The sequence below is a fragment of the Pseudomonas gozinkensis genome, assembly GCF_014863585.1.
GTDB classification, from domain to species: domain Bacteria; phylum Pseudomonadota; class Gammaproteobacteria; order Pseudomonadales; family Pseudomonadaceae; genus Aquipseudomonas; species Aquipseudomonas gozinkensis.
In genome coordinates, this window is the sequence record NZ_CP062253.1 from 1,232,446 (window position 1) to 1,344,325 (window position 111,880).

A 111,880-nucleotide genomic window follows, 5' to 3' on the forward strand; every position below is an offset into this window, starting at 1 on the left:
GGCGGCGGCGGTGGAATCGGTGACGCAGTACAGGCACGGAATCGAGCGCAGGGCCACGCGGATCGCGCCGGGATGCACGTGCAGCAAGTCCGGAATCAACTCGGCGAATTTGGCGTGGGCGAGGGCGGCGCCGACGATGCCCGGTTCGCGGTGATGCAGCGGGCTCATGGCGTTGTACAAGTGGGTGAAACTGGTGGCGCCGGCTTCGAGGGCGGCCACGCCTTCCTCGTAACTGCCGAGGGTGTGGCCGATCTGCATGCGGATGCCACGGCTGCTCAGCTCTCTGATCAAGCCGTCATGGCCGGCGATTTCCGGGGCGATGGTGATCACCCGGATTGGCGCCAGTGCCAGATAGTCTTCGACCTCGGCCATCAGCGCGGTGTGGGCGAAGTTCGGTTGGGCGCCGAGTTTGCCGGGATTGATGTACGGGCCTTCGAGGTGCACGCCGAGTACTCGGGCGGCGCCTTTCGGACGCTGCTCGCAGAACTCGCCGACCTCCTTGAGCACGCTGGCAATCTCGGCACTCGGCGCGGTCATCGTGGTGGCCAGCAGCGAGGTGGTGCCGAAACGCACGTGGGTCTTGGTGATGGTTTCGAAGGCGCTGGCGCCTTCCATGATGTCTTTGCCGCCACCGCCGTGGACGTGCAGGTCGATGAAGCCCGGCAGCAGATACGGCAAGTCATTGGTCGCCGGATCGCAAGGCACGCCTTCGATCGACACGACTTTGCCGTGTTCGTGGATCAGCCGGCCGCGAACCCAGCCGTCAGCGGTGAGGATGTTGTCTTCAGACATTTCGCTTCTCTCGTTTGGCCTGGCTGCTGATCAGCGGCGAAGCTCTGCAACAAAGTCGTAGTAGTCGTTGCGGCAATAGGTGTCGGTGACTTCGATCGGCGTGTTGTCTTCCAGGTAGCCGACCCGGGTCATCAGCAGCATCGCGGTGCCTGGGGCGATGCCGACCAGCGCGGCGAACTCGTCCGAGGCGTTGATCGCCTGGATGTGCTGCAAGGCGCGCACGATCGGTTTGCCGATGCTGTCGAGGTGTTCGTAGAGCGAATCGCCCACCACTTGTGGCTTGGGCATGATCGAGGCGGGCAGGGTGCTCATCTCGATGGCCATCACGGTGTCGTCGGCCTTGCGCAGGCGTTTCATGCGCGCAACCTTGTCGTTTGGTGACAGGCCGAGGCGGATCAGTTCTTCGTGGGTAGGCAGGGTGATTTCACGCTCCAGCCATTGCGAGCTGGGCACGAAGCCCTTGAGGCGGAGCATTTCGCTGAAACCCGACAGGCGCGACAGCGGTTGTTCAAGGCGCGGGGTGATGAAGGTGCCGGAACCTTGCAGGCGGCGGATCAAACCTTGATCGAGCAGGACTTCCAGCGCCTTGCGGGCGGTGACCCGGGAAATCCCCAGCATCTCGCTGAGATTGCGCTCCGACGGCATCGCCTGCTCGGCTTTCCACTGGCCGGCATGGATCGCCGCTTCCAGGTTGCGCGCCAGTTGCAGGTACAGCGGCGTCGGCTGGGAGTCGTCTGGGCGTAGGGCGTGGAGCTCGTTCATGTAAGGCATTTCCGGCGCTGATATAGGATTGTTGTCGCTCGGTTGTCGGGCGAAACCTAATACCACTTGAATACCATGTCAACGCGTCGGAAATGCCTGTAGTCCTTTGGGTTCGGGTGTTTGAGGGTGGGTGGTTTCAAGTGGTATTAGGGGTCGATGACGGAAAGCAAAAAATCGCAGTCTGCGGCAGTTCTTCCGGGTGAAAGTGGTATCACCGTTGAAGAGCTGTCGCAGGTTGCGATTTTTTTGAATTTATTTTTTACGGGCGACCAATGGTCGAGAAAAAGGGCCACCTTGTGGCCCTGTAGAACGTGTTCCCTTGTTAGAGAATCAAGGGCGGATTTCGATCATCGTGCCATCCGGCACCAGATTCCAGACTTCGCGCATGTCGACGTTGCGCATGGCAATGCAGCCATCGGTCCAGTCCAGGGTGTGGAACAGTTGTTCGGGGTTGTCCTCGGAATCCGGTGTGCCGTGGATCATGATCATCCCGCCAGGCTCGACACCTTCGCGGCGGGCGCGGGCGGAGTCGCTGATGTTCGGGTAGGAGATGTGCATCGACAGGTTGAATTTGTCGCTGGTCTTGCGCCAGTCGATCCAATAGAAACCTTCCGGTGTGCGTTTGTCGCCTTCAATCAGCTTCGGGCCTTTTTTCGCGCCCTTGCCCAAGGAAATACGATAGCTCTTGAGTGGCTTGCCGTCGGCGATCAACTGCAGTTGATGAGCCGATTTGAGCACCAGTACTTTTTCGATGAGCGGGGTGTTCGAAGGCGTCACGGTGGTCACGAATGACGCTTGGGAGACGGTGACGAACGACAGGCAGAACAGGGCAAGCAACCAGCGCATTGAAACGATTCCCCAGAAATGAAGCAGATACTTTATTTATAGATAGTGTGCAGGCGCTGTCGCGGGCTGCGTTAGCCGGTTATCGGCCGGCCGCCGTCGAAATCAAGTGATGGCCGGTTGAGCGAGCGGCGGGATCGATTCGGAGCGAACCGGATAGACCTCGACGCGGCGGTCAGCGAAGAAGCATTCCAGAGTACGGCCCACCGTGCGGAAAGCCAGTTCGTCCCAGGGAATGTCTTCCTCGTCGAACAGTTGCACTTCCAGGCTCTCTGGGCCGGCGGCGAAGTCCAGATCCGCCAGCTCGGCGCGGAAAAACACATGCACCTGACTGATGTGCGGCACGTCGATCAAGGTATAGATGCTCAGGTTGTGCACCCGGGCGCAGGCTTCCTCCGCGGTTTCGCGGATGGCGGCCTGCTCGATGGTCTCGCCGTTTTCCATGAAACCGGCAGGCAGCGTCCAGTAACCGAGTCGAGGCTCGATGGCGCGGCGACACAGCAGGACTTTGCTGCCCCAGGTCGGTACACAACCGGCCACGATATTGGGGTTCTGGTAGTGAATCGTCTGACAGCTGTCGCAGACGAATCGCAGCCGCGAGTCGCCTTCGGGAATGCGCTGGGTCACCGGGTTGCCGCACTGGCTGCAAAATTTCATGCTGGGGTTCCTGAATGCTGCGCCTATCTTGGCGTGCAGCGGTGTCAGTCGGCAAGTTGTCGTTTCGCGACATGACGCCCGTTCGGGGCTTGGGCGGTCGCCATGATTGGTGCATGATGCAGGGTAAGGCACCGATCGAGAACACTTATGCTGGACGAGCTACTGCACCGGGTAAGCAATCACACGCCGCGCACGCTGGAGACCGACACGCGTTTCCCCGAGGCCGCTGTCCTGGTGCCGATTACTCGCAGTGACGAACCCGAACTTGTCCTCACCCTGCGCGCCAGCGGGCTCTCGACCCACGGCGGCGAAGTCGCCTTCCCCGGTGGACGACGGGATCCGGAAGACCCGGACCTGGTGTTTACCGCCCTGCGTGAAGCTGAAGAAGAAATCGGCCTGCCGCCGGGACTGGTCGAAGTGATCGGTCCGCTCAGTCCGCTGATTTCCCTGCATGGCATCAAGGTCACGCCGTATGTCGGGGTGATTCCCGATTTTGTCGAATACCAGGCCAATGATGCCGAGATCGCTGCGGTGTTCAGCGTGCCACTGGAGTTCTTTCGCAAGGACCCCCGCGAACACACCCATCGCATCGACTATCAGGGTCGCAGTTGGTATGTGCCGAGCTATCGCTACGGCGAATACAAGATCTGGGGTCTGACGGCGATCATGATCGTCGAGTTGATCAACCTGCTCTATGACGCCAAAATCAGCCTGCATCAACCGCCAAAAAGCTTCATCAATACCTGAAGCCATCGTTCGAATGGCCAGCCATCGTGAGCCCTGAGGAATACAAGATGAAATACCGCCTGGGCGACGCCCGTGTCGAAACCCATCCGCAGAGCTGGGTCGCCCCCAACGCCGTGCTGGTGGGCAAGGTCAGACTGGAAGAGGGCGCCAACGTCTGGTTCAACGCCGTGCTGCGTGGCGACAACGAACTGATCCTGATCGGCAAGAACAGCAATGTGCAGGACGGTACGGTGATGCACACCGACATGGGCTATCCGCTGACCATCGGCACCGGCGTGACCATCGGCCACAACGCCATGCTCCATGGCTGCACGGTCGGCGACTACAGCCTGATCGGCATCAACGCCGTCATCCTCAATGGCGCGAAGATTGGCAAGAACTGCATCATTGGCGCCAATTCGCTGATTGGCGAAGGCAAGGACATTCCTGACGGTTCGCTGGTGATGGGCTCGCCGGGCAAGGTCGTGCGCGAGTTGACCGAGCAACAGAAAAAGATGCTCGAAGCCAGTGCCGCGCACTATGTGCATAACTCCCAGCGCTATGCGCGCGATCTGGTCGAGCAGGAAGAATGACAACCCCGGAAAGACCCGTCGCCTCGCCGTGCGTGAGCATTTGCGCGCTGGATGAGGACGACATTTGCACCGGTTGCCAGCGCACGGTCGAGGAGATCACCCGCTGGAGTCGCATGACCAATGACGAGCGGCGGGTGGTGCTAGGGCTGTGTCATGAGCGGGCGAAGGCCAGTGGACTGGTCTGGATGATCGGCAAAACACCGGGGCAATAACCGATTTGATTGGCGTCATCGAAGGGCTGAAGTAACCTGTGCGCCAAATTGACAGGTCACGCCCATGATTTTCCTCATCGCTTACATCAGCAGCGTCGTGCTGATCAACTTCGCCTTCTCCACCGCGCCGCACCTGGACATCATCTGGTCGGCCTGGGGCGGGCTGGTGTTCGTGCTGCGCGACATGGTGCAGATCCGTTTCGGCCACGGCGCGATTGCGGCGATGCTGGCGGCGCTGGTGCTGTCCTATGTCACTTCCGATCCGTCGATTGCGCTGGCCAGCGCCACGGCATTCGCGGTCTCGGAGTGCATCGACTGGCTGGTGTTCACCATCACCAAGCGCCCGCTGCGCGACCGCTTGTGGATCAGCTCGGCGCTGAGCATTCCCCTCGATACCTTCATCTTCTTCGGCATGATCGACCTGCTGACGCCGCCGGTGCTCATCACTGCGCTGACCTCGAAGTTCGCCGGTGTCACCGCCGTCTGGCTGATCATGGCCTGGCGTGAACGCAAACAGGCTGTCGCCGGCTGAAGCCAAACCCTCAGGTTCATGTAAAATGCCGCGCTTTCTCCCCATGGAAAGCGCGTCCGGCGTTGCTTTCCTCGATGATCCGCTTCTTTGAGGACCTGAGATGACCCGTATCGGAACTCCATTGTCGCCGACCGCGACCCGCGTATTGCTGTGTGGCTGTGGTGAGTTGGGCAAGGAAGTGGTGATCGAACTGCAACGCCTGGGCGTTGAAGTGATCGCCGTCGACCGTTACGCCAACGCGCCGGCCATGCAGGTTGCCCATCGCAGCCACGTGATCAACATGCTCGACGGCGCTGCCCTGCGTGCAGTGATCGAGGCCGAGAAACCGCACTTCATCGTGCCGGAAATCGAAGCCATCGCCACCGCCACGCTGGTGGAGCTGGAAGCCGAAGGCTTCACCGTGATCCCGACTGCCCGCGCCGCGCAACTGACCATGAACCGCGAAGGCATTCGTCGCCTGGCTGCCGAAGAACTGGATTTGCCGACTTCGCCGTACCATTTCGCCGACACCTTCGAGGACTACAGCAAAGCCGTTCAGGACCTGGGTTTCCCGTGTGTCGTGAAACCGGTGATGAGTTCCTCGGGCAAGGGCCAGAGCCTGCTGCGCAGCGCCGATGACGTGCAGAAAGCCTGGGATTACGCCCAAGAGGGCGGTCGCGCCGGTAAAGGTCGGGTGATCATCGAAGGCTTCATCGATTTCGACTACGAAATCACCCTGCTGACCGTGCGTCACGTGGGTGGTACCACATTCTGTGCGCCGGTCGGCCACCGTCAGGAGAAGGGCGACTACCAGGAGTCGTGGCAGCCGCAGGCCATGAGCCCAATCGCACTGGCTGAATCCGAGCGCGTTGCCAAAGCTGTGACCGAAGCGTTGGGCGGCCGTGGCCTGTTCGGCGTCGAGCTGTTCATCAAGGGCGATCAGGTGTGGTTCAGCGAAGTATCGCCGCGCCCACACGACACCGGTCTGGTGACCCTGATTTCCCAGGACCTGTCGCAGTTCGCCCTGCACGCCCGGGCGATCCTCGGCCTGCCGGTGCCACTGATCCGTCAGTTCGGCCCATCGGCCTCGGCGGTGATTCTGGTGGAAGGTCAGTCGACCCAGACCGCATTCGCCAACCTCGGCGCTGCGCTGAGCGAACCGGATACCGCGCTGCGTCTGTTCGGCAAGCCTGAGGTCAATGGTCAGCGCCGCATGGGTGTTGCGCTGGCCCGTGACGAGTCGATTGAAGCCGCTCGCGCCAAAGCGACCCGTGCTTCTCAGGCGGTCGTTGTAGAGCTGTAAACCGAGTCGCGTCCATCGCGAGCAAGCTCGCTCACACAGGTTCGGCGGTGTTCACAAATTATGTGTGTGGCACGGACACTGTGGGAGCGAGCTTGCTCGCGAAGCTTTTGATCCAGGATCAGGCAACCTGATTCAAATCGTTATTGCGCGTTTCCTTCAGGCACAGCACAGCGATCAAGCTGAGCACCGCGGCCGCAGACACATACCCGCCGACATAACTCAAACCACCCATCGCCACCAGTTTCTGCGCAAAGAATGGCGCCGCCGAGGCCCCGACAATACCGCCGAGGTTGTAGGCCGCCGATGCACCGGTATACCGGACGTGCGTCGGAAACAGTTCCGGCAACAGAGCGCCCATCGGGGCGAACGTCACGCCCATCAAAAACAGCTCGATGCACAGGAACAGCGCCACGCCCCAGGTCGAGCCCTGAGTCAGCAACGGCTCCATCAGAAATCCGGAAAGAATCGCCAGTATACCGCCGACGATCAGCACTGGTTTGCGCCCGTATCGGTCACTGGCCCATGCCGATAATGGAGTGGCGGCCGCCATGAACAGCACCGCGAAGCACAGCAGGCCGAGGAACGTCTCGCGGCTGTAACCCAATGTGGATACGCCATAGCTCAGGGAAAACACGGTCGAGATGTAGAACAGCGCATAGCACACCACCATGGCGGCGGCGCCCAGCAGCGTCGGTGCCCAGTATTGGCTGAACAGCTCGACCAGCGGCACTTTCACTCGCTCCTGACGCGCAATGGCATTGGCGAACACCGGGGTTTCGTGAAGCTTGAGGCGCACGTACAGCCCGACCATCACCAGCACTGCACTGAGCAGGAACGGAATCCGCCAGCCCCAGCTGCGGAACTGTTCGTCGCTCAGGCTCATGGCCAGGGTCAGGAACAGGCCGTTTGCCGCCAGAAAACCAATCGAAGGGCCGAGTTGCGGGAACATGCCGAACCACGCCCGTTTGCCTTTCGGGGCGTTTTCGGTGGCCAGCAGCGCCGCACCGCCCCATTCCCCACCCAATCCAAGGCCCTGGCCGAAGCGCAGCACGCAAAGCAGGATCGGCGCCCACGCCCCGATGCTGTCGTAGCCCGGCAGTACGCCGATCAGCGTGGTGCAGATACCCATCAGCAGCAGCGAAGCGACCAAAGTCGATTTGCGCCCGATCCGGTCACCGAAATGGCCGAACAGTGCCGAACCCAAAGGTCGGGCGAGGAAGGCGATGCCGAAGGTCAGGAATGCCGAGAGCATCTGCGCCGTGCCGGAAGTCTGCGGGAAGAACACCGGCCCGATGACCAGCGCAGCGGCGGTGGCGTAGACATAGAAATCGTAGAACTCGATGGCCGTGCCGATGAAACTCGCGGTGGCCACGCGGGTGGCGGAGTTGGTCGGTTGGGCAGGCGTGGTGTCGCTGTAAGCGGTACTGGTCGTCATGCGGTGATCCCTGACAGTCATGAGCTCCGTTGGAGCGAATTATTATGGTCGAACACCCAGGGATGTGGGATGAGGCGCGATCGCTGCTTCAGGTAGGAACAGTCGTCGGTGTGATGCGGATATTGCCGATGATCCGGCCGGAACCAGTCGGGTGCAGGGTAAGCACACAGTTCGGCGGGGCTTGGGTAAGCACCGCGATTATAGGAAGGTGGCTAACGATTGAACAAGGGGCTGTCTAGCGGGCAGTGGCCAGCGCCGGGGCCGAGGAGGTGTGCCAGATCAGGACTTTGCTCACGCGGTTCTCCTCGGTTTCGAGAATCTCCAGGCGATAGCGGCCGATCTTCAGGCAGACCGCGCTTTCCGGGATGGTTTCCAGCGCTTCGGTCACCAGGCCATTGAGGGTCCGGGGGCCGTCGCTGGGCAGGTGCCAGCCCAGGCATTTGTTCAGTTCGCGGATCGACGCCGCACCATCGATCACCATGCGGCCATCGGCTTGCGGGTGGATGTGCGGGTTGTCGAGGCTGTGCTCGCTTTCGAATTCGCCGACGATTTCTTCGAGAATGTCTTCCAGGGTGACAATCCCCAGCACTTCGCCGTACTCATCCACCACCATGCCCAGACGCCGCTGCTGCTTGTGGAAGTTCAGCAGCTGGAGTTGCAGCGGGGTGCTTTCGGGGACGAAATACGGCTCGTAACTGGCCGCCAGTAACGCTTCGCGGGTCAGGCTGCCGTTGTCCAGCAGGTGGCGGATCTGCCGGGTGTTGAGCACCGCCTCGACCTGATTGATATCACTGTGAAACACCGGCAGGCGAGTGCGACGGTTCTTGCGCAATTGCTCGATGATTTCTTCGATCGGATCGTCAAGGTTGATGCCGTCGACATCGCTGCGCGGCACCAGGATGTCGTTGACTGTGATGTTGTCCAGCGCATGGATGCCTGAAACCGGGTGCGGGCGCACAGGATGGTCCGGGTCGTCATGACGCTCCGCGGGCTCATCGTCTTCGCTCTGTTGCACCACCTGGGGCTTGCGGATGAACGGGCGCATCAGCAAACCACTGATGCGGCTCAGCAGCCAGGCAAGCGGGTAAACCACTTTCAGCGGTACTGCCAGCAGCGTATTGCCGAACGACAGCACTGCATCCGGATAACGCAGGGCGAGCGCGCGCGGGAAATAGTCGGCAAAGACCAGCAGCAGGGCGCCGGCACCGAGGCAGGCCGCCCAGGGGCCGTTTTCTTCACAGAGAAAAATTGCCAGCAGGGTGGCCAGAATGACGGCGAGGGCGCGGCACAAGGTATTGCAGAGGATCAGGCTGTCGAGCGGGAAGCTGAGCTTCGCCAGGGGCTTGTCATTGGCGCGCGATGCGGTGCGTTGCGCCAGCAAGTGCTGTTGCGCCGCTTCGACGGCGGTAAACAGCCCCGACCAGAGAATCAGCAGGACAAATACCGCGAGCATCGGCCCTATGGGCAAACCGTCCATTTATGCCGCCCGTCAGATGTGCAGGATGTATTCACGGACCAGTTTGCTGCCGAAATACGCAAGCATCAGCAGGCAGAAACCGGCAAGGGTCCAGCGGATTGCCTTGTGCCCGCGCCAGCCGAGGCGGTTGCGACCCCACAGCAGGACGCTGAACACGATCCAGGCCAGGCAGGCCAGCAGGGTTTTATGCACCAGATGCTGGGCAAACAGGTTCTCGACGAACAGCCAGCCGGAAATCAGCGACAGCGACAGCAGCGTCCAGCCAGCCCAGAGGAAACCGAACAGCAGGCTTTCCATGGTTTGCAGCGGCGGGAAGTTCTTGATCAGCCCGGACGGGTGTTTGTGCTTGAGCTGATGATCCTGAACCAGCAGCAACAGGGCCTGGAATACCGCGATGGTGAACATGCCGTAGGCAAGGATCGACAACAGGATGTGCGCGAGGATGCCCGGTTCTTCATCGATGATCTGCACCGTGCCGGTCGGCGCGAACTGCGCCAGCAGTACCGTGATCGCGCCCAGCGGGAACAGCAGCACCAGCAGGTTTTCCACCGGGATCCGCGAGCAGGCCAGCAGGGTCAGGGCAATGACAGCGGCGGCGATCAGGCTCGAGGCACTGAAGAAGTCCAGGCCCAGGCCGATCGGCGTCAACAAATGTGTAAGCAGGCTGGCGCTGTGGGCCAGCACGGCGAGGACGCCGAGCGAGACCAGCAGGCGCTTGTTGGCCTTGGCGCCAGTGGCCAGGCGGGTGCCCTGATAGAGGGTCGCAGCGGCGTAGAGAAGGGCGGCGGCGAGGGTGGTCAGCAAACTCGGTGACAAGGGGAGCATAAATCCTGTTAGGCAAGCCCGAAAGGCGCTGAGTTTGGCATAGAACCGCCATCGCACGAAAGACCGGCAAGCTGACAGCGAGGTGTCCGCGAGGCGCAGTCTTCGCTATAATCCGCGACCTGCCCACGCCGCAGGCTCGCCGAGCACATGTTGATTCCGGTCTGGGCCGCCATTATCCCGGTCTACACAGGGCCTGAAAGGATCGCGCAATGTTTGAAAACTTAACCGACCGTCTCTCGCAGACGCTGCGCCATGTCACCGGCAAGGCGAAGCTGACCGAAGACAATATCAAAGACACCCTGCGCGAAGTGCGCATGGCGTTGCTCGAAGCCGACGTCGCCCTGCCGGTGGTCAAGGACTTCGTCAATTCGGTCAAGGAGCGCGCTGTCGGCACCGAGGTGTCGCGCAGCCTGACGCCGGGCCAGGCGTTCGTGAAGATCGTCCAGGCCGAACTCGAAAGCCTGATGGGCGCGGCCAACGAAGACTTGAACCTGAGCGCCGTTCCGCCTGCTGTCATTCTGATGGCCGGTCTGCAGGGCGCGGGTAAAACCACCACCGCCGGCAAGCTGGCGCGCTTCCTCAAAGAGCGCAAGAAGAAGTCGGTCATGGTTGTGTCGGCGGACATCTACCGTCCGGCGGCGATCAAGCAGCTGGAAACCCTGGCCAATGATATCGGCGTGACGTTCTTTCCGTCTGACCTGAGCCAGAAGCCGGTCGACATCGCCAACGCGGCTATTAAAGAAGCAAAACTGAAATTCATCGACGTGGTCATCGTCGACACCGCCGGTCGTCTGCACATCGATGAAGAGATGATGGGCGAGATCAAGGCGCTGCACGCCGCGATCAACCCGGTGGAAACCCTGTTCGTGGTCGACGCCATGACCGGTCAGGACGCGGCCAACACGGCCAAGGCCTTCGGTGATGCGCTGCCGCTGACCGGCGTGATCCTGACCAAGGTCGACGGTGATGCCCGTGGCGGTGCTGCGCTGTCCGTTCGCGCGATCACCGGCAAGCCGATCAAGTTCATCGGTATGGGCGAGAAGAGCGAAGCGCTCGATCCGTTCCACCCCGAGCGTATCGCCTCGCGAATCCTCGGCATGGGTGACGTGCTCAGCCTGATCGAACAGGCCGAAGCGACCCTCGACAAGGACAAGGCCGACAAGCTTGCTAAAAAGCTGAAGAAGGGCAAGGGCTTCGACCTCGAAGACTTCCGCGATCAGCTGCAACAGATGAAGAACATGGGCGGCCTCGGCGGCCTCATGGACAAGCTGCCGAGCATCGGTGGCGTCAATCTCTCGCAAATGGGCAACGCCCAGAACGCCGCAGAGAAACAGTTCAAACAGATGGAAGCCATCATCAACTCCATGACCCCGGCCGAGCGCCGCGACCCTGAGCTGATCAGCGGTTCGCGCAAGCGCCGGATCGCCATGGGTTCCGGCACCCAGGTGCAGGACATCGGCCGCTTGATCAAGCAGCACAAGCAGATGCAGAAGATGATGAAGAAATTCTCCGCCAAGGGCGGAATGGCGAAAATGATGCGCGGCATGGGCGGAATGTTGCCCGGCGGCGGCATGCCAAAGATGTAAAAGAACTCGCCGGTCGTCGCACCGGCGCAGTCCCGCAAGGAAGCGGGATCTACAGCAAACCCGCACTCGGCGGGAGCTGACCGGCCGTTTTCATCGACGGCTCTATCGCAAATCTGCACGGCATGCCACAGGCGCCGGAAAAAGTCATTTGCAAAAGTCCGGATATTCCTTAGAATATGCGGCCTTTCGGGCACCCATGCCCGCTGTGCATTTAGATTTGCAGCACCGACTACAGGAACGATGTTCACATGCTAACAATCCGTCTTGCCCTTGGCGGCTCCAAAAAGCGCCCGTTTTACCACCTGACCGTAACCGACTCCCGCAACCCGCGTGACGGTTCCCACAAAGAACAGGTTGGTTTCTTCAACCCTGTTGCACGTGGTCAGGAAATCCGCCTGTCCGTGAACCAAGAGCGCGTTGCCTACTGGCTGAGCGTTGGTGCACAGCCTTCTGAGCGTGTTGCTCAGTTGCTGAAGGAATCGGCTAAGGCTGCGGCCTGAGCAATATGAACGCGACGCCTGCTGTTGCCGATGATTTGATCGTTATTGGCAAAATTTACTCTGTTCACGGCGTTCGCGGCGAAGTGAAGGTTTATTCCTTTACTGATCCGACTGAAAACCTGTTGCAGTACAAAACCTGGACGCTCAAGCGCGAAGGCAATGTCAAACAGGTCGAGCTGGTCAGTGGACGCGGGAGCGACAAGTTCCTGGTCGCAAAGCTCAAAGGTCTTGATGATCGTGAAGAAGCTCGACTTCTGGCCGGTTACGAGATCTGCGTGCCGCGCAATCTGTTCGCTGAATTGACCGAAGGCGAGTACTACTGGTACCAGCTGGAAGGTCTGAAGGTCATCGACACACTTGGGCAATTGCTCGGGAAAATCGATCATCTTCTGGAAACCGGCGCCAATGATGTAATGGTAGTCAAGCCTTGCGCTGGCAGCCTGGATGATCGCGAACGCCTGTTGCCCTATACGGAGCAATGCGTGTTGGCAGTCGACCTCGCAGCGGGCGAGATGAAGGTGGATTGGGACGCGGACTTCTAAGCGTGGCTAACTTGCGCGTAGAAGTGATCAGTTTGTTTCCCGAGATGTTTTCCGCCATCGGCGACTACGGCATCACCAGTCGAGCGGTCAAACAGGGGCTCTTGCAGCTGACCTGTTGGAATCCGCGGGATTACACGACGGATCGGCATCACACTGTGGACGATCGCCCGTTTGGCGGTGGTCCGGGCATGGTGATGAAGATCAAACCCCTGGAAGATGCTCTGGTTCAGGCCAAAGCAGCAGCCGGGGAGGCGGCGAAGGTGATTTACCTGTCCCCCCAAGGCCGTCAACTGACTCAGTCGGCGGTACGCGAACTGGCGAAATCGGATGCATTGATTCTGATTGCCGGTCGCTATGAAGGCATTGACGAGCGTTTTATTGATGCTCATGTCGATGAAGAGTGGTCGATTGGGGACTATGTCCTGTCTGGCGGCGAGCTGCCGGCGATGGTCCTGATAGATGCGGTTACACGACTGCTGCCTGGAGCTTTAGGGCATGCGGACTCCGCGGAGGAAGATTCCTTCACGGATGGTTTGCTGGATTGCCCGCACTACACCCGACCGGAGGTGTATGCGGATCAGCGTGTTCCCGACGTATTGCTAAGTGGCAATCACGCACACATCCGGCGTTGGCGTTTACAGCAGTCCCTTGGTAGGACCTATGAACGACGCGCCGATCTTCTGGAAAGCCGCTCGCTTTCTGGAGAAGAGAAGAAGCTGCTCGAGGAATACATCCGCGAGCGGGACGATAGTTAACAACGTATCGATGGTAGATCAGACGATTTACCTTAGGAGCACAGCATGACCAACAAAATCATCCTTGCACTCGAAGCAGAGCAGATGACCAAAGAAATCCCTACCTTTGCCCCAGGCGACACCATCGTCGTTCAGGTGAAAGTGAAGGAAGGCGATCGTTCCCGTCTGCAAGCGTTCGAAGGCGTTGTAATCGCCAAGCGTAACCGCGGCGTGAACAGTGCGTTCACCGTTCGTAAAATCTCCAACGGTGTTGGCGTAGAACGTACTTTCCAGACCTACTCCCCGCAGATCGACAGCATGGCTGTTAAACGTCGCGGTGACGTACGTAAAGCCAAGCTGTACTACCTGCGCGACCTGTCGGGTAAAGCAGCTCGCATCAAGGAAAAACTGGCTTAAGTCCAGCTTCCGATGCAGAAAAAAGCAGCCTACGGGCTGCTTTTTTGTTGCCCGCAATTTATCCACAGCATTTTTGTTTCAGGCCAGCCCCATGACCCCTCGCGAGCAAGAAATCGAACGCCGCACCGAACTCTCGGTGACCCGCGTGACCAAGGCGGTTTTCCCGCCGACCACCAACCACCACAACACCCTGTTCGGCGGCACCGCGCTGGCCTGGATGGACGAAGTGTCGTTCATCACCGCCACACGGTTTTGCCGTTTGCCGTTGGTGACCGTGTCCACTGATCGTATCGACTTCAATCATGCGATCCCGGCAGGTTCCATCGTCGAGCTGGTCGGGCGGGTGATCAAGGTTGGCAACACCAGTCTCAAGGTAGAGGTGGAAGTATTCGTTGAAAGCATGAGTTGCGATGGGCGTGAGAAAGCGATTCACGGGCAGTTCAGCTTTGTTGCCATCGATGATGACAAGCGCCCGGTGCCGGTGCTGCCGGGTTTCGCGGCCTGATCCGGCACCGCATCGCGGCATTCGCGGGCAGGCCCGCTCCCACAGATTTTGTGTTGTCCGCTGATGATGTGTTCGACACGGACACTGTGGGAGCGGGCTTGCCTGCGATTTGATCTGTCAGGCGCTGACACTCTCCGGTTGAATCAGCGCCAGCAACGTCCACCCCGGCCCCGGCTTCAGTATGGTTTCCGGCGACACGACATGCACCCAGCCACTGTCATCACGCACGAACAGCAGCGTCGCGCGATTGCCATGCAGCGCCCGGTAATCGTCCCAGCCGAAACCGTCCGTCAGCGTCGTGCTGTATAGCTCGGCTCCCTGGCCCATCTGGCTGGCCAGCTTTGTGTAGGTGAACGCCTCGCTCCCCAGTTGATTGCCGCGATGTTCGAGGCTGGCGCGGTGCTTGTCGCTGCGACGGCTTTCCTGACCGCTGGCCAGTCCGAACAGGCGTTGATGGCCAAAGTCATGACGAAAGCGCATGGCTGCCAGCGTATTGAGTTCGCCCGACGGTGACAGCGCCAGCAAATGTCCCAGTCCGACCAGGTCCAGATGCGCATCGGCGTGCTGCGAGGCCGGATTACCAAAGTAGGTCGGCAAGCCATCCATGCGCGCGGCCCGGATGTTTTCCCAACTTGAGTCCGTGAGCAGCACTCGGCTGCCCAGCTGCTGCAGCGACTTGCCGAGCAGGCGCGCCGGCCCGTTCGCCCCGACGATCAGAAAGCCACTGGGCGCCGGTTCCGCAACCTTCAAAAGACGCGCCAGTGGCCGGGCGGTCGCACTTTGCAGCACGACGGTGCCGATGATCACGGCAAAGGTCAGCGGCACCAGTAACAGCGCACCTTCATGGCCTGCTTCATCCAGCCGAATCGCGAAAATCGCCGAAACCGCCGCCGCGACGATCCCTCGTGGAGCAATCCAGCACAACAGTGCACGCTCACGCCAACTCAGACTCGAACCGGCCGTACTCAGCACCACGTTCAGCGGACGGGCAATCAACTGGATGACCAGCAACAGAATCAACACCAGCGGCCCGAGGCCGATCAGCGCCTTCAGATCCAGTCGTGCCGCCAGCAAAATGAACAGCCCGGAAATCAGCAGCACGCTGAGGTTTTCCTTGAAGTGCAGGATGTGCCGCACATCCACGCCCTTCATGTTCGCCAGCCACATGCCCATCAGTGTCACCGCCAGCAGCCCGGATTCGTGCATGACCTGGTTGGCAGCGATGAATATTCCCAGCACTGCGGCGAGCGATGCCAGATTGTGCAAATACTCTGGCAACCACTGGCGCCGGATGATCGTGCCGAGCAACCAGCCACCGGCGATGCCGAACGCACTGCCACAGACAATCACCCCGCCGAACGTCAGCAAGCTCTGTTCCAGGCCATGGCCTTCGGCCCGGGCGATGATAAAGCTGTAGACCACCACCGCGAGCAGTGCGCCGATCGGGTCGATCACAATCCCTTCCCAGCGCAGGATGTTGGCGATCGAAGCCTTCGGCCGTACCACGCGCAGCATGGGCACGATCACGGTCGGCCCGGTGACCAGGGTCAGGCTGCCGAACAGGATGGCGAGCAGCCAGTCGAAGCCCAGCAGCCAGTGGGTCGCGACTGCGATCACTATCCAGGTCGAGAGTGCGCCGATGGTGACCAGCCGATGCACGACGCTGCCGATCTCGCGCCATTCCGACAGATGCAGGGTCAGGCTGCCTTCAAACAGAATCAGCGCCACTGCCAGCGACACCAATGGCATCAGCAGCGGGCCGAACATTTCCTGCGGATCGAGCCAGCCCAGCACGGGGCCCGCCAGAATGCCGGTCAGCAGCAGAAACAGAATCGCCGGCAGCTTCAGGCGCCAGGCGAGCCATTGGCAGCCCAGCGCGGCAGCGCCGATGCCGCCGAAAACCAACAGAATTTGCTGTTCGTTCATTGAAGTTCCCTGTTCCTTGAAATAGCGGGCTATGAAAGACTAGCGGCCATTTCAACCGTTCACTCTTTATTTGCGCGCAGTGCCAAGCCTGCGTGTCTTGAGCGCCCATGCCTGCCATCGACCATCCGCTGATCGACCAGTTTCTCGACGCCCTCTGGCTGGAGAAAGGTCTCTCCGACAACACTCGCGACGCCTACCGCAGTGATCTCGCACTGTTCAACGGCTGGTTGCAGGAGAAAAACCTCGAGCTGATCAATGCCGGTCGCGAGTTGATCCTCGATCACCTGGCCTGGCGTCTGGAACAGAACTACAAACCTCGCTCCACCGCGCGATTTCTCTCCGGTGTGCGTGGCTTTTATCGCTACCTGCTGCGGGAAAAACTGATCTCGGTCGATCCGACTTTGCGCGTGGACATGCCGCAACTCGGTCGGCCATTGCCCAAATCCCTCTCGGAGGCCGACGTCGAAGCGCTGCTGAAGGCTCCGGACTTGAGCGAAGCTATTGGCCAGCGTGATCGAGCCATGCTCGAAGTCTTGTATGCCTGCGGTCTGCGTGTCACCGAGCTGATCAGCCTGACTCTGGAGCAGGTCAACCTGCGTCAGGGCGTGTTGCGGGTGATGGGCAAGGGCAGCAAGGAGCGGCTGGTGCCGATGGGCGAGGAAGCGATCGTCTGGGTTGAGCGCTACCTGCGTGACGGTCGCGGCGAGCTGCTCGGTGGGCGCCCGAGCGATGTGTTGTTCCCCAGCCAGCGCGGCGAGCAGATGACCCGCCAGACCTTCTGGCATCGGATCAAGCATCAAGCCAAGGTCGCCGGGATCGGCAAGTCGCTGTCGCCGCACACCTTGCGTCACGCATTTGCCACGCACCTGCTCAACCATGGCGCCGACTTGCGGGTGGTACAGATGCTGTTGGGCCACAGCGACCTGTCCACCACGCAGATCTACACTCACGTCGCCCGGGCGCGATTGCAGGATCTGCATGCCAAACATCACCCGCGCGGCTGAGCGCATTTTGTCTTGCGACAGGCGCATTCGGCCACGGGAGCCTTATGTGGTAGGCTTTGCCGGTTTGCACGATGGGCGGTTATGACCCGGTGTTCCGGCACGGGCGTCCTGATCGTTCCATTTGTCCGCCTTCAGGAGTTCTCATGCGTCTGACCCAGATTTTCGCCGCCGCAGCCATTGCGTTGGTCAGCACCTTTGCCGTCGCCGATGACGCGGCCGACAAAGCGATTCGCCAAAGCCTGCAAAACCTCCAGCTCGATGTGCCGGTGGACACCATCACCGCCAGCCCGCTGCCGGGCCTTTACGAAGTCAAGCTCAAGGGCAGCCGCGTGCTCTACGCCAGCGCCGACGGCCAGTACATCGTTCAGGGCTACATGTTCCAGCTCAAGGACGGCAAACCGGTCAACCTGACCGAGAAGACCGAGCGCCTGGGCATTTCCAAACTGATCAATGCGATCCCGGTGGCCGAGACCGTGGTTTACCCGGCCGTGGGCGAAACCAAGTCGCACATCACCGTGTTCACCGACACCACTTGCCCGTACTGCCACAAGCTGCACGCCGAAGTGCCCGAGCTGAACAAGCGCGGCATCGAAGTGCGTTACGTGGCGTTCCCGCGCCAGGGCCTGGGCTCGCCGGGTGACGAGCAACTGCAAGCCGTGTGGTGCTCGAAAGACAAGAAAGCGGCCATGGACAAAATGGTCGATGGCAAGGAAATCAAGGCCGCCAAGTGCGAAAACCCGGTTTCCAAGCAGTTCGCCCTCGGTCAGTCGATCGGCGTGAACGGCACGCCGGCCATCGTTTTGGCTGACGGACAAGTGATTCCGGGCTATCAGCCTGCGCCACAAGTCGCCAAACTGGCGCTGGGCGCGAAGTAATTCGCATCGTCACGCCCGGGTGTGACGAGCGTGGTCCGGCGGCAGGATTGCCGGGCCATCAATAGAGAGCCGCGAACCTGCGGTTGTTTTCACGGCCGGCCTCGCGTCGGCCGTTTTATGGGGAGTTCACAGTGAAACCGGTCAAAGTAGGCATCTGTGGGTTAGGGACCGTCGGTGGCGGAACCTTCAACGTACTTCAGCGCAACGCCGAGGAAATTGCTCGTCGTGCCGGGCGTGGAATCGAAGTGGCACAAATTGCCATGCGCACGCCAAAGCCTCAGTTCCAGACGACCGGTATTGCGATTACCAGCGATGTCTTCGAAGTGGCCACGAACCCTGAGATCGACATCGTCATAGAGCTGATGGGCGGCTATACCGTTGCCCGCGAGCTGGTACTCAAGGCCATCGAGAATGGCAAGCATGTGGTCACCGCGAACAAGGCTCTGATTGCCGTTCACGGTAATGAAATTTTCGCCAAGGCACGCGAGAAAGGCGTGATCGTGGCATTCGAAGCGGCGGTAGCCGGCGGCATTCCGGTGATCAAGGCGATCCGTGAAGGCCTGTCCGCCAACCGGATCAACTGGGTCGCCGGGATCATCAACGGCACCGGCAACTTCATCCTCACCGAAATGCGCGAGAAGGGTCGCACCTTCGAAGACGTGCTGGCCGAGGCGCAAGCGCTGGGCTACGCCGAAGCCGACCCGACCTTCGACGTCGAAGGCATCGACGCCGCGCACAAGCTGACGATCCTGGCATCGATCGCGTTCGGTATTCCGCTGCAGTTCGACAAGGCTTACACCGAAGGCATTACCAAGCTGACCACCGCCGACGTGAACTACGCCGAAGCGCTGGGCTACCGCATCAAGCACCTGGGCGTGGCACGCAGCACCGCCGCCGGTATCGAGCTGCGCGTACACCCGACGCTGATCCCGGCCGATCGCCTGATCGCCAACGTCAACGGCGTGATGAACGCGGTGATGGTCAACGGTGACGCTGCCGGTTCGACCCTGTTCTACGGCGCCGGCGCCGGCATGGAGCCGACCGCTTCGTCGGTGATCGCGGATCTGGTGGACGTGGTTCGCGCCATGACCTCCGACCCGGAAAACCGCGTGCCGCACCTGGCCTTCCAGCCGGACTCGCTGTCGGCCCATCCGATCCTGCCGATCGAAGCCTGCGAAAGCGCCTACTACCTGCGCATTCAGGCCAAGGACCATCCGGGCGTTCTCGCTCAGGTGGCGAGCATCCTCTCGGAGCGCGGCATCAACATCGAGTCGATCATGCAGAAGGAAGTCGAGGAACACGACGGCCTGGTGCCGATGATTCTGCTGACCCACCGCGTGCTGGAACAGCACATCAACGATGCTATCGCTGCTCTTGAAGCGCTGGCGGGCGTGGTGGGTCCGGTCGTGCGGATCCGCGTCGAGCACTTGAACTAAGTTGATCTCCTTCACCGGTCCCGCCAGCGGGGCCGGTGTCGTGAACACTGTCCATTGGAGTCAGTCATGCGTTACATCAGTACCCGCGGCCAGGCACCGGCCCTGAATTTCGAAGACGTCCTGCTGGCCGGTCTCGCCACCGACGGCGGTCTGTACGTCCCGGAAAACCTGCCACGTTTCACCCAGGAAGAAATCGCTTCCTGGGCCGGCCTGCCGTATCACGAGCTGGCCTTCCGGGTGATGCGCCCGTTCGTCACCGGCAGCATTCCGGACGCCGATTTCAAAAAGATTCTTGAAGAAACCTACGGTGTGTTTGCCCACAACGCCGTGGCGCCGCTGCGTCAGCTGAACGGCAACGAATGGGTGCTGGAGCTGTTCCACGGCCCGACCCTGGCGTTCAAGGACTTCGCCCTGCAACTGCTCGGTCGCTTGCTCGACTACGTGCTGGAGAAGCGCGGTGAGCGCGTTGTGATCGTCGGCGCAACTTCCGGTGACACCGGTTCGGCTGCCATCGAAGGCTGCAAGCACTGCGAAAACGTCGACATCTTCATCCTGCACCCGCACAACCGTGTGTCCGAAGTGCAGCGTCGGCAGATGACCACCATCCTCGGTGAGAACATCCACAACATCGCCATCGAAGGCAACTTCGATGACTGCCAGGAAATGGTCAAGGCCAGCTTCGCCGACCAGAGCTTCCTCAAGGGCACCCGTCTGGTTGCAGTGAACTCGATCAACTGGGCGCGGATCATGGCCCAGATCGTTTACTACTTCCACGCAGCGCTGCAACTGGGTGGCCCGGCGCGTTCGGTGTCGTTCTCGGTACCGACCGGCAACTTCGGCGACATCTTCGCCGGCTACCTGGCGCGCAACATGGGCCTGCCGATCAACCAGTTGATCGTCGCCACCAACCGCAACGACATCCTGCACCGCTTCATGAGCGGCAACCAGTACGTCAAGGAAACCCTGCACGCCACGCTGTCGCCGTCGATGGACATCATGGTCTCGTCGAACTTCGAACGCCTGCTGTTCGACCTGCACGGTCGCAATGGCGCGGCGATTGCCGGATTGATGGCCTCGTTCAAGCAAGGCGGCGGTTTCAGCGTCGAACAGGAACGCTGGACCGAGGCGCGCAAACTGTTCGACTCGCTGGCCGTGGATGATGCGCAAACCTGCGAAACCATCGCCGAAGTCTACGAACAGACCGGTGAAGTGCTGGATCCGCACACCGCCATCGGTGTAAAGGCCGCTCGCGAGTGCCGCCGCAGCCTGGACATCCCGATGGTGATTCTGGGCACGGCGCATCCGGTCAAGTTCCCGGACGCGGTGGAGAAAGCCGGTGTAGGAAAAGCTCTCGAACTACCTGCACATCTTTCTGATTTGTTTGAGAGAGAAGAGCGCTGCACAGTCCTGCCGAATGAGCTGAAAGCCGTGCAAGCCTTTGTCAGTCAGCATGGCAACCGAGGCAAGCCCCTCTAAGCCCGCAAAGCTGTCACATTTTGAAGCCCGTCTCCTGACGGGCTTTCTTGTTTTTGCATGCCACACTGCGCGCGTTTCGCCCACGAAGGACGGGCGAGTCGATGACGAAGGATGTGGCAATGCGGTTTTTTTCAGGATTGAACCCAGCCCTGTGCTGGTTGTTTTTATTGGGGGGCTTCGGAGTTTCGCAGTGGACCGAAGCAGCCCATCTGGCCAAGCATTCCGATACGGTGGAGTCTGTAAAGCCCATCGAGCTGGACGAGCATGAGCGTCAGTGGATTCGTGATAACCCCCGGGTGACCGTCGCCTCGGTGCAGTATCCGTTGTACCTGTTTCAGGATGAACATGGTCAGTGGAGCGGTTTGAACAACGATGTGCTCAAGCACATCAGTGCCATGACCGGTCTGCAGTTTGTGCATCAGGAGTCGTTCTCCACCGATCATATGCTCGAGCGGCTTCAGAGTGGTGTCGCGGACATCAGCACGACGTTGGCAATGAATGACGAGCGCAAGGCGTTTCTGGACTTCAGTCACGCGTTCGGCGGTGCCGGATGGGTGTTCGTCGGTCATTCGGGCGAGCCGGCGATACAGTCGCTTGAAGCGCTGGCCAAACGGGTACTGGTGCTGCCGGCCAGACACGCGCTGGAGGACAGCATTCGACGCGATTACCCGTCGATCCAGATCCTTTCGGTCAAGACCTATCCCGAGGCTCGTGCGCTGGTGGAGAGTGGCGAGGCCTACGCCACCATCGAAAACGAGATTGGCGCTCAGCTGTTTCCCTCCGGCCTGCTCAAGGTCGGTGGTCTCGTGGAGGGCAAGTGGGAGGCGGATCATCTGGCGGTACGCAAGGGGCTGCCCGAGCTTCTGAGCATCCTCAACAAGGCATTGGGCGCTTTTTCGGCGGCGGAGCTACGGGCCATGCGCCTGAAATGGCTGGATGGCATTTCTCCTGCGCCGGCACCTTCGATCGGCTCGCTGCTGATCAAGTGGGGGTGCTGGGCAATGGGCGGGCTCGGGGTATTCGGACTCTTGTCGCTGCTGTGGAACCGTCGACTGGCGGCCGAGATAAAACAGAGACGCGCGGCCGAAAAGAACCTGGGCGATCAATTGGCCTTTCAACATGCACTGATCGATGCAATGCCCGACCCGGTGTTCGTGCGCGATCTGCAAGGGCGGTTGATCATGTGCAACCGCAGTTATGAAGATGCGCTGTCGGTTCGGCTGGAACAGGTGCAGGGCCGTATGCTGTTCGAGATCGATGCACTTCCACAGGCCACGGCATTGATGCTGCATGACGAATTCATGGCACAACTGGGCACGCGTAAAACGCGCTTCAGCAAACGACTGCTGTTGTTCAAGGGCGGTCCCCGTCAGATCTATCAGTGGACGGTGCCGTTTTACAGTGCCGATGGAAAACTCCGTGGTCTGCTCGGAGGCTGGACGGACATCACCGAGCGGCGAAAGGAGAACGGGTGTCTATGTCCGCATTAAAGATGGGAAAAGTCCTATAAAACGCGGCTACTTTTCTGATGGGAGGCTTAGGACGAGTGCCCTAGAGTGACAGGCCACCGCGGCGTGAATCCGCGATTGTCGTTCCAGAGGTCATCCCATGCGCTCGCTCAAGATCCTGATTCTAGAACCCAACCCGTTCCAGTTGATGGCGTTGCACCAGATGCTCAACGCCATCGGCATCTACGATGTGTTGACCGCGCCGTCACTGGGATCGGCAAAGCGCTCGCTGGAGCGCCGCGGAGCCGTTGACATCGCCGTGTGCAATCCACAGTTGAAGAGCGGTGACGGGCTGGCGCTCATCCGGCAGCTGGCCGACAGGCAGGAAGCGCAGGCGCTGATCATGGTGGGGGCGGTAGCGCCCGCTCTGCAGGAGGATCTGGAAACCTTGCTGAGAGTGCACGGGATCACGTTGCTGGGCTGTCTGCACACGCCGGTCTCGGCGGTGCTTATGAGGAGTCTGCTGGACACCTACATGACAATCCCCCGGCATTCCGTCGAGGTATGAGGCTCTTGGTTATTTTTCTGTCATCTTCACCCTGCATGCTCCGATAGGCCGGTGACGCTCCGGGAGAGACCGGCGACAAGCAGAACTTTCCTCTCGGGCCGGTGGTCATTTACTGTGAACACGCCCCAGACACTGTGTTTTCGGACTATTGAGTGGAGATCGAGATGGAAAGTATCAGTCTATTGCTCGGTGAGGCTCTGAGCCCGTATCAGGTGACGCTGACCCCAAGCGGTCTGCATGGCCAATGCCTGGTGACCTTGAAGAACGGTAGCGGCGCGATCGTGGTGGAGCGCGAATTCAATCAGGCGCAATTGAGCGACAAGCGCCAACTGACGGATGTGGTCGACGGCTTGCACCGTGACATCCTGATTGCCGAAGGCCGGCTGGAACCCTGTGTGATCGCCGCGTTGCGAAACGCAGCCCTCGACAAGCACCCGACCCTCTGAAACTGATTTTTCTTTTGTGGGAACCTTCCTGCACCCGGATCAGTCAGACCCCGTAACAGCAGGATCAAGCATTGTGCTCCGGTGCTTGTCGCTTGCTGCTACGGGTCTTTGATACAGACCACGTTTAACCCCGAGTCGTCTCCCCACTTCTCGGGGTTTCTTTTGCCCGTAATTTATTGTGCGGCTTGTTGCTGGAAGAAAATCCGCGCCTGTTCCAGATAGTCCTGGCGCCTCTCGGGGTCGAGCCAGTCGGCGTAGAGCTGGTTGAGATGTTCGTGGGGCAGGGTGCGCAACAGGTGATTGATCTCCGTAATCGCCTGTCGACCTGCCGTAGTGTCGGTGCAGCCGACATGTCCCGACAGGTACTTGCCTGTGCCGCGAATCGGGAAGAACAGCAACTCGTCCTCTGCGATCTCGGCCTGCCGCGCCTGATAACGGATTTCCGGCCAGTAACCCAACACCACCTGCAAACGCCCCAGACGCTGCATCGACAACAGGCTGCTGAGTGCGTCATTGCCGTAATGCGGCGTCAAAGCGCCGTTCGGCGCCTGATGCAGCAATGCATCGATGTACTCGCCATAACTGCGTTCCGCAACCACCCCGACTTTTCGCTCGCCGTTGGCCAGAAACGCCGACAGGTCGACTTCACCCTCGACCAGAAACGGCTCCAGCACTTCGCGATCTTTCTGACGAACCACCAAACCATTGCTGACCGCGCGAAACGCAGGGATGGAGAAGGCGATCCATTGCGCCCGTTCCTTGTTCCAGATCAGCGAAGGATCGCAGGCGAAGGGATGTTCATGCAGCATCTGGAGGCCACGGGCCCGATTGACCCGCATCAAGGTGTGTTCGTATTGCGGCATGCCGGCAATCAGCATCGGCATCAATTGATCGATAACGCCCTGGCCCTTTTTCGGCCCTTCGAAAATGGTCAGCGGCGGCAGGTCGCGCAGCAGCCAGATCAACGTCGGTTTGGCCTGCGCCCACGCCGGCAGTACCAATAAAAACAACAGGCCGAACAACCGCCAGGTCCACCAATGGTGGGCGCGGTTCGAGGCCGGGGGCGTCAGGCGCTTCAGCTCAGATGGCTCCGTCTTCGCGCAACCGGGCGATCTGCTTCTCGTCGTAGCCAAGATCGTGGAGTACCTGCGCATTGTGTTCACCGAGCCGCGGTCCGACCCATTCGGACGTACCGGGTGTCTCAGAGAGTTTCGGCACGATGCCCGGCATCTTGAAGGCTTTGCCGTCCGGCAGTTTGGCGTGGAGGAACATTTCCCGGGCCAGGTACTGCGGATCGTTGAACATGTCTTCGGCACTGAAGATCCGGCTGGCCGGGACTTCGGCCTGGTTCAGCAGATCGAGCACGGTTTGCAGCGGCAGCGAATTGACCCAACGGTCGATCACGCCGTATAGCTCGTCACGGCGGGTGTCGCGCCCGTCATTGCTGGCCAGCGCCGGATCGTTGGCCAGATCCTCACGGCCGATGATCAGCATGAAACGCTTGAAGATCGCATCGCCATTGGCACCGATCTGCACGTGTTTGCCATCGGCGCTGGTGTGGATCGACGAAGGCGTGATGCCTGGCATGATGTTGCCGGTGCGCTCACGAATGAAGCCGAAAACATCGAACTCCGGCACCATGCTTTCCATCATGGCGAAGATCGCTTCGTACAGCGCCACATCGACCACCTGGCCGAGCCCGCCGTTGACCTCGCGATGACGCAGGGCCATCAACGCACCGATCACGCCCCATAAAGCCGCAATCGAATCGCCAATGGAAATCCCGGTGCGTACTGGCGGGCGGTCTTCGAAACCGGTGATGTAGCGCAGGCCGCCCATGGATTCACCCACCGCACCGAAACCCGGCTGATCCTTCATCGGCCCGGTCTGACCGAAACCGGACAGACGCACCATTACCAGTTTCGGGTTCAGCGCATGCAGGGTTTCCCAGCTCAGGCCGAGTTTTTCCAATACACCGGGACGGAAGTTCTCGATCAGGATGTCGGCTTCGCCCAGCAGTTTTTTCAGGATCGCCAGGCCATCGGGGTGTTTCAGGTTCAGCGTCAGGGACTTTTTGTTGCGCGCCTGGACGAACCACCACAGCGACGTGCCTTCGTACAACTTGCGCCATTTGCGCAGTGGATCACCGCCGTCCGGCGACTCGATCTTGATCACTTCGGCGCCGAATTCGCCGCAGATGCGCGAGGCAAACGGCCCGGCAATCAAAGTACCCAATTCAATGACTTTCAGACCGCTGAGCGGTTTGTTGGCGAACGGCATGCGAGATCCTGTAGGACAAGGCTGAGCAGATACAGCGTTTTAACATAGCCGGCTGTCAGTCGCGCAAGGTTGATCGCCATCAATTCGTGGATTGCCTACAGCATCGGTTAGACTTGCCGACTTTCCTCGTATCAAGAAGCCCGTTCATGGCCCAGCCGTCCACTACCTACAAATTCGAACTGAACCTCACCGATCTTGACCGCAGCGTCTATGAGAACGTGAAGCAGACCATCGCCCGTCACCCTTCGGAAACCGAAGAACGCATGACCGTGCGCCTGTTGGCCTACGCGCTCTGGTACAACGAGCAACTGTCGTTCGGTCGTGGTCTGTCGGACGTGGATGAACCTGCGCTGTGGGAAAGGAGCCTGGATGACCGCGTTCTGCACTGGATCGAAGTCGGCCAGCCAGATGCGGATCGACTGACCTGGTGCTCCCGTCGTACCGAACGCACCAGCCTGCTGGCCTACGGCAGCCTGCGCGTCTGGGAAGGCAAGGTGATCCCGGCAATCAAAAACCTGAAGAACGTCAACATCGCCGCCGTTCCGCAGGAAGTGTTGGAAACCCTGGCCAAGGACATGCCCCGCGTCATCAAGTGGGACGTGATGATCAGCGAAGGCACGATCTTCGTCACCGACGACCGTGGCCAGCACGAAGTCCAGCTCACCTGGCTGCAAGGCGAGCGCGGTTAAGTCCGCGCTACTCCCGAAAAATCCCACGTATCCAAGAGAAGCTCCTGTCACCCCATGCGTATCGATCCTCGCCCGTTGCCCGCCACTCTGCCGTTTCTCGGTGAACTGCCACCGTTGCTGACCCGCCTGTACGCGGCGCGGGGCGTGCAGTCCGAGGCGGAGCTGGACAAGAGCCTGGCGCGGCTGATTCCGTTCCAGCAGCTCAAAGGGATCGATGCGGCGGTGGACCTGCTGGTGACGGCACTGGAGCAGCGTCAGCGGATCCTGATCGTCGGCGACTTCGACGCCGACGGCGCGACGGCCAGCACCGTGGGCGTGCTTGGTTTGCGCCTGCTGGGCGCGGCGCACGTCGATTATCTGGTGCCGAACCGCTTCGAATACGGCTATGGCCTGACCCCGGAAATCGTCGAAGTCGCGATGACCCGCGAGCCGCAACTGTTGATCACCGTCGACAACGGTATTTCCAGCGTCGAAGGTGTAGCGGCCGCGAAACGTCACGGTTTGAAGGTTTTGATCACCGACCACCACTTGCCCGGCGATGAACTGCCGCAAGCCGATGCGCTGGTCAATCCGAACCAGCCCGGCTGCGAGTTCCCGAGCAAGGCGCTGGCCGGTGTCGGGGTGATTTTCTACGTGTTGATGGCTTTGCGTGCACGTCTGCGCAGCCTCGGCTGGTATGAGAGCAAGCCACAACCGAACATCGGTGAACTGCTGGATCTGGTGGCACTGGGCAGCGTCGCCGACGTGGTGCCGCTGGATGCCAATAACCGGATTCTGGTGCACCAGGGGCTGGAACGGATTCGCGCCGGGCGGGCGCGGCCGGGGATCAAGGCGATCCTGGAAGTGGCCAAGCGCGAAGCTTCGCGCATCACGTCTACCGACCTCGGTTTCATCGTCGGCCCGCGCCTGAACGCGGCGGGGCGTCTGGATGACATGAGCCTGGGCATCGAATGCCTGCTGACCCACGACGCTGCGCTGGCCCGGGAAATGGCCGCGCAACTGGACGGCATGAACCAGGATCGCAAATCCATCGAGCAGGGCATGCAGCGTGAGGCGCTGGCCCAGCTCAAGGACTTGCCGGTCGAGTCGATGCCGTTCGGTCTATGCCTGTTCGATCCGGAATGGCACCAGGGAGTCATCGGTATTCTGGCGTCGCGGATGAAAGAGCGTTATTTCCGCCCGACCATCGCCTTCGCCGATGCCGGTGACGGCCTGCTCAAGGGCTCGGGGCGTTCAGTGCAGGGCTTTCACATTCGTGATGCGTTGAGCGTGGTGGCGGCACAGCATCCGGATCTGATCGCCAAGTATGGCGGCCACGCGATGGCGGCTGGTCTGACCTTGCCGCAGGAGAATTTTCCGTTGTTCGCCGAGGCATTTGACGCCGAGGTGCGTAGGCAGCTTCGCGAGGAAGACCTGACCGGGCGCCTGTTGTCGGATGGCACATTGGCAGTCGAGGAGTTTCATCTGGAACTGGCCCGCGCCCTGCGACACGCCGGGCCTTGGGGCCAGCATTTTCCGGAGCCGCTGTTTCATGGCGTGTTCCAGTTGGTCGAGCAGCGGGTGGTCGGTGAGCGGCACCTGAAAGTGGTGCTGAAAACCGAATGCGGTTCGGTGAAGCTGGATGGCATCGCCTTTGGCATTGATCGCGATATCTGGCCGAACCCGACGATCAAATGGGTCGAACTGGCCTACAAACTCGATTTGAACGAGTTTCGCGGCAATGAGACCGTGCAATTGATGATTGCTCACATCGAACCGCGTTGACCCCTTCGCGAGCAAGCTCGCTCCCACAGGTACGCTGCTGTCCTTGTGGGAGCGAGCTTGCTCCGGGCGGCGTTCCGACGATGGCGGACTTACATACACAGAATCACTCTGAACCCTCCCTCATCCCCGGATGTCGACTAGGCTCTAAGCACTGCTTGATTGGCCTTGTGACGTCTTGTCGAATTTTTTGCCCGCGGGGGCGGGTGCTGCACCTTTTTCCTGTCACTCGTCGACTTTTCAAACAGAACCCTGGAGCCTGCCCACTGATTTGAGAGGTGCCCCATGAGTCTGCTGCTTGAACCCTTTACCCTTCGCCAACTGACCCTGTCCAACCGCATCGCCGTGTCGCCCATGTGCCAGTACTCCAGCGTCGATGGCCTGGCCAACGACTGGCATCTGGTGCACCTCGGCAGCCGTGCAGTGGGGGGCGCTGGCCTGGTATTTACCGAAGCCACGGCGATCACGGCCGACGGGCGGATCACCGCCGAAGACCTGGGCCTGTGGAACGACGAACAGATCGCACCGCTGCAACGCATCACCCGTTTCATCAACGCGCAGGGCGCAGTGGCGGGCATTCAACTGGCCCATGCCGGGCGCAAGGCCAGCACCCATCGGCCGTGGATCGGCAAGCACGGCAGCGTCAAACCGGACGACGGTGGCTGGACCCCGGTCGGGCCTTCGCCGATTGCCTTTGACCCGCAACACACTCAACCCAAACAACTGGATGAGAGTCAGATCGCCCAAGTCATTCAGGACTTCGTGGCAGCGGCCAAACGCGCGCTGACAGCCGGTTTCAGTGTGGTCGAGGTGCATGCTGCGCACGGTTATCTGTTGCACCAGTTTCTGTCGCCGCTGAGTAATCAGCGCCGCGATCAATACGGCGGTTCGTTCGAAAACCGCATTCGTCTGGTGCTGCAAGTGACCGAGGCGGTACGCGCGGTGTGGCCGGAAGAACTGCCGGTGTTTGTGCGCCTGTCGGCCACCGACTGGGTCGAGGACGGCTGGAATCCGGATGAAACCGTAGAGCTGGCGCGACGCCTGAAAGCCTTGGGGGCCGACCTGATCGACGTGTCATCGGGCGGCACGGCGGTCAATGCCGAAATCCCCGTGGGGCCGGGTTATCAGACGCGCTTCGCCGAGCGGGTGCGCAAGGAGTCAGGCATCGCCACCGGCACCGTGGGAATGATTACCGAGCCGGCCCAGGCCGAGCACATCCTGCGGACCTGTCAGGCCGACATCATCTTCCTCGCCCGCGAGCTGCTGCGTGATCCGTACTGGCCGCTGCATGCCGACGATGACCTGGGCGGACGCAAAGCGGTGTGGCCGGCGCAGTATCAACGTGCGACTCATCGGGATCAGCCGATTCACGAGTCTGATCTACGGGATTGATTCCGACCGGTCGCAAAGCCTATAAAACCCGCCATTGAACCGGCGGGTTTTTTCTTGCCTGCCGTTTGGAATTGCAAAGGTATGGATCGCAATGTTGATCGAACGAGCGCTGACGAAATCGGACTTGCCACTGCTGGCGCTGATCGACCGCAGTGAGTTGGTCGAGGAGTGCTATCGCGTAGAGAACGGTGAGCTGATTCTGTATCCGGCGCGTTTTGACATGCGCGGATGGCCCGAAGGGGAGGCGGAGGAGAATGCGCGGGTATTGGAAAAATGCTGGCGCAGCGGCGGGTGGCTACACGGACTATTCGATGGAGAGACGTTGGTGGCGGCGGTGGTTGTGGATAACCGGGTTATTCACAATCAGGGCCTGAACATGCGGCAGTTGAAGTTTTTGCACATCAGCCGTGCCCGGCGTGGGCAGGGATTGGGCGGACGGTTGTTCGCCTTGGCTTGCGAGCATGGCCGAGAGGTCGGCGCCGAGGCGTTGTACGTCTCGGCGACCGAGTCGCGCAATACCGTGGAGTTCTATCAGCGCCACGGTTGCCGGTTGCTGGCATAACCGGATCCCGAGTTGTTTGATCTTGAACCCCACGATATCCACTTTTACTGTCGCCTGGACTGACGCCATCGCGAGCAAGCTCGCTCCCACAGGTTTTCCGTTGTACACAAACTCTGTGATCAATCGATATCCATGTGGGAGCTGGCTTGCCAGCGATGAGGCCCGATCTGACGTCAGAGAATCATCAAGGGTACTTGCGCTTGTCCGGCGCCGGCGGGAAGTACTGGTACAACCAGGTCTCGCTCAGCGTGCGGTCGTTGGTGCGGATGAACAGGCGCAGTTCCACGGGATCGACGCTGTCGTTGGTCGGGTACCAGTCGAACAGGATCCGGTAACCCTTGATGTCATCCAGCACCAGCACGCTGAAGTCCTGCACCTTGCCGTTGGAGCAAGTGACCACCGGTTCGATCCCGGTACCCTGCGGCAGGCGATCCAGACCGCCACCGGTGAAGTCCACGGCGAAACGACGGGCCCAGACGGGCGGGTAGTGCTCGCCCGGAGCCCAGCCCTCGACGAATCCACCCATGCCCGAACGGGTCGCATGTACCCGCGCCAGCGGCGTGCCGACCGGCGGCAGGGCGCTCCAGTAGAGCTTGTAGCCGTAGTTCAGCGAGTCGCCGGCCGCTACCGGTTTCTTCGGCGTCCAGAACGCAACGATGTTGTCGAGGGTTTCACCGGTTGTAGGAATTTCCAGCAGATCGATGGAGCCTTCGCCCCACGCGGTTGTAGGTTCTACCCACAGGCTCGGACGCTTGCTGTACCAATCGACAGTGTCCTGGTAGTTGGCGAATTCGTGATCGGTCTGCACCAGACCGAAACCTTTCGGATCGGTGTCGGCGAAGGCGTTGAATTGCAGGGTCGCCGGATTGTTCAGCGGGCGGCAGATCCACTCGCCGTTGCCGCGCCACATGGCCAGACGATCCGAGTCATGGATTTGCGGGTGAATGGTGTCGCACATCCGGCGCTCGTGGGTGCCGCAGCTGAACATGCTGGTCATCGGCGCGATGCCCAGTTGTTCGATGGCGGTGCGGGCATTGATGTGGGCGTCGACTTCCATCACCACGCGCTCGGCCTGGCAATCGATGTCGAAGCGATAGGCACCGGTCGCGCTCGGCGAGTCGAGCAGGGCGTAGACCACGAAGCGGGTCGCGTTCTGATCCGGGGTTTCGAACCAGAACTTGGTGAAATCGGGGAATTCTTCGCGTTTCTTGGCGTAGGTGTCGACGGCCAGGCCACGGGCGGAGAGGCCATATTGGCCAGTGGCATCCACCGCGCGGAAGTAGCTGGCGCCGAGGAACGACACCACGTCATGCCGATCCAGTTCCGGCGCCTTGAACAGCTTGAAGCCGGCAAAACCCAGGTCGCCCTTGAGCTGCTGGGTATCGACCGAGGTGTTTTCGTAGTTGAACAGTTGAGGGCGGAAGTGCACCTCGCGGGCCGTGCGGGTCTTAGGATCTACGCTATACATGCGCACCGGCTGGCGGAACCCCATGCCGACGTGGAAGAACTGCACATCGAGCTGACCCTTGTTCTCCTTCCACAGCGAATGCTCGCCGTCGTAGCGGATCGCGTTGAAGTTCTGCGGGGTCATGGTCGCCAGGGTCGGCGGCAGCACCTGTTTGGTGTCCTGATACGCGCTGCCGGCCAGTTGCTTGGCCTGGCGCTTCAGCGTCTCGAAGTCGAAGGCCTGGGCTTCACCGTCGGCGGCACCGCCAGAGGCGGCCCAGGCGCGTGCGGCGAGCAGGCCCGAGGCGGAAAGGCCGGTGTAAGCCGCAATGGCCATGGACGCTTTGAGCAAATTCCTGCGGTGCATAGATACAACCTGTCGTGGACAATCCCGCGCCTTTCCTGGCACGTACTGGATCAGAAATTACGGTTCGGACAAGCCTTCGGCCAAACGCTACGGACTAGTAACAGATGCCCGCTAGCTTAATCCGTTCGCTGATTTTGCAAAATTCATTGATAGCACGGCGACAGCGTCTCAATGAAACAAGACGTTACGGTTACTTATCCCACAGCCTTTTCTGATTTATAGGGCATATCTGCTTTTTTCGACTAATTACTCTAAAAACAGCTTTTCAGCGCCGATTTAATTTCTATTCTATGGGCATCGCCGGTCACGACCCATCCGACCGGCAGGGCTCAAATCGCTGCTTAAAGGAGCAGGGCGATGCGGTTTTCGAAAATTTCTGACGTACTGGAAAAGGACATCGTCCATGACAAAAGGACAAGGCATCACCGAAATGTTGGGCATCTTTCCCTGCCTCACCAACGTCCGGCGAAGACGCCGGCTCAGTCCGGATGAACTGAAACTGGTGGAGCGTTACCGGGAGTTGTCGGAGAGCGACCGGATTGCGATGCGGTATTTGGTGGATGCGATGAGGAGTGTTTCGCGGTTCTAGGGAGGTGAACAGCCAGCCGTACTTGCTACGGCTGGTTTACCAATTTTCTGGTTGTTCTGCGCGCTGGTGCAGAATTCTCAAGACCTGGATCTGGCCATCCTCCAGGCGATATGGCGCAATGAATGGATAACGGGTCAGCACCAGTTCGCGTGTATCCGGCACGACTGAAGGCCGGCCTGAACCCGGAAATTGCATCAATTGGTCAAACGCTCCAAGAATGGAGTTCACGACACCAAACGCTGGATTGGCACCCAAGATGCCTTGGTAATACTCAAAAATTGTTTCGAGATCGTTTTCAGCTCGTTCAGTCAGTACTACGTTCGGCACGTTTTGCCCACTTAGCCTTCACGGCATCCAGATCGGTAAGATTTCCAGCATCGGCATCAGCAATCCCCTCGCTGATGGCTTGCAGATGCCAAGACTCCGCTTCCACATATCTAACCAACGCACGCTTGAGATGGTACTGGCGGTCTCGGTCAGTGGCCGCGGCCAATTGATCCAATTGTTGAGCGAGCAATTCTTCGACGCGGAAGGATAAAACGGGCGAGGCCATGGAAGATCTCCTGCGTGTGTATACGCTGTAAACGACGTAGACACCCTAGGCCGCAATAACATCGGCGTCAACCAGTCGGAGTGCGAGGTTGAGGAAAACTCTAGTGGACTTGAACGCGGCTGGAAGACGGGATGTGTTGCGAAATGCTTGGTTGATGCCCCGGCGACCTAGTCGCCGCCGGGGCAAACCCACTGACTTTCAGAGTCAGCCACAGGAGCGGGGCGCTGGATACGGCTGCTGTACTTGCACTAATTCAGGCATATCACGCCATTTCACCCAAGCCTGTTGTTGCCAGTGCAGCAGCGGCACGGTTACTCCGGCCCAATGCACCGAGCTCAGGCTCGGGCAGTTTTCCGCTGTTGCTGAGCTGGTTTCCCGCAGGATGGGAATGACTTCATTACTCAGCCATTGGCGCAGGTTGCGGTTTTCCGGGATGAAATGGTGAACCAGCAGCGCATACATGCCGGATTCGCTGACCATTGGTGTCTCGACAACGTCACCGTCCTTGCGCAGCCGTACGGTGCGGCGTTGGTCAGGGTCGAGTTTCAGGGTGACGCGTGGGTTCAAAGGATGGCCCATCATGCGGCCCAGATCCTGAGCGCAGAACCAGGCTTGGTGATCGAGCAGAAGAGCGTGGAGGAAGCGGTTGTGGCGGGTGAAAACCGTAGGGATGAAGTACGTCTGGGGTTCAGGTGAATTTGGCGCGTGCATAGTCAATTTCTACTCCATGTTGAAATGAGAGCCGCCACTAATCCTTCGACAGATTTGGGTGGCGAACCGCGCGGCGTTCGAAGTCGGAACATTCTCGATCAACATGGAAGCCGAGAGGCCCGCGCCACACGGTCCGCCATAACGCGAATCCGAAAGGCAAAAAAGCCTCGGTTTCTATGGAGGACGCAGTTGCGCCATGTTGATGATGTACCGGCTTCGACCCCGGGCCGCTGATTGGGCAGCGACGGGACAAAGCCTATCGGTCAGGCGCTAGCGGCGCCAAGTCTACGCTGTGGACGCGTAGCGTAGGAAATGTGGCTTCTTCTTGAAGCCTGAATCTGTAGGAAATTCCTGTTTTTGTATGGCGGTCAGCCAGACTGCACCTGAAGCGTGATTTTTCCTTTATTTATTTGAATCTCAGGCATCTCCGGGTGCTCGGCCCTTGGTCTCAGGGCTTAAAGGATTTTTGTGAATAATGGAGAATTCAATGAAGGTGTCCCTCAAACAGATCAACGGCCCATGGGATCAGGGATGGGTGCTGGACAAGCACATGGTAAGTAGTACCTTTCTCGGCAACGATGATCGCGGACACCCCTGTTTCGATAATCAGCGCACAGAGATTGGTGAGGCGACATACCAGCTCAAATACCAGAAAGACTGGAATCAGGTCGGCCCGCTCGCCCAAGCGGTAGCGACAAATGTGTTCCCTATGTTGGATCAAGTAGGGTTTGTGCTGCCCATGCCAGCTTCAAATGTCCGGCAGCGACAACCGGTTACTGAGGTCGCTCTGGAGTTGGGACGAATTGTCGGGCGGCCGGTTTTCTCGGATTTGCTTCGAAAAGCGACTACGGGAAAGTCACTCAAGGATCTGCACTCCAAAGCAGAAAAGGTTGCTGCTATTGGAAACAGTTTCAGCGTTAATGACGAAATTACGACAGATGGATGCTGGAATGTTTTGGTCGTAGATGATTTGTTTGACAGCGGAGCGTCGATGGACGCGGCTTGTGCTGTCTTGCGTGAATATCCGAAGGTGGGGAAGATCTACGTAGCGGCGCTAACCTGGAAGTGAATTCAATGACGACTGTATTTATTGCTGGCTCTATCAATATCAAGAACCTTGATCCGAAGGTTAAGGAACGTATCAATAATATCGTTGCGTCTGAATTCGAGGTGGTCGTTGGTGATGCAGGTGGCGCCGATACCTCCATTCAGGAATATCTGCTGAGTCTCGAACGATCCAGAACCACTGTGTTCTGTAGCGGTCCAGCGCCGCGGAACAACCTCGGACAGTGGCCCGCCAGAACAGTGGACTCCAAACACTCCAAAGGATCGAGGGCCTTCTTCACCGAGAAAGACGTGGTGATGGCCGAAGCCGCTGACTACGGCTTGATGATATGGGATGCGAAGAGCACCGGTACGCTCAGCAACGTCATAGAACTGCTGTCGAGAAAGAAGAAGTCCCTTGTCTTCGTCAACAAGGAGAAGGAATTCAAAGTGGTGGGAGACGTGAGTCAGCTCGAAGAGTTGATTGCATTCATGTCTGACCACGCCAAGCAAAAAGCCAACGAAAAAATCAAACTGTTCGATCGTATTTCCTCGCTGAAATACGATCAGTCCGAGCTTTTCTTTTGATGTTTTGCGTCGGCTTTCTTGAACCCCGGCACTCTATCGGTGCCGGGGCCGAACGCTTTTAGCGACCCACTTTCCACGCATCCCCAGCCGGCGCCTTCCCATGGTCATACGGCTTGCCTATCCACATATAAACCAGCCCCAGCCCAATCACGATCGCCGTGCTCAGCACCATCGCGTAGTTGATGTACCACGCCGCATCCGGCGTGCGGGGCCAGGCCATGTTGATGATTGCGCCGACGCCGTAGACCAGCGCGCCGATGTTCACCGGCCAGCCCCAGGCGCCGAGGGTGAATTTGCCGCTCGGTTTCCAGCCTTTGCTGCGGGCGTACAGGGCGGCGAGGACGATCATCTGGAACGCGAGGTAGATGCCGATGGCGGCGAAGCTGACGATGGTCGCCACGGCGTCTTGCAGGAAAAAGCCGAGGGCGATGATCAGGCCGGGCAGGACGCCGGACACGAACAGTGCGGCAACCGGCACCTGAGTCGTAGGAGAAATCTTTTTCAGCAGTCGGCTACCGATGACCATTTCATCGCGAGCGTAGGAATACAGCAGACGACTCGCCGCCGCTTGCAGGCTGATGACGCAGGAGATGAAGGAAATCATCACCACGCCCATCACCACTTTCGAACCGACCGGGCCGAAGGCGTTGTTGAGGATGGTGGTGACCGGGTCCTTGTCGGTGCCATTGATCACCGCTTGCATGTCCGGCACGGCGAGGATCAGCGCCAGGCAAGCGAACATCGCTGCGATGCCGCCGATGTAGATGGTCATGCGCATGGCCACCGGGATTCTCTTGCTCGGGTTCGGAGTTTCTTCGGCGACATCGCCGCAGGCTTCGAAGCCGTAGTAGAGGAACATCCCCGCCAAAGACGCGGTGAGGAACGCCGGCAAGTAGGAGCCGTCGACGCTGATGTCGAAGGTGTTGAACAGCACGCTGATCGGCTGGTGGCGCTCGAAAATCAGCAGGTACACGCCGACGATCACCGCGCCCACCAGTTCGCAGAGGAAGCCGAACATGGCGATCCGCGCCAGCACTTTGGTGCCGCTGAGATTCACCAGTGTGGCAAACAGCGTCAGCACCAGGGCGATGACGATGTTGGTGTTGTTGCTCGGCTCAAAACCCAGCATGGCGGCGAGGTACGGGCCGGCGCCGACCGCAACGGCGGCGATGGTCACGCACAGCGCGATGGAGTAGATCCAGCCGACCATCCATGCCCATTTCTTGCCCACCAGACGCCGCGCCCAAGGATAAACGCCACCGGAAATCGGGAACTGCGACACCACTTCGCCGAAGATCAGGCACACCAGCAGTTGCCCGCAACCGACCAGCAAGTAAGCCCAGAACATCGGTGGCCCACCAGCGGCCAGGCACAGGCCGAACAGGGTATAAACGCCTACGACCGGTGACAGATAAGTGAAGCCCAATGCGAAGTTTTCCCACAGGCTCATGCTGCGGTTGAAGTTGGAGGTGTAGCCCAGCTGGCGCAGTTGTTCGGCATCGCTGTCGGCAACGGCGGCTGAGAGATCGGGTGATGCACTCATGTGTGTTTGCTCCGTGAAATCGGCAGATTTCGGATGGCCGAAACCGTGGCGGTGCCTTGAAGGCGCCGCCCGGATCGGTAGTTATTGTTTTGAATGCCTGGTGATGCGTAATGCCGGTTTCCTTCCTGAAACCGGGGTGACGCCATCGCTGGCAAGCCAGCTCCCACAAGAGCTGCACTGAACCCTGTGGGAGCTGGCTTGCCAGCGATGCTTTTAGTGCTTGAACATCACATGCCGAACCGTGGTGTAGTCCTCCAGCCCGTACATGGACATGTCCTTGCCGTAACCGGACAGTTTCTGACCGCCATGAGGCATTTCACTGACAAGCATGAAGTGCGTATTCACCCAGGTGCAGCCGTACTGCAACCGCGCGGACAGGCGATGGGCGCGTCCTACATCAGCCGTCCACACCGAAGACGCGAGGCCGTAGTCCGAATCGTTGGCCCACTCCAGCGCTTGGGCTTCATCGGTGAACTTGGTCACCGACACCACCGGCCCGAACACTTCGCGACGGACGATTTCGTCGTCCTGCTGGGCGTCGGCCAGAACGGTGGGTTCGAAGAAGAAGCCATTGCCGTCCACAGCCTTGCCGCCAGTGATCAAACGAATGTGCGGCTGCGCCACGGCGCGTTCGACAAACCCGGCCACGCGGTCGCGATGCTGGGCGGTGATCAGCGGCCCCAGTTCGGTCGACGGATCATCCTGCAAGCCGTACTTGATGCTGCTGACCGCCGCGCCGAGCTTCTCGACGAACTTGTCGTAGATACCTTGCTGGGCGTAGATCCGGCACGCGGCGGTGCAGTCCTGGCCGGCGTTGTAGAAGCCAAAAGTGCGAATGCCTTCGACTGCGGCATCGATGTCGGCGTCGTCGAAGATGATCACCGGCGCCTTGCCGCCCAGCTCCATGTGCATGCGTTTGACGCTGTCGGCAGTGCTGGAAATGATGTTCGAGCCGGTGGCGATGGAACCGGTCAGCGACACCATGCGCACTTTCGGATGGGTCACCAGTGGACTGCCCACGCTCGGCCCACGCCCGAACACCAGATTGAGCACACCGGCCGGGAAAATGTCCGACGCCAGTTCGGCCAGACGCAACGCGGTCAGCGGGGTTTGTTCCGACGGCTTGAGCACCACGGTATTACCGGCGGCGAGGGCCGGGGCGATTTTCCAGGCGACCATCATCAGCGGGTAGTTCCACGGCGCGATGGAGGCGATCACGCCCACCGGGTCGCGACGGATCATCGACGTGTGGCCGGGCAGGTACTCGCCACCGGCAGAACCGCTCATGCAACGGCTGGCGCCGGCGAAGAAGCGGAATACGTCGGCAATCGCCGGGATCTCGTCGTTCAGCGCAGCACTGTAGGGTTTGCCGCAGTTGTCCGATTCCAGTTTGGCCAGTTCTTCGCCGTGGGCTTCGATGGCGTCGGCGAGTTTGAGCAGCAGCAGCGAACGGTCTTTCGGCGTGGTCTGCGACCATTCGGCGAAGGCACTGTCGGCGGCGCGCACGGCGGCATCGACCTGGGCTTCGGTGGCTTCATTGATTTCCACCAGCACTTCACCGCGCGCCGGGTTGAGCACCTGTTGCGCCGGGCCTTCGCCGTTGACCAGTTGGCCGTTGATCAAGAGTTTGGTTTGCATGTTGTTGCCCTCACTAGCACTTTTATTTTTCTGGCCGGATCGAGAACCCTGTGGGAGCGGGCTTGCCCGCGATGAGGCCATCCCATTCAAAAATGATGGTGGCTGACACACCGTCATCGCTGGCAAGCCAGCTCCCACAGGGAGTTGTGGTGTCTGTTATGAGTTCATTTGCCGCCGCTGCCGGCCACGCTCTCGCCACCCCGGGTCAGGTAGTAGGCGCCGAGGATCGGCAGCATGGTCACCAGCATCACGAGCATCGCCACAACATTGGTCACCGGCACGTCCCGAGGGCGGCTCAACTGATTGAGCAACCACAGCGGCAAGGTGCGTTCGTGGCCGGCGGTGAAGGTGGTGACGATGATTTCGTCGAACGACAGCGCAAACGCGAGCATGCCGCCGGCGAGCAGTGCCGAGCCGAGGTTCGGCAGGATGATGTAGCGGAAGGTCTGCCAGCCGTCGGCGCCGAGATCCATCGACGCCTCGATCAGGCTGTGGGAGGTTCGGCGCAGGCGGGCGATGACGTTGTTGTAGACGATCACCACACAGAAGGTCGCGTGACCGACGATGATGGTGAACATCCCCGGCTCGATGCCCAGCGTCTTGAAGGTCGCCAACAGCGCGATCCCGGTGATGATCCCCGGCAGTGCGATCGGCAGGATCAGCATCAGCGAAATGCCCTGTTTGCCGAAGAAGTCCCGGCGGTACAGCGCCGCCGAAGCGAGGGTGCCGAGCACCATCGCGATCAGCGTGGCAATGGCTGCGATCTGCAACGACAGCTTTATCGCCTCCAGTACGTCCGGCCGCGAAAACGCCACGCTGAACCAGTGCAGCGTGAAGCCTTTCGGTGGAAAGCTGAACGCCGCGTCTTCGGTGTTGAAGGCGTAGAGGAAGATGATCAGGATCGGGAAGTGCAGAAACACCAGCCCGCCCCAGGCTGCGATTTTCAGGCCTAAAGAGGCTTTCTCAGAGTGCATCGAAGGCCCCCAGTCGTTTGACGATGGACAGGTAAATGGCGATCAGCACGATCGGCACCAGCGTAAACGCCGCAGCCATTGGCATGTTGCCGATCGCGCCCTGTTGCGCGTAGACCATGCTGCCGACGAAGTAGCCCGGCGGGCCCACCAGTTGCGGCACGATGAAGTCGCCCAGTGTCAGCGAAAACGTGAAGATGGAACCTGCGGCAATCCCCGGCACCGACAGCGGCAGAATCACCTGCATGAAGGTCTGGCGCGGCTTGGCCCCGAGGTCGGCGGAGGCTTGCAGCAACGACGGCGGCAGTCGCTCCAGCGAGGCCTGGATCGGCAGGATCATGAACGGCAGCCAGATGTAGACGAACACCATGAACCGGCCCAGATGCGAGGTCGACAAGGTGCTGCCGCCGACCCCGGGAATCCCCAGAATGAACTGCAGAACCGGCTCCAGTCCCAGGTGCTGAACGAACCACTGTGCCACGCCGCCCTTGGCCAGCAGCAGCGTCCAGGCGTAGGCCTTGACGATGTAACTGGCCCACATCGGCATCATCACCGCGATGTAGAAAAACGCCTTGGTCTTGCCGGTGGTGTAGCGCGCCATGTAGTAGGCAATCGGGAACGCGACGATGGCGCTGGCGATCGACACCACGACCGCCATGCTCAGGGTGCGCAGGATGATGTCGAAATTCGACGGCTGAAACAGCGCGGCGAAGTTGGCCAGGGTCAGGTCCGGGGTGACCGCCATGGTGAAGTCGTCGAAGGTGTAGAAACCTTGCCACAACAGCACCAGCAACGAGCCCAGATAAATCGCGCCGAACCACAGCAGCGGCGGCACCAGCAGCATCGACAAATACAGGTTCGGTTTGCGGTAGAGCAGGTTGGAAAACTTGCGCAGCGGCGCCGATTGCGGGAGGACGAGGGCGGTCATGTCACACCCCGCTCGCAACGGTGTCGTGCAGCGCAATCATCGCTTCCCGCGCCCAGCGTGCGCTGATGCGCTGACCGGTCTGGTGTTGCGCGCTGCTGTCGATCCATTGATTGTTGGCCTGGCTGATGCTCAGGGTCTGGCCGTTTTCCAGGGTCAGTTCGTAGCGCGTGGCGCTGCCCTGATACTGGATGTCGTGGAGCAGGCCGCTGACTTCGATCTCATGACTGGCCAACGGGCCTTCGGCGAAACGCACGTGTTCCGGGCGGATCGAAAACGGCTGCGGATGACCGCTGAGCTGGCGCGCCAGATCGCCGCGAATCACGTTCGAAGTGCCGACGAATTCGGCGACGAACGTCGTGGTAGGTTTCATGTACAGATTGCGTGGGGTGTCGACCTGTTCGATGCGACCCTTGTTGAACACGGCCACGCGGTCGGACATCGACAGCGCTTCGGTCTGGTCGTGAGTGACGAAGATGAAGGTGATGCCGAGCTGGCGTTGCAGCTTCTTCAGTTCGCTCTGCATCTGTTCACGCAGCTTCAGGTCGAGAGCGCCTAACGGCTCGTCGAGCAACAGCACCCGCGGACGATTGACCAGGGCGCGGGCGAGGGCGACACGTTGGCGCTGACCGCCGGACAACTGCACCGGTTTACGGGCGCCGTAACCGCCGAGGGCGACCATGTCCAACGCCTCTTCGGCGCGTTTGTGGCGCTCGCTCTTGCTTACGCCTTTGACTTTCAAACCGTAGGCGACGTTGTCCAGCACGTTCATGTGCGGGAACAGCGCGTAATCCTGAAACACCGTGTTTACGTCGCGTTGATAGGGCGGCAGACCGGCGGCTTCGGCGCCGTGAATGCGGATCGAGCCAGCGCTCGGTTGCTCGAACCCGGCGATCAGGCGCAGGCACGTGGTCTTGCCGGAACCTGAGGGGCCGAGCATGGAAAAGAACTCGCCGTCCTGGATATCGATGGAAACCCGGTCAACGGCTTTCACTTCGCCGAACTGCCGGGAAACGTTAGTGAACTGGACTGCAAGCGTCATGATGCGGTGCTCCAAAAAGGCGAGGGCCGTCGCAGCGGCCCTGCCTGGACTTCTGAAAAACGAACAACGGTTATCTGTTGCCAGGTGAGATCGCGGTATTGGCGGTGATCTCATGTGGGAGCGAGCTTGCTCGCGAAGACGGTGGGTCAGTCACCTGCAATGTTGGATGCGATACCCACTTCGCGAGCAAGCTCGCTCCCACAGGAAAGATCGATTACCTACCGCCCATAATCGCAATGTAGTCCTGCGTCCACCGGCTATAAGGCACAAACTTCCCACCTTCAGCCTGCGGTGTTTTCCAGAAGGCGATCTTGTCGAACTGATCGAATCCGTTGGTCTTGCAGCCTTCAGCCCCGAGCAACTCACTGCCCTGGCAAGCCGCCGGAACCGCCGGCAACGAACCGAACCAGGCCGCCACGTCACCCTGGACTTTCGGCTGCAGCGACCAGTCCATCCACTTGTAGGCGCAGTTCGGATGTTTGGCCTCGGCGTGCAGCATGGTGGTGTCGGCCCAACCGGTGGCGCCTTCTTTCGGCACGGTCGAAGCGATCGGCTGTTTCTCGTTGATCAGGCCGTTGACCTGATACGGCCAGGCGCTGGACGCGACCACGCCTTCGTTCTTGAAGTCGCTCATCTGCACCGTGGTGTCGTGCCAGTAGCGATGGATCAGCTTCTGCTGGGCGCGCAACAGATCCAGTACGGCTTTGTACTGATCTTCAGTGAGCTGGTACGGATCCTTGATCCCCAGCTCAGGCTTGGTGGACTTCAGGTACAGCGCCGCATCGGCGATGTAGATCGGGCCGTCGTAGGCTTGCACACGGCCCTTGTTCGGCTTGCCGTCGGGCAGGTTCTGCGCGTCGAACACCACGTTCCAGCTGGTCGGCGCGGTCTTGAAGACGTTGGTGTTGTACATCAGCACGTTCGGGCCCCACTGGTACGGGGTGCCGTAGGTCTGGTTGTTGACCACGTACCATGGCGCGTCTTTCAGGCGCGGGTCGAGGGATTTCCAGTTCGGGATCAACGCGGTGTTGATCGGTTGCACACGCTTGCCGACGATCAACCGCAGCGAGGCATCGCCTGACGCGGTCACCAGGTCGTAACCGCCCTTGGCCATCAGGCTGACCATTTCATCGGAGGTGGCGGCGGTTTTCACATTGACCTTGCAGCCGGTTTCCTTTTCGAAACCGGTCACCCAGTCGTAGGCCTTGTCGCTTTCACCGCGTTCGATGTAGCCGGGCCAGGCGACGATATCCAGCTGGCCTTCGCCGGCGCCGACGGCTTTCAGCGGCTCGGCGGCCTGCAGGCTGGCGCTGGCCAGCAGGGCCGTGGTGATTGCACTGAGCAGTGCGGTCTTGTGCACGAACATGGTGAACCCTCTTCTTTAAATTATGGTCGGGGCAGTTGTGAACGCGGTGAAGCATGCCGTCAGCGGCTTGTTATTAGCGTAGTCAGAGATGCTGGCCGTGGCGGGCCATGATGTGCCGCACCACGCTGTAGTCCTGTAGCGAATCGCTGGATAAGTCTTTGCCGTAACCGGAGCGTTTCAGCCCGCCGTGGGGCATTTCGCTGACCAGCATGAAATGGCTGTTGATCCAGGTGCAGCCGTATTGCAGGCGTGCGGCGACCTGCATTGCTTTGTCGAGGTTCTGGGTCCAGACCGACGAGGCGAGGCCGTATTCCGAGTCGTTGGCCCAGTCCACCGCTTGCGCCAGTTCGTCGAAGCGGGTCACGGTCACCACCGGGCCGAACACTTCGCGCTGGACGATTTCATCGCTCTGTTTGCAACCGGCCAGCAACGTTGGCTGATAGAAGAACCCGGCGCCGGAATGCACTGCCGCGCCGGTCACTCGTTCGATGTGCGGCTGACCGAGGGCGCGCTCGACGAAACTGGCCACACGATCACGCTGGCGGGTGCTGATCAGCGGTCCGATTTCGTTGTCGGCATCACGTTTGCCGGCGAAGCGCAGGCTGCTGACCGCCGCGCCGAGTTCGGCCACCAACTTGTCGTGAATCCCGGCCTGGGCGTAGATCCGGCAAGCCGCCGTGCAATCCTGCCCGGCGTTGTAATAGCCATAAGTGCGAACGCCTTCGACCACGGCTTTGAGGTCGGCGTCATTGCAGACGATCACCGGGGCCTTGCCGCCGAGTTCGAGGTGCGTGCGTTTGAGGGTTTTGGCGGCGGCCTGGAGGATTTTCTGGCCGGTGACGATATCGCCGGTCAGCGACACCATGCGCACTTTTGGATGACCGACCAAGTGACTGCCAACGCCTTCGCCACCACCGCAGACGATATTGATCACCCCGCGCGGCAGAATCTCGGCCAGCGCTGGCGCCAGCGCCAGAATCGACAGCGGCGTGTGTTCGGACGGTTTGAACACCAGCGTGTTACCGGCAGCGAGGGCCGGGGCGATCTTCCATGCGGCCATCATGATCGGGTAGTTCCACGGTGCAATCGAGGCGACAACGCCAATCGGATCGCGGCGCACCATGCTGGTGTAGCCCGGCACGTATTCGCCGCTGAGCTGGCCGGTCTGGCAGCGCACGGCGCCGGCGAAGAAGCGGAACACATCGACGGTCGCGGTTAAATCGTCCTGCCGCGCCAGATGCAGCGGCTTGCCGCAGTTCAGGGCTTCGAGGCGGGCGAGGTGGTCAGCGTGTTTTTCGACGGCGTTGGCAATTTCCAGCAGGAAATTCGAGCGCTGTTGCGGAGTAGTGCGCGACCACTCGGCAAAGGCGCGGTGGGCGGCGAGGATGGCGGCTTCGACTTGTTCGGTGCTGGCTTCGGCGATCTGGGTCAGAACTTCGCCGGTGGCCGGGTTGAGGATCGGTTCGACAAAACCCTGGCCGGCGATCAATTCGCCGTCGATCAGCAACGCGGTGTGCATGTGGGTCTGCGCGCCAGCCATTTTCCGGGATCTCTTTTCTTGTGTGGTCATATTGCTCCCTGTTCCGGGAGCCGACCGTCTTATAGATGCAGCAAGACTAGTGCGCGGCTCCGGGGTCGACAAATTCTAAATACTGAAGGTGGCATTCGATTAAATAGATGGCTTGCGTCCGCCGTGAGGCTGTTCGCGGGCCACGGTCAGGAAAGGATCGACCAACGCGGGGCGAGCGGTGCCGCGACGCCAGGCCAGGCCGACGTCGAGGGTCTGGCTGAGGTCGGCAATCGGCCGCGCTTCAATGATGTCGCCTTCCAGCGACCAGGGGCGGTAGGTCATGTCGGGCTGGATCGAAACACCGAGACCCGCCGCCACCAGACTTCGCACGGCTTCTGTGGAAGCGGTTCTCAAAGTGATTTTGGGTTGCAGCCCGGCGCCACGCCAAAGGCGTTGGGCATTGCGATCCATCTCGTCGACATTCAGCTGAATCAACGGCTCCCGGGCAACGTCGGCGAGGTTGATGCTGTCGTGTTCCAGCAGCGGATGCTGGGCCGGCAGCCACAAGCGGTGCGGCGAGTGGGTCAGCACTTCGGTCTGCAAGGCGTGACGGTCTTCGAGGTTGGAGAGGATCAGCACGCCGACATCGATCTCGCCGCTGACCAGCAGATGCTCGATGTACGGCCGCTCATCCTCCATCACCCGGATTTCGACATTGGGGTAGGCACGCTGGAAGCGGGTGAGCAAATCCGCCAGGTAATAACCGGCCACCAGACTGGTCACCCCGACAATCAACTGCCCCGCGACCTGATCGGTGCTTTGTTGCAGGCTGCGTTTGGCGTTGTCCACGGTCGCCAGAATCAGGTGCGCCTGGCGCAGGAACTGGTGTCCCTGATGGGTGAGGGTCATGCCCTTGGCGTGGCGATTGAACAGGCTGACGCCGATTTCTTCCTCCAGTTGCTGAATGGCCAGGGTCAGGGTCGACTGGGATATGAACGCAGTTTGCGCGGCGGCCGAGATCGAGCCGGTCTCGGCCACGGCAATGAAATGGCGGATCTGACGCAGGGTCATCATGGAAGGTTTACCCGGTGGGCGGTTTTTATAGATTGCCTCGAGTGTATATCTATTTTCGCGAAGGGCTGCGGTGGGTCAGGCAACATCTGGAAGCACACTCGCACCCAAGTCACGGGCACTTTCGAACTAGGCTGAGGGCCTTATTGATCCGGATAACCCCTGTTTGGAGACGGAACATGAACACCCGTGGATTGCTCGATCAACTCCTCAAGTCCGGCCAGGATCTGCTGCAGAACAAGGCGGGCGGGGCGCAGAACAAACCGGCTGCCGGTGGCTTGGGCGGTTTGCTGGGCGGATCTTCCAGTAATGGCGCACTCGGCGGTTTGCTGTCAGGCGCAGGCGGCGGTGCCCTGGCGGCCGGGGCCATGGGCCTGTTGCTGGGCAGCAAAAAGGCCCGCAAGGTTGGCGGTAAAGTCGCTATCTACGGCGGCCTCGCCGCACTGGGCGTGATCGCCTACAAAGCCTACGGCAACTGGAACGCCCAAAAAGGCATCGCCCCGCAAAGCGAACCGCAAACCCTCGATCGCCTGCCACCGGCGCAAGTCGAGCAACACAGCCAGGCCATCCTCAAGGCCCTGGTCGCCGCCGCCAAAGCCGACGGCCACATCGACGACCGTGAACGCCAACTGATCGAGGGCGAATTCACCCGACTCGACAACGATCAGGAACTCAAACACTGGCTCCACGCCGAACTCAACAAACCCCTCGACCCCACCGACGTCGCCCGTGCGGCGAGCACGCCGGAGATGGCCGCCGAGATGTACGTGGCGAGCGTGATGATGGTGGATGAGGAGAACTTCATGGAGAAGAGCTATCTGGATGAACTGGCGCGGCAGTTGAAGCTGGAGCCGGGGTTGAAGGTGGAGCTGGAGAAGCAGGTCCGTGTGGCTACCCTGTAGAACCGCTGTCATCGATACAAGAACCCGCGATCCTGCACAGGATGGCGGGTTCTTTCGTTGCAGCGAGCGGCTCCGCAGATGAACAGGCGCTTGCGGTGTCGTCGGCCCCTTAACAACTGAAATGGCCGATCCATCGCCCCTTTTTGCCGATGCGCCACTGGTACGCCGACCGCCGATTGCCGGAAAGTCCCTGTCCAGAGCCCGTCGTGTTTTATGACCGGAAGGCCTGAGCGCGGCAAACCGTCTTATAAATGAAACACCGCCCTCAGCTATACTCCCCCGCATTTCGACCCGCCCCGAGGACTGACTGTGAAGAACTGGACGTTGCGCCAACGCATTTTGGCGAGCTTTGCGGTGATTATCGCCATCATGCTGCTGATGGTGGTCGTCTCGTATTCGCGGCTGCTGAAGATCGAAGCCAGTGAAAACAGCGTCCGTGACGACGCGATTCCCGGCGTCTACTACAGCTCGATGATTCGTGGCGCGTGGGTCGACAGTTATCTGCAGACCCAGGAGTTGCTCGGCCTCAAGCAGGGCGAGGGCATCAGCACTGAAGATGCGGCGGACTACAAGGCGTTCGAAACCCGCTTGCAGGAGCAGATGGCCAACTACCGCAGCACCATGGCGACGGATGAAGACCGTAACGAGTTCGCTGCTTTCGAGAAGTATCACGAGGCTTACATGCAGATCCAGAATTCGGTTCTGGACTTGCACAAGCGCAATCTGGAAGCCGATGCGGTCAAGCTGTTCAATGAGAAACTGACCCCGACCTGGTACAGCGGCCGGATGAAGCTCAACGACATCATTGGCGAGAACAAGAAAGTCGCCGATCAGGCCATGGCCAACATTGACGAAGCGGTGTCGGCGGCCAAGGTCAGCATGTTCACCTCGTTGCTGATCGCCGTGCTGGCCGCCGGCCTCTGTGGTCTGTTGCTGATGCGCGCAATCATGGCGCCGATGAACCGCATCGTGCAGATCCTCGACATCATGCGCACGGGCGATCTGAGCAGCCGCTTGAACCTCGAGCGCAAGGACGAGTTCGGCGCGGTGGAAACCGGCTTCAACGACATGATGGCCGAGCTGACTTCGCTGGTATCGCAGGCCCAGCGCTCGTCGGTGCAGGTCACCACCTCGGTGACCGAGATCGCCGCCACCTCCAAACAACAGCAGGCCACCGCCACCGAAACTGCTGCGACCACGACTGAAATCGGCGCGACGTCCCGCGAAATCGCGGCGACCTCCCGCGACCTGGTGCGCACCATGACCGAAGTCTCCACCGCCGCCGATCAGGCCTCGGTGCTGGCCGGTTCCGGGCAGCAAGGTTTGGCGCGGATGGAAGACACCATGCACTCGGTGATGGGCGCGGCGGATCTGGTGAACGCCAAACTGGCGATCCTCAACGAGAAGGCCGGCAACATCAATCAGGTGGTGGTGACCATCGTCAAGGTCGCCGACCAGACCAACCTGCTGTCCCTGAACGCCGCGATCGAAGCGGAGAAGGCCGGCGAATACGGTCGCGGTTTCGCCGTGGTCGCCACCGAAGTGCGGCGTCTGGCGGATCAGACCGCTGTTGCCACGTATGACATCGAACAGATGGTCCGCGAGATCCAGTCGGCGGTCTCCGCCGGGGTGATGGGCATGGACAAGTTCTCCGAGGAAGTGCGTCGCGGCATGGCCGAAGTGCAGCAAGTCGGCGAACAGCTGTCGCAGATCATCCATCAGGTGCAGGCGCTGGCGCCGCGAGTGTTGATGGTCAACGAGGGCATGCAGGCCCAGGCCACCGGCGCCGAACAGATCAACCATGCGCTGGTGCAACTGGGTGATGCCAGCAGCCAGACGGTCGAGTCGTTGCGTCAGGCCAGTTTCGCCATCGACGAACTGAGTCAGGTGGCCGTGGGCCTGCGCAGCGGCGTTTCGCGATTCAAAGTCTGATGAGCGAAATCACCGCCAAACGCAGCGCTGCACCGGTGGCGAAGCAGGCGTTGTTCCTGCTGTTTCGCATCGGCAGCGAACGCTACGCCTTGCGTGCAACGGAAGTGGCCGAAGTGCTGCCGCGCCTGCCGTTGAAGCCGATTGCCCGGGCGCCGCACTGGGTGGCGGGGGTGTTCGCCTATCGCGGCACGGTGGTGCCGGTGATCGACCTCAGTGCCCTGACTTTCGGCCAGCCTGCCGAGGCGCGCACCAGTACGCGACTGGTGCTGGTGCATTACCGCGCGGATGACTCGCAACCCTCGCAATGGCTGGGGCTGATCCTCGAACAGGCCACCGATACCCTGCGCTGCAACCCGGAGGATTTCCGGCCGTACGGCCTCGACAATCGTCAGGCGCCGTACCTGGGCCCGGTGCGTGAAGACGCGCAAGGGCTGGTGCAGTGGGTGCGGGTCAACGACTTGCTGGACGAGTCGGTGCGCACGCTGCTGTTCCCGTCACCGCCGCTGGACCCAAAGCGGCTTGAGGAGCAGCCATGAGCAGCGACCAGCGCTTCTTCGATTTCCTCAAGGAACGCATCGGCCTCGATGTCGCCTCGGTCGGGCCGGCGATCATCGAGCGGGCCGTGCGCCAGCGCATCACCCTGTCGCAAACGGTGAATGCCGATGAGTACTGGCAGGCCCTGCAAGGCTCGCGGGATGAACAGCAGGCGCTGATCGAAGCGGTGATCGTCCCCGAGACCTGGTTTTTCCGTTACCCGGAATCCTTCGCCACCCTGGGCAAACTGGCGCGCAAACGCCTGGGTGAACTGAACAACATGCGCGCGCTGCGCATCCTCAGCCTGCCGTGTTCCACCGGTGAAGAACCCTATTCGATTGCCATGGCGTTGCTCGATGCCGGCCTCAAGCCCCATCAGTTCAAGGTCGATGGCATGGACGTCAGCCCTCTGTCGGTGGACAAAGCGCGGCGGGCGTTGTACGGCAAGAACTCGTTCCGCGGCCAGGAGCTGGACTTCCGTGAGCGGCATTTTTTCGCCGAGAACGACGGCTATCGGGTGAATGAAATTGTCCGCGAGCAGGTGCGCCTGCATGTCGGCAACGTGCTCGATCCGTCATTGCTGGTCAACGAGCCGCCGTTCGATTTCGTGTTCTGTCGCAACCTGCTGATCTATTTCGACCAGCCGACCCAGCAGCAGGTATTTGCGGTGCTGAAGCGCCTGACCCATGTCGATGGCGTGCTGTTTATCGGCCCCGCCGAGGGCAGTCTGCTCGGGCGTTTGGGCATGCGCTCGATCGGGATTCCGCAGTCCTTCGCCTTCAGCCGTCACAGCGAACCGCAGCCCGAACCGTTGCCGTTGCCGATGCCGACCGCGACTGCCGTGCCGTTGCCTGTGCGCCAGCCGGTGCGCAGCACGCCACCGCCGCCAGTGCGTAACCGTCCGTTTGCTGGCGTGACGCCTTTGCCCGCGACGGCTAAAAGCACCAACCCCGACGCCGCGACGTTGCTGGCCAACATCGCCGCCCTGGCCAACGAAGGCAAAAGTGCCGAGGCCCGGGCCGCGTGCGAACAGTATTTGCGCAGCCATGAGCCGGTGGCCCAGGTGTTTTACTGGCTCGGCCTGCTGAGCGATGTGGCCGGCAGCGCCCTCGAAGCCCAGGGCTTTTACCGAAAAGCGCTGTACCTCGAACCGCAACACCCCGAAGCCTTGATGCACCTGGCTGCGTTGCTGCAGGCCCAGGGCGACACGGCCGGCGCCAGACGATTGCAGGAGCGCGCCGCCCGCAGCGACCGCACCGCCGACAGTGAGCGTAAACGATGATCCCGTCCGACACCTTGAACGTCACCCACGAAGACGCCCGGGCCATCGACGATTGCTGGAACCGCATCGGCATCCACGGCGACAAGTCCTGTCCGCTGCTGGACGAGCACATCCATTGCCGCAATTGCTCGGTGTATTCCGCCGCCGCCACGCGTTTGCTCGACCGCTATGCGTTACAGCAGGACGAGCGCGACCCGGTGGCGACCCAGATTGAAACCGAGCTGAAGACCCGCTCGCTGCTGATGTTCCGTCTCGGCGAAGAATGGCTCGGCCTGGCCACCCGCAGTCTGGTTGAGGTCGCGCCGTTGCAGGCGATTCACTCGCTGCCGCACCAGCGCTCCCGGGCCTTGCTCGGCGTGGCGAACGTGCGCGGTGCGCTGGTGGCGTGCCTGTCGCTGGTCGAACTGCTCGACCTCGACAGCAACGTAGCCCCGGCGACCGGCGCGCGGATCATGCCGCGCATGCTGATCATCTCGGCCCAGGGCGGGCCGGTGGTGGTGCCGGTGGACGAGGTCGACGGGATTCACGCCATCGACGAGCGAATCCTTGATGCCGCGTCACGTTCCGGCGCACAGGCCAGCGCCAAATACACCCGAGGCGTGCTCCCTTTCAAAGGTCGCAGCCTGCGTTGGCTGGATGAAGAACAGCTGTTGTCCGCCGTGTCCCGGAGCCTCACATGACCCCCGAGCAAATGCGCGACGCCTCCCTGCTGGAGCTGTTCAGCCTCGAAGCCGAAGCCCAGACCCAAGTGCTCAGCGCCGGGCTGCTGGCGCTGGAGCGCAACCCGACCCAGGCTGATCAGCTCGAATCGTGCATGCGCGCGGCGCACTCGTTGAAAGGCGCGGCGCGGATTGTCGGCATCGACAGCGGCGTCAGCGTCGCCCACGTGATGGAAGATTGCCTGGTCAGCGCCCAGGAAGGGCGGTTGTTCCTGCGCCCCGAGCATATCGACGCGTTGTTGCAGGGCACCGATCTGCTGATGCGCATCGCCACCCCGGCCAATGGCCCGCAACCGGCGGACATCGAGGCTTACGTGGCGTTGATGGGTGGTTTGCTCGACCCTACGGCACCGGCCGTGGTGCCTGCCGCTCCGAGTGCGCCACCGATGGCGGAGTTGCAGCTTCAGCCACCGCCAGTGGTTGAACCGGCCCCGGTTGAAATCCCGGTCGAGGTTGCCGAGCCAGAACCCGCGCCGCGCAAGAGCAAGCGCACCACTGAAGGTGGCGAGCGGGTGCTGCGGGTCACCGCCGAACGCCTGAACAGCCTGCTCGATCTGTCGAGCAAATCCCTGGTGGAAACCCAGCGCCTCAAGCCGCACCTGGCCACCATGCAGCGTCTCAAACGCATGCAGAACAACGGCCTGCGGGCGCTGGAAAGTCTCAACGTTCATCTCAAGGAGCACGCCCTTAGCCTTGAAGCTCAAGAGGCGCTGGAAGACGCGCGCCGTTTGCTTGCCGAATCCCAGCAACTGCTGGCAGAGAAAAACGCCGAACTCGACGAGTTTGCCTGGCAAGCGAGTCAGCGCGCACAAGTGCTCTACGACACCGCGCTGGCCTGCCGCATGCGGCCGTTCGCCGATGTGTTGTCCGGTCAGGTGCGGATGGTGCGCGACCTCGGTCGCAGCCTCGGCAAACAGGTGCGGCTGGAGATCGAGGGCGAGAAGACTCAGGTCGACCGCGATGTACTGGAAAAACTCGAAGCTCCGCTGACGCACCTGTTGCGCAATGCGGTCGATCACGGCATCGAAACCCCGGAAGAACGGCTGCTCAAAGGCAAATCCGAAGAAGGCCTGATTCGTCTGCGTGCCTCGCATCAGGCCGGTCTGCTGGTGCTGGAATTGAGCGACGACGGAAATGGCGTGGATCTGGAAAAGGTCCGTCGCAGCATCGTCGAACGTCAGTTGTCGCCGTCCGAAACCGCCGCGCAGTTGAGTGAAGAAGAACTGCTGACCTTCCTGTTTCTGCCGGGTTTCAGCCTGCGGGACAAGGTCACCGAAGTGTCCGGCCGTGGCGTCGGCCTCGATGCCGTTCAGCACATGGTTCGCCAGTTGCGCGGTGCGGTGGTGCTGGAACAGACGGCGGGTGAGGGCAGTCGCTTCCATCTGGAAGTGCCGCTGACCCTGTCGGTGGTGCGCAGCCTGGTGGTGGAAGTCGGCGACGAAGCCTACGCCTTCCCGCTGGCGCACATCGAGCGCATGTGCGATCTGGCGCCGGAGGACATCGTGCAGGTCGAAGGGCGCCAGCATTTCTGGCACGAAGGCCGACATGTCGGTCTGGTCGCGGCCAGCCAGTTATTGCAGCGTCCGGCCAGTCAGAACAGCGGCGACACCCTGAAAGTCGTGGTGATCCGCGAGCGCGATGCAATCTACGGCGTGGCGGTCGAGCGTTTCATCGGCGAGCGCACGCTGGTGGTGCTGCCGCTGGATGAGCGGCTGGGCAAGGTGCAGGACATTTCTGCCGGGGCCTTGCTCGACGATGGCTCGGTGGTGCTGATCGTCGATGTCGAAGACATGCTGCGTTCGGTGGACAAACTGCTCAACACCGGGCGTCTGGAGCGCATTGCGCGTCACGGCCATCAGGCCGCAGAAGCGGCGCGCAAGCGGATTCTGGTGGTCGACGACTCGCTGACCGTGCGCGAGTTGCAGCGCAAGCTGCTGCTCAATCGCGGCTACGACGTGGCCGTTGCGGTGGACGGCATGGACGGCTGGAACGCCCTGCGCTCCGAGGATTTCGATCTGCTGATCACCGACATCGACATGCCGCGCATGGACGGCATCGAACTGGTCTCGCTGCTGCGCCGGGACAACCGTCTGCAATCGCTGCCGGTGATGGTGGTGTCCTACAAGGATCGCGAGGAAGATCGCCGCCGTGGACTGGACGCCGGCGCCGACTATTATCTAGCCAAGGCCAGTTTTCATGACGACGCCCTGCTCGACGCGGTGGTTGAGCTCATCGGAGGAGCGCGGGCATGAAGATCGCAATCGTCAACGACATGCCTTTGGCGGTGGAGGCCCTGCGCCGTGCGCTGGCCTTCGAGCCGGCGCATCAGGTGGTGTGGGTCGCCGGCAACGGCGCCGAAGCGGTGCGCCTGTGCGCGGAAAACACCCCGGACCTGATCCTGATGGACCTGATCATGCCGGTGATGGATGGCGTCGAGGCCACCCGCCGGATCATGGCCGAGAGCCCGTGTGCGATCGTCATCGTCACCGTGGACCGCCAGCAGAACGTGCACCGGGTGTTCGAAGCCATGGGCCACGGCGCGCTGGACGTGGTCGACACCCCGGCCATCGGCGGTGGCAATCCTCAGGAAGCGGCAGCACCGCTGCTGCGCAAAATTCTCAATATCGGCTGGCTGATCGGCGAGAAAACCGCCCGCTCTCGTCCCGCGCCTGCGACACCGCGCAATTCCGCCTCGCGCCAGCGATTGGTGGCGATCGGCTCTTCGGCCGGCGGCCCGGCGGCGCTGGAAGTCTTGCTCAAAGGCCTGCCACGGCACTTTTCGGCGGCCATCGTGCTGGTGCAGCATGTCGATCAGGTGTTCGCCGCCGGCATGGCTGAATGGCTGGCCAGCGCCAGCGGCCTGGACGTGCGTCTGGCCCGCGAAGGCGAGCCGCCGCAGGCCGGCGCGGTGCTGCTGGCCGGCACCAATCACCATATTCGTTTGCTCAAGAACGGCACGCTGGCCTACACCGCCGAGCCGGTCAACGAGATTTACCGCCCCTCGATCGACGTGTTTTTCGAAAGCGTCGCCAACCACTGGAATGGTGACGCAGTAGGGGTTTTATTGACAGGGATGGGACGCGACGGGGCGCAAGGGCTTAAGCTCATGCGCCAACAGGGTTACCTGACCATCGCGCAGGATCAGCAAAGCAGTGCGGTGTACGGCATGCCCAAGGCTGCTGCAGCCATCGACGCGGCCGTAGAAATCCGTCCACTGGAAAAGATAGCGCCACGATTGCTGGAGGTTTTTCCCAAATGAACACGTTCCTCCGCAATCCTGGCCCCCGCAGCACTCAGGTGACCGCCCATGAATGACTTACAGATCGATGACATCAAAACCGACGAGAACGCCGCCATGGTGTTGTTGGTGGACGATCAGGCGATGATCGGCGAAGCCGTGCGCCGTGGGCTGTCGAATGAAGAGAACATCGACTTCCACTTCTGCTCAGACCCGCATCTTGCCGTGGCCCACGCGGTGCGGATCAAGCCGACGGTGATCCTGCAGGATCTGGTGATGCCCGGCCTCGACGGCCTGAGCCTGGTGCGCGAATACCGCAATCATCCGGCAACCAAGGACATTCCGATCATCGTCCTGTCGACCAAGGAAGACCCGCTGATCAAGAGCGCGGCGTTCTCGGCCGGGGCCAACGATTACCTGGTGAAGCTGCCGGACAACATCGAGCTGGTGGCGCGTATTCGCTATCACTCGCGCTCCTACATGACGTTGCTGCAACGGGACGCGGCCTACCGCGCGTTGCGGGTCAGCCAGCAGCAATTGCTCGACACCAACCTCGTCCTGCAACGCCTGATGAACTCCGACGGCCTGACCGGGCTGTCCAATCGCCGGCACTTCGACGAATACCTGGAGCTGGAATGGCGCCGTTCGCTACGCGATCAGAGCCAGTTGTCGTTGCTGATGATCGACGTCGATTACTTCAAGTCCTACAACGACACCTTCGGTCACGTCGAAGGCGACGAAGCCTTGCGCAAGGTCGCCACGGCAATCCGCGAGGCCAGTGCCCGACCATCCGACTTGCCGGCGCGTTATGGTGGCGAAGAGTTTGCGCTGGTGCTGCCCAACACCTCGCCGGGCGGGGCGCGACTGGTGGCGGAAAAGCTGCGCCAGACGGTCGCGGCGCTGAAGATTCCGCACATTGCTCCGGGCGAAGGGTCGAGCCTGACCATCAGCATCGGCCTGGCGACGATGGTGCCGGAGTCGGGCAGCGACTGCCGGTTGCTGATCTCGGCGGCAGATCGCGGCCTGTACCTGGCCAAGAACAACGGACGCAATCAGGTAGGGATCGAATGAACCATTGGGTTCATTCGCCTCAAGAGCCGCCAGACGGGCTGCCGTGACAGCTTGATTACGTTATACTCGCCGGCTTTCAAAAGTTCGCCAACGAGTGCTGCCCGTCATGGAAATCAACCCGATCCTGAACACCATCAAGGACCTGTCCGAGCGCTCCGAAACTATTCGGGGGTATCTTTGACTACGATCAAAAGCATGAGCGTCTGATCGAAGTCAATCGCGAGCTTGAAGATCCTGCAGTCTGGAACAAACCTGAATACGCCCAGGAACTGGGCCGCGAGCGCGCTGCGCTGGCGCAGATCGTCGACACCCTCGACGAACTGAACGGTGGCCTGGCCGATTGCCGCGAGCTGCTGGACATGGCCGTTGAAGAGAACGACGAGGGCGCGGTCAACGACGTCGTCGAAGTCCTTCAAGGTCTCGAAGAGTCCCTGTCCAAGCTCGAATTCCGCCGTATGTTCAGCCACGAGATGGACCCGAACAACGCCTACCTGGACATCCAGGCCGGCTCCGGCGGCACCGAAGCCCAGGACTGGGCCAACATCCTGCTGCGCATGTACCTGCGCTGGGCCGACAAACGCGGCTTCGACGCGACCATCATGGAGCTGTCGGCCGGTGAAGTCGCCGGGATCAAGGGTGCGACCGTGCACATCAAGGGCGAATACGCCTTTGGCTGGCTGCGGACCGAGATCGGCGTGCACCGTCTGGTGCGCAAGAGCCCGTTCGACTCCGGCAACCGTCGCCACACTTCTTTCTCCGCGGTTTTCGTCTCGCCAGAGATCGACGACAAGGTGGAAATCGAAATCAACCCGGCAGACCTGCGGATCGACACCTATCGTTCCTCCGGTGCCGGTGGTCAGCACGTAAACACCACCGACTCGGCCGTACGTATCACTCACGTACCGACCAACACCGTGGTGAGCTGCCAGAACGAACGCTCCCAGCACGCCAACAAGGACACCGCCATGAAAATGCTGCGGGCCAAGTTGTACGAGCAGGAAATGCAGAAGCGCAACGCCGCGTCCCAGGCCCTGGAAGACACCAAGTCGGATATCGGCTGGGGTCACCAGATCCGTTCGTACGTGCTCGATGCGTCGCGGATCAAGGATCTGCGCACCAACATCGAACGCAGTGACTGCGACAAGGTGCTCGACGGCGACATCGACGAATACCTGGAAGCCAGCCTGAAATCGGGGCTGTAAGAAACGCAATACAGGATCGGCTGATTCAACTCGATCCCTGTAGGAGCCAGCCTGCTGGCGATCCCCGGGCCGAAAGGCCCGGGGGCAACGAACCTGTGATGGAAAATTTAAAGACATGAGCGACCAACAACTCGATCCGCAAGCCCTGCAACAGGAAGAAAACTCCCTGATCGCCCTGCGCAAGGAAAAGCTTGCTGCCGAGCGCGCCAAGGGCAATGCCTTCCCGAACGACTTCCGCCGCGAAAACTACTGCGAAGCACTGCAGAAACAGTACGCGGACAAGACCAAGGAAGAGCTCGCAGAGGCTGCGATCCCGGTCAAGGTTGCAGGTCGCATCATGCTCAACCGTGGCTCGTTCATGGTGATCCAGGACATGACCGGTCGCATCCAGGTCTACGTCAACCGCAAGACCCTGTCCGAAGACACCCTGGCCGCGGTGAAAACCTGGGACATGGGCGACATCATCGCCGCCGAAGGCACCCTGGCCCGTTCCGGCAAGGGCGACCTGTACGTCGAGATGACCAGCGTGCGCCTGCTGACCAAATCCCTGCGCCCGCTGCCGGACAAGCATCACGGCCTGACCGACACCGAACAGCGCTACCGTCAGCGTTACGTTGACCTGATCGTCAACGAAGACGTGCGTCAGACCTTCCGCGTCCGTTCGCAAGTGATCGCGCACATCCGCAGCTTCCTGATGAAGCGCGACTTCCTCGAAGTCGAAACGCCGATGCTGCAGACCATTCCTGGCGGCGCCGCGGCCAAACCGTTCGAAACCCACCACAACGCGCTGGACATGGAAATGTTCCTGCGTATCGCCCCGGAGCTGTACCTCAAGCGTCTGGTGGTTGGCGGCTTCGAAAAAGTGTTCGAGATCAACCGCAACTTCCGTAACGAAGGCGTTTCGACTCGTCACAATCCTGAATTCACCATGTTGGAGTTCTACCAGGCTTACGCCGACTACGAAGACAACATGGACCTGACCGAAGAGCTGTTCCGCGAGCTGGCGCAGCTGGTTCTGGGCAGCACCGACGTGCCGTACGGCGACAAGGTGTTCCACTTCGGCGAGCCGTTCGTGCGCCTGTCGGTGTTCGACTCGATCCTCAAGTACAACCCTGAGCTGACCGCCGATGACCTGAACGACATCGACAAGGCTCGCGCCATCGCCAAGAAGGCCGGCGCCAAGGTGCTGGGCTTCGAAGGTCTGGGCAAGCTGCAGGTGATGATTTTCGAAGAGCTGGTCGAGCACAAGCTGGAACAGCCGCACTTCATCACCCAGTACCCGTTCGAAGTGTCGCCGCTGGCCCGTCGCAACGATGACAACCCGAACGTCACCGACCGCTTCGAGCTGTTCATCGGCGGCCGTGAAATCGCCAACGCCTACTCCGAGCTCAACGACGCGGAAGACCAGGCCGAGCGCTTCATGGCGCAGGTGGCCGACAAGGACGCCGGCGACGACGAAGCCATGCATTACGACGCCGACTTCGTTCGTGCGCTGGAGTACGGCATGCCGCCAACGGCCGGCGAAGGTATCGGCATCGACCGTCTGGTGATGCTGCTGACCAACTCGCCGTCGATCCGCGACGTGATCCTGTTCCCGCACATGCGGCCGCAAGCGTAAGTGTTTCAATAAAAAAGCCGCCTGAAATGGGCGGCTTTTTATTGCCTGTCTGGTACAAACGTATCAAATGGTTACTTTTGAAAAAAACAACAGAGGAATGCCTGTCGTGATCGGTGCAATGGCTCAAGAGGGTGCAGCGGGTATCGCCACTGCGGTCGCTGAAAGTGTTCAGTACCAGGGCCGCAAGGCCAGCCGGCAGGGCAGCGAGCAGCGTCGGCAGGACATTCTCGATGCGGCGATGCGCATTGTCGTGCGCGACGGTGTGCGGGCCGTGCGTCACCGCGCGGTGGCCGCCGAGGCCGGTGTGCCGCTGTCGGCCACCACGTATTACTTCAAGGACATCGATGATCTGCTCACCGATACCTTCGCCCAGTACGTCGAACGCAGCGCGGCCTATATGGCCAAGCTGTGGATCAACAACGAAGGCCTGCTGCGCGAGATGGTGGTCAGTGGCGACGGCAGCCCGGAGTCGCGTTCGCAACTGGCCGACGATATCGCACGGCTGATGGCTGACTACGTGCACCGGCAACTGGTCAACCGCCGCGAGCATTTGATGGCCGAGCAGGCGTTCCGCCAGGAAGCGCTGCTCAACCCGCGTCTGGCGGAACTGGTGCGTTCCCATCAGCAGATTCTGTTGCAGGGCACCTGCCAGTTGTTCCAGGTATTGGGCTCGCGCGAGCCGCAGCAGGATGCCAAGGTGTTGACGGCGATTATCGGACGGATGGAATATCAGGGCCTGCTCAACGACGCCGAGCCTTTGGCCGAAGAGGACATGCTCGGCATTCTGACGCGTTATATGCATTTGGTACTCGCGTCGGTGTAGCGCAATCCCCTGTGGGAGCGAGCTTGCTCGCGATTGCGATCTGTCATTCAAAGTCTTCATTGGCTGACACTCCGCCATCGCGAGCAAGCTCGCTCCCACAGGTTCGCTGGTGAGTTCGGGTCTAGGGAGTGTCGAATGAAAGCCTGGCGTGGCGTGCTGATCGCCTTGTCGTTCCTGCTGCTCAGCGGTTGTCTGGTGACCTTCCGCGAGCCGCTGCCCGCCAGTGAACCGGCGCCCAAGGGCCTGCTCGGCCAATGGTCGAGCACCAATGCCTGGGGCGAGCCGATGAATCTGGAGTTGACGCGCCTGGGCAATGATCGCTATCAGGCGGTTGCGTATTTCAAAGCCAAACCCCGCGAGCGTGAAGCCTATCCGTTCACGGTGTCGCGCCACGGCAACCGCTGGTATCTGTCGGCGAAGGTGCCGGCGCAATACGGCGGGCACTTCACCATCGCCGGCTTCGAGATCACCGACAAGCGCGAACTGGTGATCTACAACCTGGACCTCGAGCAGATCAACCAGGCCATCGCCCAGAAGACCCTCGACGGCCAGGGCTTCCAGACCGATGACGGCGAGGGCGTGCAGGTCGACAGCCCGCTTGAAAAGGTCTTTGCTTACCTCGACGACCCGGCCAATTCCGACGTTTTCGTCGAAGCGGCGCGCTATCAGCATCAGGCCAAAGCCAAATAATTCAGTTCGTCACGTTTTCTACAGGAGTTTCGGGTGGACGATTACCAGCAGACGATACGCATTCTGTCCGATCGCATAGTGCTGGCGCAGACGCCGATCCGCGTGCTCGACGCGGTCAAGTGGGACGAGAACATCCGCAAGGGGTTCCTCAAGGCCAAGGGCAAGGAATTGCCGGCGGTGGATCGCGACTACTACCTCAACCGGCCGCTGTCCTTTGACTCCAGCAAGGTCAAGCTGGAATTCCAGAACATCGAACGGGACATCACCCGTCAGCTCGGCCAGTTCAACCCGGTCGGCCAGATCATGCGCCGCATGTGCAAGGAATACCGGATGGTGGTGCGTATGCTCGAAGCGCGCGGCACCGAGGATTTCGGCCTGATTTCCCAGGAACTGTACGGCGCCGCGTCCGACGCGTTCCACGCCGGTGACCCGACCCTGGCCGACCTCGGCCTGATGATGTCGGACTATCTGAACAACATCGACGGCCGTGGCGACCTGAAGGACGAACCGAAGATCCTCACCGCCAAGGACGCCGTGCACTTGTTGCAAACCCGTCTGAACAAGGTGTTCGGCGAGGCCGAGGAAACCATTCGCGTGTTCGAGTCTGACGGTATCGTCGCCGACGCGGCGGCGGGCGCCGACTACATCAAGATCCGCACTGACGCGATGTTCAACGACCGAGACGTGCGCGCGCTGGAAGTCCACGAAGGTCTGGTGCACGTCGGCACCACGCTCAACGGTTTGAACCAGCCGATCTGCACCTTCCTGTCCAAGGGCCCGCCCTCGTCGACGGTGACTCAGGAAGGCCTGGCGATCCTGATGGAAATCATCACCTTTGCCTCCTACCCGAGCCGTTTGCGCAAACTGACCAACCGCACCCGCGCCATTCATATGGTCGAGGAGGGCGCGGACTTCCTGCAGGTGTTCGAGTTCTTCCGCGAGCAGGGCTTCGAAATGGCGGAAAGTTACGGCAATGCCAGTCGGGTTTTCCGTGGATCGACGCCGACCGGTCTGCCATTCACCAAAGACTTGTCCTACCTCAAGGGCTTCATCATGGTTTACAACTACATTCAGTTGGCCGTGCGCAAGGGCAAGCTCGAGCAGATCCCGCTGTTGTTCTGTGGCAAGACTACGCTTGAGGACATGCGAACCCTGCGTCAACTGGTGGACGAGGGCCTGGTGGTGCCGCCCAAGTACCTGCCGGACCAGTTCCGCGACATGAACGCGTTGTCGGCGTGGATGTGCTTCTCCAACTTCCTCAATCACTTGAGCCTGGACCGGATCGAGGCGGATTACTCCAACATCCTGTAGGTCCAACACCGTCCTCTGTGGGAGCGGGCTTGCCCGCGATAGCGGTCTGACATTCAACGTTGATGTCGATTGATCCTCCGCCATCGGGGGCAAGCCCGCTCCCACAAGGTCATTTGTTTTCCTCAGGGTTGCGTTTCAACTCTCTTCGCGAGGTTTCACCGGATGAGAATCCTCGGCATCTTCTGCCTGCTCCTGACCCTCGGCGGTTGCAGCTCGTTGCTGTTCTACCCCGAGCCAGGCCAGTTGTTTACCCCGGAAAAGGCCAAACTCGAATACCGCACCGTCACCCTGACCACCGCCGACGGCCTCAAGCTGAACGCCTGGTGGCTGCCGGCCAAACCCGGGGTCGAGGTCAAGGGCACGGTCCTGCATCTGCATGGCAACGGCGGGAATCTGCCGATGCACCTGGGCGGGAGCTGGTGGTTGCCGAAAAACGGCTATCAAGTGCTGCTGGTGGACTATCGCGGTTACGGCTTGTCCGAGGGCGAACCGAGCCTGCCGGCGATCTATCAGGACATCGATGCCGCCTTCGCCTGGCTGGACAAGGCGCCGGAGGTCAAAGGAAAACCGCTGGTGCTGCTGGGCCAGAGCTTGGGTGGTGCAATGGCCGTGCATTGGCTGGTGCAACATCCGCAAAGACAGAAACAGCTCAAGGCCCTGGTGCTCGACGGTGTGCCCGCCAGTTATCGCAGCGTCGGCCAATACGCCCTCAGCACCTCATGGCTGACCTGGCCGTTTCAGGTGCCGCTGTCGTGGCTGGTGCCGGATGGCGACAGTGCGATCAACGCGATGCCGCAGCTCAACGGCGTGCCGAAACTGATCTTTCACAGCCTCGACGATCCGCTGGTGCCCCTTTCCAACGGCATCCGTCTGTATCAAGCTGCGCCGCCACCGCGCGTGTTGCAACTGACTCGCGGCGGCCATGTGCAGACCTTCGGCGATCCGGTCTGGCGTCAGGTGATGCTGCGCTACCTCGACGATCCCGAACACTTCAACGGCCTGCGCCGCCTCGGCGAGATCCCGAATTATCCGACACCCCCGAATTCTGAAGACGAACCACCAGAGAGTCCGCAATGAGTGAAGAACGTAACGCCATCCCGCTGATCATCACCGGCATCTGCAGCATCCTCGGCACCGTCGGCGCCCTGTGGTACTACGGCTACCTGCACTTCGCCAAACCCGAGGATGCGTTGCTGCTCAACGAATTCACCATGCTCAAGACCATTCCCGGCGAAGACTACAAAGTCTCCCTGACCCCGGCGCCGCAAGTGGCGCAGTGCATCGATGGCGTGCTGGTGCTGTTCGACACCGAACAGAAAGGCCTGACCGGGGTGCTGGTCAACAGCCAGAAAAAAGCCGTGCGCTGCATGGGCCAGGAGACCCCGCAGCAACTCCAGCAGTAACTCAGTTTTCATGTGGGAGCGTGCTTGCTCGCGATGGCGGTGGGTCAGTCAAACAATTGCTGACTGAAAGGACGCTATCGCGAGCAAGCTCGCTCCCACAGAGTTCCGGTCAAAAAAAGCCCCGCCTGATCACTCAGGCGGGGCTTTCACATTTCAGCGTGACGCTTAGTTCGAGCTGACAGCCGAACGCGGCATCACCGGCTGGTTGTCGTTGGAAATGGTCACTTCCACCCGACGGTTCATTGCACGGCCCGAGACGCTGCCGTTATCCGCGACCGGGTATTCCTTGCCGTAGCCCTGCACCACGATGCGCGACGGGTCGACGCCCATCTTGATCAGTGCAACCTGCACCGAAGTCGCGCGGCGCTCGGACAGCGACTGGTTGTAGTTCGCCGCGCCGGTGCTGTCGGTGTAGCCCTCGACGATCACCTTGCGGTCAGGGTTTTCCTGGAGGAATTGCGCCAGTTTGTTGATGTTCACCAGGCCGCTGGATTTCAGGTCGGCCTTGTTGGTGGCGAACAGCACGTCACCGAAGGTCACCAAAGTACCGCGATCGGTCTGCTTGGCGTTGAGGCTGTCCTGCAGCTGCTTGATCTGCTGATCGCGAGCGTCCAGACGGGCCTGGGCACGTTGGGCAGCGGCGTTCTTCAGATTGTTTTCAGCGGTGCGCAGGGCGATGGTCTGCTTGGCCACTTCCACGCGCTGATTGGTCAGGTAGGCCAGTTGGTCGACCTTGGCAGCGTCTTGCTTGTCCAGGTAAGCCTTGTCGGCCTTGTCCAGGTAATCACTGGCATCCTTGGTTTCCAGCGCTGCGACTTTGCTGGCCTGCGGGTTGGCCTGCAGGCCGGCGTAGTTGGTGCGCGCCTGTTCCAGGTTCGGGTTCGGCGGCGTCGAGCAGGCAGCCAGGGCAACGCTTGCGGCCAGGAGAGCGGGGATCATCAGTTGTTTACGCATAATCGTTCGTCCTTTCTATCGATAAGAGTTTCAGCCTTGCGGTCGGGATGCGCGCTTACTGCACGGTGCGCTGACTTTCCTGACGCAGTTCCTGAACACCTTTCTGGGAATCCTTCACAGCTTGTTCGGCTTTCATCGCCTGAGCCTTGCGTTCAGCGACGCGGGCGTCCCACTCGGCCTGTTCGGACAATGTGCGGGCCTCGTCATACTTCTTGTCGTGCATGGCAATTTCGGCTTGTTTGAGCTTGTCCTGGGCCTGCTTCATTTCCACGGCGGCGAATTCGGTACCGCCGGCGCTGACCGCACTGTTGACCGCCGATTGGGTCACGGCGTACTGCTCGGTCGGTGGATTGCCGGCGCAACCGGCCAGCACGAAGCTGGTGCCGATGGCCAGGGCGGCCAGTTTCAGACCGCGCAGGTGGGAGAACGAGGTTTGGGTCTTCATGGTCTTCAACTCCATTGGTTAACTCCTTGGAAGCTTCGAAATCCATCCTGGTAGCGGAGCCGCAACCGTCATGTGCAAGTGCGTTTTGAAACGCTCGTTCCAGGCGTGGTTACCTGTTCCGACCGAAGGCATTTTTCAAAAGTTCAGAAAAGATGGCTCATCGCCAAAAAATATTCTGACCGAATGGACAGGGCTCTAAACCGGGAACTTTGGCGGTTTTGAGCGGTACGCGCGGGCAGAAATGGAATAGAGCTGGAGGGGGAAACAGCTCCCTGTGGGAGCTGGCTTGCCAGCGATGAGGCCATCAAATTCAATACATCTGTGATTGAGCTGACGCCATCGCGGGCAAGCCCGCTCCCACAGTTTTTGAGATGTCCAGAGATCAGTGTTTCTGCTTGCCGGCAGCAGCGGAGAGGTCTTGCAAGTGCCTTCTTGATAGCGCGAGAAAACGCGGTGTCGGACCGACGTCTTCATACAGCGGATCGCCTTCCTCATCAGTGGCCACCACCGTCGAACCTTTCACATACGGCAGGCTCGCTTCGAACTCTTCGAGGGCGGCGCCGATCAGCTCGCCGAGCAGTTCCTCGGCATGGCGTTTGGGGTACATCTCGGCAATTGCCGCCAGCCGTGCGGCAGCTTCCACATCCAGATGAATCGTGTAGCCGGTATCGGTCAGGCGACCCTTGGCGGTTTCTTCCCAATGCTGGGCGAGTTCACGGATTTTCATAAAAACCTCATGTCGCACCTGCTCATGGCAGGTCTTGGTGAGTGTCCGGCGTCAGCCGGCGGCAAGCCGTTGTGGGGCTTACCCTTGAGACTAGCTTCAACCCTCAAGGTTTAAAGTCCCTTCGTCGTCTGCTTGTAAGAAGCGCCCCAGAGCGGCACTCTCTGTTCATCCACTCACTTGCGATCCGTCACCGATTACTGCTGGAGAGATGCTGATGACCGATATTGATGCACGCTTGCGCGAAGACGTTCACCTGCTCGGTGAGCTGTTGGGCAACACCATCCGTGACCAGTACGGCGAGGCGTTTCTCGACAAGATCGAGCAGATCCGCAAGGGCGCCAAGGCCGACCGGCGCGGCTCGATGGACGCCGAACTCAGCGCCAGCCTCAATCAATTGAGCGAAGACGAACTGCTGCCGGTGGCACGGGCCTTCAACCAGTTTCTCAACCTGGCGAACATCGCCGAGCAGTACCAGCTCATCCATCGCCGCGAAGAGACCCAGGCCGCACCGTTCGAATCCCGCGTACTGCCGGAATTGCTCGCCCGCCTGCGCAACGAAGGGCACAGCGCCGAATCCCTGGCGCGGCAACTGGCGCGGCTGGAAATCGAACTGGTGCTCACCGCGCACCCGACCGAAGTGGCCCGCCGCACGCTGATCCAGAAGTACGACGCGATCGCCGCGCAACTGGCGGCTCAGGATCACCGCGACCTGACCACAGCCGAGCGCGAGCAGATCCACAACACCCTGCAACGTTTGATCGCCGAAGCCTGGCACACCGAAGAAATCCGCCGCACCCGCCCGACCCCGGTGGACGAAGCCAAGTGGGGTTTTGCGGTGATCGAGCATTCGCTGTGGCAGGCGATTCCCAACCATATGCGCAAGGCCGATCAGGCGCTGTTCGCCGCCACTGGCCTGCGTTTGCCACTGGAAGCTGCACCGATCCGCTTCGCTTCGTGGATGGGCGGCGACCGGGACGGCAACCCGAATGTCACCGCTGCGGTGACGCGTGAAGTATTGCTGCTGGCGCGCTGGATGGCGGCGGATCTGTACCTGCGTGACGTCGATCACCTGGCCGCCGAACTGTCGATGCAGCAAGCCAGCGAAGCGCTCAAGGCCCGGGCCGGCGACAGTGCCGAGCCGTATCGCGCAGTGCTCAAACAATTGCGCGAACGGCTGCGTGCCACACGCAACTGGGCCCATGCATCGCTGACCGCGACCACGCCGGCGCCGGCCGATGTGCTGCACAACAATCGTGACCTGCTCGATCCGCTGGAACTGTGTTTCAACTCGCTGCACGAGTGCGGCATGGGCGTGATCGCGGACGGTCCGTTGCTCGATTGCCTGCGTCGGGCCGTGACCTTCGGCCTGTTCCTGGTGCGCCTCGATGTGCGTCAGGACTCGTCGCGCCACAGCGCGGCCATGACCGAAATCACCGATTACCTCGGCCTCGGCAAGTACGAAGAGTGGGACGAAGAACAGCGCATCAGCTTCCTGACTCGCGAACTGCAAAACCGTCGGCCGTTGCTGCCGGCGCATTTCAAACCCTCGGCCGACACCGCCGAAGTGCTCGCCACCTGCAAGGAAATCGCCGCTGCACCGGGCGCTTCGCTGGGCTCCTATGTGATCTCCATGGCCGGCGCTGCCTCCGATGTACTGGCGGTGCAATTGCTGCTCAAGGAATCCGGCGTCCTGCGGCCGATGCGCGTGGTGCCGCTGTTCGAAACCCTCGCCGACCTCGACAACGCAGGACCCGTGATCGAACGCCTGTTGCTGCTGCCGGGTTACCGCGCGCGGCTGCAAGGCCCGCAGGAAGTGATGATCGGCTATTCCGACTCGGCCAAGGATGCTGGCACCACCGCAGCGGCCTGGGCGCAATACCGGGCGCAGGAGCGGCTGGTGGAAATCTGTCGTGAGCAGCAAGTCGAACTGCTGCTTTTCCACGGTCGCGGTGGCACCGTGGGCCGTGGCGGTGGCCCGGCGCACGCGGCGATTCTGTCGCAGCCGCCCGGTTCGGTCGCCGGACGTTTCCGCACCACCGAGCAGGGGGAAATGATTCGATTCAAATTCGGCCTGCCGGACATCGCCGAGCAAAACCTCAATCTGTATCTGGCGGCAGTGCTGGAAGCGACCCTGTTGCCACCGCCGCCACCGACCCCCGAATGGCGCCATCTGATGGATGAGCTGGCCGCCGACGGTGTCGCTGCTTACCGCGCGGTGGTGCGGGAAAATCCGCAGTTCGTCGAGTATTTCCGCCAGTCCACGCCAGAGCAGGAGTTGGGCCGTTTGCCGTTGGGCAGTCGTCCGGCCAAGCGTCGCGCCGGTGGTATTGAAAGTCTGCGGGCGATTCCGTGGATCTTCGGCTGGACCCAGACCCGCCTGATGCTGCCGGCCTGGCTCGGCTGGGAAACCGCGCTGAACAATGCGCTGGAGCGCGGCGAAGGCGAATTGCTGGGGCAGATGCGCGAGCAGTGGCCGTTCTTCCGCACGCGCATCGACATGCTGGAGATGGTGCTGGCCAAGGCCGACGCCGACATTGCGCTGTCCTACGACGAGCGTCTGGTGGAGTCGGACTTGCTGCCTTTGGGTGCGCACTTACGCGACCTATTGTCGCAGGCGTGTTCCGTAGTCCTCGGCCTGACCGGTCAGTCGCAGCTACTGGCACATAGCCCGGACACCCTGGAATTCATCCGTCTGCGCAACACCTACCTCGACCCGCTGCATCTATTGCAGGCCGAGTTGCTGGCGCGTTCACGGCAGCAGAATGTCGAGCAGGGCAGCCCGGTGGAACAGGCGTTGCTGGTGTCTGTGGCGGGGATTGCCGCCGGTTTGCGAAATACCGGCTAAGGTTTTCTGCGTGGGGCGGGGCACCCGGGGTTCGTGTCGGGTGCCGTTTATTGGTCTTGGGAAAAATGCGGTCAGGCGACAGTTAATGATGGGGTTGCGACTTGGGGAACCGCGTCGCAAGGTCGCGCCGGGCGCCGGTTTCTCCGACTTTTGGCGTCTTGTGTGGGCGCAGCCTGCTGTGTATCTTGATCAGCCTTTGGCCGTTTGGGCGGCCACGACCCGTTTTATGAGATTGGCCCCACGAGGCGAATCCGTTGTTTTTTATATAAAAAATTGAGGAGCACATCGATGCGCGTCATTCTGCTGGGAGCTCCCGGGGCCGGTAAAGGTACTCAGGCTAAGTTCATCACCGAGAAATTCGGCATTCCGCAAATCTCCACCGGCGACATGCTGCGTGCTGCGGTCAAGGCCGGCACCGAGCTGGGCATCAAGGCCAAGAGCATCATGGATGCCGGTGGCCTGGTGTCGGATGACCTGATCATCGCGCTGGTCAAGGACCGTATCGCTCAAGCCGATTGCGCCAAGGGTTTCCTGTTCGATGGCTTCCCGCGCACCATTCCTCAGGCTGAAGCGCTGGTGACTGCCGGTGTCGAACTGGACGCCGTGGTCGAAATCGCCGTTGAGGATGAAGAAATCGTTCAGCGTATCGCCGGTCGTCGCGTTCACGAGGCCAGCGGCCGTGTTTACCACATCGTTTACAACCCGCCGAAACTTGCCGGTAAAGACGACATCACCGGCGAAGAGCTGGTACAGCGCAAGGACGACACCGAAGAAACCGTGCGTCATCGCCTGTCGGTCTACCACTCGCAGACCAAGCCGCTGGTGGAGTTCTACCAGAACCTGTCCGCCAAAAACGGTGGCAAGCCGAAGTACAGCCATATCCCTGGCGTCGGCTCGGTTGAAGCGATCACCGCCAAGGTGCTTGAAGCGCTGAGCTGAAAAACCTGATCCGCTGCATCACCCACGGCCCGCTTGCGGGCCGTAGTTGTTTATACTGGCGCACTTTTCCCCACCTGATTTACGGACACATCGATGAGCACCTTGCTGGCCCTGGACACCGCGACTGAAGCTTGCTCCGTTGCCTTGCTGCATGACGGCAAGGTCACGAGCCATTACGAGGTGATCCCGCGCCTGCATGCGCAGAAACTGCTGCCGATGATCCAGCAACTGCTGGCCGACGCCGGCACTACCCTGCAAGCGGTGGACGCGATTGCCTTCGGTCGTGGCCCGGGCGCTTTCACCGGTGTGCGGATTGCCATCGGCGTGGTGCAAGGCCTGGCGTTTGCGCTGGATCGCCCGGTGTTGCCGGTGTCGAACCTGGCCGTGCTGGCGCAACGCGCTCATCGCGAGCACGGCGTGAGCCAGGTCGCGGGCGCCATCGATGCGCGGATGGATGAGGTGTACTGGGGCTGCTACCGCGAGACCGCAGGGGAGATGCGTCTTGTCGGCGCCGAGGCGGTGCTGCCGCCGGAAGTCGCCGCGCTGCCGGACGATGCTTCGGGTGACTGGTTCGGTGCCGGCACTGGTTGGGGCTATGGCGAACGCATCGCTGTAAACCTGACCGGGTCCGATGCAGGCATGCTGCCTCACGCGGAAGACCTGCTGACTCTCGCGCGATTTGCCTGGGAGCGCGGTGAAGCGATTCCGGCGGACGACGCCCAGCCGGTTTATCTGCGCGACAAAGTCGCCACCCCCAAGGCTCGTTGATCCATGCGAGATCCTGTGGGAGCGAGCTTGCTCGCGAATGCGGTGGGTCAGTCACCATCAATGGTGACCATACCCATGTTTTCGCGAGCAAGCTCGCTCCCACAAGTTCAGTGCTTGCCTCAACAAAGCCAATCGTCCGTTTCTAACCCCGCGCTTTAAACCTTTTGTCTTTTATGTGTTCTAGTTATCACTCGGCGATTTGCTAAGTCGGTCAGGTGCCGCTAAATTGCCATCATCGATACCGAGCATGACTTTATGCGTATAGACGGCGTTTCCACTCATTCCTACCCCATCAAGCGCAAGCCTCGCAAAGGCAATCCGGCGCTGGATGAGTCCGTCGACGATATCGACGGCGAGCTGGAATTCCCGACCGAAGAGCAACTGGCTGCCCGTGCCGCCAAAGCCACCGCCCAACGCCTGAGCAATCTGCCCGTCCGCCAACAAGACATGATTTATCACCGCGCGATGAAGAAAAGCGTGGCCATGGCCCTGGCCAGCTACCTGAGCACCGCCGGTTTTGTCGATTGGGATGCAGACGTGCTGGGCCTCGATCTGTACATCTGATGGATCTGCCTTACTACCTCGGTTGCCCGTCCTGGAGCGAAAACGCCTGGCGCGAGTATCTGTATCCGGTAGACGCCAAGACCTCCGACTTCCTCGGACTCTATTCGCAAGTATTCAACGCCGTGGAAGGCAACACGACCTTCTACGCCAGCCCCTCGCCGGCCACTGTGCAGCGCTGGGCCGAGGTGATGCCGCAACACTTTCGCTTCACCGCCAAGTTCCCCGGCGACATCAGCCACAGCGGCGACTTGCGCGATCAACTGACCGCCGCCGAAACCTTCCTCCAGTTGCTCAAGCCGCTCCGTGAGCGCGTCTCGCCAATGTGGCTGCAACTGTCGAAAAGCTTCACGCCGCACCGCTTGCCGGAGCTCGCCGCATTCATCGATGCGCTGGATTGTCCGCTGGCGGTGGAAGTGCGCCACGAGCAGTTCTTCGCCAAGGGTGAGAGTGAGCGACTGCTCAATCGCCTGTTACTGGATCGCGGCGTGGAGCGCATCTGTCTGGATCCGCGCGCACTGTTCAGTTGCCTCTCGACCGAGTCGTCGGTGATCCACGCCCAATCGAAAAAGCCCCGCGTACCAACGCGGCCGGCAGCATTCACTCAATTCCCGCAGGTACGCTTCATCGGCCATCCGGAGCTTGAGGCCAACGATCCGTTCCTGGTGCCGTGGGTGGCGAAGATCGCCGAGTGGATCGAAGAAGGCCGCACGCCGTACATCTTCCTGCACACCGCTGACAACCTCCTCGCGGCGAAGCTGGCGCAACGTTTTCACGCACAACTGATGCAACGTTTGCCTGGCCTGCGATCCTTGCCTGAGCTATACAGAGAACCCGCCGCCGAGCAACTTGGCCTGCTCTGAGGCGGATTTCTTTCCTGCCCAGGAGCCTGCCGATGGACGCCCAAGCCCGCAAAGCCGAAACCTTCAAAGCCCTGCACGAACGCCCCGGGATTTTCGTGATTCCCAATCCGTGGGATGCCGGTTCTGCGAAGATGCTCGCCAGTCTCGGCTATCAGGCGCTGGCGACCACCAGCGCCGGTTATGCGTTTTCCCAGGGCAGGGCCGATGGCGCCCTGAGCCTCGACGATACGCTGGCCAATGTCCGGGCGATTGTCGCGGCTACTGATCTGCCGGTGGCGGTGGATCTGGAAAATGGCTTCGCCGATGCCCCGGCCGAATCAGCGCAGAGTTTGATCCGCGCAGCCGAGGCGGGCGCCGTGGGCGGCTCGATCGAAGATGCCACGGGCCGGGAAGACTCGCCGATCTATTGCTTCGAACACGCGGTGGCGCGCATCGAAGCCGCCGTCGCTGCCGTGCGCACCTTGCCGTTTCCCTTCACCCTCACCGCCCGCGCGGAAAACTACCTGCACGGCAATCCCGATATCAACGACACCATCCGCCGTTTGCAGGCTTTTGCCGAAGCCGGCGCCGACGTGCTGTACGCGCCGGGCCTGCGCACCGCCGAAGAAGTTCTGGCGGTGGTGCGCGCGGTGGCGCCGAAACCGGTCAATGTATTGATGTCCGGCGGCTTGAAACTGACGGTTCAGCAGCTCGAAGAAATGGGCGTGAAGCGGATCAGCACCGGTTCGGCGCTGGCACTGGCGGCGTTCGGCGAGTTTTTCCGCGCGGCGGAGGAAATCCAGCAGTCCGGCACGTTCACCTTCACCTCCCGTTCGATGCCGTACGCCAAGGCCAATCAATTTTTCAAGGGATGAGCATGGGGCGCTGGCTGCTGTTGGCGGGGCTGCTGATCATCGGTGGCGGCCTGATCGGCGTCTGGCGCGGTTGGCTTGATGTGCCGCCGCAGTGGAACCCGTGGGCGCCGCTGGACGTGCAGGCGACGCCCAACTGGCTCACAGGCTACAAGTTGATGCGCCTGCGCAGCGATCCGGCCTTGTGCGAGCAGGCGCTGGGCAGCTCCGGCCTGCGGGTTTCGCCACAGGCCGATAGTCCCGATGCCAAATGTCCGCTGATCGGCGCTTTGCGCGTGCAGGGCGGCGGGGTGGGGCTCAGCAGCAGCTTTCTCGCCAGTTGCCCGTTGGCCGTGGCGTTTGCGCTGTTCGAGCGCCACACGCTGCAACCGGCGGCGCAGCAGGTCTACGGACAGTCGGTGGCGCGGGTCGATCACCTCGGCAGCTTCGCCTGCCGCGACGTCTACAACCGCGAGAACGGCGCCCTCAGCCGCCATGCCAGCGCCGATGCGCTGGACATCGCCGGCTTCCGCCTGGCGGATGGTCGCGTAATCAGCGTGCTGAAGGACTGGCCGAAGCAAAACCAGGACGCGCAGTTTTTACGTCAGGTGCGCGATGGTGCCTGCGAGGCGTTCAGTGTGGTGTTGAGTCCGGACTACAACACAGCCCATCGCAATCACTTTCATGTCGATGTCGGGCGCTGGAGCGTGTGTCGCTGAGGGATCAGGCGGCGATGCGCAGGTTCTGCTGAACGATCGGGCGCACCCAGCCGTTATCGAAGTCCAGGGCTTTCTGCTGCTCGAAGATTTCTTCCGGCGGGAACGGCGGGTAAGGCTGCAGCAGATCCAGGTCAAACTCGGCAATCGGCAGGTACAGCGGTTTTTTCTGCGGGGCTGGGCCCGGTTCCGGAATCGGCTGGCCGTTGTTGATCACGACCGGACGAACCCAGCTGCTGTCGAAATCCTGCTGCTTTTGCTGAGTCTTGATTTCTTCTGCCGGGAACGGAGGGTACGGCTCGGCCAGTGTCATGTCGATTTCGGCGATCGGCAGGAACAGTGGCTCCGGCGGACGCACCTCGGTTTTAACCACATCGCATTCACGCTGGCTGACGATGTGCGCATGCAGTTCGCTGCCGACGGTTGGTTCTTCAGGGCTTTGCAGATCGACCGGCGGGAAAGTGCCGCAGGCCGGCACCACATCACTCGATTGTTCGGCCAGTGCCTGGGCAAAGAAATCCTGCCACAGGTGGCTGACGCCGCCCAATGCTTGAGTGTTATGACGGCTGAAGTCGCCTGTGGGCGAAATGTAGCCAATCGATGTGGGAAGAATGCCTGACATTTTTTTCGGTTGACGCTCAGCTCTGGCAAAATGCGCGTTGATTGGGTTATCGGCGGTTTTTGCCGATCCTTAACTTTTTTGAGCGTGTTTTCCATGATTGAGCAACCCGCGGCCTGCCGCATCCATGTCGAGGCCCTCGGCCCGACGTTCGAAGCGCAGGCCGAGCAGTGGGCGCAGCGCCTGAACCTGCCGTTGCAGGTGGCTGACGGCGAGTTTGCCCTGCAGGTCGGCGAGCAGGGTTTGCAGCTGCAACAACTGGGACCGGATGCGCCGGGCCCGGTGCGGGTCGACTTCGTCGAGGGCGGCGCGGCCCATCGCCGGCTGTACGGCGGCGGCAGCGGGCAGATGATCGCCAAGGCGGTCGGCATCGCACAGGGCGTGCGTCCACGGGTGCTGGATGCGACGGCGGGGCTCGGGAAAGATGCGTTCGTGCTGGCCAGTCTCGGTTGCGAGATGAGCCTGATCGAGCGCCAGCCATTGATCGGCGCTTTGCTGGAGGATGGTCTGGCCCGCGCGGCGGAAGACTTCGATGTGGCGCCGATCGTGGCGCGGATGAAGCTGCTCAAGGGCAACTCCATCGAGGTGATGCGCAATTGGGAGGGCGAGCCGCCGCAGGTGATCTACCTCGACCCGATGTTCCCGCACCGTGAGAAAACCGCGCTGGTGAAGAAGGAAATGCGCCTGTTCCGTCCGTTGGTGGGTGATGATCCGGATGCACCGGCCTTGCTCGAAGCGGCGTTGGCACTGGCCACGCATCGGGTGGTGGTCAAGCGACCGCGCAAGGCGCCGTGCATCGAAGGGCCGAAACCGAGTCATGCGCTGGATGGCAAATCCAGCCGCTATGACATTTACCCGAAGAAAGCGCTCAAGGCCTGAGATCGAGTCGTCCCCAATCGCTGGCAAGCCAGCTCCCACAGGTTCAGTGGTGTGCACACAATCCCGATCATGTGGGAGCTGGCTTGCCAGCGATAGCGTCAGAACAGACACCGCAGAAACTAGGGGCGATAGGCCCGCATGAACAGCTCGATCACTTCCTGCACATGACTTTCCGCCGCCTCGCCGGTCAGCGGCTCACCGCAGCCGTACAACAGGCGGAAATTCCCGGCGCCCTTGATCAGGCAAAAGAAGTGCTCGGCGGCGTTGTGCGGGTTGTCGATGCTCAGCACGCCGGTTTCGTGAATACGCCGCAGCAAACGTTCCATGCCTTGCACCATGCGCTGCGGGCCGGCCTCGAAGAAGATCAGCGACAGCTTCGGATCCTGACTGCCCAGCGCCATGATCAGGCGATGCAGGTTCACCGATTCATCGCTGTTGATCAGGTGGTGAAAGCCTCGCGCAATGTTCAGCAACACATTTTCCACCGCGATGCCGTCCGGCAATTCGAAGAACAGCGGGGGTAATTGTTCCTCGCATTTGGCCACCACGGCGGCAGAGAACAGCGTCTCCTTGTCGTTGAAATGGCTATAGACCGTCAGCTTCGACACACCAGCCTCGCTGGCCACCGCGTCCATGCTGGTGTTGGCATAGCCATGACTCAGAAACAGGATTTTCGCCGCCTCGAGAATCGCCTGGCGCTTGGCCGGATCCTTCGGTCGGCCAGGGCCGTTTGGAGTGGAAAGATTGTTCGACATTCTGCGCTTTTAATACTGGACTGGTGAGTTTGCTATTAATAACATACCGGCCAGTATAATTATTCCAAGCCTCCTTAGCGAAAGGTCCTTCACCATGTTCCGCCATGCGTTGTCCTTTGCGGTGCCAGTCAGTCTGGCGTTTTTATTGTCGGCGTGTGACAAGGAAGAGGTGACGCAAGTCAGCGTGCGACCGGCCATGGTGGTGCAGCCAGAGCCTTCGGCGCAGGCGATGGAAAGTTATCCGGGCGAGGTTCGCGCTCGCTATGAACCCGATCTGGCGTTCCGCATCGGCGGCAAAGTCAGCCGACGACTGGTCGATGAAGGTCAGCGCGTGAAGGCCGATCAACCGCTCGCCGAACTCGACCCGCAGGACGTACGCCTGCAACTGGAAGCGACCCGGGCCCAGGTCGCGGCGGCCGAAGCCAACCTGAACCTGGTGCGCGCCGAGCGTGACCGCTACAAGACCCTGATGGAACGGCAGATGGTCAGCCGCTCGGCCTATGACAATGCCGAGAACCTCTACCGCTCCGGCGAAGCCCGCCTCAAACAGATCAAAGCCGAATTCAACGTCTCGACCAATCAGGCCAGTTACGCCGTGCTGCGCGCGCCCCAGGATGGCGTGGTGGCCAAGCGTTCGGTGGAAGTCGGGCAAGTGGTCGCCGCCGGGCAAACTGTTTTCACCCTCGCTACCGATGGCGAGCGTGAAGTGCTGATCAGCCTGCCGGAGCAGAGCTTCGGCCGCTTCAAGGTCGGCCAGCCGGTGTCGGTGGAGCTGTGGACGCAACAGAACCAACGCTTCGCCGGGCAGATCCGCGAGCTGTCGCCGGCCGCCGATCCGAAATCCCGGACCTTCGCCGCACGCATTTCATTCACCTCCGGCAAGGTCCCGGCAGAACTGGGCCAGAGCGCCCGGGTATTCGTGCAGACCGCCGACGTCATCCCGCTGTCGGTACCGCTCTCGGCGCTGACGGCCGAAAACGGCGCGACCTACGTCTGGGTCGTCAGCGCCAACAACACGTTGAAAAAGACCCCGGTGCGCACCGGCCCGTTCGGTGAGAAAACCGTGCCGGTGCTCGAAGGCCTGAACGCCAGCGACTGGGTGGTCGCCGCCGGCGTCCACGTGTTGCTGGAAGGGCAGCAGGTGCGTCCGGTGGATCGCTCCAACCGCGTGGTCAATCTGGCGGACAAGGAGTAATCCCCGATGGGTTTCAATCTTTCCGCCTGGGCACTGCGCAATCGCCAGATCGTACTGTTCCTGATGCTTCTGCTGGCGATCGTCGGCGCCTTGTCCTACACCAAGCTCGGCCAGAGCGAAGACCCGCCGTTCACCTTCAAGGCCATGGTCATCCAGACTCGCTGGCCGGGCGCCACGGCGCAGGAAGTCTCGCGCCAGGTCACGGAGCGCATCGAAAAGAAACTGATGGAAACCGGCGAATACGAGCGCATTGTCTCGTTCTCGCGCCCCGGTGAATCCCAGGTCACGTTCATCGCCCGCGACTCCATGCATTCGGTGGAGATTCCGGACCTCTGGTATCAGGTGCGCAAGAAGGTCAGCGACATTCGCCAGACCTTGCCGCCGGGGATTCAGGGGCCGTTTTTCAACGATGAGTTCGGTACCACCTTCGGCAACATCTATGCGCTGACCGGCGACGGTTTCGACTATGCCGTGCTCAAGGATTACGCCGACCGCATCCAGATCCAGCTGCAACGGGTCAAGGACGTGGGCAAGGTCGACCTGCTCGGCTTGCAGGACGAGAAAATCTGGGTCGAGCTGTCCAACGTCAAACTCGCCACGCTCGGTTTGCCATTGGCGGCGGTTCAGCAGGCGCTGGAAGAACAGAACGCGGTGTCCACCGCCGGCTTCTTCGAAACCGGCAGTGAGCGATTGCAGCTACGGGTTTCGGGGAATTTTCAGACGGTCGACGAGATCAAGAACTTCCCGATCCGGGTCGGTGATCGTACGTTCCGCATCTCCGATGTCGCCGACGTGCGACGCGGTTTCAACGATCCTCCAGCGCCGCGCATGCGCTTCATGGGCGAAGACGCCATCGGTCTTGCGGTGGCGATGAAGGACGGCGGCGACATTCTGGTGCTGGGCAAGGCCCTGGAAATCGAGTTCGCCCGGATCCAGAAAAACCTGCCGGCCGGCATGCAGTTGCGCAAGGTCTCCGACCAGCCTGCAGCAGTGAAAACCGGCGTGGGCGAGTTCGTCCAGGTGCTGGTCGAAGCGCTGGCCATCGTGTTGCTGGTGAGTTTCTTCTCCCTCGGCGTGCGCACCGGCATGGTGGTGGCGCTGACCATTCCGCTGGTGCTGGCGATGACCTTCGCCTGCATGTATTACCTTGGCATCGGCCTGCACAAGATTTCCCTCGGCGCGCTGGTGCTGGCGCTGGGCTTGCTGGTGGACGACGCGATCATCGCCGTGGAAATGATGGCGATCAAAATGGAGCAGGGCTTCGACCGGATCAAGGCTGCCAGTTATGCCTGGACCAGCACCGCGTTCCCGATGCTCACCGGTACGCTGATCACTGCCGCAGGCTTCCTGCCGATTGCCACGGCGCAGTCCGGCACCGGCGAATACACCCGCTCGATCTTCCAGGTGGTGACCATCGCCTTGCTCGCATCGTGGGTGGCGGCCGTGGTGTTCGTGCCGTATCTGGGGGAAAAACTCCTGCCGGATCTGGCGAAAATTCACGCGGCCAAACACGGCACGGCTGACGGCCAGACCGATCCCTACGGCACGCCGTTCTACCAACGGGTGCGGCGTCTGGTGGAGTGGTGCGTGCGTCGGCGCAAAACCGTGATCGTGCTTACCGTGCTGCTGTTCGTGGCGTCGGTGGCGTTGTTCCGGTTCGTGCCGCAGCAGTTCTTCCCGGCCTCCGGGCGACTGGAACTGATGGTCGATCTGAAGCTCGCCGAGGGCGCCTCGCTGGCCAATACCACCGGTGAGGTCAAACGCCTGGAGGCGATGCTCAAGGATCATGCGGGCATCGACAACTACGTCGCTTACGTCGGCACCGGTTCGCCGCGTTTCTACCTGCCGCTGGATCAACAACTGCCGGCGGCGAGCTTCGCCCAGTTCGTCGTACTGGCGAAAACCATCGAGGAACGCGAAGCGCTGCGCACGTGGCTGATCGACACCTTGAACGAGCAATTCCCGTCCCTGCGCTCGCGGGTCACGCGTCTGGAGAACGGTCCTCCGGTCGGCTATCCGGTGCAGTTCCGCGTCACTGGCGAGCACATCGAAGAAGTCCGGGCCCTGGCGCGCAAGGTCGCGGCCAAGGTGCGCGAGAACCCGCATGTGGTGAACGTGCATCTGGACTGGGAAGAGCCGAGCAAGGTCGTGTACCTGAACATCGATCAGGATCGCGCCCGTGCCTTGGGCGTGAGCACGGCGAATCTGGCGAAATTCCTCCAGAGTTCGCTGACCGGCTCCAGCGTCAGCCAGTACCGCGAGGACAACGAACTGATCGAAATCCTCCTGCGCGGCACCGTGCACGAGCGCACCGAACTGTCGTTGCTGCCGAGTCTTGCGGTGCCGACCGATAACGGTCGCAGCGTCGCACTGTCGCAGATTGCCACGCTGGAATATGGCTTCGAGGAAGGCATCATCTGGCACCGCAATCGTCTGCCGAACGTGACCGTGCGCGCGGACATCTACGGCAAGGAGCAGCCGGCGACGCTGGTGAAGCAGATCATGCCGACGCTCGACCCGATCCGTGCCGAATTGCCGGACGGCTATCTGCTGGATGTCGGCGGTACGGTGGAGGATTCGGAGCGTGGGCAGAAGTCGGTGAACGCCGGGGTGCCGATGTTCATTGTCGTGGTGCTGACGTTGCTGATGGTGCAGTTGCGCAGTTTTTCGCGCACGGCGATGGTGTTTCTGACAGCGCCGCTGGGGTTGATCGGGGTGACGCTGTTTCTGCTGGTGTTCCGTCAGCCGTTCGGGTTTGTGGCGATGCTCGGGACCATCGCGCTGTCGGGGATGATCATGCGTAACTCGGTGATTCTGGTGGACCAGATCGAGCAGGATATTGCGGCGGGGCTCAAGCCCTGGCAGGCGATTATCGAGGCGACCGTGCGGCGGTTCAGGCCGATTGTGTTGACGGCGCTGGCGGCGGTGCTGGCGATGATTCCGCTTTCTCGTAGTGTGTTTTTCGGGCCGATGGCGGTGGCGATCATGGGGGGGTTGATTGTTGCTACGGCTTTGACGCTTTTGTTTTTGCCGGCGTTGTATGCGGCTTGGTTCAGGGTTCGCAAGGAGTCCTGAAATTTTTTGAGCGTGGCGGCCTTTGGGCCGGCCAGGCTCTTGGGGTTTTGGGTGAATATCCGTTTCTGCGGGGGTTGCCGCTGGCGGTTTCGCCCTTACGGCGAGTCCCTTTGGCAAACGCCCCAAAGGAACCAAAGGTCTGGGCCCCGGCGTTCGGCCCCTCGCTGGGGCTCGGGGTTCCTTCGTTCCGGGATTCATCCGGGGGCATCGCCTCCGGTTTGCTTCGCTGCACCTCCTCTCGATGTGTTCGACTTCGTCGAACGGCGCTGCGCGCCTACCCCCGGATAAATCCCTCCACTCAGCCGGCCGAAGGGGCCGGCACGTCAAAAGCGTTACTCGAGCTAACGCTCATTGTGTTGAGTGGTGAGAAGCGCATCGGAGTGTAGGTTTTGCGCTTTTCTGTGGGAGCGAGCTTGCTCGCGAAGGCGGCCTGTCTGCCGACCATGCTCTATGGGTTGGACTCAATCTTGTCGGAGCTGGCCTGCTAGCGATGGCAGCCTGACAACTGAGCAAAACAATGGTGTAGGACTCTGTGTCGCCTCCTACAAGTTTTCAGACCGCTCCGATATTGAGTCGCTGTGTTGGCGGTGCTGTACTCGAGGCTGTTTTTCAGCCTTGTTTGAGCCAGCTTTGATGAAGAAACCGCCGGTATTGAAGGGTCGGGCCGATCCGGTCTTTGAGTTGTTGATGCGCGCGCCTCACAAGCAGCGTCTGGCGGATTATCTTGCGTTGCTCAAGCCGCTGGATGATCAGGGGCGGTATCTGCCTTTTGAGGATTTGCGGTATCGCTGGGCCAGTGGGCTGGATTCGCGTTTGTGTTGGGCGTTGGTCAAGAAGGCGCGGGTCGCTCAGTACATTCATCTTCTGCCTTTGGGGGAGCCGGCGCAGTGGGGGAAGTTTGTGCCGACGCCCACCGCGCAGAAGGCCCTTTCAGTGGTTGATCGGCAAACCACGACAGCGTCGCTGGAGTACATGACCAGCCAGATAGGCGAGCGGGCGCATTTCAGTTATTTGCTTAACGATCTGATCGAGGATGAGGCGATCAGCAGCAGTCAGCTGGAGGGCGCCGCGATCACCACTCGTGTTGCCAAGGACATGCTCAAGCAACGGCGTCAGCCGCGTACGCCGGATGAGCGGATGGTCATGGGTAATTACCGGATGATGAATTTCGCCTGGGAAAAACGTTACGAGCCATTGAGCGTGGAGTTGATAGCGTCAATCCATCGAGTTGGTGTCGAGGGCATTGATGACGAGCAGTACGCCCCGGGGCTTTTCAGGACCAACGATGAAGTGGTGGTGCAGGACGGCGAAGGGAATACCGTACACACGCCACCGCCTGCCGCCGGATTGGTGAGGCGACTGGATTTGATCTCGCAGTGGATCAATCAACCACAGGGTTCACCTCGGCAAAAAAACTACCTGCATCCGCTGATCAAGGCGATCACGCTGCACTTTGCCCTGGGTTACGAACATCCGTTTCGCGACGGCAACGGGCGGGTCGCCAGGGCGCTGTTTTACTGGTTCATGTTCAAGCAGGATTTTTCGGCCTTCCGCTATATCGCGATCAGTCTTTTACTGCGCAACGCGCCGGTGAAGTACGGGCGGTCGTATTTGCACAGCGAAGCCGATGAGCTCGATCTGACGTACTTCATCGAGTTTCAGTGTTCGGTGATTCTGCGGGCGGTGGAGGAGTTTACCGATGTGTATCGCAAGAGTGTGGCGTACAGCGATATTGGACGGCGGAACGGATTGAATAACGGGAGTGAGACAGCTCACTCCCGTGTCGTGTCGGTTTAGAGCGTACCAAACACTTTTTTCGCCAGACTCGTCGCCGCAGCGGCCGGGTTCTTGCGGAGGGTTTCTTCCTGTTTGCCGATCATTTCGAACAGGCCGTTGAGCGCTTGTTCGGTCACGTAACTTTCGATGTTGGCGCTCTTTGCATCCACCACGCCGAAGGTTGCGGCCTGGCCGGCAAAGGCGTTGTACTTCTGGGCTACGCCGACTTTGTCGGTTGCCTGTTTGACGATAGGCAGGAATTTGGTGCGGATCTGTTCGCGGCTGGATTTGTCCAGGTATTGGGTGGCGGAGTCGTTGCCGCCGCTGAGGATACCTTTGGCGTCTTCCACGCTCATTTTCTTCACGGCATCAACGAGGATCGGCTGGGCCTGGGTGACGGCGGTTTCCGCGGCCTTGTTCATGGCGGTTTCCAGTTCGTCGACCTGGGCGCCCATGCCAAAGGCTTTCATCTTGCCGGCGACTTTGCCGAGTTTGCCCGGCAGTTCGATCTTCACGTCCGGGTTGTTGCTGAAGCCGCCCGGGGTGCCGAGTTGTTTGACGGCCAGTTGCGCGCCCTGGGTCAGGGCATCCTTGAGGCCGCCGGTGGCATCGCCTTGCGACAGGTCGCTAAGGGACAGGGCCAGTGCGTTGGCGGAGATCATCAGGCCCGCGCACAGGCCGGCGAAGCGAAGGGTAGGGCGGAGCATGAAAGCTTCCTTGTTCAAAAGAATTAGCGGGCGGCGTCGACGCGGATCTTCAGTGGCTGCGGATCCTTGCCATCGAGCTGCACGGCATGGTTTTCGGTGGTGATGAACATCAGCTCGCCGTTGACTTCGATGCGTGCGCTGACCGAGTAGCGGTGGCCGGGTTTGACCTGGGCCGGATCGTAACTCAAGTGAAACGGCAGCGGCACCTGGCCTTTGACCGGGCCTTTCTGTTCGTCGAGCACCACGGCCGGAGCATCGGCCAGCGAGACGTCCTGCAGGCTTACGCTCAAGGTTGCGCTTGGCGGCAGGGCGATGCGTTGCAGGTAGAACACTTCGCCGTCCAGGCTGACCTTGCCGGCCGGTGAGGTCGACTGGCAGGCGCTGAGCAGGGTGGCGGCGGCAAGTAGTGTGATTTTTTTCATCGGACGTTCTCCTTTTCAATGTGGGAGCGAGCTTGCTCGCGAAGGCGGTGTGTCAGTCGACATTGACATTGACTGAAGCTACGCCTTCGCGAGCAAGCTCGCTCCCACAGGGTTTGCATCAGGTCTCGGGCTGGGCGGCGGGCTGATCGGCCGCATCTTCACTGCGATGCAGTGCCACCTGACGGATCGACAGGCGAATCTCCGCCGGCAATACGCGTTTGGCCGCGCCTTCGGCCAGTTCGCCGAGCAGTTCGTGGTAGCTCAACTTGCCGGCTTCGTCGCGGCGCAGTACGTCGAGGTCGAGCATTGTCTGGATGAAATGGCGGAACAGGCTCTTGTCGAAGAATTCCGGCGCGTTGAGGCCATGCAGGATCGACAGGCGCTGGGCCATGACCGTGCACAGGTCTTCCAGTTCTTCGGCGCTGATGCTGTTCTGGCCGCTGTTGAGCAGCAGGGAAACGGTCATGTAGAAGCGTTGCAGGGTCTGGGCGATGCTCTTCGACAGCAGGGTCAGCAGCACGAAGTGCCGCGAGCTCGGCGCCGGGCGCAGGTACACGTCTTTCTCGAAACGCAGCAGGCCTTGTTCGACGAACGCTTCCAGCCACTGATCGATCACTGCATCCAGTTCGTCCAGGGACCAGCGGATGAACAGTTCCGATTGCAGGTACGGATACAGCGCGCGGGTGTAGCGCAGGATCTGCTCGCGGCTCATGCGCGATGCACTCTGGAAGAAACTCGCCAACAGCGCCGGCAAGGCGAAGATGTGCAGCACGTTGTTGCGGTAGTAGGTCATCAGGACGGCGTTCTGCTCGTCCAGGTACAGAATCTTGCCCAGCGCATCGTTCTGCTCGGACAGCAGATCCATGTCCTTCACGTGTTCGATCAGCGCCCGGCCATCGCCTTCCGGCAAGGTGGTGTGCGGCGAGTACGGGACCTTGCGCAGCAACGCCAGATACAGATCCAGCACCCGCGCCATGGCGCGATCGTCGAGCGCCAGTCGAGTGGTCGACAGCAGCGCCAGCGCCACCAGGTTGACAGGGTTGATCGCCGCCGCTTCGTTCAGGTGCTGGGCGACTTTCTCGCCGAGGCGGTTGGTTGTTTCGTTGAGCCAGGCCGGTTTGTATTGCGGGCCCAGGTCCTGCTGGCGCCAGTCCGGCTGTTCGCTGTCGAGGAATTCCGCGAGTTTGATCGGCTCGCCGAAGTTCACCGCCACCTGGCCGAAACGCTGCTTGAGCGCGCCGATGACTTTGAAGATGTCGAAGATCGATTCTTTCTTCTTGCTCGCGCCACGCAGTTCGCCGAGGTAAGTGCGGCCTTCGAGCACGCGCTCATAACCGATGTACACCGGCACGAATACGATCGGCATCCGCGAGGAGCGCAGGAAGCTGCGCATCGTGATCGCGAGCATCCCGGTTTTCGGTTGCAGCATGCGGCCGGTACGCGAGCGACCGCCCTCGACGAAATATTCGACCGGGAAACCTTTGGTGAACAGGGTGTGCAGGTATTCGTTGAACACCGAGGTGTACAGCGGATTACCCTTGAATGTGCGGCGCATGAAGAACGCACCGCCACGGCGCAGCAGGCTGCCGATCACCGGCATGTTCAGGTTGATCCCGGCGGCGATGTGCGGCGGGGTCAGGCCGTTGCGAAACAGCAAGTACGACAGCAGCAGGTAGTCGATGTGGCTGCGGTGGCACGGCACGTAGATCACTTCGTGACCCTGGGCGACCTTCTGCACGCCTTCGATGTGGTTGACCTTGATCCCGTCGTAGATCTTGTTCCAGAACCAGCTCAGCACCACTTCCAGAAAGCGGATCGCGGTGTAGGTGTAGTCCGAGGCGATCTCGTTGCCGTAGCGCAGGGCCTGGGCCTTGGCTTTTTCCGGGGAGATGTTTTCGCGCTCGGCTTCGTCGAGGATCGCTTGCTTGACCAGCGGCTGGTTGAGCAGGCCTTTGACCAGGTTGCGCCGGTGGGAAATGTCCGGGCCGATCACCGCAGCTTTCAGATTGCGGAAGTGCACCCGCAGGATCCGCTGGGCCATGCGCACGGTGCGTTCGTGGCCCTTGTTGTGTTCGATCAGCTCGCGCAGGTGGATCGGTGCGGAGAATTGCACACGGGTCTTGCGGCCCAGAATCATGATGCTCAGCAGACGGCGCAGGCGTCCGGTGACGGCCCAGCTGTCGGCGAACAGCAATTTCCACGGGCTGTTTTCGCTGTCCGGCGACTGGCCCCAGAACACACTGACGGGAATGATCTGCGCGTCTTCGGCAGCATTCTGGCTGAGGGCGCTGACCAGGCGGGTCAGGGTCGGTGGTGCGCCGCGCTTGTCCTGGCGGCCGAGCCAGTCCGGGTCCGGCGTCAGGTAGAAGAACGCCGCCGGTTCGATCAGCGAACCCACGGACACCGGCAGCACCGGGCGTGGCAGGCCGGCCTTGGTGCACTCGGTGTCGACCACCGCCAGATCGGTCAGCGATGGGTTTTGCAGGACGTAGAACACCGGACGACTGCGGTCGAGGTTGAGGGTGAACGACGACTGGTTGATCGTCTCGGAGCGAACCCAGAGATACAACAGTCGGCGCAAGGTGCCAAACACAAGACGGCGGAACGGGGAACGGGTCATACGGCTTCTGCGTGAGTGGATAAACCGAGCGTTTGCTCGGGCGGTCGACAGTTTGCCGTATTGGGCGAAAATCGGCAAAAAAGCGGCGAAGTAATCTCCTGTTGAGAGTTTTGCCGCCTGTCATATACTCGGCGATCTGTCGCCGGGGCCCTTTTATGGACGTCGGACGCAGGCTGACGTTCCTCAAAGGCTTTCCTGCGAAAAGCCTGTTCAATAATAAAAAAGGAGTATGAACAGATGGCAACACGTGAAACCGGCAACGTTAAGTGGTTCAACGACGCCAAGGGCTACGGCTTCATTCAGCGCGAAGACGGGGTGGACGTGTTCGTGCACTACCGCGCGATCCGTGGCGAAGGCCACCGTTCGCTGACCGAGGGTCAGCAGGTTGAGTATGCGGTGGTGGAAGGGCAGAAGGGGTTGCAGGCTGAAGACGTTGTAGGTCTGTAACGCAAATCTTCAGAACACCAAAAACACTGTGGGAGCGAGCTTGCTCGCGATGGGGCCCTTTCAGTCAACATTGATGTTGAATGTCCGACCGCAATCGCGAGCAAGCTCGCTCCCACAGGTTTTGTGCATTGTCTGTTACGCAGTTTTCCAGGTGATCTCTTCTTCACCGTCTTCGCTGATACGAATCCAGCGATCCGCCGTTTCCTCACCTTCTTCTTCGACCCACGTCCCCGGCGCGCAGCGCACTTCGACGTTCAGCGCGGCAAAGGCTGCGCGGGCGCAGGCGATGTCGTCGTCCCATGGGGTCGCATCGCTTTCCAGGTACAGGCTGTTCCACTTGCCCACGGCTTTTGGCAGCCAGGTCACCGGGATGTTGCCGGCCTTGCATTTCCAGGTCTGGCCTTTCTGTACCCAGTCGCTGCACGGGCCGAGGGCGGCGCCCAACCAGGCGGAAATGGCCTTGTGGTCGACGTCGGCGTCTTTCAGGTAAATCTCGATGTCCGGTTGGCGCATGGATATCCTCACTGCGGGTCTGAAAAATCCATTCGCGGATTTAGCCGGCCCCGGGTCGTTGCCCGAGACCAAAAGTTATTGAAGAACGAAATAATCGTAGCGCATCGAGACGGTGGTCACGAACGGCTCGGGCTGTTCGATGACCGCCGCGCGGCGTTCGGCACTGGCGCGCCAGCCGTGGGGTGTCATCGCCAGCAGGTTGGCGCGATCCTCAGGCTTGTCCAGCGTCAGTTTGAATTCGAGGGTTTCACTGTGCGCCAGCGCCATGCCTTCCGGCACCAGGGCCAGGTGCTTGTCGTCGGTGTATTCGCGCACTTCGTCGTACAGGCTTTCGCGCAGTTCCATCAGGTGGCCGCTGGTCGGGCCGACTTTCATCAGACCGCCGCCAACGCTGAGCAGGCGCTTGGCTTCTTCCCAGTCCAGTGGACTGAAAACGCTGGCGAGAAACTGGCAGCTGCCCGACGCCAACGGCACGCGGGCCATGCTGGCGATCAACCAGGTCAGCGCCGGATTGCGTTTGCAGGCGCGTTTGACGGCCTCCTTCGAGATGTCCAGCGCGTAGCCATCGGCATCCGGCAAGGCTTCAGCGATCTGCGCGGTGTAGTAACCCTCGCCACAACCGATATCGACCCAACGGGCCGGCGCATAACTCGCCGCCAGCTCCGCCAGACGCTTGGCCACCGGCGCATAGTGGCCGGCGTTCAGGAAGTCGCGGCGAGCCTCGACCATCGCCTGATTGTCGCCGGGGTCGCGGCTGTTCTTGTGCTGCACCGGCAGCAGGTTCAGGTAACCCTGCCGCGCGCGGTCGAAGCGGTGGCCAGCGGGGCAGACCACGCCGTTGTCCACCGCGTTCAGCGGTTCACTGCAGATCGGACACGCCAGCATCAGGCGAGCAACTTGATCAGGGTCTGGTAGTAGATCTCGGTCAGCACGTCGAGATCGGCCGCCAGCACGCGCTCGTTGACCTGGTGGATGGTCGCGTTGACCGGGCCCAGTTCAACAACCTGAGTGCCCATGGTCGCGATGAAACGACCGTCGGAGGTGCCGCCGCTGGTGGACGCCTTGGTTTCGCGACCGGTGATCTGCTTGATGCTCGATGACACTGCGTCGAGCAGCGCGCCCGGCTCGGTGAGGAACGGCAGACCGGACAGCGCCCAGTCGATGTGCCAGTCCAGACCGTGCTTGTCGAGGATGTCGGCGACGCGTTTCTGCAGGCCTTCGACCGTCGATTCCGTGGAGAAGCGGAAGTTGAACAACGCCACCAGGTCGCCCGGAATCACGTTGGTCGCGCCGGTGCCGGAGTTGACGTTGGAAATCTGGAAACTGGTTGGCGGGAAGAAGTCGTTGCCGTGATCCCAGTGCTCTGCAGCCAGCTCGGCGAGGGCCGGGGCGGCGAGGTGGATCGGGTTCTTCGCCAGGTGCGGATAGGCCACGTGGCCCTGCACGCCGCGCACGGTCAGCTTGGCGCCGAGGGAGCCGCGGCGACCGTTCTTGACCACGTCACCCACCAGCGTGGTGCTCGACGGCTCGCCGACGATGCACCAGTCCAGACGCTCGTTACGGGCGGCCAGACGCTCGACCACGGCCTTGGTGCCGTGATGCGCCGGGCCTTCTTCGTCGCTGGTGATCAGGAACGCGACCTTGCCCTTGTGATCCGGGTAGTCGGCGACAAAACGCTCGGCCGCTACGGTCATCGAGGCCAGGCTGCCTTTCATGTCTGCCGCGCCACGGCCGCAGAGCATGCCATGCTCATCGATCACCGCGTTGAACGGGTCGATCTGCCAGGCGGTCACCGGGCCGGTCGGCACCACGTCGGTGTGGCCGGCGAAGCACAGTACCGGGCCGTCGCCTTTGCCGTGAGTCGCCCAGAAGTTATCCACATCTTCGATGCGCATCGGTTCCAGCTGGAAACCGGCATCGCCCAGGCGCTGCATCATCTGCTTCTGGCAATCGGCGTCGACCGGCGTCACGGACGGACGGCGGATCAGATCGATGGCGAGTTGGAGGGTCGGCGAAAGGTCGGCGTGGGCCGTCATGGAAAACTCCGGATGCTGTAAATGTGGGAGCGAGCCTGCTCGCGATGATGATGTCCTGTTCAACATAAATGTTGAATGTGACGGACTCATCGCGAGCAAGCTCGCTCCCACAGGTCTAGGGGCAGGCCATAGGGGCCTTGGCCCTGCAAAATGGCGGTTATCTTAAAGCAAAACGGCGACCATTGGCCGCCGTTTAGTGCATCGGGAAGGATTTAGACGGCCGGTGCCGGTTCAGGCGCCGGCGCCGGTTTTGGCAGCGACGACAGGAACGCCATGATCAGCGCCGCCACGTACGGCAGCGACTGCACCAACAGCATGGTCACCCAGAAGCGCATGTCGTTGCTCGGAATGCCTTGCACCAGGTAGATACCCAGCGCCGCGCCCCACAACAGCAGCATGATGAACAGCTCTTCCCGGGCCTCGGAAATCGCCACCCAGAAGCCATGGTTGTCGGCGTTTTTCGGGGTGCGGAAGAACGGAATGCTGCTGGTGAAGAAGCCGTACAGCACCGCTTTGGCGATGGTGTGCGACAACGCCAGGCCGGCCAGTGCCGCGCAGAACGCATCCTTGAGGTTCACGCCCACGGCGCGACGGTAGAGGAAGATGATCTTGCCGACCTTGAACACAAACAGCGCCAGCGGCGGGATTGCGAAAATCAGCAGCGGCGGATCGACCCTTTGCGGCACGATAATCATCGCCGCCGACCACAGCAGTGCGCCGACAGTGAAGAAGATGTTCATGCCGTCCGCCACCCATGGCAACCAGCCTGCGAGGAAGTGGTAACGCTGGCCGCGAGTCAGCTCGGTGTCCTTGCCGCGCAGCAGGCTGCGAGTGTGGCGCTTGATGATCTGGATTGCACCGTAGGCCCAGCGGAAACGCTGCTTCTTGAAGTCGATGAAGGTGTCCGGCATCAGACCCTTGCCGTAACTGTCGTGGTAATACGCCGCCGACAGGCCTTTCTCGAATACCCGCAGACCGAGCTCGGCGTCTTCACAGATGCACCAGTCGGCCCAGCCCAGTTCTTCCAGAACCGAACGGCGGGTCATGGTCATGGTGCCGTGCTGGATGATCGCGTCGCGGTCGTTGCGGGTGACCATGCCGATGTGGAAGAAGCCTTTGTATTCGGCGTAGCAGAGCTTCTTGAAGGTGCTTTCATTCTGGTCGCGGTAATCCTGTGGCGACTGCACCACGGCGATTTTCGGGTCGGCGAAGTGCGGCACCATGTGCTTGAGCCAGTTCGGGTGCACGCAGTAGTCGGAGTCGATCACTGCAATCACTTCGGCGTCCTTGGCGGTGTGCGGGATCAGGTAGTTCAGCGCGCCGCCCTTGAAACCGGCCAGGGGCGAGACGTGGAAGAACTTGAAGCGCGGGCCGAGGGTTTCGCAGTAGTCGCGCACCGGTTCCCAGACCGCCGGGTCCTTGGTGTTGTTGTCGATGATCAGGACTTCGAAGTCCGGATAGTCGAGGTTGGCCAGGGCGTTGAGGGTCTGTTTGACCATCTCCGGCGGCTCGTTGTAGCAAGGCACGTGGATCGAGACTTTCGGGCGGTAATCAGAATCGCCGACCACTGGCAGGAATTCACGGCGACGCTTGTGAATCCACACCGCCTCGGCCAGTTCGTGGGCCTCGGTCAACAATACGATGAACACCCCGAGCGCCCCGAGCGCCAGCAGGAAACCCACCGTCAGGCTGAACCACGTGCTGTATTGCAGGCTGTAGTCGTAACCGATCCACACCAGCACCGAACCGCACAGGAACGCAATAAAGGTCAGGAAGATCCGGCCACGCTGGCGCAGGGCCGAGCCGTCGATCATCAGCAACGTCAGCGACAGCAGCGCCAGCACCACCGAACCGACCGCCAGCACGCGCCATTGCGGGATCGCTACTACCGGGCCTTCGAAGTTGAATTTCTGCTGGCGCGCGGCGTTGAACACGCCCCAGTAAGCGCCGACCGAACCTTCGTCACTCGCCTTCCACGGCTGGTCAAACGCTTCGATCACGAAGTAGTTGAAGCCCTGGCGGTTGAGTTTGTTGACCAGCGTGCGCAGGTAGATCGCCTGATCCGCCGGCGACGCATCGGCGCCACCGCGCATGCGGCCGTTGCTCGGCCAGCCCACTTCGGACAGCAGCAGCGGTTTTTTCGGGAACATCTTTTTCAGATCGCGGGCGCGGTCGAAAACGAACTGCCCGGCCTTGTCCACCGGAATGAATTCCCAGTACGGCAGTACGTGCGCGGCGATCAGGTCGACGTGCTTGGCCAGTTCCGGGTGCTCTTCCCAGACGTGCCATTGCTCGGAGGTGGTCACCGGTACTTTGACGGCCGCACGCACGCGGTCGAGCAGCACGCTGAGTTGTTCGGCGGTGATTTCCTTGCGGAAGATCGCTTCGTTGCCGACCACCACGCGAACCACGCTGCGCGAGGTGTTGGCCAATTCGATGGCGCGGGTGATTTCCCGCTCGTTGCGCTCCTGGTCGGGGCTGATCCAGATCCCCAACGTCACGCGCAGGCCGAACTCTTCAGCCAGTTTCGGGATGTCCTGCAGCGAGCCGTCGACCGAGTAGATGCGGATGTTGTCCGTCAGCTTGCTCATGATCTCGAGGTCGCGGCGCATTTCATCGTCGGACGGATACTGATCCTTCTGTGGGAACTGTCCTTGCTGGAACGGTGAGTAGGAGAAACCGGAGATCTGCTCCGGCCAGTTCGGCGCGGAGACGGGGCGGTTGATCAGCGCCCAGAAACCGGTGAACAGGGCGGCGATTGCCAGAACCACCACCAGGTTGAGTCCAAATTTACGCGATGACATAGCTGTGTCGGGTTCCAAAGGCTGTGGAACGAAGGGTCGGCTGGTTGACGCCAAGAGGGCGCGCATCCTACACCGGCAGTTCGCCGAGTCCTACAAGAGACAGGGAAATGCCGGACGTTGGGCAATCCAACCTGACTTAAGTTCTTTCGTTTCAGCGTGTAAGACAAATCTTTGTTGCGTGCAGCTTTAATTAAAGCAGGCGCGTTCGCCGTTCATAGCGCAAAGATGCTCTTGGCCGCCGACGGCCCTATAATGCGCGCCGGTTTTTAGGGTAATGGTCATGAGTACAGAAGATCCGCGGTTTGCAGGCATCGCCCGTTTGTATGGCATCGAGGGCCTCGAGCGCCTGCGTGCCGCCCATGTGGCGATTGTCGGCGTTGGCGGCGTCGGTTCCTGGGCGGCGGAAGCCATGGCCCGTTGCGGGGTGGGCGAGATTTCGCTGTTCGACCTCGACGACGTCTGCGTCAGTAACGCCAACCGCCAGTTGCATGCGCTGGACACTACCGTCGGCAAGCCCAAGGTCGAGGTAATGGCCGAGCGTCTGCGCGGGATCAACCCGGACTGCAAGGTGCACGCGGTGGCGGACTTCGTCACCCGCGACACCATGGCCGAATACATCACGCCGAACATCGATTGCGTGATCGACTGCATCGACGCGGTCAACGCCAAGGCGGCGCTGATCGCCTGGTGCAAACGGCGCAAGATCCAGATCATCACCACCGGTGGTGCTGGCGGGCAGATCGACCCGACGCTGATTCAGGTCTGCGACCTCAACCGCACCTTCAACGATCCACTGGCCTCGAAAGTGCGCTCCACACTGCGTCGCGACTACGGCTTCTCGCGCACCGTGACCCGCCACTACAGCGTCCCGTGCGTGTTCTCCACCGAGCAACTGCGCTATCCGAAACCGGATGGCAGCATTTGCCTGCAGAAGAGTTTTGTCGGCGACGGCGTGAAGCTGGACTGCGCCGGCGGGTTTGGCGCGGTGATGATGGTGACGGCGACGTTCGGCATGGTCGCGGCGACCAAGGCGGTGGACAAGATTGTGGCGGGTGTTCGGCGCCCGGCGGATCGGGTCAAGCCACAGGCCTGACCAGTGCGGCTGATGACCTCATCGCTGGCAAGCCAGCTCCCACAGTTGATGTTCAGTGAACACACGTTCTATGTAGCACCAACTTCCAATGTGGGAGCTGGCTTGCCAGCGATGGCGGTTAGCCGGCCAGCTCATTCATCCGCTTGAGCACGGCATTCAGGCCATTGCTGCGCGACGGCGACAACTGCCGCGACAGTCCCAGCTGATTGAACCAGTCCGGCAGATCGATTTGCTGCAACTCGGCGGCCGACAAGCCGTTAACCCGCAACAGCAACAACGCCACCAACCCACGAATCATCCGCGCATCGCTGCTTGCCGCGAATTGCCAGTGGCCGTCGCGCAACTCACCGACCAGCCACACCTGACTTTCACAGCCATGCACCCGATTGGCCTCGCACTTGTCCGCATCGCTCAATGCCGGCAAACGATCCCCGAACTGCATCAACAGCCGCGCCCGTTGTTCCCAACCGGCGGTGTTCTGAAACGTTTGCAGCGCTTCGGCGGCCTCGACCGGCAGGCTCATCGCAACAACTCCAGCGCTTGATCCAGCGCTTCAAAGAATCGCTCCAGGTCTTCGGAATCGTTGTACAGCGCCAGCGACACGCGAATCGCCCCAGCCAGTTCAAAGCGCTTGAGCAGCGGCATCGCGCAGTGGTGCCCGGCACGCACGGCGATGCCCTGTTCGGTCAGCAAGTGCGCCAGATCGGCGTTGTGCACGCCTTCGACGACAAAACTGGCCAGCGCCAGTTGCGGCTTGCCCAGCAGACGAATCCCATTGCGGGCGGCGAGACCGCGCAACAGGTAATCGTGCAGTGCGGCTTCGTGGGCGGACACGGCGTCCTGATCCAACCCGGCGAGGTAGTCGAGGGTCGCGCCGAGGCCGATCACGCTGGCAATCGGCGGCGTTCCGGCTTCGAAGCCCAGCGGAGCAGGGCGGAAACGGGATTCGTGATAATTGGCTTCCAGTACCATTTCGCCGCCGAACTGCCACGGCCGCAGTTGTTCGAGCGCTGCGTTGCGCCCGAACAGCACGCCAAGGCCATCGGGGCCGTACAGCTTGTGGCTGGAAAACACATAAAAGTCGCAACCCAGCGCCTGCACATCGTGTCGACCGTGGACCACGCCTTGAGCGCCATCGACCACAGTCAGCGCGTTGTGCGCCTTGGCCATTGCCAGCAGCGCCGGCAACGGTTGCCAGGCGCCAAGCACGTTGGATAACTGACTGACCGCCAGCAGACGGGTGCGCGGGCCGATCAGGTGCACGGCGGCGGTGAGGTCGATCACGCCGTCCTCGTCCAGCGGCAGGATCACCAGTTTCAGGTCGCGACGTTGTGCCAGTTGCTGCCACGGCAGCAGATTGGCGTGATGCTCCAGGGCGCTGATGACAATTTCATCGCCCGGATGGAAAAGATGTTCCAGGCCATAGGCCAGGAGATTCAGCGCACTGGTGGCGCCGTGGGTGAAGATGATTTGCCCGCTGTCACCGGCATTCAGCCACTGGGCGACCTTCAGGCGACTGTCCTCGAACGCCTGCGTGGCGTGGGCGCCGGGCAGATGTTGCGCACGATGCACGTTGGCCGCGCCATTGGCGTAGTAATGCGCCAGCGCATCGAGCAGGGCCTGGGGTTTTTGCGTGGTGGCGGCGTTGTCCAGGTAAGTCTGGTCTTGCCGTTGCAGGGCGGCGATGGCCGGGAAATCGGCGCGCCAGGGGGAGGGAATCATCATGTGGTATACGCCTGACCCTGTGGGAGCGAGCTTGCTCGCGAAGGCGTCCTTGAGGACGCCAAAAAGCTTCGCGAGCAAGCTCGCTCCCACAGGTTATCAATGTGCTGCTTAGTTGTGAGCGTGCAGCGCTTCGTTCAGTTCGATCGCCGATTTGTGGGTTTTGCACTCCACGGCACCGGTTTCCGAATTGCGACGGAACAGCAGGTCGGTCTGACCGGCCAGCTCACGGGCCTTGACCACTTTGACCAGGTTGTTGTGCTCGTCCAGCAGCGCGACTTTGGTGCCGGCGGTCACGTACAGGCCCGACTCGACGGTGTTGCGGTCGCCCAACGGGATACCGATACCGGCGTTGGCGCCGATCAGGCAGCCTTCGCCGACCTTGATCACGATGTTGCCGCCGCCCGACAGGGTGCCCATGGTCGAGCAGCCGCCGCCCAGGTCCGAACCCTTGCCGACGAACACGCCAGCGGAGACGCGGCCTTCGATCATGCCCGGGCCTTCGGTGCCGGCGTTGAAGTTGATGAAACCTTCGTGCATCACGGTGGTGCCTTCGCCCACGTAGGCGCCCAGACGCAGACGTGCAGCGTCAGCGATACGCACGCCGGCCGGTACCACGTAGTCGGTCATTTTCGGGAACTTGTCCACCGAGAACACTTCCAGCAGCTCGCCACGCAGACGGGCTTCGAGTTGCAGCTCGGCCAGTTCGCTCAGGTCGATCGCGCCCTGGCTGGTCCAGGCAACGTTTGGCAACAGCGGGAAGATCCCGGCCAGGCTCACGCCGTGCGGCTTGACCAGGCGGTGGGACAGCAGATGCAGCTTCAGGTAAGCCTCAGGGGTCGAGGTCAGCTGAGCATCTTCGGCCAGCAGAGTGGCGACCAACGGCTTGTGGCTTTCAGCCAGACGGGTCAGCAGCTTGCCTTGTACCGCGTCGATGCCTTTCACGGCTTCAGCCAGTTGGGCGGCTTGTGCGGTGGTGAAGGTGATGGCCTGGTTGCCTTCGGTGTAGCCGAGGATCGGTGCGACAGCGGCGACCAGTTCGGCCGAAGGGTTCAACAGCGGCTGGGCGTAGAACACTTCCAGCCATGCGCCTTGACGGTTTTGGGTGCCGACGCCGAAGGCGATACTGAACAGGGAGTTGGACATGTGAATACCTCTACAAAAAGTGACGGGCTGCTTACTTGAGAGCGGCCGCGTAGATATCTGGCTTGAAGCCAATCAGGGTTCGGTCACCGAGATCGAGCACCGGGCGCTTGATCATCGAGGGTTGAGCGAGCATCAGTTCGATGGCTTTCGACTGGTCGAGATCGGCTTTGCGTTCGTCGTCGAGTTTGCGAAAGGTCGTGCCTGCGCGGTTCAACACCGTTTGCCAGCCATGCTCGTCGCACCATTGGGTCAGGTGCTCACGGTCAATGCCGGCGGTCTTGTAATCGTGGAAGTCATAGCTGACAGCGTGTTCATCGAGCCAGGTGCGCGCCTTTTTCATGGTGTCGCAGGCTTTGATGCCGAAAAGGTGCAACGTTTTGCTTGAAACGGTCAAGGAATTGCCCCCTTTACAGGTGCTGGAAAAAAATGGTGTCGGATTATGCCATGACCAGACGGTTTCGCGGCGCCGAGGTTGCTTTTGCTGAGGGGCCTGCGACATAGGTGCAACGGTCAGCCACAGCCTAAGCGGCTAATATGGCAGTTCAATGCTGTCGATTGTCCGGGATTTCCGCTTTATGCAAACTGCTTATACCGTCCTGATCCTGCTGATGCTGGTCAGTGTCTCGCGCCTGGTGGGACGGGTGATTCCACTGCCGTTGCCGCTGGTACAGATCGCTGCCGGTGCCTTGCTGGCCTGGCCGACCCTCGGCCTGCACGTGGCCCTTGATCCCGAACTGTTCCTGTTTCTGTTCCTGCCCCCGCTACTGTTTTCCGATGGCTGGCGCATGCCCAAGCGCGAATTGTGGCGCTTGCGCGGGCCGGTGCTCACGCTGGCAGTCGGGTTGGTGCTGTTTACCGTGGTCGGCGCTGGCTACTTCATTCACTGGCTGTTGCCGACGATTCCCTTGCCGGTGGCGTTTGCGCTGGCGGCGGTACTGTCGCCGACCGACGCCGTGGCGGTGTCGGCGATTTCGCAGAACCGCTTGCCGACACCGCTGATGCACATGTTGCAGGGCGAGGCGTTGATGAACGATGCCTCGGGTCTGGTGACGTTCAAGTTCGCGCTGGTCGCGGCAGTCACCGGCGCGTTTTCCCTGGCCAATGCCAGCCTGACCTTCGTGCTGGTGGCGGTCGGCGGGCTGGCGGTCGGTGTGGCACTGAGCTGGCTGGTCGGACGGCTGCGCGCCTGGATGATCGCCCGGGGCTGGGACGATCCGGCGACTCACGTGGTGTTTATGTTGCTGCTGCCATTTGCCGCTTACGTGCTGGCCGAACGGCTTGGCGCGTCGGGCATTCTCTCGGCGGTGGCGGCGGGGATGATGCAGAGCTGGCTCGATCTGCTGCCACGCCAGACCAGCACCCGCTTGCTCAACCGCAGCGTCTGGTCGTTGCTGGAGTTCGCCTTCAACGGTTTGATCTTCCTGCTGCTCGGCCTGCAACTGCCGGACATCATCAAGGCTGTGGTCAGCCACGAAACCTCGTTGTGGCCGACGCTGTTCTATCGCTGCCTCGATGTGGTGGCGATCTTCCTGGCGTTGGTGCTGTTGCGTTTCATCTGGGTGCAAAGCATCTGGCGTCTGTCGGTGCTGCTGCGCCGTCTGCGCGGCAAGGGGGATCTGACGCAAGTGCCGACCGCCCGTTCCTGCTGGTTGCTGACCGTCGGTGGCGTGCGCGGGGCGGTGACCCTGGCGGGCGTGATGTCGGTGCCGATGCTGATGGGCGGCGAGGCCTTTCCCGAGCGTGATTTGCTGATCTTTATCGCCGCCGGAGTGATTCTGTTGTCATTGGTGGCGGCGTGTATTGCGCTGCCATTGTTGTTGCGCGGCATCGAAAAGAGCCCGGACGACAAGCGTCGTCAGGAAGTGCGCGACGCCTGGCGCAAGACCGCCGAAGCGGCAATCCACGCGCTGGAGGTCGAAGAGGTCAATCCGCAGGACGCCGCGCAAGCCGCGCTGGCAGCGGAACTCAAGGCGCGGATCATGTCCGAGTACCGCCATCAGTTGGAGGTATTCAACGATTCCGCCGAAGCCCAGGCATTGGCGTTCCAGATGGATCTGCTGGAACGCCGCTTGCGCCTCAAGGCATTGCGGGCGCAGCGCCTTGAGTTGTACAGCCTCAGCCGCCAGCACCAGATTGGTGATGACGTGTTGCGTGAAGTATTGGGGGAGCTGGATTTGAGTGAGGCGAACCTGGGGCAGGTCAAATAATCGAGGCGCCCCGATCCACCGGTTACGCCGTTTCTGCAGCGGGATAGGGATAGGCCTTCGCCATGAAGGCCTTGTCTTTTTCACTGAGCGTCCGATTCAGATCAATCTTGAAATCGCCGTGAGTCCAATCCTGGCGAACGGGGTAATGCATGATCGATGTCGGATCGTAAGGCGAATAGTCGAACGAGCTCGCATCAAGCAGGTTGAAGTAGCGTTCATCGACAGACAGGCGCGCGTAATCGTCTTCATCGGCGTCTTCGGCCACGCCATGTGCGGCGTAAACCGCAGGCTTGTTCCAGGGAATGTTTGACTCCGGGTGCAGGTGCTCGTGTTCGGCCCCCAGAGCATGTCCGAACTCATGCATGACATTGGCGGCGAAGAATGCCGCTGCCCGCAGGTCCGGTGACAGCCTCATGGTCGGGTCTTGTGCTTCGATCAGCGTTGCGTTGTTGCCGATAGCAGACCAGTAAACGCCGGGATCGCTCTTGATACGGATATCCCCCGAGTCTCCCTCGACGAAATCGAACTTCAGGTTGATATGAGGCAGCCAACTGCTCGCTGCAGCTTTGACAGCGTCCTTGAACGCCTGATCGCCATTCAGAAAGGCAATGCACAATGTCTGGCCTGGCGTCCAGAAGTGAGCAGGCTTGCCGACTGCGCGTTTATTTCGATGGGTTCGGGTGACGGTTTGATTCATGTTCAAGTGTCCTTGCTTGTAAGGGAATAATTGACGTGTCCACGAATTCGATGAGTTCGGGTGGTGGTGAAGTTATTGATGATCGGGAATGTGTGAAAGTTGTTTGGTGTAAGTTGATGTTTGTGTAATTGATGTTCGTCAGGCGTTGCGCCTGACGAACTGTGTTGTTTTGAGTTGCGGTTTATTTCGGATAAAGCAGTTTCATCAATTGTTTGTCTTTTTTACTGATCTTGCGGTTTGTCGAGACTTCCCATTTGCCGATGGTCAAATCGTTCGATACAGGGTGGTGCATGATCGATCGCCTGTCGTAGTTCGTATAAATCGCATCCAGCGTATCGAAGGACGCAAACAGGTTGCGGTCGACCTGTTCGCGGGTCAGCGGATTCATTTCCCGATTCCGGTAAAACTCGTACACCTTGGGTTTGTCCCACGGAATATTGGCTTGAGGGTGCTGATGTTCATGCAGCGCTCCCAGCGCATGGCCGAACTCGTGGATCACGATGGTCTCGAAGTCGGCATGTTCCGGTTTGACGCCCAGGTTCATCGTTGGATGGTCGGGATGAATCAACAGCGCATCGGTGCCGAGCATCGAGCTGTTGTTATTGTTCCGGGTGGCGATACGGATATCACCTTTCAGATCGTCGACGAATTCAAACTTGAGGTTGATATGGGGCAGCCATTTACACGCGGCGTTGATAATTGCGGTTTTATGGTTGGCGTCGGGTGCATCCAGGAAAGCAATCTTTAAAGTTCGGCCATTTGCCCAGAGTTTCGAATAATTGACCACGGAGCGTTTGCGGCGTGAACCCGGTGCGCTTTGCGGACCTGCATTCGCCGGATTTTCGTTGATGGCTACCGAGTAAGCGGCCTGATCGTCAGGCCATTGAATCAGTTGGCAATCCAGAAGTTCGTTCATTGTTCACTTCTTCCATGAAGTTAAAGTTGGCATTCATTGATGCGCAGCGAATGGCGCAACTCAAGACTAACGTCTGGCCGATGGGGGAGTGCGGTAGAAACAGGAGGGGAACTGTTACGTGATATTGACACCCGTGCCGGATTGCCCGGCACGGGCATTCAGGCATTACTTGCGACGCAGGATGAAGTCGCGAATACGCTCGGCCGCTTCGACACACTCGGCCAGTGGTGCAACCAGTGCCATCCGCACGCGCCCGGCACCCGGATTGACGCCATCGACGTCGCGCGACAGGTAAGAGCCCGGCACGACGGTCACGTGTTCTTCGGTAAACAGGTCCCGGCAGAATGCGGCGTCGTCACCTTGCACGTTCGGCCACAGATAGAAGCTGCCATCCGGACGCTGCACGTCCATCACCGGGCTAAGGATCGCCAGCACGGCGTCGAACTTCTCGCGATACAGCGCGCGGTTGGCGCGTACATGGACTTCGTCATTCCACGCAGCAACGCTGGCCAGTTGGGTCTGAACCGGCATCGCGCAGCCGTGGTAGGTGCGGTACAGCAGAAAACCCTTGAGGATGTCGGCATCGCCGGCGACGAAACCGGAGCGCAGGCCCGGCAGGTTCGAACGCTTGGACAGGCTGTGGAACACCACGCAACGCTTGAAGTCCTTGCGGCCCAGTTCGGCGCAGGCGCTGAGCAGGCCCGGCGGCGGGGTCTGTTCGTCGAAGTACAGCTCGCTGTAGCACTCGTCGGCGGCGATCACGAAGTCGTATTCGTCGGCCAGGGCGATCAGCTTTTTCAGCACGTCGACCGGAATCAGCGCGCCGGTCGGGTTGCCCGGCGAGCAGAGGAACAGGATCTGGCAGCGTTTCCAGATGTCCGGCGATACCGCGTCGAAGTCCGGGTTGAAGCCGTTCCCGTCCAGGCATGGCAGGTAGTGCGGCTTGGCGCCGGCGAGGAATGCCGCGCCTTCGTAGATCTGATAGAACGGGTTCGGGCTGACCACCAGCGCGTCGTCGCCACGGTTGACCACGGTCTGAGTGAAGGCGAACAGCGCTTCACGGGTGCCGTTGACCGGCAGCACGTTGCGCGCCGGGTCGATCCAGCTGCTCGGCACGTTGAAGCGACGCTCGCACCATGCGGCGATGGCTTCGCGCAGGGCCGGGATGCCGAGGGTGGTCGGGTACACCGCCATCTGATCCAGATTGTTGGCCAGCGCCTCGGCGACAAAACTCGGCGAGCGATGCTTCGGTTCGCCGATGGACAGCGCGATCGGGCGCTTGTCCGGGTTTGGCGTGACGCTGCCGAGCAGGGCGCGGAGCTTTTCGAACGGGTAGGGCTGAAGCTGGGACAGAGCGTTGTTCATGAGGGCCTCGTTCAATGTGGGAGCGAGCTAGCTCCGGGCGGCGAACCGACGAATGCGGTGTATCAGTCGAAAATGATGTTCAATGTGACATCGCATTCGTCGGATCGCCGCCCGGAGCAAGCTCGCTCCCACAGGGGGGAATGGTTGATTCAGATGCTGATGCGCGACAGTTTGATATCGGGTTCCTGATTGACGCTCAACTGTTCGACGATGGCATCCTGCAAACGGCTGCACAGCAGCGGGTCGGACAGTGGTTGATTGTGGGCGTCGGTGATGAAGAACACGTCTTCCACCCGCTCGCCCAGGGTGGCGATCTTGGCGTTCTGCAGCGACAGGTCGAACTCGAGGAAAATCCCGCCGACCCGTGCCAGCAGGCCGGGGCGATCCGGCGCGGTGAGTTCCAGCACCGTCACCGGACGCTGGGCATCGTTGTGGATCGTCACCTGCGGGGCGAACGCAAAATGCTTGAGCTGACGCGGCACCCGACGCTGGATGATCGTCGGGTAGTCGGCGGGGTTGCGCAGCGCTTCGGTCAGACCCTCGCGAATCTGCTTGACCCGGATTGGGTTGTCGCCGATCGAGTCGCCGTCGGTGTCGAGCACGATGTAAGTGTCGAGGGTGAACTGGCTGCTGGACGTGATGACCCGGGCGTCGTGAATGTTCAGGTTGAGCTGGTCCATCGCGGCCACGGTCACGGCGAAGAAGTCGTGCTGGTCCGGTGCATAGATGAAGATCTGCGTGCCGCCCTCAAATTCGCGCTGGGTGGTTTCCTTGATCAGCACCAGCGGACCGCCGTCGGCCGGTTGCTGGAGGATCGCGTCGGTGTGCCAGGCCACGTCGCCGGCGGTGTGGCGCAGGAAGTAGTCGTCGCCCAGTTGCGCCCACAATTGCTCGACGTCATCCGGATCGGTGCCGCCACGTACCAGAATGTCCAACGCTGCGCTCTGGGTCTGGCGGATCTGCTCTTCGCGATCTACCGGGTTCTCCAGGCCACGGCGCAGGGCGCGCTTGGTCTCGGTATAGAGCTGGCGCAACAGGCTGGCGCGCCACGAATTCCACAGGGTCGGGTTGGTCGCGTTGATGTCGGCCACGGTCAGCACGTACAGATAGTCGAGACGGGTTTCGTCACCGACCGCCAGGGCGAAATCATGGATCACCTGCGGGTCGGACAAGTCCTTGCGCTGTGCGGTGGTCGACATCACCAGGTGGTTCTGCACCAGCCAGACGATCAGGCGGCTGTCCCAAACCGGCAGTTGGTGACGCTGGCAGAACGCCTCGGCATCGACCGCGCCGATTTCCGAGTGGTCGCCATGTCGGCCCTTGCCGATGTCGTGATACAGGCCCGCCATATAAATGAGTTCAGGTTTGGGCAGTTTCGCCATGAGCTTGGCGGCCAGCGGGAATTTCTCCGACACCTGGGTGTACTGCAATTTGCGCAGGTGTTTGATCAGGTTCAGCGTGTGCGCATCGACCGTATAGATGTGGAACAGGTCGTGCTGCATTTGCCCGACGATGAAGCCGAACTCCGGCAGATAGCGCCCGAGAATGCCGTAACGGTTCATCCGCCGCAGGTTGCGGTGGATGCCGATCTTGCACTTGAACAGCTCGATGAACAGGCTGGTGTTGCGGATGTCGTTGCGGAAATTGTCGTCGATCAGGTGACGGTTTTCCCGCAGCAGACGAATGGTGTCGGCGCGTACGCCTTTGATTTCCGGCTGCTGGGCCATCAGCACGAAGATCTCGAGCATGGCGAACGGCGTGCGGCGGAATACGTTGTCGTTGCGTGCCTCGATGTAGCCGTCGTGCAACTGGAAGCGCGAGTTGATCGGCTGCGGCGGGGCTTCGTCTTCCGGGGCGAGGATGACTTCCTCGAAGTGCTGGATGATCAGGTCGCTGAGCTGGGCAATGCTCATCACAACGCGGAAGTATTGCTGCATGAAGTTTTCGACAGCCTGTTTGGCGTCGTCGCCTTCAAAACCCAGCAGCCCGGCAATGGTGCGCTGGTGATCGAACAGCAGACGGTCTTCGGAGCGACCGGCGAGCATGTGCAGGGCGTAACGCACCTTCCAGAGGAATTCCTGGGAGGACGCCAGCAGGGCGTTTTCACTTTCGACCAGAAACCCTTCACCGGCCAGCGCGCGCAGGTTCAGGGTGCCGTACTGACGACGGGCCACCCACAGAATCGTCTGAATATCCCGTAGTCCGCCGGGGGAGCCTTTGACGTTGGGTTCCAGGTTGTATTCGGTGTCGTTGTACTTGTGGTGGCGAGCCTTCTGCTCGGCGCGCTTGGCCAGGAAGAACTCCTTGCTCGGCCACATGTGTGCAGTGCTGGTGACGTCGAGCATGCGCTGGCGCAGACGTTCGGGGCCGCAAATGGTGCGGCTTTCCATCAGGTTGGTGACTACCGTCAGGTCGGCGCGCGCCTCTTCGGCGCATTCGTCGACCGAGCGAACGCTCTGACCGACTTCAAGGCCGATATCCCACAGCAGCGTCAGAAAGCGCTCGATGGAATCGCGGAAAATTTCGTGGTCGGCGCTGTCCAGCAGGATCAGCAGGTCGATGTCGGAGTAGGGGTGCAACTCGCCGCGACCGTAGCCGCCGACCGCGACCAGCGCGATGTCGGCGTCTTCACTCCAGTCGAACTGATCCCAGGCCTTTTGCAGGATGTTGTCGACGAACCACGCTCGGTCTTCGATCAGCCGCCGGATGTCGCGACCGGCCCGAAAACGTGCATCGAGCACCTCGCGGGCCTGGCGGATCGCCTTCTTGAACGCCGCGATGGGACTCGCTTTCAGGGCCAGTTCAGCCTGGAACTGGCCGCGGTCGAAGAGTTCGGGATCCACCTGCGGCATCGATTGGCTTTCCTTCTATAGACTGGGAGCGGTGGGTGAATCAGGCCGAGATGCGCGGGATTGTATCGTCGCTGCGCAGGGTGAAGATCTCGTAGCCGGTGTCGGTGACAAGCAAAGTGTGTTCCCACTGGGCAGACAGCTTGCGGTCCTTGGTGATCGCGGTCCAGCCGTCGCCCAGTACCTTGGTGTCGGCCTTGCCCTGGTTGATCATCGGCTCGATGGTGAAGGTCATGCCGGCCTTCAGTTCCATGCCGGTGCCAGCGCGGCCGTAATGCAGGATCTGCGGCTCTTCGTGGAACACCTTGCCGATGCCGTGGCCGCAGAACTCACGCACCACCGAGAAACCGTTCTTTTCCGCGTGCTTCTGAATGATTTCGCCGATGTCACCGAGGCGGCAGCCGGGTTTGACGATCTCGATCGCCTTGTACATGCATTCCTGGGTGACCTGCGACAGGCGCTCGGCCCAGACCGGTACGGTGCCGACGTGGAACATGCGGCTGGTGTCGCCGTGGTAGCCGTCCTTGATCACGGTGACGTCGATGTTCAGGGTGTCGCCGTTTTTCAGCGGCTTGTCGTTCGGGATGCCGTGGCAGACCACGTGGTTGATCGAAGTGCAGATCGACTTCGGGTAGCCCTTGTAGTTGAGCGGGGCAGGGATGGCCTGCTGCACGTTGACGATGTAGTCGTGGCAGATCTGGTTCAGCTCATCGGTGGTCACGCCCGGCTTGACGTGCTCGGCAATCATTTCCAGCACATCGGCGGCCAGTTTGCCGGCGACACGCATCGCGGCGATGTCCTCGGGGGTTTTGAGGGTGACGGTCATACAGGCTCTCTCTGCGCTCGGCGGCGCTTGCTGATACGGACAGGGGCGCGGCTGTTGATTTGGCGGCCCCGAAAAACGCGATTCTAACAGACCAAAGGCGCAAATCCGCGCCCGCGTGCATCGCTTCTCTCGATACAATGCGGTGCATTGTCCCGATTCCAAGGGGCTGGCGCGCATGTCCCTGACGCGATTGCAGATTCCGGGTTCCGTTTGCGTCGCCCCTGTGGTATAAAATGCGCCGCTTTCCGGGGATAGCCCCGAGAGCATTAACCCACACACGTGTCGACACGATGGCCTGGGTGCCGTTGATCCTCGGATCAATGGTTGGTCATTGGGATACGTGGAGGCCCAACCCGACTTATCAAGGAACTATCATGTCCCAAGTCAACATGCGCGATATGCTGAAGGCCGGTGTGCACTTCGGTCACCAAACCCGTTACTGGAATCCGAAAATGGGTAAATACATTTTCGGCGCGCGTAACAAGATTCACATCATCAACCTTGAAAAAACCCTGCCAATGTTCAACGAAGCTCTGACTTTCGTAGAGCGTCTGGCCCAGGGCAAAAACAAGATTCTGTTCGTCGGCACCAAGCGTTCCGCTGGCAAGATCGTTGCTGAAGAAGCAGCACGTTGCGGTTCGCCGTACGTCGATCACCGCTGGTTGGGCGGCATGCTGACCAACTTCAAGACCATTCGTGCTTCCATCAAGCGTCTGCGTGACCTTGAAGTACAAGCCGAAGACGGTACTTTCGCCAAGCTGACCAAGAAAGAAGCGCTGATGCGCACTCGCGATCTTGAGAAGCTGGACCGCTCCCTGGGCGGCATCAAGGACATGGGCGGTCTGCCAGACGCACTGTTCGTGATCGACGTTGACCACGAGCGCATCGCGATCACCGAAGCCAACAAGCTGGGCATCCCGGTCATCGGCGTTGTCGATACCAACAGCAGCCCGGAAGGCGTTGACTACATCATCCCAGGCAACGATGACGCTATCCGCGCTATCCAGCTGTACATGGGTTCGATGGCTGACGCAGTGATCCGCGGTCGCAACAACGTTGCTGGCGGCACTGTAGAATTCGCAGCTGAAGAAACTCAGGCTGCAGCTGAGTAATTGACGCCCTGGCGTTGACTCAGTAAGCAAAAAGGGGGCTTGGCCCCCTTTTTGCCACCTCGAAAACCATCTGTCGGCAGCGCAGCTACAGCATCTGTAACGTGCAGCGGCTACAAACAGGTTCGGGAAGAATTGAACGCCCGTTCGATCGGGTGGAATGGTTGAAAACCTATCCAAGAGGAATTTGAAAATGGCAGCAATTACTGCAGCGTTGGTCAAAGAACTGCGCGAGCGTACCGGCGAAGGCATGATGGATTGCAAGAAGGCCCTGGAAAAGGCTGGCGGCGACATCGAAAAAGCCATTGATGACATGCGTGCTTCGGGCGCCATCAAGGCTGCCAAGAAAGCCGGCAACGTTGCCGCTGAAGGCGCTATCGCCATCAAGGACGACGGCAAGGCTGCCGTTCTGATCGAAGTCAACTCGCAGACCGACTTCCTGGCTCTGCAGGACGACTTCAAAAACTTCGTTGCTGCCAGCGTCGACAAGGCATTCGCTGACAAGCTGACCGACGCAGCTCCGCTGATCGCTTCTCAAGAAGCTGCTCGCGAAGCACTGGTTGCCAAAGTAGGCGAGAACGTGAACATCCGTCGTCTGGTGCGCGTAGAAGGCGACGTAGTCGGCACCTACCTGCACGGCAACAAGATCGGTGTTGCTGTTGTCCTGAAAGGCGGCGACGTCGAGCTGGCCAAAGATATCGCAATGCACGTTGCTGCAAGCAACCCTGAGTTCCTGCTGCCTTCGCAAGTCTCCGACGAAGCGATCGAGCGTGAAAAGGCTGTGTTCCTGCAGCTGAACGAAGAAAAAATCAAAGGCAAACCAGAAAATATTGTTGAGAACATGGTCAAGGGCCGTATCAGCAAGTTCCTGGCAGAGGCGAGCCTGGTTGAGCAGGCGTTCGTCAAGAACCCTGAAATCAAGGTTGGCGAGCTGGCCAAGAAAGGCGGCGCTGAAATCGTTTCCTTCACCTACTTCAAAGTAGGCGAAGGCATCGAGAAGCCGGTCGACAACTTCGCTGAAGAAGTTGCTGCCCAGCTGGCTGCCGCCAAGCAATAAGACGGTTTTTCAACTGTCGCCCGAAAGAGGCTGCCCGCTCACGCGCGCAGCCTCTTTTCAGATAGGGTTACCAATTTTTAATTGGTTTCCCCTTGGAACTGACTTACAAAGCCATGTTCCGATGGCGCTGAAGCAGCGCCAAGCTAGAGTGAACGCCAGCTGTAAACAGCTCGCAAAGAATTTTTAAAATACGCCGCAGGAGAGATTCGCAATGGCTCAGCAGGGCAGTGGTTATCAGGCTCGCTATAAACGCATTCTACTCAAGCTTAGCGGCGAGGCCCTGATGGGCTCGGAAGAGTTCGGGATCGATCCGAAAGTGCTCGATCGCATGGCGCTGGAAGTCGGCCAACTGGTCGGTATCGGCGTTCAGGTCGGTCTGGTGATCGGTGGTGGCAACCTGTTCCGCGGTGAAGCGCTGAGCAAGGCCGGCATGGATCGGGTCACGGGCGACCACATGGGCATGCTGGCCACTGTGATGAACGCCCTGGCCATGCGCGATGCGCTGGAACGTGCCAATATCTCGGCCATCGTGATGTCGGCCATTTCCATGGTCGGTGTGACCGATCACTATGACCGTCGCAAGGCCATGCGCCACCTGAACTCCAAGGACGTGGTGATTTTCGCGGCCGGCACCGGCAATCCGTTCTTTACCACGGATTCGGCAGCCTGCCTGCGCGCCATTGAAATCGACGCCGATGTCGTGCTCAAGGCGACCAAGGTCGATGGCGTCTACACCGCTGACCCGTTCAAAGACCCGCATGCCGAGAAGTTCGATCATCTGACATACGATGAAGTACTGGATCGCAAGCTGGGTGTAATGGATCTGACGGCTATCTGCCTGTGCCGCGATCACAAGATGCCGCTGCGCGTATTTAACATGAACAAGCCCGGTGCCCTGCTGAACATTGTGCACGGCGGCGCAGAAGGGACTTTGATCGAGGAAGGCCAACAATGATCAACGAAATCAAGAAAGACGCCCAAGCGCGTATGCAGAAATCCCTGGAGTCTCTGAACCACGCGTTCGGCCAGATTCGTACCGGCAAGGCTCACCCGAGCATCCTCGGCAGTGTCATGGTGCCTTACTACGGCACTGACACTCCGCTGAGCGGCGTTGCCAACGTCACCGTGAAAGACTCGCGCACCCTGCAGGTCGTGGCATTCGAGCGCAACATGCTTGCTGCCGTCGACAAGGCAATCCAGAGCGCCGGTCTGAACCTCAACCCGACCAACCTGGGTGAGTTGCTGTTGATCCCTATGCCGGCCCTCACCGAGGAAACGCGTAAAGGCTTCACCAAGCAGGCGCGTAGCGCTGCTGAAGACGCGCGTGTTGCCGTGCGCAATATTCGTCGTGATGCCTTGGGCGAGCTCAAGAAACTGGTCAAGGACAAGGAAATCAGCGAAGACGAAGAGCGTCGTGCAATCGCTGATATCGATAAGCTGACCAAAGAATCCGAGGCCCAGATCACCAAGGCCACGGACGAAAAAGAAAAAGACCTGATGGCCGTATAAGGGTCGAGCTTTAAATGGACAAGACCAAGCAGACTGCGCCGTCCGCGGTGCCGCGCCATGTCGCGATCATCATGGATGGCAATAATCGCTGGGCGAAAAAACGCTTCATGCCAGGTGTCGCCGGGCATAAAGCGGGCGTGGACGCTGTGCGGGCGGTGATCGAAGTGTGTGCCGAGGCCAAGGTCGAGGTGCTCACCCTGTTCGCATTTTCCAGTGAAAACTGGCAGCGTCCGGCCGATGAGGTCAGCGCCTTGATGGATCTGTTCTTCAAGGCACTGCGTCGTGAAGCCAAGCGCCTGAACGACAACAACATCAGTCTGCGCATCATTGGCGACCGTACGCGGTTCCATCCGGAGCTTCAGGCAGCCATGCGTGAGGCTGAAGCGATGACCGCCGGTGCCAACCGTTTCATCCTGCAGATCGCCGCCAACTACGGCGGTCAGTGGGACATCGCGCAAGCGGCGCAGCGACTGGCTCGTGAGGTCCAGGCGGGACATCTGCGGCCGGAAGACATCACGCCGGATCTGCTGCAGACCTGTCTGGTCACCGGTGATCTGCCGTTGCCCGACTTGTGCATCCGCACCGGTGGCGAACACCGCATCAGCAACTTCCTTTTGTGGCAGCTGGCTTACGCCGAGTTGTACTTCTCCGACCTGTTCTGGCCGGACTTCAAACACGAAGCCATGCGCAATGCGCTGGCCGATTTCGCTTTGCGCCAGCGCCGCTTCGGTAAAACGAGCGAGCAGGTCGAAGCTGGAGCCCGGGTTTAATGCTTAAACAACGCATCATCACTGCACTGATTCTGCTGCCGATCGCTCTGGGCGGTTTTTTCCTGCTCGAAGGTTCCGGGTTTGCCTTGTTCATCGGTCTGGTCGTGAGTCTGGGCGCCTGGGAATGGGCGCGTCTGGCCGGCTTCACCGCGCAGCCATTTCGTGTCGGCTACGCGGCGGTGGTCGCGCTGATGCTGTTCGTCATGTACATCCTCCCGGGGCTGGCGCCCTGGGTGCTGGGCGCTTCGGTGATCTGGTGGGCATTGGCGACCTGGCTGGTATTGACATACCCGCGCTCCAGTGAGCACTGGTCCAGTGCTGCCACCAAACTGGTGATCGGTTTGCTGATTCTGTTGCCTGCCTGGCAAGGGCTGGTGCTGATCAAGCAGTACCCGCTCGGTAACTGGCTGATCATGGCGGTGATGGTGCTGGTGTGGGGCGCTGACATCGGGGCGTATTTCTCCGGTCGAGCATTCGGCAAACGCAAGCTGGCGCCGCAAGTCAGTCCCGGTAAAAGCTGGGAAGGCGTATATGGTGGTCTGGCGTTGAGTCTGGTCATTACCACGCTGGTGGCTCTGTTCCGTGACTGGACGGTGGCGCAACTGTTCAAGGGTTTGATCGGTGCTGCAGTGATCGTATTCATCTCGGTGGTAGGCGACCTGACCGAAAGCATGTTCAAGCGTCAGTCCGGCATCAAGGACAGCAGTAATCTGCTGCCTGGTCACGGTGGCGTGCTGGATCGCATCGACAGCCTGACGGCGGCGATCCCGGTCTTTGCGGTGCTGTTGTGGATGGCGGCGTCGTGAGTCGCCCGCAGCAGATTACCGTCCTGGGGGCAACCGGTTCGATCGGTCTGAGCACCCTTGATGTCATCGCTCGTCATCCGGAGCGTTATCAGGCTTTCGCCCTGAGCGGTTTCACGCGTCTGAGTGAATTGTTTGCCCTGTGTGTTCGTCATCTCCCGAAATATGCAGTAGTGCCGGAAGCCGGCGCTGCTCGCAGCCTGCAGGACGATTTGCGTGCGGCAGGCCTGTCGACGCAGGTGTTGGTCGGCGAGGAAGGCTTGTGTCAGGTCGCTGCTGCGCCGGAGGTGGATGCTGTCATGGCCGCCATCGTCGGCGCGGCCGGCCTGCGCCCGACTCTTGCGGCTGTCGAGGCGGGCAAGAAGATTCTTCTGGCCAACAAGGAAGCGCTGGTCATGTCCGGCGCCTTGTTCATGCAGGCTGTGCGTAAAAGCGGTTCGGTCCTGCTGCCGATTGACAGTGAGCACAACGCGATTTTCCAGTGCATGCCGCAGGACTTTGCTCGTGGGCTGAGCAATGTTGGAGTCCGTCGGATTTTGCTGACAGCTTCTGGTGGCCCTTTCCGGCAGACGCCGATGGCCGAGCTGGCGCATGTTTCACCCGATCAGGCGTGTGCTCACCCGAACTGGTCGATGGGCCGCAAGATATCCGTGGATTCGGCCAGCATGATGAACAAGGGGCTCGAGTTGATCGAAGCCTGCTGGTTGTTCGATGCCAAGCCTTCGCAAGTCCAAGTGGTGATTCATCCCCAGAGCGTGATTCATTCGCTGGTCGACTATGTGGACGGTTCGGTACTGGCGCAGTTGGGTAATCCCGACATGCGCACACCGATTGCCAATGCACTGGCGTGGCCTGAACGCATTGACTCGGGCGTGGCGCCGCTGGATCTGTTCGCTGTCGCGCGCCTGGACTTCGAAGCCCCCGACGAAGATCGCTTCCCATGTCTGCGTCTGGCACGGCAAGCTGCCGAAGCGGGAAACAGCGCACCAGCCATGCTCAACGCGGCGAATGAAGTGGCGGTTGCTGCGTTTCTCGACGGGCGGGTTCGCTATCTGGAAATCGCGAGTATCATCGAGGAAGTCTTGAATCTCGAGCCAGTTGTGGCGTTGAACGATCTCGAAGCGGTGTTTACCGCTGACGCGACTGCTCGGACATTGGCCGTACAGTGGCTGACTCGACACGGCCGATAGGTCTTGCAACACATGGCTTCACGCGGCACTGGACAGGATTGCGGAGAAAGTAGATGAGCGCGCTCTATATGATTGCCGGCACCCTGATCGCTCTGGGTGTGCTGGTTACCTTTCACGAATTCGGCCACTTCTGGGTCGCGCGTCGCTGTGGCGTCAAGGTTCTGCGTTTCTCCGTGGGCTTCGGCATGCCACTGCTGCGCTGGCACGACAAGCAGGGTACCGAATTCGTGGTCGCGGCCATTCCGCTGGGTGGCTACGTCAAGATGCTCGACGAGCGCGAAGGCGAAGTGCCGGCCGATCAAGTTCATCAGTCATTCAATCGCAAGTCCGTGCGTCAGCGTATCGCTATCGTCGCGGCCGGCCCTGTAGCCAACTTCCTGCTCGCGCTGGTGTTTTTCTGGGTGCTGGCCATGCTCGGCAGCGAGCAGATTCGCCCGGTCATCGGTTCGGTGGAGTCCGGCAGCATCGCCGCAACGGCTGGACTGAGCGCCGGTCAGGAAATCGTTGCGATCGACGGTGAGCCGACCTCGGGGTGGGCTGCGGTCAACCTTCAGCTGGTGCGGCGTCTGGGGGAAAGCGGCTCACTGCAAATGCTGGTGCGCGATCAGGGTTCCACGGCGGATTCGCCTCGTGTGCTGGCACTCGATAAATGGCTCAAGGGGGCTGACGAGCCGGATCCGATTCGCTCTCTCGGCATTCGCCCTTGGCGCCCGGCATTGCCGCCGGTGCTGGCCGAACTCGATCCGAAAGGTCCGGCACAGGCAGCCGGGCTGAAAACCGGCGATCGTCTGCTGACGCTGGATGGCAAGGGGCTGGATGACTGGCAGCAGGTGGTCGACACCGTTCGTACGCGTCCTGATACCAAAATCGTGCTGCGCGTCGAGCGCGACGGTGTTCAAATCGATGTCCCTGTGACACTGGCCGCGCGTGGCGAGAAGGCGTCGCCAAGCGGTTACCTGGGGGCGGGTGTGAAGGCTGTCGACTGGCCGCCGGAAATGATTCGCGAGGTCAGCTATGGGCCTTTGGCGGCGATTGGCGAGGGTGCCCGTCGTACCTGGACCATGAGCGTCCTGACGCTGGATTCACTGAAGAAAATGCTCTTCGGCGAGCTCTCGGTAAAAAACTTGAGTGGACCGATAACCATTGCTAAAGTGGCGGGCGCTTCTGCCCAGTCGGGCGTCGCTGATTTCCTGAATTTCCTTGCTTATCTGAGTATTAGCCTGGGGGTTCTGAATTTGCTGCCCATTCCTGTACTGGATGGGGGGCATTTGTTGTTTTATCTGATCGAGTGGGCGCGTGGTCGTCCCTTGTCGGATCGGGTGCAAGGTTGGGGGATACAGATCGGTATCAGTTTGGTGGTCGGAGTGATGTTGCTTGCTCTGGTCAACGATCTGGGTCGTCTGTAACGCTTCGCTGAATTGCGAATCTGCCGCATTTTGCGGCAGTTTGTTTATTGCCAGTTGGAATAAGAAAGGACTTCATGAAACGTCTGCTGCTAACTGCGGTTCTCACCGTATTGATGATCGCCGAAGTTCACGCCGAGTCCTTCACTATCTCTGATATTCGCGTCAATGGCCTCCAGCGGGTCTCCGCGGGTAGTGTCTTTGGTGCCTTGCCGTTGAACGTCGGCGAGCAGGCGGATGATCGTCGCCTGGTGGAATCCACTCGTGCGTTGTTCAAAACCGGTTTCTTTCAAGATATCCAGCTGGGCCGCGAAGGCAACGTTCTGGTGATCACTGTCGTCGAACGTCCGTCGGTTGCCAGCATCGAGATCGAAGGCAACAAGGCGATCTCCACCGAAGACCTGATGAAAGGCCTCAAGCAATCCGGTCTGGCCGAAGGCGAGATTTTCCAGCGCGCGACCCTCGAAGGCGTACGTAACGAGCTGCAACGTCAATACGTTGCACAGGGCCGTTACTCGGCTACCGTCGATACCGAAGTGGTCTCGCAGCCGCGCAACCGTGTCGGCCTGAAAGTGAAGATCAACGAAGGCACCGTCGCAGCCATTCAGCACATCAACGTGGTGGGCAACACGGTTTTCCCCGAGGAAGACCTGACCGACCTGTTCGAACTGAAAACCACCAACTGGCTGTCGTTCTTCAAGAACGACGACAAGTACGCCCGTGAAAAACTGTCCGGTGACCTGGAGCGTCTGCGTTCCTACTACCTGGACCGTGGCTATATCAACATGGATATCGCTTCGACCCAGGTGTCCATCACCCCGGACAAGAAGCACGTCTACATCACCGTCAACGTCAACGAAGGCGAGAAGTACACCGTTCGTGACGTCAAGCTCAGCGGTGACCTGAAAGTCCCTGAGGACCAGGTCAAGTCGCTGTTGCTGGTGCAGAAAGGCCAGGTCTTCTCGCGCAAGCTGATGACCACCACATCCGAACTGATTACCCGTCGTCTTGGTAACGAGGGTTATACCTTCGCCAACGTCAACGGCGTGCCACAACCGCACGACGAAGATCACACCGTCGATATCCTGTTTGCTGTCGATCCGGGCAAGCGTGCCTACGTCAACCGCATCAACTTCCGTGGCAACACCAAGTCCGAGGACGAGGTGCTGCGTCGTGAAATGCGTCAGATGGAAGGTGGCTGGGCTTCGACCTACCTGATCGACCAGTCCAAGACTCGTCTGGAACGTCTGGGCTTCTTCAAGGAAGTCAACGTCGAAACCCCGGCCGTGCCAGGTGTCGACGACCAGGTTGATGTGAACTACAGCGTTGAAGAGCAGGCTTCCGGTTCGA

At 60.7% G+C, this 111,880-nt stretch carries 106 protein-coding genes (2 of these 106 running past the window's edge); 63 read left to right on the forward strand and 43 right to left on the reverse strand.

The window, feature by feature from the left end:
• From nagA to IHQ43_RS05375, 4 genes are all read right to left on the reverse strand, one after another.
• Nucleotides 1-792, reverse strand: partial view of an N-acetylglucosamine-6-phosphate deacetylase gene (gene nagA / locus IHQ43_RS05360; protein WP_192563636.1) — the 5' portion only. Its footprint begins 315 nt before the window's first position; 792 of the gene's 1,107 nt are visible here — the first part of the coding sequence; the start codon lies at nucleotides 790-792; the stop codon falls past the left edge of the window.
• 30 nt (nucleotides 793-822) lie between these two features.
• On the reverse strand, nucleotides 823-1,554 hold the full coding sequence (locus IHQ43_RS05365) for a GntR family transcriptional regulator (RefSeq protein ID WP_192563637.1): 732 nt from the start codon (nucleotides 1,552-1,554) through the stop codon (nucleotides 823-825).
• A 330-nt stretch (nucleotides 1,555-1,884) separates the two neighbouring features.
• On the reverse strand, nucleotides 1,885-2,400 hold the full coding sequence (locus IHQ43_RS05370; protein ID WP_007954614.1) for a L,D-transpeptidase family protein: 516 nt from the start codon (nucleotides 2,398-2,400) through the stop codon (nucleotides 1,885-1,887).
• Between the two features lie 102 nt (nucleotides 2,401-2,502).
• Entirely contained in the window at nucleotides 2,503-3,054 is a 552-nt protein-coding gene (locus tag IHQ43_RS05375; RefSeq protein WP_192563638.1) for an NUDIX hydrolase, read from the reverse strand.
• Between the two features lie 147 nt (nucleotides 3,055-3,201).
• Between IHQ43_RS05375 and IHQ43_RS05380 the strand changes: the two genes are divergently transcribed.
• The 5 genes from IHQ43_RS05380 to purT all read left to right on the forward strand — a co-directional run bounded on the left by IHQ43_RS05380 (nucleotide 3,202) and on the right by purT (nucleotide 6,399).
• Nucleotides 3,202-3,801 (forward strand): CoA pyrophosphatase, encoded by a 600-nt coding sequence (locus tag IHQ43_RS05380; protein ID WP_064382420.1) that lies wholly within the window; start codon nucleotides 3,202-3,204, stop codon nucleotides 3,799-3,801.
• 47 nt (nucleotides 3,802-3,848) lie between these two features.
• Complete coding sequence (locus tag IHQ43_RS05385) at nucleotides 3,849-4,373, forward strand: gamma carbonic anhydrase family protein (protein WP_192563639.1); 525 nt, start codon at nucleotides 3,849-3,851, stop codon at nucleotides 4,371-4,373.
• The gene (locus tag IHQ43_RS05390; RefSeq protein WP_007954618.1) at nucleotides 4,370-4,585 is read left to right on the forward strand and encodes a DUF1289 domain-containing protein; all 216 of its coding nucleotides are present in this window, start codon (nucleotides 4,370-4,372) and stop codon (nucleotides 4,583-4,585) included. Before IHQ43_RS05385 ends, IHQ43_RS05390 begins: the two co-directional genes overlap by 4 nt.
• Before the next feature lie 64 nt (nucleotides 4,586-4,649).
• Nucleotides 4,650-5,117, forward strand: a complete 468-nt coding sequence (locus IHQ43_RS05395; RefSeq protein WP_192563640.1) for a preQ0 transporter — start codon at nucleotides 4,650-4,652, stop codon at nucleotides 5,115-5,117.
• A 100-nt stretch (nucleotides 5,118-5,217) separates the two neighbouring features.
• Nucleotides 5,218-6,399, forward strand: a complete 1,182-nt coding sequence (gene purT, locus IHQ43_RS05400) for a formate-dependent phosphoribosylglycinamide formyltransferase (RefSeq protein ID WP_085697261.1) — start codon at nucleotides 5,218-5,220, stop codon at nucleotides 6,397-6,399.
• Between the two features lie 118 nt (nucleotides 6,400-6,517).
• Here purT and IHQ43_RS05405 read toward each other — a convergent pair whose 3' ends face one another.
• From IHQ43_RS05405 to IHQ43_RS05415, 3 genes are all read right to left on the reverse strand, one after another.
• Nucleotides 6,518-7,834: an MFS transporter gene (locus IHQ43_RS05405; RefSeq protein ID WP_192563641.1), complete on the reverse strand. Its 1,317-nt coding sequence runs from the start codon at nucleotides 7,832-7,834 to the stop codon at nucleotides 6,518-6,520.
• A 235-nt stretch (nucleotides 7,835-8,069) separates the two neighbouring features.
• The gene (locus tag IHQ43_RS05410) at nucleotides 8,070-9,311 is read right to left on the reverse strand and encodes a transporter associated domain-containing protein (protein ID WP_192563642.1); all 1,242 of its coding nucleotides are present in this window, start codon (nucleotides 9,309-9,311) and stop codon (nucleotides 8,070-8,072) included.
• A gap of 12 nt (nucleotides 9,312-9,323) precedes the next feature.
• Nucleotides 9,324-10,136 (reverse strand): cytochrome C assembly family protein, encoded by an 813-nt coding sequence (locus IHQ43_RS05415; protein ID WP_085697265.1) that lies wholly within the window; start codon nucleotides 10,134-10,136, stop codon nucleotides 9,324-9,326.
• A 209-nt stretch (nucleotides 10,137-10,345) separates the two neighbouring features.
• Here IHQ43_RS05415 and ffh point away from each other — a divergent pair, with 209 nt between their 5' ends.
• The 6 genes from ffh (at nucleotide 10,346) to IHQ43_RS05445 (ending at nucleotide 14,420) form a co-directional block, all read left to right on the forward strand.
• Nucleotides 10,346-11,722: a signal recognition particle protein gene (gene ffh, locus IHQ43_RS05420; RefSeq protein ID WP_102357592.1), complete on the forward strand. Its 1,377-nt coding sequence runs from the start codon at nucleotides 10,346-10,348 to the stop codon at nucleotides 11,720-11,722.
• Between the two features lie 248 nt (nucleotides 11,723-11,970).
• A complete protein-coding gene (gene rpsP / locus IHQ43_RS05425; protein ID WP_003185073.1) occupies nucleotides 11,971-12,222 on the forward strand; it encodes a 30S ribosomal protein S16 in 252 nt (83 codons plus the stop codon).
• Between the two features lie 5 nt (nucleotides 12,223-12,227).
• Nucleotides 12,228-12,764, forward strand: a complete 537-nt coding sequence (rimM, locus tag IHQ43_RS05430; RefSeq protein ID WP_085688896.1) for a ribosome maturation factor RimM — start codon at nucleotides 12,228-12,230, stop codon at nucleotides 12,762-12,764.
• Between the two features lie 2 nt (nucleotides 12,765-12,766).
• Nucleotides 12,767-13,519, forward strand: a complete 753-nt coding sequence (gene trmD, locus IHQ43_RS05435; protein WP_085711645.1) for a tRNA (guanosine(37)-N1)-methyltransferase TrmD — start codon at nucleotides 12,767-12,769, stop codon at nucleotides 13,517-13,519.
• Between the two features lie 45 nt (nucleotides 13,520-13,564).
• Nucleotides 13,565-13,915 carry a 50S ribosomal protein L19 gene (gene rplS, locus IHQ43_RS05440; protein WP_003175895.1) on the forward strand — a complete coding sequence of 117 codons (351 nt, stop codon included), beginning with the start codon at nucleotides 13,565-13,567 and terminating at the stop codon, nucleotides 13,913-13,915.
• A 91-nt stretch (nucleotides 13,916-14,006) separates the two neighbouring features.
• Complete coding sequence (locus tag IHQ43_RS05445) at nucleotides 14,007-14,420, forward strand: acyl-CoA thioesterase (RefSeq protein ID WP_011332614.1); 414 nt, start codon at nucleotides 14,007-14,009, stop codon at nucleotides 14,418-14,420.
• 117 nt (nucleotides 14,421-14,537) lie between these two features.
• On the opposite strand, the gene IHQ43_RS05450 is transcribed toward IHQ43_RS05445, so the two are convergent.
• Entirely contained in the window at nucleotides 14,538-16,346 is a 1,809-nt protein-coding gene (locus tag IHQ43_RS05450; protein ID WP_192563643.1) for a cation:proton antiporter, read from the reverse strand.
• Between the two features lie 107 nt (nucleotides 16,347-16,453).
• On the opposite strand from IHQ43_RS05450, the gene xerD reads away from it, so the two are divergent.
• The 7 genes from xerD (at nucleotide 16,454) to IHQ43_RS05485 (ending at nucleotide 23,599) form a co-directional block, all read left to right on the forward strand.
• Entirely contained in the window at nucleotides 16,454-17,350 is an 897-nt protein-coding gene (gene xerD / locus IHQ43_RS05455) for a site-specific tyrosine recombinase XerD (RefSeq protein WP_085729749.1), read from the forward strand.
• A 143-nt stretch (nucleotides 17,351-17,493) separates the two neighbouring features.
• Nucleotides 17,494-18,225, forward strand: coding sequence for a bifunctional protein-disulfide isomerase/oxidoreductase DsbC (gene dsbC, locus IHQ43_RS05460; protein ID WP_192563644.1), 732 nt, complete (start codon nucleotides 17,494-17,496; stop codon nucleotides 18,223-18,225).
• Between the two features lie 131 nt (nucleotides 18,226-18,356).
• The gene (locus tag IHQ43_RS05465; RefSeq protein WP_192563645.1) at nucleotides 18,357-19,661 is read left to right on the forward strand and encodes a homoserine dehydrogenase; all 1,305 of its coding nucleotides are present in this window, start codon (nucleotides 18,357-18,359) and stop codon (nucleotides 19,659-19,661) included.
• Nucleotides 19,662-19,727: 66 nt separating this feature from the next.
• On the forward strand, nucleotides 19,728-21,137 hold the full coding sequence (gene thrC / locus IHQ43_RS05470; protein ID WP_192563646.1) for a threonine synthase: 1,410 nt from the start codon (nucleotides 19,728-19,730) through the stop codon (nucleotides 21,135-21,137).
• A gap of 119 nt (nucleotides 21,138-21,256) precedes the next feature.
• Complete coding sequence (locus IHQ43_RS05475) at nucleotides 21,257-22,627, forward strand: transporter substrate-binding domain-containing protein (RefSeq protein WP_192564954.1); 1,371 nt, start codon at nucleotides 21,257-21,259, stop codon at nucleotides 22,625-22,627.
• A gap of 118 nt (nucleotides 22,628-22,745) precedes the next feature.
• On the forward strand, nucleotides 22,746-23,153 hold the full coding sequence (locus IHQ43_RS05480) for a response regulator (protein ID WP_192563647.1): 408 nt from the start codon (nucleotides 22,746-22,748) through the stop codon (nucleotides 23,151-23,153).
• A gap of 164 nt (nucleotides 23,154-23,317) precedes the next feature.
• Nucleotides 23,318-23,599, forward strand: coding sequence for a DUF3509 domain-containing protein (locus tag IHQ43_RS05485; protein WP_192563648.1), 282 nt, complete (start codon nucleotides 23,318-23,320; stop codon nucleotides 23,597-23,599).
• 173 nt (nucleotides 23,600-23,772) lie between these two features.
• Here the strand turns inward: IHQ43_RS05485 and IHQ43_RS05490 are convergent, their stop codons facing one another.
• Complete coding sequence (locus IHQ43_RS05490; RefSeq protein WP_192563649.1) at nucleotides 23,773-24,753, reverse strand: TIGR02285 family protein; 981 nt, start codon at nucleotides 24,751-24,753, stop codon at nucleotides 23,773-23,775.
• Entirely contained in the window at nucleotides 24,680-25,879 is a 1,200-nt protein-coding gene (locus IHQ43_RS05495) for a CaiB/BaiF CoA transferase family protein (protein ID WP_192563650.1), read from the reverse strand. The genes IHQ43_RS05490 and IHQ43_RS05495 overlap by 74 nt, the downstream gene beginning before the upstream one ends.
• A 146-nt stretch (nucleotides 25,880-26,025) precedes the next feature.
• Here IHQ43_RS05495 and IHQ43_RS05500 point away from each other — a divergent pair, with 146 nt between their 5' ends.
• From IHQ43_RS05500 to IHQ43_RS05515, 4 genes are all read left to right on the forward strand, one after another.
• Entirely contained in the window at nucleotides 26,026-26,568 is a 543-nt protein-coding gene (locus tag IHQ43_RS05500) for a YaeQ family protein (RefSeq protein ID WP_192563651.1), read from the forward strand.
• A gap of 54 nt (nucleotides 26,569-26,622) precedes the next feature.
• The gene (gene recJ, locus IHQ43_RS05505) at nucleotides 26,623-28,332 is read left to right on the forward strand and encodes a single-stranded-DNA-specific exonuclease RecJ (protein ID WP_007954648.1); all 1,710 of its coding nucleotides are present in this window, start codon (nucleotides 26,623-26,625) and stop codon (nucleotides 28,330-28,332) included.
• Between the two features lie 282 nt (nucleotides 28,333-28,614).
• The gene (locus IHQ43_RS05510; protein WP_085609151.1) at nucleotides 28,615-29,721 is read left to right on the forward strand and encodes an NADH:flavin oxidoreductase/NADH oxidase; all 1,107 of its coding nucleotides are present in this window, start codon (nucleotides 28,615-28,617) and stop codon (nucleotides 29,719-29,721) included.
• Between the two features lie 91 nt (nucleotides 29,722-29,812).
• Nucleotides 29,813-30,283 (forward strand): GNAT family N-acetyltransferase, encoded by a 471-nt coding sequence (locus IHQ43_RS05515; RefSeq protein WP_244142245.1) that lies wholly within the window; start codon nucleotides 29,813-29,815, stop codon nucleotides 30,281-30,283.
• Between the two features lie 184 nt (nucleotides 30,284-30,467).
• Here the strand turns inward: IHQ43_RS05515 and IHQ43_RS05520 are convergent, their stop codons facing one another.
• Entirely contained in the window at nucleotides 30,468-32,096 is a 1,629-nt protein-coding gene (locus tag IHQ43_RS05520) for a glucan biosynthesis protein D (RefSeq protein ID WP_192563652.1), read from the reverse strand.
• Between the two features lie 403 nt (nucleotides 32,097-32,499).
• Here IHQ43_RS05520 and IHQ43_RS05525 point away from each other — a divergent pair, with 403 nt between their 5' ends.
• Complete coding sequence (locus tag IHQ43_RS05525; protein ID WP_007954656.1) at nucleotides 32,500-32,685, forward strand: hypothetical protein; 186 nt, start codon at nucleotides 32,500-32,502, stop codon at nucleotides 32,683-32,685.
• A 36-nt stretch (nucleotides 32,686-32,721) separates the two neighbouring features.
• On the opposite strand, the gene IHQ43_RS05530 is transcribed toward IHQ43_RS05525, so the two are convergent.
• The 3 genes from IHQ43_RS05530 to IHQ43_RS05540 all read right to left on the reverse strand — a co-directional run bounded on the left by IHQ43_RS05530 (nucleotide 32,722) and on the right by IHQ43_RS05540 (nucleotide 33,949).
• The gene (locus IHQ43_RS05530; RefSeq protein ID WP_192563653.1) at nucleotides 32,722-33,012 is read right to left on the reverse strand and encodes a type II toxin-antitoxin system RelE/ParE family toxin; all 291 of its coding nucleotides are present in this window, start codon (nucleotides 33,010-33,012) and stop codon (nucleotides 32,722-32,724) included.
• Nucleotides 32,990-33,238, reverse strand: a complete 249-nt coding sequence (locus tag IHQ43_RS05535; RefSeq protein ID WP_039769579.1) for a CopG family ribbon-helix-helix protein — start codon at nucleotides 33,236-33,238, stop codon at nucleotides 32,990-32,992. Before IHQ43_RS05535 ends, IHQ43_RS05530 begins: the two co-directional genes overlap by 23 nt.
• A gap of 204 nt (nucleotides 33,239-33,442) precedes the next feature.
• Nucleotides 33,443-33,949 (reverse strand): BRO-N domain-containing protein, encoded by a 507-nt coding sequence (locus IHQ43_RS05540; protein WP_192564955.1) that lies wholly within the window; start codon nucleotides 33,947-33,949, stop codon nucleotides 33,443-33,445.
• 487 nt (nucleotides 33,950-34,436) lie between these two features.
• Here IHQ43_RS05540 and IHQ43_RS05545 point away from each other — a divergent pair, with 487 nt between their 5' ends.
• On the forward strand, nucleotides 34,437-35,018 hold the full coding sequence (locus IHQ43_RS05545) for a ComF family protein (protein WP_192563654.1): 582 nt from the start codon (nucleotides 34,437-34,439) through the stop codon (nucleotides 35,016-35,018).
• 5 nt (nucleotides 35,019-35,023) lie between these two features.
• A complete protein-coding gene (locus tag IHQ43_RS05550) occupies nucleotides 35,024-35,581 on the forward strand; it encodes a hypothetical protein (protein ID WP_192563655.1) in 558 nt (185 codons plus the stop codon).
• Between the two features lie 58 nt (nucleotides 35,582-35,639).
• On the opposite strand, the gene IHQ43_RS05555 is transcribed toward IHQ43_RS05550, so the two are convergent.
• The 8 genes from IHQ43_RS05555 to IHQ43_RS05590 form a co-directional block, all read right to left on the reverse strand.
• Nucleotides 35,640-37,124: an APC family permease gene (locus IHQ43_RS05555; RefSeq protein ID WP_192563656.1), complete on the reverse strand. Its 1,485-nt coding sequence runs from the start codon at nucleotides 37,122-37,124 to the stop codon at nucleotides 35,640-35,642.
• A 213-nt stretch (nucleotides 37,125-37,337) separates the two neighbouring features.
• Entirely contained in the window at nucleotides 37,338-38,762 is a 1,425-nt protein-coding gene (locus IHQ43_RS05560) for a gamma-aminobutyraldehyde dehydrogenase (RefSeq protein WP_192563657.1), read from the reverse strand.
• Between the two features lie 164 nt (nucleotides 38,763-38,926).
• Nucleotides 38,927-39,736 (reverse strand): ABC transporter permease, encoded by an 810-nt coding sequence (locus IHQ43_RS05565; RefSeq protein ID WP_134825601.1) that lies wholly within the window; start codon nucleotides 39,734-39,736, stop codon nucleotides 38,927-38,929.
• Entirely contained in the window at nucleotides 39,726-40,661 is a 936-nt protein-coding gene (locus tag IHQ43_RS05570) for an ABC transporter permease (RefSeq protein ID WP_192563658.1), read from the reverse strand. Before IHQ43_RS05570 ends, IHQ43_RS05565 begins: the two co-directional genes overlap by 11 nt.
• A 1-nt stretch (nucleotide 40,662) precedes the next feature.
• A complete protein-coding gene (locus IHQ43_RS05575; RefSeq protein ID WP_192563659.1) occupies nucleotides 40,663-41,700 on the reverse strand; it encodes an ABC transporter ATP-binding protein in 1,038 nt (345 codons plus the stop codon).
• 214 nt (nucleotides 41,701-41,914) lie between these two features.
• Nucleotides 41,915-43,066: a putative ABC transporter substrate-binding protein YdcS gene (gene ydcS / locus IHQ43_RS05580; RefSeq protein WP_192563660.1), complete on the reverse strand. Its 1,152-nt coding sequence runs from the start codon at nucleotides 43,064-43,066 to the stop codon at nucleotides 41,915-41,917.
• A gap of 82 nt (nucleotides 43,067-43,148) precedes the next feature.
• On the reverse strand, nucleotides 43,149-44,636 hold the full coding sequence (locus IHQ43_RS05585; protein WP_192563661.1) for a gamma-aminobutyraldehyde dehydrogenase: 1,488 nt from the start codon (nucleotides 44,634-44,636) through the stop codon (nucleotides 43,149-43,151).
• Nucleotides 44,637-44,735: 99 nt separating this feature from the next.
• A complete protein-coding gene (locus tag IHQ43_RS05590) occupies nucleotides 44,736-45,650 on the reverse strand; it encodes a LysR family transcriptional regulator (protein ID WP_065259672.1) in 915 nt (304 codons plus the stop codon).
• A gap of 176 nt (nucleotides 45,651-45,826) precedes the next feature.
• Between IHQ43_RS05590 and IHQ43_RS05595 the strand changes: the two genes are divergently transcribed.
• From IHQ43_RS05595 to IHQ43_RS05665, 15 genes are all read left to right on the forward strand, one after another.
• On the forward strand, nucleotides 45,827-46,549 hold the full coding sequence (locus IHQ43_RS05595; RefSeq protein ID WP_192563662.1) for a tellurite resistance TerB family protein: 723 nt from the start codon (nucleotides 45,827-45,829) through the stop codon (nucleotides 46,547-46,549).
• A 309-nt stretch (nucleotides 46,550-46,858) separates the two neighbouring features.
• Complete coding sequence (locus tag IHQ43_RS05600) at nucleotides 46,859-48,481, forward strand: methyl-accepting chemotaxis protein (protein ID WP_192563663.1); 1,623 nt, start codon at nucleotides 46,859-46,861, stop codon at nucleotides 48,479-48,481.
• On the forward strand, nucleotides 48,481-49,017 hold the full coding sequence (locus IHQ43_RS05605; protein ID WP_192563664.1) for a chemotaxis protein CheW: 537 nt from the start codon (nucleotides 48,481-48,483) through the stop codon (nucleotides 49,015-49,017). Before IHQ43_RS05600 ends, IHQ43_RS05605 begins: the two co-directional genes overlap by 1 nt.
• Nucleotides 49,014-50,297, forward strand: a complete 1,284-nt coding sequence (locus IHQ43_RS05610) for a CheR family methyltransferase (RefSeq protein ID WP_192563665.1) — start codon at nucleotides 49,014-49,016, stop codon at nucleotides 50,295-50,297. The genes IHQ43_RS05605 and IHQ43_RS05610 overlap by 4 nt, the downstream gene beginning before the upstream one ends.
• Nucleotides 50,294-50,977, forward strand: coding sequence for a chemotaxis protein CheW (locus IHQ43_RS05615; protein WP_192563666.1), 684 nt, complete (start codon nucleotides 50,294-50,296; stop codon nucleotides 50,975-50,977). The genes IHQ43_RS05610 and IHQ43_RS05615 overlap by 4 nt, the downstream gene beginning before the upstream one ends.
• Nucleotides 50,974-53,268 carry a hybrid sensor histidine kinase/response regulator gene (locus IHQ43_RS05620; protein ID WP_192563667.1) on the forward strand — a complete coding sequence of 765 codons (2,295 nt, stop codon included), beginning with the start codon at nucleotides 50,974-50,976 and terminating at the stop codon, nucleotides 53,266-53,268. Before IHQ43_RS05615 ends, IHQ43_RS05620 begins: the two co-directional genes overlap by 4 nt.
• Entirely contained in the window at nucleotides 53,265-54,275 is a 1,011-nt protein-coding gene (gene cheB, locus IHQ43_RS05625; protein ID WP_192563668.1) for a chemotaxis response regulator protein-glutamate methylesterase, read from the forward strand. The genes IHQ43_RS05620 and cheB overlap by 4 nt, the downstream gene beginning before the upstream one ends.
• Nucleotides 54,276-54,323: 48 nt before the next feature.
• Nucleotides 54,324-55,325 carry a response regulator gene (locus tag IHQ43_RS05630; protein WP_192563669.1) on the forward strand — a complete coding sequence of 334 codons (1,002 nt, stop codon included), beginning with the start codon at nucleotides 54,324-54,326 and terminating at the stop codon, nucleotides 55,323-55,325.
• Between the two features lie 106 nt (nucleotides 55,326-55,431).
• A protein-coding gene (gene prfB, locus IHQ43_RS05635; RefSeq protein ID WP_102621447.1) for a peptide chain release factor 2 occupies nucleotides 55,432-56,527 on the forward strand; the annotation gives its coding sequence in 2 pieces (ribosomal slippage) (nucleotides 55,432-55,503 and nucleotides 55,505-56,527; 1,095 coding nt in all).
• 115 nt (nucleotides 56,528-56,642) lie between these two features.
• Complete coding sequence (gene lysS, locus IHQ43_RS05640) at nucleotides 56,643-58,145, forward strand: lysine--tRNA ligase (RefSeq protein WP_096819662.1); 1,503 nt, start codon at nucleotides 56,643-56,645, stop codon at nucleotides 58,143-58,145.
• Nucleotides 58,146-58,263: 118 nt separating this feature from the next.
• Nucleotides 58,264-58,968 carry a TetR/AcrR family transcriptional regulator gene (locus IHQ43_RS05645; RefSeq protein WP_011332647.1) on the forward strand — a complete coding sequence of 235 codons (705 nt, stop codon included), beginning with the start codon at nucleotides 58,264-58,266 and terminating at the stop codon, nucleotides 58,966-58,968.
• Nucleotides 58,969-59,103: 135 nt separating this feature from the next.
• On the forward strand, nucleotides 59,104-59,658 hold the full coding sequence (locus tag IHQ43_RS05650; RefSeq protein WP_192563670.1) for a hypothetical protein: 555 nt from the start codon (nucleotides 59,104-59,106) through the stop codon (nucleotides 59,656-59,658).
• Nucleotides 59,659-59,691: 33 nt separating this feature from the next.
• Complete coding sequence (locus tag IHQ43_RS05655) at nucleotides 59,692-60,969, forward strand: flavohemoglobin expression-modulating QEGLA motif protein (protein WP_007954701.1); 1,278 nt, start codon at nucleotides 59,692-59,694, stop codon at nucleotides 60,967-60,969.
• A 162-nt stretch (nucleotides 60,970-61,131) separates the two neighbouring features.
• Entirely contained in the window at nucleotides 61,132-62,046 is a 915-nt protein-coding gene (locus tag IHQ43_RS05660; RefSeq protein ID WP_192563671.1) for an alpha/beta hydrolase, read from the forward strand.
• On the forward strand, nucleotides 62,043-62,372 hold the full coding sequence (locus tag IHQ43_RS05665) for a PA3694 family proteiin (RefSeq protein ID WP_192563672.1): 330 nt from the start codon (nucleotides 62,043-62,045) through the stop codon (nucleotides 62,370-62,372). The genes IHQ43_RS05660 and IHQ43_RS05665 overlap by 4 nt, the downstream gene beginning before the upstream one ends.
• 165 nt (nucleotides 62,373-62,537) lie before the next feature.
• Here the strand turns inward: IHQ43_RS05665 and lptF are convergent, their stop codons facing one another.
• The 3 genes from lptF to IHQ43_RS05680 all read right to left on the reverse strand — a co-directional run bounded on the left by lptF (nucleotide 62,538) and on the right by IHQ43_RS05680 (nucleotide 64,498).
• The gene (lptF, locus tag IHQ43_RS05670; protein WP_192563673.1) at nucleotides 62,538-63,326 is read right to left on the reverse strand and encodes a lipotoxin F family OmpA-related lipoprotein LptF; all 789 of its coding nucleotides are present in this window, start codon (nucleotides 63,324-63,326) and stop codon (nucleotides 62,538-62,540) included.
• A 55-nt stretch (nucleotides 63,327-63,381) separates the two neighbouring features.
• The gene (locus IHQ43_RS05675; RefSeq protein WP_007954708.1) at nucleotides 63,382-63,786 is read right to left on the reverse strand and encodes a DUF4398 domain-containing protein; all 405 of its coding nucleotides are present in this window, start codon (nucleotides 63,784-63,786) and stop codon (nucleotides 63,382-63,384) included.
• Nucleotides 63,787-64,153: 367 nt separating this feature from the next.
• Nucleotides 64,154-64,498: a pilin assembly protein gene (locus IHQ43_RS05680; RefSeq protein ID WP_192563674.1), complete on the reverse strand. Its 345-nt coding sequence runs from the start codon at nucleotides 64,496-64,498 to the stop codon at nucleotides 64,154-64,156.
• A gap of 214 nt (nucleotides 64,499-64,712) precedes the next feature.
• Between IHQ43_RS05680 and ppc the strand changes: the two genes are divergently transcribed.
• The 7 genes from ppc (at nucleotide 64,713) to IHQ43_RS05715 (ending at nucleotide 72,023) form a co-directional block, all read left to right on the forward strand.
• Nucleotides 64,713-67,343: a phosphoenolpyruvate carboxylase gene (gene ppc, locus IHQ43_RS05685; protein ID WP_192563675.1), complete on the forward strand. Its 2,631-nt coding sequence runs from the start codon at nucleotides 64,713-64,715 to the stop codon at nucleotides 67,341-67,343.
• A 288-nt stretch (nucleotides 67,344-67,631) separates the two neighbouring features.
• Entirely contained in the window at nucleotides 67,632-68,282 is a 651-nt protein-coding gene (gene adk / locus IHQ43_RS05690; RefSeq protein ID WP_064593717.1) for an adenylate kinase, read from the forward strand.
• A 93-nt stretch (nucleotides 68,283-68,375) separates the two neighbouring features.
• A complete protein-coding gene (tsaB, locus tag IHQ43_RS05695) occupies nucleotides 68,376-69,050 on the forward strand; it encodes a tRNA (adenosine(37)-N6)-threonylcarbamoyltransferase complex dimerization subunit type 1 TsaB (RefSeq protein WP_192563676.1) in 675 nt (224 codons plus the stop codon).
• A gap of 255 nt (nucleotides 69,051-69,305) precedes the next feature.
• Complete coding sequence (locus IHQ43_RS05700) at nucleotides 69,306-69,614, forward strand: hypothetical protein (protein WP_192563677.1); 309 nt, start codon at nucleotides 69,306-69,308, stop codon at nucleotides 69,612-69,614.
• Nucleotides 69,614-70,474 carry a DUF72 domain-containing protein gene (locus tag IHQ43_RS05705; protein ID WP_192563678.1) on the forward strand — a complete coding sequence of 287 codons (861 nt, stop codon included), beginning with the start codon at nucleotides 69,614-69,616 and terminating at the stop codon, nucleotides 70,472-70,474. Before IHQ43_RS05700 ends, IHQ43_RS05705 begins: the two co-directional genes overlap by 1 nt.
• Nucleotides 70,475-70,506: 32 nt before the next feature.
• Nucleotides 70,507-71,328 (forward strand): isocitrate lyase/PEP mutase family protein, encoded by an 822-nt coding sequence (locus IHQ43_RS05710; RefSeq protein ID WP_192563679.1) that lies wholly within the window; start codon nucleotides 70,507-70,509, stop codon nucleotides 71,326-71,328.
• A 2-nt stretch (nucleotides 71,329-71,330) separates the two neighbouring features.
• Nucleotides 71,331-72,023 carry an extensin-like domain-containing protein gene (locus IHQ43_RS05715; protein ID WP_192563680.1) on the forward strand — a complete coding sequence of 231 codons (693 nt, stop codon included), beginning with the start codon at nucleotides 71,331-71,333 and terminating at the stop codon, nucleotides 72,021-72,023.
• Between the two features lie 4 nt (nucleotides 72,024-72,027).
• Here the strand turns inward: IHQ43_RS05715 and IHQ43_RS05720 are convergent, their stop codons facing one another.
• Entirely contained in the window at nucleotides 72,028-72,642 is a 615-nt protein-coding gene (locus IHQ43_RS05720; protein ID WP_192563681.1) for an energy transducer TonB, read from the reverse strand.
• A gap of 93 nt (nucleotides 72,643-72,735) precedes the next feature.
• Between IHQ43_RS05720 and IHQ43_RS05725 the strand changes: the two genes are divergently transcribed.
• Nucleotides 72,736-73,518 carry a class I SAM-dependent methyltransferase gene (locus tag IHQ43_RS05725; protein WP_007954738.1) on the forward strand — a complete coding sequence of 261 codons (783 nt, stop codon included), beginning with the start codon at nucleotides 72,736-72,738 and terminating at the stop codon, nucleotides 73,516-73,518.
• 119 nt (nucleotides 73,519-73,637) lie between these two features.
• On the opposite strand, the gene IHQ43_RS05730 is transcribed toward IHQ43_RS05725, so the two are convergent.
• Nucleotides 73,638-74,273, reverse strand: a complete 636-nt coding sequence (locus IHQ43_RS05730) for a TetR/AcrR family transcriptional regulator (RefSeq protein ID WP_192563682.1) — start codon at nucleotides 74,271-74,273, stop codon at nucleotides 73,638-73,640.
• A 94-nt stretch (nucleotides 74,274-74,367) separates the two neighbouring features.
• Here IHQ43_RS05730 and IHQ43_RS05735 point away from each other — a divergent pair, with 94 nt between their 5' ends.
• The 3 genes from IHQ43_RS05735 (at nucleotide 74,368) to IHQ43_RS05745 (ending at nucleotide 80,340) form a co-directional block, all read left to right on the forward strand.
• Nucleotides 74,368-75,468 (forward strand): efflux RND transporter periplasmic adaptor subunit, encoded by a 1,101-nt coding sequence (locus IHQ43_RS05735; protein WP_192563683.1) that lies wholly within the window; start codon nucleotides 74,368-74,370, stop codon nucleotides 75,466-75,468.
• 6 nt (nucleotides 75,469-75,474) lie between these two features.
• Complete coding sequence (locus tag IHQ43_RS05740) at nucleotides 75,475-78,543, forward strand: efflux RND transporter permease subunit (RefSeq protein ID WP_192563684.1); 3,069 nt, start codon at nucleotides 75,475-75,477, stop codon at nucleotides 78,541-78,543.
• Between the two features lie 633 nt (nucleotides 78,544-79,176).
• On the forward strand, nucleotides 79,177-80,340 hold the full coding sequence (locus IHQ43_RS05745; RefSeq protein ID WP_192563685.1) for a Fic family protein: 1,164 nt from the start codon (nucleotides 79,177-79,179) through the stop codon (nucleotides 80,338-80,340).
• Here IHQ43_RS05745 and IHQ43_RS05750 read toward each other — a convergent pair.
• From IHQ43_RS05750 to plsB, 3 genes are all read right to left on the reverse strand, one after another.
• Nucleotides 80,337-81,026, reverse strand: a complete 690-nt coding sequence (locus IHQ43_RS05750) for a DUF4197 domain-containing protein (protein WP_192563686.1) — start codon at nucleotides 81,024-81,026, stop codon at nucleotides 80,337-80,339. The genes IHQ43_RS05745 and IHQ43_RS05750 overlap by 4 nt on opposite strands.
• Nucleotides 81,027-81,049: 23 nt before the next feature.
• The gene (locus IHQ43_RS05755) at nucleotides 81,050-81,448 is read right to left on the reverse strand and encodes a YbaY family lipoprotein (RefSeq protein WP_192563687.1); all 399 of its coding nucleotides are present in this window, start codon (nucleotides 81,446-81,448) and stop codon (nucleotides 81,050-81,052) included.
• A gap of 118 nt (nucleotides 81,449-81,566) precedes the next feature.
• Entirely contained in the window at nucleotides 81,567-84,068 is a 2,502-nt protein-coding gene (plsB, locus tag IHQ43_RS05760) for a glycerol-3-phosphate 1-O-acyltransferase PlsB (protein ID WP_192563688.1), read from the reverse strand.
• Between the two features lie 237 nt (nucleotides 84,069-84,305).
• On the opposite strand from plsB, the gene IHQ43_RS05765 reads away from it, so the two are divergent.
• Entirely contained in the window at nucleotides 84,306-84,515 is a 210-nt protein-coding gene (locus IHQ43_RS05765) for a cold shock domain-containing protein (protein ID WP_007954750.1), read from the forward strand.
• A 135-nt stretch (nucleotides 84,516-84,650) separates the two neighbouring features.
• On the opposite strand, the gene IHQ43_RS05770 is transcribed toward IHQ43_RS05765, so the two are convergent.
• The 4 genes from IHQ43_RS05770 to IHQ43_RS05785 form a co-directional block, all read right to left on the reverse strand.
• Nucleotides 84,651-85,028 (reverse strand): hypothetical protein, encoded by a 378-nt coding sequence (locus IHQ43_RS05770; RefSeq protein ID WP_192563689.1) that lies wholly within the window; start codon nucleotides 85,026-85,028, stop codon nucleotides 84,651-84,653.
• Nucleotides 85,029-85,103: 75 nt separating this feature from the next.
• Nucleotides 85,104-85,913 (reverse strand): putative RNA methyltransferase, encoded by an 810-nt coding sequence (locus IHQ43_RS05775; protein ID WP_192563690.1) that lies wholly within the window; start codon nucleotides 85,911-85,913, stop codon nucleotides 85,104-85,106.
• Nucleotides 85,913-87,064 (reverse strand): succinyl-diaminopimelate desuccinylase, encoded by a 1,152-nt coding sequence (gene dapE, locus IHQ43_RS05780; protein WP_007954755.1) that lies wholly within the window; start codon nucleotides 87,062-87,064, stop codon nucleotides 85,913-85,915. The genes IHQ43_RS05775 and dapE overlap by 1 nt, the downstream gene beginning before the upstream one ends.
• 212 nt (nucleotides 87,065-87,276) lie before the next feature.
• Nucleotides 87,277-89,868, reverse strand: coding sequence for a glycosyltransferase (locus IHQ43_RS05785; RefSeq protein ID WP_192563691.1), 2,592 nt, complete (start codon nucleotides 89,866-89,868; stop codon nucleotides 87,277-87,279).
• Nucleotides 89,869-90,142: 274 nt separating this feature from the next.
• On the opposite strand from IHQ43_RS05785, the gene tcdA reads away from it, so the two are divergent.
• Nucleotides 90,143-90,961 (forward strand): tRNA cyclic N6-threonylcarbamoyladenosine(37) synthase TcdA, encoded by an 819-nt coding sequence (gene tcdA / locus IHQ43_RS05790; protein ID WP_192563692.1) that lies wholly within the window; start codon nucleotides 90,143-90,145, stop codon nucleotides 90,959-90,961.
• Between the two features lie 118 nt (nucleotides 90,962-91,079).
• Here tcdA and IHQ43_RS05795 read toward each other — a convergent pair whose 3' ends face one another.
• The 4 genes from IHQ43_RS05795 to IHQ43_RS05810 form a co-directional block, all read right to left on the reverse strand.
• The gene (locus IHQ43_RS05795; protein ID WP_192563693.1) at nucleotides 91,080-91,484 is read right to left on the reverse strand and encodes a SufE family protein; all 405 of its coding nucleotides are present in this window, start codon (nucleotides 91,482-91,484) and stop codon (nucleotides 91,080-91,082) included.
• On the reverse strand, nucleotides 91,481-92,686 hold the full coding sequence (locus tag IHQ43_RS05800; protein WP_192563694.1) for an aminotransferase class V-fold PLP-dependent enzyme: 1,206 nt from the start codon (nucleotides 92,684-92,686) through the stop codon (nucleotides 91,481-91,483). The genes IHQ43_RS05795 and IHQ43_RS05800 overlap by 4 nt, the downstream gene beginning before the upstream one ends.
• A 108-nt stretch (nucleotides 92,687-92,794) precedes the next feature.
• Nucleotides 92,795-93,829, reverse strand: coding sequence for a 2,3,4,5-tetrahydropyridine-2,6-dicarboxylate N-succinyltransferase (dapD, locus tag IHQ43_RS05805; protein WP_007954762.1), 1,035 nt, complete (start codon nucleotides 93,827-93,829; stop codon nucleotides 92,795-92,797).
• A 31-nt stretch (nucleotides 93,830-93,860) separates the two neighbouring features.
• Nucleotides 93,861-94,223, reverse strand: a complete 363-nt coding sequence (locus tag IHQ43_RS05810) for an ArsC family reductase (RefSeq protein WP_003222107.1) — start codon at nucleotides 94,221-94,223, stop codon at nucleotides 93,861-93,863.
• A 181-nt stretch (nucleotides 94,224-94,404) separates the two neighbouring features.
• Between IHQ43_RS05810 and IHQ43_RS05815 the strand changes: the two genes are divergently transcribed.
• The gene (locus IHQ43_RS05815) at nucleotides 94,405-96,036 is read left to right on the forward strand and encodes a Na+/H+ antiporter (protein WP_192563695.1); all 1,632 of its coding nucleotides are present in this window, start codon (nucleotides 94,405-94,407) and stop codon (nucleotides 96,034-96,036) included.
• A 22-nt stretch (nucleotides 96,037-96,058) separates the two neighbouring features.
• Here the strand turns inward: IHQ43_RS05815 and IHQ43_RS05820 are convergent, their stop codons facing one another.
• The 5 genes from IHQ43_RS05820 to map all read right to left on the reverse strand — a co-directional run bounded on the left by IHQ43_RS05820 (nucleotide 96,059) and on the right by map (nucleotide 102,689).
• Nucleotides 96,059-96,733, reverse strand: a complete 675-nt coding sequence (locus tag IHQ43_RS05820) for a zinc metalloprotease (protein ID WP_192563696.1) — start codon at nucleotides 96,731-96,733, stop codon at nucleotides 96,059-96,061.
• Nucleotides 96,734-96,914: 181 nt separating this feature from the next.
• The gene (locus tag IHQ43_RS05825) at nucleotides 96,915-97,649 is read right to left on the reverse strand and encodes a M12 family metallopeptidase (RefSeq protein ID WP_192563697.1); all 735 of its coding nucleotides are present in this window, start codon (nucleotides 97,647-97,649) and stop codon (nucleotides 96,915-96,917) included.
• A 165-nt stretch (nucleotides 97,650-97,814) separates the two neighbouring features.
• Nucleotides 97,815-99,014: a succinyldiaminopimelate transaminase gene (gene dapC / locus IHQ43_RS05830; protein WP_192563698.1), complete on the reverse strand. Its 1,200-nt coding sequence runs from the start codon at nucleotides 99,012-99,014 to the stop codon at nucleotides 97,815-97,817.
• 149 nt (nucleotides 99,015-99,163) lie between these two features.
• Complete coding sequence (locus IHQ43_RS05835; RefSeq protein ID WP_192563699.1) at nucleotides 99,164-101,866, reverse strand: [protein-PII] uridylyltransferase; 2,703 nt, start codon at nucleotides 101,864-101,866, stop codon at nucleotides 99,164-99,166.
• A gap of 40 nt (nucleotides 101,867-101,906) precedes the next feature.
• Entirely contained in the window at nucleotides 101,907-102,689 is a 783-nt protein-coding gene (gene map / locus IHQ43_RS05840; RefSeq protein ID WP_192563700.1) for a type I methionyl aminopeptidase, read from the reverse strand.
• A gap of 374 nt (nucleotides 102,690-103,063) precedes the next feature.
• Here map and rpsB point away from each other — a divergent pair, with 374 nt between their 5' ends.
• The 9 genes from rpsB to bamA form a co-directional block, all read left to right on the forward strand.
• Complete coding sequence (gene rpsB, locus IHQ43_RS05845) at nucleotides 103,064-103,801, forward strand: 30S ribosomal protein S2 (protein WP_008052780.1); 738 nt, start codon at nucleotides 103,064-103,066, stop codon at nucleotides 103,799-103,801.
• Nucleotides 103,802-103,991: 190 nt separating this feature from the next.
• A complete protein-coding gene (tsf, locus tag IHQ43_RS05850) occupies nucleotides 103,992-104,855 on the forward strand; it encodes a translation elongation factor Ts (RefSeq protein ID WP_064593783.1) in 864 nt (287 codons plus the stop codon).
• A gap of 211 nt (nucleotides 104,856-105,066) precedes the next feature.
• Complete coding sequence (pyrH, locus tag IHQ43_RS05855) at nucleotides 105,067-105,810, forward strand: UMP kinase (RefSeq protein WP_003222124.1); 744 nt, start codon at nucleotides 105,067-105,069, stop codon at nucleotides 105,808-105,810.
• Nucleotides 105,807-106,364, forward strand: coding sequence for a ribosome recycling factor (gene frr / locus IHQ43_RS05860; RefSeq protein WP_007954771.1), 558 nt, complete (start codon nucleotides 105,807-105,809; stop codon nucleotides 106,362-106,364). The genes pyrH and frr overlap by 4 nt, the downstream gene beginning before the upstream one ends.
• A gap of 14 nt (nucleotides 106,365-106,378) precedes the next feature.
• Nucleotides 106,379-107,134, forward strand: a complete 756-nt coding sequence (gene uppS / locus IHQ43_RS05865; protein ID WP_007954779.1) for a polyprenyl diphosphate synthase — start codon at nucleotides 106,379-106,381, stop codon at nucleotides 107,132-107,134.
• The gene (locus IHQ43_RS05870) at nucleotides 107,134-107,940 is read left to right on the forward strand and encodes a phosphatidate cytidylyltransferase (protein WP_192563701.1); all 807 of its coding nucleotides are present in this window, start codon (nucleotides 107,134-107,136) and stop codon (nucleotides 107,938-107,940) included. The genes uppS and IHQ43_RS05870 overlap by 1 nt, the downstream gene beginning before the upstream one ends.
• Entirely contained in the window at nucleotides 107,937-109,127 is a 1,191-nt protein-coding gene (gene ispC, locus IHQ43_RS05875) for a 1-deoxy-D-xylulose-5-phosphate reductoisomerase (protein ID WP_192563702.1), read from the forward strand. The genes IHQ43_RS05870 and ispC overlap by 4 nt, the downstream gene beginning before the upstream one ends.
• A gap of 53 nt (nucleotides 109,128-109,180) precedes the next feature.
• Complete coding sequence (gene rseP, locus IHQ43_RS05880) at nucleotides 109,181-110,533, forward strand: sigma E protease regulator RseP (RefSeq protein WP_192563703.1); 1,353 nt, start codon at nucleotides 109,181-109,183, stop codon at nucleotides 110,531-110,533.
• 74 nt (nucleotides 110,534-110,607) lie between these two features.
• Nucleotides 110,608-111,880, forward strand: partial view of an outer membrane protein assembly factor BamA gene (bamA, locus tag IHQ43_RS05885; RefSeq protein ID WP_179692501.1) — the 5' portion only. The gene runs 1,118 nt beyond the window's last position; only the first 1,273 of its 2,391 coding nucleotides appear in the window; it begins with the start codon at nucleotides 110,608-110,610; its stop codon lies off the right edge, out of view.

Excerpts from the sequence above, each read along its gene's own strand:
- IHQ43_RS05365 (WP_192563637.1), bottom strand. The coding sequence starts at position 1,554 with ATGAACGAGCTCCACGCCCTACGCCCAGACGACTCCCAGCCGACGCCG.
- IHQ43_RS05370 (WP_007954614.1), bottom strand. The coding sequence starts at position 2,400 with ATGCGCTGGTTGCTTGCCCTGTTCTGCCTGTCGTTCGTCACCGTCTCC.
- IHQ43_RS05375 (WP_192563638.1), bottom strand. The coding sequence starts at position 3,054 with ATGAAATTTTGCAGCCAGTGCGGCAACCCGGTGACCCAGCGCATTCCC.
- IHQ43_RS05380 (WP_064382420.1), top strand. The coding sequence starts at position 3,202 with ATGCTGGACGAGCTACTGCACCGGGTAAGCAATCACACGCCGCGCACG.
- IHQ43_RS05385 (WP_192563639.1), top strand. The coding sequence starts at position 3,849 with ATGAAATACCGCCTGGGCGACGCCCGTGTCGAAACCCATCCGCAGAGC.
- IHQ43_RS05390 (WP_007954618.1), top strand. The coding sequence starts at position 4,370 with ATGACAACCCCGGAAAGACCCGTCGCCTCGCCGTGCGTGAGCATTTGC.
- IHQ43_RS05395 (WP_192563640.1), top strand. The coding sequence starts at position 4,650 with ATGATTTTCCTCATCGCTTACATCAGCAGCGTCGTGCTGATCAACTTC.
- purT (WP_085697261.1), top strand. The coding sequence starts at position 5,218 with ATGACCCGTATCGGAACTCCATTGTCGCCGACCGCGACCCGCGTATTG.
- IHQ43_RS05405 (WP_192563641.1), bottom strand. The coding sequence starts at position 7,834 with ATGACGACCAGTACCGCTTACAGCGACACCACGCCTGCCCAACCGACC.
- IHQ43_RS05410 (WP_192563642.1), bottom strand. The coding sequence starts at position 9,311 with ATGGACGGTTTGCCCATAGGGCCGATGCTCGCGGTATTTGTCCTGCTG.
- IHQ43_RS05415 (WP_085697265.1), bottom strand. The coding sequence starts at position 10,136 with ATGCTCCCCTTGTCACCGAGTTTGCTGACCACCCTCGCCGCCGCCCTT.
- ffh (WP_102357592.1), top strand. The coding sequence starts at position 10,346 with ATGTTTGAAAACTTAACCGACCGTCTCTCGCAGACGCTGCGCCATGTC.
- rpsP (WP_003185073.1), top strand. The coding sequence starts at position 11,971 with ATGCTAACAATCCGTCTTGCCCTTGGCGGCTCCAAAAAGCGCCCGTTT.
- rimM (WP_085688896.1), top strand. The coding sequence starts at position 12,228 with ATGAACGCGACGCCTGCTGTTGCCGATGATTTGATCGTTATTGGCAAA.
- rplS (WP_003175895.1), top strand. The coding sequence starts at position 13,565 with ATGACCAACAAAATCATCCTTGCACTCGAAGCAGAGCAGATGACCAAA.
- IHQ43_RS05445 (WP_011332614.1), top strand. The coding sequence starts at position 14,007 with ATGACCCCTCGCGAGCAAGAAATCGAACGCCGCACCGAACTCTCGGTG.
- IHQ43_RS05450 (WP_192563643.1), bottom strand. The coding sequence starts at position 16,346 with ATGAACGAACAGCAAATTCTGTTGGTTTTCGGCGGCATCGGCGCTGCC.
- xerD (WP_085729749.1), top strand. The coding sequence starts at position 16,454 with ATGCCTGCCATCGACCATCCGCTGATCGACCAGTTTCTCGACGCCCTC.
- dsbC (WP_192563644.1), top strand. The coding sequence starts at position 17,494 with ATGCGTCTGACCCAGATTTTCGCCGCCGCAGCCATTGCGTTGGTCAGC.
- thrC (WP_192563646.1), top strand. The coding sequence starts at position 19,728 with ATGCGTTACATCAGTACCCGCGGCCAGGCACCGGCCCTGAATTTCGAA.
- IHQ43_RS05475 (WP_192564954.1), top strand. The coding sequence starts at position 21,257 with ATGCGGTTTTTTTCAGGATTGAACCCAGCCCTGTGCTGGTTGTTTTTA.
- IHQ43_RS05480 (WP_192563647.1), top strand. The coding sequence starts at position 22,746 with ATGCGCTCGCTCAAGATCCTGATTCTAGAACCCAACCCGTTCCAGTTG.
- IHQ43_RS05485 (WP_192563648.1), top strand. The coding sequence starts at position 23,318 with ATGGAAAGTATCAGTCTATTGCTCGGTGAGGCTCTGAGCCCGTATCAG.
- IHQ43_RS05490 (WP_192563649.1), bottom strand. The coding sequence starts at position 24,753 with ATGCGCAGGTACTCCACGATCTTGGCTACGACGAGAAGCAGATCGCCC.
- IHQ43_RS05495 (WP_192563650.1), bottom strand. The coding sequence starts at position 25,879 with ATGCCGTTCGCCAACAAACCGCTCAGCGGTCTGAAAGTCATTGAATTG.
- IHQ43_RS05500 (WP_192563651.1), top strand. The coding sequence starts at position 26,026 with ATGGCCCAGCCGTCCACTACCTACAAATTCGAACTGAACCTCACCGAT.
- recJ (WP_007954648.1), top strand. The coding sequence starts at position 26,623 with ATGCGTATCGATCCTCGCCCGTTGCCCGCCACTCTGCCGTTTCTCGGT.
- IHQ43_RS05510 (WP_085609151.1), top strand. The coding sequence starts at position 28,615 with ATGAGTCTGCTGCTTGAACCCTTTACCCTTCGCCAACTGACCCTGTCC.
- IHQ43_RS05515 (WP_244142245.1), top strand. The coding sequence starts at position 29,813 with ATGTTGATCGAACGAGCGCTGACGAAATCGGACTTGCCACTGCTGGCG.
- IHQ43_RS05520 (WP_192563652.1), bottom strand. The coding sequence starts at position 32,096 with ATGCACCGCAGGAATTTGCTCAAAGCGTCCATGGCCATTGCGGCTTAC.
- IHQ43_RS05525 (WP_007954656.1), top strand. The coding sequence starts at position 32,500 with ATGACAAAAGGACAAGGCATCACCGAAATGTTGGGCATCTTTCCCTGC.
- IHQ43_RS05535 (WP_039769579.1), bottom strand. The coding sequence starts at position 33,238 with ATGGCCTCGCCCGTTTTATCCTTCCGCGTCGAAGAATTGCTCGCTCAA.
- IHQ43_RS05540 (WP_192564955.1), bottom strand. The coding sequence starts at position 33,949 with ATGCACGCGCCAAATTCACCTGAACCCCAGACGTACTTCATCCCTACG.
- IHQ43_RS05545 (WP_192563654.1), top strand. The coding sequence starts at position 34,437 with ATGAAGGTGTCCCTCAAACAGATCAACGGCCCATGGGATCAGGGATGG.
- IHQ43_RS05550 (WP_192563655.1), top strand. The coding sequence starts at position 35,024 with ATGACGACTGTATTTATTGCTGGCTCTATCAATATCAAGAACCTTGAT.
- IHQ43_RS05555 (WP_192563656.1), bottom strand. The coding sequence starts at position 37,124 with ATGAGTGCATCACCCGATCTCTCAGCCGCCGTTGCCGACAGCGATGCC.
- IHQ43_RS05560 (WP_192563657.1), bottom strand. The coding sequence starts at position 38,762 with ATGCAAACCAAACTCTTGATCAACGGCCAACTGGTCAACGGCGAAGGC.
- IHQ43_RS05565 (WP_134825601.1), bottom strand. The coding sequence starts at position 39,736 with ATGCACTCTGAGAAAGCCTCTTTAGGCCTGAAAATCGCAGCCTGGGGC.
- IHQ43_RS05570 (WP_192563658.1), bottom strand. The coding sequence starts at position 40,661 with ATGACCGCCCTCGTCCTCCCGCAATCGGCGCCGCTGCGCAAGTTTTCC.
- IHQ43_RS05575 (WP_192563659.1), bottom strand. The coding sequence starts at position 41,700 with ATGACGCTTGCAGTCCAGTTCACTAACGTTTCCCGGCAGTTCGGCGAA.
- ydcS (WP_192563660.1), bottom strand. The coding sequence starts at position 43,066 with ATGTTCGTGCACAAGACCGCACTGCTCAGTGCAATCACCACGGCCCTG.
- IHQ43_RS05585 (WP_192563661.1), bottom strand. The coding sequence starts at position 44,636 with ATGACCACACAAGAAAAGAGATCCCGGAAAATGGCTGGCGCGCAGACC.
- IHQ43_RS05590 (WP_065259672.1), bottom strand. The coding sequence starts at position 45,650 with ATGATGACCCTGCGTCAGATCCGCCATTTCATTGCCGTGGCCGAGACC.
- IHQ43_RS05595 (WP_192563662.1), top strand. The coding sequence starts at position 45,827 with ATGAACACCCGTGGATTGCTCGATCAACTCCTCAAGTCCGGCCAGGAT.
- IHQ43_RS05605 (WP_192563664.1), top strand. The coding sequence starts at position 48,481 with ATGAGCGAAATCACCGCCAAACGCAGCGCTGCACCGGTGGCGAAGCAG.
- IHQ43_RS05610 (WP_192563665.1), top strand. The coding sequence starts at position 49,014 with ATGAGCAGCGACCAGCGCTTCTTCGATTTCCTCAAGGAACGCATCGGC.
- IHQ43_RS05615 (WP_192563666.1), top strand. The coding sequence starts at position 50,294 with ATGATCCCGTCCGACACCTTGAACGTCACCCACGAAGACGCCCGGGCC.
- IHQ43_RS05620 (WP_192563667.1), top strand. The coding sequence starts at position 50,974 with ATGACCCCCGAGCAAATGCGCGACGCCTCCCTGCTGGAGCTGTTCAGC.
- cheB (WP_192563668.1), top strand. The coding sequence starts at position 53,265 with ATGAAGATCGCAATCGTCAACGACATGCCTTTGGCGGTGGAGGCCCTG.
- IHQ43_RS05630 (WP_192563669.1), top strand. The coding sequence starts at position 54,324 with ATGAATGACTTACAGATCGATGACATCAAAACCGACGAGAACGCCGCC.
- lysS (WP_096819662.1), top strand. The coding sequence starts at position 56,643 with ATGAGCGACCAACAACTCGATCCGCAAGCCCTGCAACAGGAAGAAAAC.
- IHQ43_RS05645 (WP_011332647.1), top strand. The coding sequence starts at position 58,264 with ATGGCTCAAGAGGGTGCAGCGGGTATCGCCACTGCGGTCGCTGAAAGT.
- IHQ43_RS05650 (WP_192563670.1), top strand. The coding sequence starts at position 59,104 with ATGAAAGCCTGGCGTGGCGTGCTGATCGCCTTGTCGTTCCTGCTGCTC.
- IHQ43_RS05660 (WP_192563671.1), top strand. The coding sequence starts at position 61,132 with ATGAGAATCCTCGGCATCTTCTGCCTGCTCCTGACCCTCGGCGGTTGC.
- IHQ43_RS05665 (WP_192563672.1), top strand. The coding sequence starts at position 62,043 with ATGAGTGAAGAACGTAACGCCATCCCGCTGATCATCACCGGCATCTGC.
- lptF (WP_192563673.1), bottom strand. The coding sequence starts at position 63,326 with ATGCGTAAACAACTGATGATCCCCGCTCTCCTGGCCGCAAGCGTTGCC.
- IHQ43_RS05675 (WP_007954708.1), bottom strand. The coding sequence starts at position 63,786 with ATGGAGTTGAAGACCATGAAGACCCAAACCTCGTTCTCCCACCTGCGC.
- IHQ43_RS05680 (WP_192563674.1), bottom strand. The coding sequence starts at position 64,498 with ATGAAAATCCGTGAACTCGCCCAGCATTGGGAAGAAACCGCCAAGGGT.
- ppc (WP_192563675.1), top strand. The coding sequence starts at position 64,713 with ATGACCGATATTGATGCACGCTTGCGCGAAGACGTTCACCTGCTCGGT.
- adk (WP_064593717.1), top strand. The coding sequence starts at position 67,632 with ATGCGCGTCATTCTGCTGGGAGCTCCCGGGGCCGGTAAAGGTACTCAG.
- tsaB (WP_192563676.1), top strand. The coding sequence starts at position 68,376 with ATGAGCACCTTGCTGGCCCTGGACACCGCGACTGAAGCTTGCTCCGTT.
- IHQ43_RS05700 (WP_192563677.1), top strand. The coding sequence starts at position 69,306 with ATGCGTATAGACGGCGTTTCCACTCATTCCTACCCCATCAAGCGCAAG.
- IHQ43_RS05705 (WP_192563678.1), top strand. The coding sequence starts at position 69,614 with ATGGATCTGCCTTACTACCTCGGTTGCCCGTCCTGGAGCGAAAACGCC.
- IHQ43_RS05710 (WP_192563679.1), top strand. The coding sequence starts at position 70,507 with ATGGACGCCCAAGCCCGCAAAGCCGAAACCTTCAAAGCCCTGCACGAA.
- IHQ43_RS05715 (WP_192563680.1), top strand. The coding sequence starts at position 71,331 with ATGGGGCGCTGGCTGCTGTTGGCGGGGCTGCTGATCATCGGTGGCGGC.
- IHQ43_RS05720 (WP_192563681.1), bottom strand. The coding sequence starts at position 72,642 with ATGTCAGGCATTCTTCCCACATCGATTGGCTACATTTCGCCCACAGGC.
- IHQ43_RS05725 (WP_007954738.1), top strand. The coding sequence starts at position 72,736 with ATGATTGAGCAACCCGCGGCCTGCCGCATCCATGTCGAGGCCCTCGGC.
- IHQ43_RS05730 (WP_192563682.1), bottom strand. The coding sequence starts at position 74,273 with ATGTCGAACAATCTTTCCACTCCAAACGGCCCTGGCCGACCGAAGGAT.
- IHQ43_RS05735 (WP_192563683.1), top strand. The coding sequence starts at position 74,368 with ATGTTCCGCCATGCGTTGTCCTTTGCGGTGCCAGTCAGTCTGGCGTTT.
- IHQ43_RS05740 (WP_192563684.1), top strand. The coding sequence starts at position 75,475 with ATGGGTTTCAATCTTTCCGCCTGGGCACTGCGCAATCGCCAGATCGTA.
- IHQ43_RS05745 (WP_192563685.1), top strand. The coding sequence starts at position 79,177 with ATGAAGAAACCGCCGGTATTGAAGGGTCGGGCCGATCCGGTCTTTGAG.
- IHQ43_RS05750 (WP_192563686.1), bottom strand. The coding sequence starts at position 81,026 with ATGCTCCGCCCTACCCTTCGCTTCGCCGGCCTGTGCGCGGGCCTGATG.
- IHQ43_RS05755 (WP_192563687.1), bottom strand. The coding sequence starts at position 81,448 with ATGAAAAAAATCACACTACTTGCCGCCGCCACCCTGCTCAGCGCCTGC.
- plsB (WP_192563688.1), bottom strand. The coding sequence starts at position 84,068 with ATGACCCGTTCCCCGTTCCGCCGTCTTGTGTTTGGCACCTTGCGCCGA.
- IHQ43_RS05765 (WP_007954750.1), top strand. The coding sequence starts at position 84,306 with ATGGCAACACGTGAAACCGGCAACGTTAAGTGGTTCAACGACGCCAAG.
- IHQ43_RS05770 (WP_192563689.1), bottom strand. The coding sequence starts at position 85,028 with ATGCGCCAACCGGACATCGAGATTTACCTGAAAGACGCCGACGTCGAC.
- IHQ43_RS05775 (WP_192563690.1), bottom strand. The coding sequence starts at position 85,913 with ATGCTGGCGTGTCCGATCTGCAGTGAACCGCTGAACGCGGTGGACAAC.
- dapE (WP_007954755.1), bottom strand. The coding sequence starts at position 87,064 with ATGACGGCCCACGCCGACCTTTCGCCGACCCTCCAACTCGCCATCGAT.
- IHQ43_RS05785 (WP_192563691.1), bottom strand. The coding sequence starts at position 89,868 with ATGTCATCGCGTAAATTTGGACTCAACCTGGTGGTGGTTCTGGCAATC.
- tcdA (WP_192563692.1), top strand. The coding sequence starts at position 90,143 with ATGGTCATGAGTACAGAAGATCCGCGGTTTGCAGGCATCGCCCGTTTG.
- IHQ43_RS05795 (WP_192563693.1), bottom strand. The coding sequence starts at position 91,484 with ATGAGCCTGCCGGTCGAGGCCGCCGAAGCGCTGCAAACGTTTCAGAAC.
- IHQ43_RS05800 (WP_192563694.1), bottom strand. The coding sequence starts at position 92,686 with ATGATGATTCCCTCCCCCTGGCGCGCCGATTTCCCGGCCATCGCCGCC.
- dapD (WP_007954762.1), bottom strand. The coding sequence starts at position 93,829 with ATGTCCAACTCCCTGTTCAGTATCGCCTTCGGCGTCGGCACCCAAAAC.
- IHQ43_RS05815 (WP_192563695.1), top strand. The coding sequence starts at position 94,405 with ATGCAAACTGCTTATACCGTCCTGATCCTGCTGATGCTGGTCAGTGTC.
- IHQ43_RS05820 (WP_192563696.1), bottom strand. The coding sequence starts at position 96,733 with ATGAATCAAACCGTCACCCGAACCCATCGAAATAAACGCGCAGTCGGC.
- IHQ43_RS05825 (WP_192563697.1), bottom strand. The coding sequence starts at position 97,649 with ATGAACGAACTTCTGGATTGCCAACTGATTCAATGGCCTGACGATCAG.
- dapC (WP_192563698.1), bottom strand. The coding sequence starts at position 99,014 with ATGAACAACGCTCTGTCCCAGCTTCAGCCCTACCCGTTCGAAAAGCTC.
- IHQ43_RS05835 (WP_192563699.1), bottom strand. The coding sequence starts at position 101,866 with ATGCCGCAGGTGGATCCCGAACTCTTCGACCGCGGCCAGTTCCAGGCT.
- map (WP_192563700.1), bottom strand. The coding sequence starts at position 102,689 with ATGACCGTCACCCTCAAAACCCCCGAGGACATCGCCGCGATGCGTGTC.
- rpsB (WP_008052780.1), top strand. The coding sequence starts at position 103,064 with ATGTCCCAAGTCAACATGCGCGATATGCTGAAGGCCGGTGTGCACTTC.
- tsf (WP_064593783.1), top strand. The coding sequence starts at position 103,992 with ATGGCAGCAATTACTGCAGCGTTGGTCAAAGAACTGCGCGAGCGTACC.
- pyrH (WP_003222124.1), top strand. The coding sequence starts at position 105,067 with ATGGCTCAGCAGGGCAGTGGTTATCAGGCTCGCTATAAACGCATTCTA.
- frr (WP_007954771.1), top strand. The coding sequence starts at position 105,807 with ATGATCAACGAAATCAAGAAAGACGCCCAAGCGCGTATGCAGAAATCC.
- uppS (WP_007954779.1), top strand. The coding sequence starts at position 106,379 with ATGGACAAGACCAAGCAGACTGCGCCGTCCGCGGTGCCGCGCCATGTC.
- IHQ43_RS05870 (WP_192563701.1), top strand. The coding sequence starts at position 107,134 with ATGCTTAAACAACGCATCATCACTGCACTGATTCTGCTGCCGATCGCT.
- rseP (WP_192563703.1), top strand. The coding sequence starts at position 109,181 with ATGAGCGCGCTCTATATGATTGCCGGCACCCTGATCGCTCTGGGTGTG.